The 101,033-nt window shown below is 74.0% G+C and carries 105 protein-coding genes and 1 pseudogene; 50 read left to right on the forward strand and 56 right to left on the reverse strand.

Translation table 11 applies throughout. From position 1 onward, the window contains the following. The first annotated feature begins 87 nt into the window (after positions 1-87). Positions 88-909 (forward strand): phosphotransferase enzyme family protein, encoded by an 822-nt coding sequence (locus Q0967_RS13520; RefSeq protein ID WP_298750080.1) that lies wholly within the window; start codon positions 88-90, stop codon positions 907-909. Positions 910-924: 15 nt separating this feature from the next. Here the strand turns inward: Q0967_RS13520 and Q0967_RS13525 are convergent, their stop codons facing one another. The 3 genes from Q0967_RS13525 to Q0967_RS13535 are packed head-to-tail and all read right to left on the reverse strand — an operon-like array spanning position 925 to position 3,478. After that, positions 925-1,635, reverse strand: a complete 711-nt coding sequence (locus Q0967_RS13525; protein WP_298750082.1) for a matrixin family metalloprotease — start codon at positions 1,633-1,635, stop codon at positions 925-927. 30 nt (positions 1,636-1,665) lie between these two features. Continuing rightward, a complete protein-coding gene (locus tag Q0967_RS13530) occupies positions 1,666-2,313 on the reverse strand; it encodes a CE1759 family FMN reductase (protein ID WP_298750084.1) in 648 nt (215 codons plus the stop codon). Between the two features lie 31 nt (positions 2,314-2,344). Beyond that, complete coding sequence (locus Q0967_RS13535; protein ID WP_298750087.1) at positions 2,345-3,478, reverse strand: LLM class flavin-dependent oxidoreductase; 1,134 nt, start codon at positions 3,476-3,478, stop codon at positions 2,345-2,347. 152 nt (positions 3,479-3,630) lie between these two features. Here Q0967_RS13535 and fucP point away from each other — a divergent pair, with 152 nt between their 5' ends. Continuing rightward, on the forward strand, positions 3,631-4,962 hold the full coding sequence (fucP, locus tag Q0967_RS13540) for an L-fucose:H+ symporter permease (protein WP_298750089.1): 1,332 nt from the start codon (positions 3,631-3,633) through the stop codon (positions 4,960-4,962). Beyond that, positions 4,959-5,969 (forward strand): substrate-binding domain-containing protein, encoded by a 1,011-nt coding sequence (locus Q0967_RS13545; protein WP_298750091.1) that lies wholly within the window; start codon positions 4,959-4,961, stop codon positions 5,967-5,969. Before fucP ends, Q0967_RS13545 begins: the two co-directional genes overlap by 4 nt. Positions 5,970-5,973: 4 nt before the next feature. Here Q0967_RS13545 and Q0967_RS13550 read toward each other — a convergent pair whose 3' ends face one another. Further along, positions 5,974-6,096 carry a hypothetical protein gene (locus tag Q0967_RS13550; protein ID WP_268793658.1) on the reverse strand — a complete coding sequence of 41 codons (123 nt, stop codon included), beginning with the start codon at positions 6,094-6,096 and terminating at the stop codon, positions 5,974-5,976. Positions 6,097-6,167: 71 nt separating this feature from the next. Here Q0967_RS13550 and Q0967_RS13555 point away from each other — a divergent pair, with 71 nt between their 5' ends. Further along, positions 6,168-7,106, forward strand: coding sequence for a LysR substrate-binding domain-containing protein (locus tag Q0967_RS13555; RefSeq protein ID WP_298750096.1), 939 nt, complete (start codon positions 6,168-6,170; stop codon positions 7,104-7,106). A 9-nt stretch (positions 7,107-7,115) separates the two neighbouring features. On the opposite strand, the gene Q0967_RS13560 is transcribed toward Q0967_RS13555, so the two are convergent. After that, complete coding sequence (locus Q0967_RS13560) at positions 7,116-8,051, reverse strand: SDR family oxidoreductase (protein ID WP_298750098.1); 936 nt, start codon at positions 8,049-8,051, stop codon at positions 7,116-7,118. A 138-nt stretch (positions 8,052-8,189) separates the two neighbouring features. Here Q0967_RS13560 and Q0967_RS13565 point away from each other — a divergent pair, with 138 nt between their 5' ends. Further along, on the forward strand, positions 8,190-9,044 hold the full coding sequence (locus Q0967_RS13565) for a helix-turn-helix transcriptional regulator (protein ID WP_298750101.1): 855 nt from the start codon (positions 8,190-8,192) through the stop codon (positions 9,042-9,044). A gap of 3 nt (positions 9,045-9,047) precedes the next feature. On the opposite strand, the gene Q0967_RS13570 is transcribed toward Q0967_RS13565, so the two are convergent. Together Q0967_RS13570 and Q0967_RS13575 are read right to left on the reverse strand one after the other, a co-directional pair. Next, on the reverse strand, positions 9,048-9,449 hold the full coding sequence (locus Q0967_RS13570; RefSeq protein ID WP_298750103.1) for an ankyrin repeat domain-containing protein: 402 nt from the start codon (positions 9,447-9,449) through the stop codon (positions 9,048-9,050). 75 nt (positions 9,450-9,524) lie between these two features. Then, on the reverse strand, positions 9,525-10,466 hold the full coding sequence (locus tag Q0967_RS13575; protein ID WP_298750104.1) for a cation diffusion facilitator family transporter: 942 nt from the start codon (positions 10,464-10,466) through the stop codon (positions 9,525-9,527). Between the two features lie 237 nt (positions 10,467-10,703). Between Q0967_RS13575 and Q0967_RS13580 the strand changes: the two genes are divergently transcribed. Both Q0967_RS13580 and Q0967_RS13585 read left to right on the forward strand, forming a co-directional pair. Continuing rightward, complete coding sequence (locus Q0967_RS13580) at positions 10,704-11,483, forward strand: HEAT repeat domain-containing protein (protein WP_298750106.1); 780 nt, start codon at positions 10,704-10,706, stop codon at positions 11,481-11,483. A gap of 112 nt (positions 11,484-11,595) precedes the next feature. Beyond that, positions 11,596-12,819, forward strand: a complete 1,224-nt coding sequence (locus Q0967_RS13585; protein WP_298750107.1) for an AAA family ATPase — start codon at positions 11,596-11,598, stop codon at positions 12,817-12,819. A gap of 37 nt (positions 12,820-12,856) precedes the next feature. Here Q0967_RS13585 and Q0967_RS13590 read toward each other — a convergent pair whose 3' ends face one another. Together Q0967_RS13590 and Q0967_RS13595 are read right to left on the reverse strand one after the other, a co-directional pair. Further along, positions 12,857-13,681 carry an SGNH/GDSL hydrolase family protein gene (locus tag Q0967_RS13590; protein ID WP_298750108.1) on the reverse strand — a complete coding sequence of 275 codons (825 nt, stop codon included), beginning with the start codon at positions 13,679-13,681 and terminating at the stop codon, positions 12,857-12,859. 141 nt (positions 13,682-13,822) lie between these two features. Then, positions 13,823-14,095, reverse strand: coding sequence for an HU family DNA-binding protein (locus tag Q0967_RS13595; protein ID WP_058892695.1), 273 nt, complete (start codon positions 14,093-14,095; stop codon positions 13,823-13,825). A 175-nt stretch (positions 14,096-14,270) separates the two neighbouring features. On the opposite strand from Q0967_RS13595, the gene Q0967_RS13600 reads away from it, so the two are divergent. The 15 genes from Q0967_RS13600 (at position 14,271) to Q0967_RS13670 (ending at position 28,511) form a co-directional block, all read left to right on the forward strand. Next, entirely contained in the window at positions 14,271-14,801 is a 531-nt protein-coding gene (locus Q0967_RS13600; protein WP_298750115.1) for a hypothetical protein, read from the forward strand. Between the two features lie 8 nt (positions 14,802-14,809). Further along, positions 14,810-15,706: an aminotransferase class I/II-fold pyridoxal phosphate-dependent enzyme gene (locus tag Q0967_RS13605; RefSeq protein WP_298750117.1), complete on the forward strand. Its 897-nt coding sequence runs from the start codon at positions 14,810-14,812 to the stop codon at positions 15,704-15,706. Between the two features lie 286 nt (positions 15,707-15,992). Continuing rightward, positions 15,993-17,021 (forward strand): ABC transporter substrate-binding protein, encoded by a 1,029-nt coding sequence (locus tag Q0967_RS13610; protein WP_298750119.1) that lies wholly within the window; start codon positions 15,993-15,995, stop codon positions 17,019-17,021. 13 nt (positions 17,022-17,034) lie between these two features. Next, positions 17,035-18,114 carry an iron ABC transporter permease gene (locus Q0967_RS13615; protein WP_058892699.1) on the forward strand — a complete coding sequence of 360 codons (1,080 nt, stop codon included), beginning with the start codon at positions 17,035-17,037 and terminating at the stop codon, positions 18,112-18,114. Continuing rightward, positions 18,111-19,040: an ABC transporter ATP-binding protein gene (locus Q0967_RS13620; RefSeq protein ID WP_298750122.1), complete on the forward strand. Its 930-nt coding sequence runs from the start codon at positions 18,111-18,113 to the stop codon at positions 19,038-19,040. Before Q0967_RS13615 ends, Q0967_RS13620 begins: the two co-directional genes overlap by 4 nt. Beyond that, positions 19,037-19,657, forward strand: a complete 621-nt coding sequence (gene cobO / locus Q0967_RS13625) for a cob(I)yrinic acid a,c-diamide adenosyltransferase (protein WP_299450551.1) — start codon at positions 19,037-19,039, stop codon at positions 19,655-19,657. Before Q0967_RS13620 ends, cobO begins: the two co-directional genes overlap by 4 nt. Continuing rightward, positions 19,658-21,286 (forward strand): cobyric acid synthase, encoded by a 1,629-nt coding sequence (locus Q0967_RS13630; RefSeq protein ID WP_298750126.1) that lies wholly within the window; start codon positions 19,658-19,660, stop codon positions 21,284-21,286. Beyond that, the gene (locus Q0967_RS13635; RefSeq protein WP_298750128.1) at positions 21,283-22,044 is read left to right on the forward strand and encodes an adenosylcobinamide amidohydrolase; all 762 of its coding nucleotides are present in this window, start codon (positions 21,283-21,285) and stop codon (positions 22,042-22,044) included. Before Q0967_RS13630 ends, Q0967_RS13635 begins: the two co-directional genes overlap by 4 nt. Beyond that, the gene (locus Q0967_RS13640) at positions 22,041-23,132 is read left to right on the forward strand and encodes a CobD/CbiB family cobalamin biosynthesis protein (RefSeq protein WP_299450555.1); all 1,092 of its coding nucleotides are present in this window, start codon (positions 22,041-22,043) and stop codon (positions 23,130-23,132) included. The genes Q0967_RS13635 and Q0967_RS13640 overlap by 4 nt, the downstream gene beginning before the upstream one ends. Next, the gene (cobU, locus tag Q0967_RS13645) at positions 23,129-23,653 is read left to right on the forward strand and encodes a bifunctional adenosylcobinamide kinase/adenosylcobinamide-phosphate guanylyltransferase (protein WP_298750130.1); all 525 of its coding nucleotides are present in this window, start codon (positions 23,129-23,131) and stop codon (positions 23,651-23,653) included. The genes Q0967_RS13640 and cobU overlap by 4 nt, the downstream gene beginning before the upstream one ends. 5 nt (positions 23,654-23,658) lie before the next feature. Next, positions 23,659-24,807, forward strand: a complete 1,149-nt coding sequence (gene cobT / locus Q0967_RS13650; RefSeq protein WP_298750133.1) for a nicotinate-nucleotide--dimethylbenzimidazole phosphoribosyltransferase — start codon at positions 23,659-23,661, stop codon at positions 24,805-24,807. A 6-nt stretch (positions 24,808-24,813) separates the two neighbouring features. Beyond that, complete coding sequence (gene cobS / locus Q0967_RS13655) at positions 24,814-25,563, forward strand: adenosylcobinamide-GDP ribazoletransferase (protein WP_298750135.1); 750 nt, start codon at positions 24,814-24,816, stop codon at positions 25,561-25,563. Positions 25,564-25,661: 98 nt separating this feature from the next. Continuing rightward, positions 25,662-26,585 carry a metallophosphoesterase gene (locus Q0967_RS13660; protein WP_298750137.1) on the forward strand — a complete coding sequence of 308 codons (924 nt, stop codon included), beginning with the start codon at positions 25,662-25,664 and terminating at the stop codon, positions 26,583-26,585. Positions 26,586-26,612: 27 nt separating this feature from the next. Then, a complete protein-coding gene (locus Q0967_RS13665) occupies positions 26,613-27,575 on the forward strand; it encodes an aminoglycoside phosphotransferase family protein (protein ID WP_298750139.1) in 963 nt (320 codons plus the stop codon). Between the two features lie 57 nt (positions 27,576-27,632). After that, positions 27,633-28,511 carry an aldo/keto reductase gene (locus tag Q0967_RS13670; RefSeq protein WP_298750141.1) on the forward strand — a complete coding sequence of 293 codons (879 nt, stop codon included), beginning with the start codon at positions 27,633-27,635 and terminating at the stop codon, positions 28,509-28,511. Here the strand turns inward: Q0967_RS13670 and Q0967_RS13675 are convergent. Both Q0967_RS13675 and Q0967_RS13680 read right to left on the reverse strand, forming a co-directional pair. Beyond that, a complete protein-coding gene (locus Q0967_RS13675) occupies positions 28,444-29,142 on the reverse strand; it encodes a hypothetical protein (protein ID WP_298750143.1) in 699 nt (232 codons plus the stop codon). The genes Q0967_RS13670 and Q0967_RS13675 overlap by 68 nt on opposite strands. Further along, positions 29,135-30,091 (reverse strand): sugar-binding transcriptional regulator, encoded by a 957-nt coding sequence (locus Q0967_RS13680; protein ID WP_298750146.1) that lies wholly within the window; start codon positions 30,089-30,091, stop codon positions 29,135-29,137. Before Q0967_RS13680 ends, Q0967_RS13675 begins: the two co-directional genes overlap by 8 nt. A gap of 136 nt (positions 30,092-30,227) precedes the next feature. Between Q0967_RS13680 and Q0967_RS13685 the strand changes: the two genes are divergently transcribed. From Q0967_RS13685 to Q0967_RS13715, 7 genes are all read left to right on the forward strand, one after another. Next, complete coding sequence (locus tag Q0967_RS13685) at positions 30,228-30,881, forward strand: SIS domain-containing protein (RefSeq protein ID WP_298750149.1); 654 nt, start codon at positions 30,228-30,230, stop codon at positions 30,879-30,881. Then, a complete protein-coding gene (locus Q0967_RS13690) occupies positions 30,878-32,344 on the forward strand; it encodes a xylulokinase (RefSeq protein WP_298750150.1) in 1,467 nt (488 codons plus the stop codon). The genes Q0967_RS13685 and Q0967_RS13690 overlap by 4 nt, the downstream gene beginning before the upstream one ends. Before the next feature lie 32 nt (positions 32,345-32,376). Next, on the forward strand, positions 32,377-33,450 hold the full coding sequence (locus Q0967_RS13695) for an NAD(P)-dependent alcohol dehydrogenase (protein WP_298750152.1): 1,074 nt from the start codon (positions 32,377-32,379) through the stop codon (positions 33,448-33,450). Next, entirely contained in the window at positions 33,447-34,964 is a 1,518-nt protein-coding gene (locus Q0967_RS13700) for a sugar ABC transporter ATP-binding protein (RefSeq protein WP_298750154.1), read from the forward strand. The genes Q0967_RS13695 and Q0967_RS13700 overlap by 4 nt, the downstream gene beginning before the upstream one ends. A gap of 2 nt (positions 34,965-34,966) precedes the next feature. After that, entirely contained in the window at positions 34,967-36,028 is a 1,062-nt protein-coding gene (locus Q0967_RS13705; protein WP_298750156.1) for an ABC transporter permease, read from the forward strand. 81 nt (positions 36,029-36,109) lie between these two features. Next, positions 36,110-37,099, forward strand: coding sequence for a sugar ABC transporter substrate-binding protein (locus tag Q0967_RS13710; protein ID WP_298750158.1), 990 nt, complete (start codon positions 36,110-36,112; stop codon positions 37,097-37,099). 84 nt (positions 37,100-37,183) lie between these two features. After that, complete coding sequence (locus tag Q0967_RS13715; protein WP_298750160.1) at positions 37,184-37,951, forward strand: SDR family NAD(P)-dependent oxidoreductase; 768 nt, start codon at positions 37,184-37,186, stop codon at positions 37,949-37,951. Positions 37,952-38,067: 116 nt separating this feature from the next. Here the strand turns inward: Q0967_RS13715 and Q0967_RS13720 are convergent, their stop codons facing one another. After that, complete coding sequence (locus Q0967_RS13720) at positions 38,068-39,435, reverse strand: deoxyribodipyrimidine photo-lyase (protein ID WP_298750162.1); 1,368 nt, start codon at positions 39,433-39,435, stop codon at positions 38,068-38,070. Between the two features lie 110 nt (positions 39,436-39,545). Between Q0967_RS13720 and ald the strand changes: the two genes are divergently transcribed. Beyond that, positions 39,546-40,661: an alanine dehydrogenase gene (gene ald, locus Q0967_RS13725; RefSeq protein ID WP_298750164.1), complete on the forward strand. Its 1,116-nt coding sequence runs from the start codon at positions 39,546-39,548 to the stop codon at positions 40,659-40,661. Between the two features lie 191 nt (positions 40,662-40,852). Then, entirely contained in the window at positions 40,853-41,362 is a 510-nt protein-coding gene (locus tag Q0967_RS13730; RefSeq protein WP_298750167.1) for a putative immunity protein, read from the forward strand. A gap of 54 nt (positions 41,363-41,416) precedes the next feature. Here Q0967_RS13730 and Q0967_RS13735 read toward each other — a convergent pair whose 3' ends face one another. Continuing rightward, on the reverse strand, positions 41,417-41,971 hold the full coding sequence (locus Q0967_RS13735) for a GNAT family N-acetyltransferase (protein ID WP_298750169.1): 555 nt from the start codon (positions 41,969-41,971) through the stop codon (positions 41,417-41,419). A 614-nt stretch (positions 41,972-42,585) separates the two neighbouring features. Between Q0967_RS13735 and Q0967_RS13740 the strand changes: the two genes are divergently transcribed. Then, positions 42,586-42,996 (forward strand): VOC family protein, encoded by a 411-nt coding sequence (locus Q0967_RS13740; RefSeq protein WP_298750171.1) that lies wholly within the window; start codon positions 42,586-42,588, stop codon positions 42,994-42,996. Positions 42,997-43,009: 13 nt separating this feature from the next. Here Q0967_RS13740 and Q0967_RS13745 read toward each other — a convergent pair whose 3' ends face one another. From Q0967_RS13745 to Q0967_RS13755, 3 genes are all read right to left on the reverse strand, one after another. Then, the gene (locus Q0967_RS13745) at positions 43,010-44,308 is read right to left on the reverse strand and encodes a DUF418 domain-containing protein (RefSeq protein ID WP_298750173.1); all 1,299 of its coding nucleotides are present in this window, start codon (positions 44,306-44,308) and stop codon (positions 43,010-43,012) included. 119 nt (positions 44,309-44,427) lie between these two features. Next, positions 44,428-45,459, reverse strand: coding sequence for a succinylglutamate desuccinylase/aspartoacylase family protein (locus Q0967_RS13750; RefSeq protein WP_298750175.1), 1,032 nt, complete (start codon positions 45,457-45,459; stop codon positions 44,428-44,430). Then, the gene (locus Q0967_RS13755) at positions 45,456-45,944 is read right to left on the reverse strand and encodes a RimK/LysX family protein (RefSeq protein WP_298750177.1); all 489 of its coding nucleotides are present in this window, start codon (positions 45,942-45,944) and stop codon (positions 45,456-45,458) included. Before Q0967_RS13755 ends, Q0967_RS13750 begins: the two co-directional genes overlap by 4 nt. A 25-nt stretch (positions 45,945-45,969) precedes the next feature. Between Q0967_RS13755 and rimK the strand changes: the two genes are divergently transcribed. Next, positions 45,970-47,172 (forward strand): 30S ribosomal protein S6--L-glutamate ligase, encoded by a 1,203-nt coding sequence (rimK, locus tag Q0967_RS13760; protein WP_298750179.1) that lies wholly within the window; start codon positions 45,970-45,972, stop codon positions 47,170-47,172. A gap of 376 nt (positions 47,173-47,548) precedes the next feature. On the opposite strand, the gene Q0967_RS13765 is transcribed toward rimK, so the two are convergent. The 8 genes and pseudogenes from Q0967_RS13765 to Q0967_RS13800 form a co-directional block, all read right to left on the reverse strand. Continuing rightward, the gene (locus Q0967_RS13765; RefSeq protein WP_298750181.1) at positions 47,549-48,223 is read right to left on the reverse strand and encodes an NAD(P)H-binding protein; all 675 of its coding nucleotides are present in this window, start codon (positions 48,221-48,223) and stop codon (positions 47,549-47,551) included. A gap of 69 nt (positions 48,224-48,292) precedes the next feature. Beyond that, positions 48,293-50,581, reverse strand: a complete 2,289-nt coding sequence (locus tag Q0967_RS13770; RefSeq protein ID WP_298750183.1) for an FdhF/YdeP family oxidoreductase — start codon at positions 50,579-50,581, stop codon at positions 48,293-48,295. 32 nt (positions 50,582-50,613) lie between these two features. Continuing rightward, entirely contained in the window at positions 50,614-50,766 is a 153-nt protein-coding gene (locus tag Q0967_RS13775; RefSeq protein ID WP_298750186.1) for a hypothetical protein, read from the reverse strand. After that, positions 50,763-52,117: pseudogene (locus Q0967_RS13780) on the reverse strand (OFA family MFS transporter). Before Q0967_RS13780 ends, Q0967_RS13775 begins: the two are co-directional and overlap by 4 nt. 162 nt (positions 52,118-52,279) lie before the next feature. Beyond that, entirely contained in the window at positions 52,280-52,777 is a 498-nt protein-coding gene (locus tag Q0967_RS13785; protein ID WP_298750188.1) for an SRPBCC family protein, read from the reverse strand. 65 nt (positions 52,778-52,842) lie between these two features. Further along, entirely contained in the window at positions 52,843-53,562 is a 720-nt protein-coding gene (locus tag Q0967_RS13790) for a sirohydrochlorin chelatase (protein WP_299450568.1), read from the reverse strand. A 53-nt stretch (positions 53,563-53,615) separates the two neighbouring features. Further along, entirely contained in the window at positions 53,616-54,938 is a 1,323-nt protein-coding gene (gene cobA / locus Q0967_RS13795; RefSeq protein WP_298750193.1) for a uroporphyrinogen-III C-methyltransferase, read from the reverse strand. After that, complete coding sequence (locus Q0967_RS13800) at positions 54,935-55,696, reverse strand: phosphoadenylyl-sulfate reductase (RefSeq protein ID WP_298750195.1); 762 nt, start codon at positions 55,694-55,696, stop codon at positions 54,935-54,937. The genes cobA and Q0967_RS13800 overlap by 4 nt, the downstream gene beginning before the upstream one ends. 366 nt (positions 55,697-56,062) lie before the next feature. Here Q0967_RS13800 and Q0967_RS13805 point away from each other — a divergent pair, with 366 nt between their 5' ends. Genes Q0967_RS13805 through Q0967_RS13815 form a run of 3 tightly spaced genes read left to right on the forward strand, consistent with a single transcriptional unit; the run spans position 56,063 to position 58,178 of the window. After that, a complete protein-coding gene (locus Q0967_RS13805) occupies positions 56,063-56,434 on the forward strand; it encodes a GntR family transcriptional regulator (RefSeq protein WP_298750197.1) in 372 nt (123 codons plus the stop codon). Further along, positions 56,431-57,312 (forward strand): ATP-binding cassette domain-containing protein, encoded by an 882-nt coding sequence (locus tag Q0967_RS13810; RefSeq protein ID WP_298750199.1) that lies wholly within the window; start codon positions 56,431-56,433, stop codon positions 57,310-57,312. Before Q0967_RS13805 ends, Q0967_RS13810 begins: the two co-directional genes overlap by 4 nt. Then, the gene (locus Q0967_RS13815) at positions 57,309-58,178 is read left to right on the forward strand and encodes a hypothetical protein (protein ID WP_298750202.1); all 870 of its coding nucleotides are present in this window, start codon (positions 57,309-57,311) and stop codon (positions 58,176-58,178) included. Before Q0967_RS13810 ends, Q0967_RS13815 begins: the two co-directional genes overlap by 4 nt. 165 nt (positions 58,179-58,343) lie before the next feature. Here Q0967_RS13815 and Q0967_RS13820 read toward each other — a convergent pair whose 3' ends face one another. The 8 genes from Q0967_RS13820 to fdhA form a co-directional block, all read right to left on the reverse strand. Next, positions 58,344-58,979, reverse strand: a complete 636-nt coding sequence (locus Q0967_RS13820; protein ID WP_363321986.1) for an EamA family transporter — start codon at positions 58,977-58,979, stop codon at positions 58,344-58,346. A gap of 4 nt (positions 58,980-58,983) precedes the next feature. After that, entirely contained in the window at positions 58,984-59,541 is a 558-nt protein-coding gene (locus Q0967_RS13825) for an SRPBCC domain-containing protein (RefSeq protein ID WP_298750204.1), read from the reverse strand. After that, positions 59,538-59,948 carry a helix-turn-helix transcriptional regulator gene (locus tag Q0967_RS13830; protein WP_298750206.1) on the reverse strand — a complete coding sequence of 137 codons (411 nt, stop codon included), beginning with the start codon at positions 59,946-59,948 and terminating at the stop codon, positions 59,538-59,540. Before Q0967_RS13830 ends, Q0967_RS13825 begins: the two co-directional genes overlap by 4 nt. Before the next feature lie 53 nt (positions 59,949-60,001). Then, complete coding sequence (locus tag Q0967_RS13835; protein ID WP_298750210.1) at positions 60,002-61,114, reverse strand: homocysteine S-methyltransferase family protein; 1,113 nt, start codon at positions 61,112-61,114, stop codon at positions 60,002-60,004. Between the two features lie 142 nt (positions 61,115-61,256). Then, positions 61,257-62,390, reverse strand: coding sequence for a DNA glycosylase AlkZ-like family protein (locus tag Q0967_RS13840; protein WP_298750212.1), 1,134 nt, complete (start codon positions 62,388-62,390; stop codon positions 61,257-61,259). Beyond that, on the reverse strand, positions 62,387-62,725 hold the full coding sequence (locus tag Q0967_RS13845) for a TfoX/Sxy family protein (RefSeq protein WP_298750214.1): 339 nt from the start codon (positions 62,723-62,725) through the stop codon (positions 62,387-62,389). The genes Q0967_RS13840 and Q0967_RS13845 overlap by 4 nt, the downstream gene beginning before the upstream one ends. 19 nt (positions 62,726-62,744) lie before the next feature. Continuing rightward, complete coding sequence (locus tag Q0967_RS13850; RefSeq protein WP_298750217.1) at positions 62,745-63,314, reverse strand: DUF664 domain-containing protein; 570 nt, start codon at positions 63,312-63,314, stop codon at positions 62,745-62,747. Between the two features lie 67 nt (positions 63,315-63,381). Then, positions 63,382-64,596: a formaldehyde dehydrogenase, glutathione-independent gene (gene fdhA, locus Q0967_RS13855; RefSeq protein ID WP_298750219.1), complete on the reverse strand. Its 1,215-nt coding sequence runs from the start codon at positions 64,594-64,596 to the stop codon at positions 63,382-63,384. Positions 64,597-64,777: 181 nt separating this feature from the next. On the opposite strand from fdhA, the gene Q0967_RS13860 reads away from it, so the two are divergent. Next, positions 64,778-65,485 carry a M50 family metallopeptidase gene (locus Q0967_RS13860; protein ID WP_298750220.1) on the forward strand — a complete coding sequence of 236 codons (708 nt, stop codon included), beginning with the start codon at positions 64,778-64,780 and terminating at the stop codon, positions 65,483-65,485. Here the strand turns inward: Q0967_RS13860 and Q0967_RS13865 are convergent. The 4 genes from Q0967_RS13865 to Q0967_RS13880 all read right to left on the reverse strand — a co-directional run bounded on the left by Q0967_RS13865 (position 65,470) and on the right by Q0967_RS13880 (position 68,572). Beyond that, positions 65,470-66,102: a sulfotransferase family 2 domain-containing protein gene (locus Q0967_RS13865; RefSeq protein WP_298750222.1), complete on the reverse strand. Its 633-nt coding sequence runs from the start codon at positions 66,100-66,102 to the stop codon at positions 65,470-65,472. The two genes, Q0967_RS13860 and Q0967_RS13865, sit on opposite strands and share 16 nt — an antisense overlap. A gap of 70 nt (positions 66,103-66,172) precedes the next feature. After that, entirely contained in the window at positions 66,173-66,358 is a 186-nt protein-coding gene (locus Q0967_RS13870) for a PspC domain-containing protein (RefSeq protein WP_298750225.1), read from the reverse strand. Positions 66,359-66,474: 116 nt separating this feature from the next. Further along, positions 66,475-67,005 carry a DUF2087 domain-containing protein gene (locus Q0967_RS13875; protein WP_298750227.1) on the reverse strand — a complete coding sequence of 177 codons (531 nt, stop codon included), beginning with the start codon at positions 67,003-67,005 and terminating at the stop codon, positions 66,475-66,477. A gap of 337 nt (positions 67,006-67,342) precedes the next feature. Beyond that, entirely contained in the window at positions 67,343-68,572 is a 1,230-nt protein-coding gene (locus tag Q0967_RS13880; protein ID WP_298750230.1) for a citrate synthase, read from the reverse strand. Between the two features lie 52 nt (positions 68,573-68,624). Here Q0967_RS13880 and Q0967_RS13885 point away from each other — a divergent pair, with 52 nt between their 5' ends. Together Q0967_RS13885 and Q0967_RS13890 are read left to right on the forward strand one after the other, a co-directional pair. After that, entirely contained in the window at positions 68,625-69,761 is a 1,137-nt protein-coding gene (locus tag Q0967_RS13885) for a citrate/2-methylcitrate synthase (protein WP_298750232.1), read from the forward strand. A 136-nt stretch (positions 69,762-69,897) separates the two neighbouring features. Continuing rightward, complete coding sequence (locus Q0967_RS13890; RefSeq protein WP_298750234.1) at positions 69,898-70,905, forward strand: aldose epimerase family protein; 1,008 nt, start codon at positions 69,898-69,900, stop codon at positions 70,903-70,905. A gap of 21 nt (positions 70,906-70,926) precedes the next feature. Here the strand turns inward: Q0967_RS13890 and Q0967_RS13895 are convergent, their stop codons facing one another. From Q0967_RS13895 to Q0967_RS13905, 3 genes are read right to left on the reverse strand one after another with little or no spacing between them, the layout of a single operon-like run. After that, positions 70,927-72,537 (reverse strand): ABC transporter permease, encoded by a 1,611-nt coding sequence (locus Q0967_RS13895; protein ID WP_298750236.1) that lies wholly within the window; start codon positions 72,535-72,537, stop codon positions 70,927-70,929. Continuing rightward, the gene (locus Q0967_RS13900; protein WP_299450582.1) at positions 72,534-73,463 is read right to left on the reverse strand and encodes an ABC transporter ATP-binding protein; all 930 of its coding nucleotides are present in this window, start codon (positions 73,461-73,463) and stop codon (positions 72,534-72,536) included. Before Q0967_RS13900 ends, Q0967_RS13895 begins: the two co-directional genes overlap by 4 nt. Then, positions 73,460-74,104: a TetR/AcrR family transcriptional regulator gene (locus tag Q0967_RS13905; RefSeq protein WP_299450585.1), complete on the reverse strand. Its 645-nt coding sequence runs from the start codon at positions 74,102-74,104 to the stop codon at positions 73,460-73,462. The genes Q0967_RS13900 and Q0967_RS13905 overlap by 4 nt, the downstream gene beginning before the upstream one ends. A gap of 78 nt (positions 74,105-74,182) precedes the next feature. Here Q0967_RS13905 and Q0967_RS13910 point away from each other — a divergent pair, with 78 nt between their 5' ends. Together Q0967_RS13910 and Q0967_RS13915 are read left to right on the forward strand one after the other, a co-directional pair. Further along, positions 74,183-74,779, forward strand: coding sequence for a rhomboid family intramembrane serine protease (locus Q0967_RS13910; RefSeq protein WP_298750242.1), 597 nt, complete (start codon positions 74,183-74,185; stop codon positions 74,777-74,779). 49 nt (positions 74,780-74,828) lie between these two features. After that, entirely contained in the window at positions 74,829-75,845 is a 1,017-nt protein-coding gene (locus Q0967_RS13915; protein WP_299450637.1) for an LLM class flavin-dependent oxidoreductase, read from the forward strand. Positions 75,846-75,967: 122 nt separating this feature from the next. Here the strand turns inward: Q0967_RS13915 and Q0967_RS13920 are convergent, their stop codons facing one another. Together Q0967_RS13920 and Q0967_RS13925 are read right to left on the reverse strand one after the other, a co-directional pair. Further along, on the reverse strand, positions 75,968-77,392 hold the full coding sequence (locus tag Q0967_RS13920; RefSeq protein ID WP_299450588.1) for an MFS transporter: 1,425 nt from the start codon (positions 77,390-77,392) through the stop codon (positions 75,968-75,970). Next, on the reverse strand, positions 77,379-77,864 hold the full coding sequence (locus Q0967_RS13925; protein ID WP_298750246.1) for a helix-turn-helix domain-containing protein: 486 nt from the start codon (positions 77,862-77,864) through the stop codon (positions 77,379-77,381). Before Q0967_RS13925 ends, Q0967_RS13920 begins: the two co-directional genes overlap by 14 nt. Positions 77,865-77,954: 90 nt before the next feature. Here Q0967_RS13925 and Q0967_RS13930 point away from each other — a divergent pair, with 90 nt between their 5' ends. Together Q0967_RS13930 and Q0967_RS13935 are read left to right on the forward strand one after the other, a co-directional pair. After that, on the forward strand, positions 77,955-78,377 hold the full coding sequence (locus Q0967_RS13930) for a VOC family protein (RefSeq protein WP_299450592.1): 423 nt from the start codon (positions 77,955-77,957) through the stop codon (positions 78,375-78,377). Positions 78,378-78,435: 58 nt separating this feature from the next. After that, the gene (locus Q0967_RS13935; protein WP_299450594.1) at positions 78,436-79,440 is read left to right on the forward strand and encodes an NAD-dependent epimerase/dehydratase family protein; all 1,005 of its coding nucleotides are present in this window, start codon (positions 78,436-78,438) and stop codon (positions 79,438-79,440) included. A 111-nt stretch (positions 79,441-79,551) separates the two neighbouring features. On the opposite strand, the gene Q0967_RS13940 is transcribed toward Q0967_RS13935, so the two are convergent. The 3 genes from Q0967_RS13940 to Q0967_RS13950 form a co-directional block, all read right to left on the reverse strand. Further along, positions 79,552-80,592, reverse strand: a complete 1,041-nt coding sequence (locus Q0967_RS13940; protein WP_299450597.1) for a beta-propeller fold lactonase family protein — start codon at positions 80,590-80,592, stop codon at positions 79,552-79,554. Positions 80,593-80,720: 128 nt separating this feature from the next. After that, positions 80,721-81,974, reverse strand: a complete 1,254-nt coding sequence (locus Q0967_RS13945; RefSeq protein ID WP_299450600.1) for an alpha-amylase family protein — start codon at positions 81,972-81,974, stop codon at positions 80,721-80,723. Positions 81,975-82,061: 87 nt separating this feature from the next. Then, positions 82,062-82,676 carry a hypothetical protein gene (locus Q0967_RS13950; protein WP_299450602.1) on the reverse strand — a complete coding sequence of 205 codons (615 nt, stop codon included), beginning with the start codon at positions 82,674-82,676 and terminating at the stop codon, positions 82,062-82,064. A 122-nt stretch (positions 82,677-82,798) separates the two neighbouring features. On the opposite strand from Q0967_RS13950, the gene Q0967_RS13955 reads away from it, so the two are divergent. After that, positions 82,799-84,838, forward strand: coding sequence for an NADPH-dependent 2,4-dienoyl-CoA reductase (locus tag Q0967_RS13955; RefSeq protein WP_298750258.1), 2,040 nt, complete (start codon positions 82,799-82,801; stop codon positions 84,836-84,838). Between the two features lie 57 nt (positions 84,839-84,895). Here Q0967_RS13955 and Q0967_RS13960 read toward each other — a convergent pair whose 3' ends face one another. Further along, the gene (locus Q0967_RS13960; protein ID WP_299450605.1) at positions 84,896-85,537 is read right to left on the reverse strand and encodes a pyridoxamine 5'-phosphate oxidase family protein; all 642 of its coding nucleotides are present in this window, start codon (positions 85,535-85,537) and stop codon (positions 84,896-84,898) included. A gap of 83 nt (positions 85,538-85,620) precedes the next feature. On the opposite strand from Q0967_RS13960, the gene Q0967_RS13965 reads away from it, so the two are divergent. Beyond that, positions 85,621-87,063 (forward strand): PLP-dependent aminotransferase family protein, encoded by a 1,443-nt coding sequence (locus tag Q0967_RS13965; protein ID WP_299450607.1) that lies wholly within the window; start codon positions 85,621-85,623, stop codon positions 87,061-87,063. An 82-nt stretch (positions 87,064-87,145) separates the two neighbouring features. Here Q0967_RS13965 and Q0967_RS13970 read toward each other — a convergent pair whose 3' ends face one another. Then, positions 87,146-87,622, reverse strand: a complete 477-nt coding sequence (locus tag Q0967_RS13970) for a small multi-drug export protein (RefSeq protein ID WP_299450609.1) — start codon at positions 87,620-87,622, stop codon at positions 87,146-87,148. 90 nt (positions 87,623-87,712) lie between these two features. Between Q0967_RS13970 and Q0967_RS13975 the strand changes: the two genes are divergently transcribed. Beyond that, on the forward strand, positions 87,713-88,294 hold the full coding sequence (locus Q0967_RS13975; RefSeq protein WP_299450612.1) for a TetR/AcrR family transcriptional regulator: 582 nt from the start codon (positions 87,713-87,715) through the stop codon (positions 88,292-88,294). A 60-nt stretch (positions 88,295-88,354) separates the two neighbouring features. Here Q0967_RS13975 and Q0967_RS13980 read toward each other — a convergent pair whose 3' ends face one another. Both Q0967_RS13980 and Q0967_RS13985 read right to left on the reverse strand, forming a co-directional pair. Next, positions 88,355-89,011: a nucleoside/nucleotide kinase family protein gene (locus tag Q0967_RS13980; protein ID WP_299450616.1), complete on the reverse strand. Its 657-nt coding sequence runs from the start codon at positions 89,009-89,011 to the stop codon at positions 88,355-88,357. Between the two features lie 35 nt (positions 89,012-89,046). Next, positions 89,047-89,775, reverse strand: a complete 729-nt coding sequence (locus tag Q0967_RS13985) for a class I SAM-dependent methyltransferase (protein ID WP_299450618.1) — start codon at positions 89,773-89,775, stop codon at positions 89,047-89,049. Between the two features lie 87 nt (positions 89,776-89,862). Between Q0967_RS13985 and Q0967_RS13990 the strand changes: the two genes are divergently transcribed. Both Q0967_RS13990 and Q0967_RS13995 read left to right on the forward strand, forming a co-directional pair. After that, on the forward strand, positions 89,863-90,570 hold the full coding sequence (locus Q0967_RS13990) for a DUF2461 domain-containing protein (RefSeq protein ID WP_299450621.1): 708 nt from the start codon (positions 89,863-89,865) through the stop codon (positions 90,568-90,570). Then, the gene (locus Q0967_RS13995) at positions 90,570-91,358 is read left to right on the forward strand and encodes a hypothetical protein (protein ID WP_299450623.1); all 789 of its coding nucleotides are present in this window, start codon (positions 90,570-90,572) and stop codon (positions 91,356-91,358) included. The genes Q0967_RS13990 and Q0967_RS13995 overlap by 1 nt, the downstream gene beginning before the upstream one ends. 383 nt (positions 91,359-91,741) lie before the next feature. Here Q0967_RS13995 and Q0967_RS14000 read toward each other — a convergent pair whose 3' ends face one another. Further along, positions 91,742-92,674, reverse strand: coding sequence for a DUF5996 family protein (locus Q0967_RS14000; protein WP_299450625.1), 933 nt, complete (start codon positions 92,672-92,674; stop codon positions 91,742-91,744). 69 nt (positions 92,675-92,743) lie between these two features. Continuing rightward, a complete protein-coding gene (locus tag Q0967_RS14005) occupies positions 92,744-93,226 on the reverse strand; it encodes a lamin tail domain-containing protein (protein WP_298750279.1) in 483 nt (160 codons plus the stop codon). Between the two features lie 157 nt (positions 93,227-93,383). On the opposite strand from Q0967_RS14005, the gene Q0967_RS14010 reads away from it, so the two are divergent. Next, positions 93,384-93,689, forward strand: a complete 306-nt coding sequence (locus Q0967_RS14010; RefSeq protein ID WP_298750281.1) for a YrhK family protein — start codon at positions 93,384-93,386, stop codon at positions 93,687-93,689. Between the two features lie 45 nt (positions 93,690-93,734). Here Q0967_RS14010 and Q0967_RS14015 read toward each other — a convergent pair whose 3' ends face one another. The 5 genes from Q0967_RS14015 to Q0967_RS14035 are packed head-to-tail and all read right to left on the reverse strand — an operon-like array spanning position 93,735 to position 98,742. Then, positions 93,735-95,849, reverse strand: a complete 2,115-nt coding sequence (locus Q0967_RS14015) for a xanthine dehydrogenase family protein molybdopterin-binding subunit (protein ID WP_298750283.1) — start codon at positions 95,847-95,849, stop codon at positions 93,735-93,737. Beyond that, positions 95,846-96,859: a xanthine dehydrogenase family protein subunit M gene (locus Q0967_RS14020; protein ID WP_298750286.1), complete on the reverse strand. Its 1,014-nt coding sequence runs from the start codon at positions 96,857-96,859 to the stop codon at positions 95,846-95,848. Before Q0967_RS14020 ends, Q0967_RS14015 begins: the two co-directional genes overlap by 4 nt. After that, positions 96,856-97,425 (reverse strand): (2Fe-2S)-binding protein, encoded by a 570-nt coding sequence (locus tag Q0967_RS14025; RefSeq protein ID WP_298750288.1) that lies wholly within the window; start codon positions 97,423-97,425, stop codon positions 96,856-96,858. Before Q0967_RS14025 ends, Q0967_RS14020 begins: the two co-directional genes overlap by 4 nt. Positions 97,426-97,441: 16 nt before the next feature. Further along, on the reverse strand, positions 97,442-98,074 hold the full coding sequence (locus tag Q0967_RS14030; protein ID WP_298750290.1) for a dienelactone hydrolase family protein: 633 nt from the start codon (positions 98,072-98,074) through the stop codon (positions 97,442-97,444). After that, positions 98,071-98,742 (reverse strand): hemolysin III family protein, encoded by a 672-nt coding sequence (locus Q0967_RS14035; protein WP_298750292.1) that lies wholly within the window; start codon positions 98,740-98,742, stop codon positions 98,071-98,073. The genes Q0967_RS14030 and Q0967_RS14035 overlap by 4 nt, the downstream gene beginning before the upstream one ends. 136 nt (positions 98,743-98,878) lie before the next feature. Here Q0967_RS14035 and Q0967_RS14040 point away from each other — a divergent pair, with 136 nt between their 5' ends. Beyond that, positions 98,879-99,577, forward strand: coding sequence for a DUF899 family protein (locus Q0967_RS14040; RefSeq protein WP_298750294.1), 699 nt, complete (start codon positions 98,879-98,881; stop codon positions 99,575-99,577). Between the two features lie 321 nt (positions 99,578-99,898). Here Q0967_RS14040 and Q0967_RS14045 read toward each other — a convergent pair whose 3' ends face one another. After that, positions 99,899-100,831, reverse strand: a complete 933-nt coding sequence (locus Q0967_RS14045; RefSeq protein WP_298750296.1) for a hypothetical protein — start codon at positions 100,829-100,831, stop codon at positions 99,899-99,901. Positions 100,832-101,033 lie beyond the last annotated feature (202 nt).

Consider the following 101,033-nt stretch of genomic DNA (forward strand, 5'->3'; position numbering starts at 1 on the left):
CTCACGCCTTCCGAAGCCGCCCCCCGGGACCACTCCCGAGGGGCGGCTTCTGCGTGTCCGGCACGGAGGTCGGCCTAGGCTGGTCCGATGCCGCTGACGACCACCCAGCAGGCCCTGCTCGACACCTGGCTGCCCGGGCACACGGTGCTCGGCGACCACTCGTGGGGGCTGGTCAGCACCACCGTGCTCCGGGTGCGGCACGCCGGACGCGACCTGACGGTCAAGGCCAGCTCCCCCGACGACCACCACCTCGCGCGGGAGGTCGTCGCCCACCGCGAGGTCACCGCCCCGCTCCTGCCCGACCGCGCACCGACGCTGGTCCGGGCCGACCTCGACGCCCACCTGCTCGTGGCGACGTGGCTGCCCGGCCGCCTGGTGCAGGGCACGCCTGCCGAGCACGACCCCGCGAGCTACCACCAGGCCGGGGAGCTGCTCGGCCGGCTGCACGGGCAGTCCTCCCGCACCGACGAGGACTGGCTGGACCAGCAGCGGGTCCGCGCCCGTCGCTGGCTCGACCAGCCGCACCGCATCCCCCGGGCCCAGGTCGACCGCGTCGAGCGACGGCTCACCCGGTGGCCGGTCGGCCCGGTGACGCTCACGCCGACCCACGGGGACTACCACCCCCGCAACTGGGTCGTGGACCACGGCACCGTGTCGGTCATCGACTTCGGCCGGGCGCAGTGGCGGCCCGCCGCCACGGACCTGGCCCGGATGCAGCCTCGCCAGTGGCGCGACGACCCCCGCCTGGAGGCGGCGTTCCTCGAGGGGTACGGCACCGACCCCCGCCCGTCGTGGTGGCGTGACCTCCTGCTCGCCGAGGCGGTGGGCACCGCGGTGTGGGCCCACCAGGTCGGCGACGAGGCCTTCGAGCAGGAAGGCCTGCAGCAGCTCGCCGAGCTGACGGCCTGACGCGGGACCCCCGCCTCAGCCGCAGGCCGCCTCCTCGAGCGCGGCCAGGCCGGCCAGGTCGGCGTCGGTGAACTCGTCCTGACCGGAGTTCTCGGCGGCCATGAGCGCCCCCGGGTCGTCGGAGTGCCCGAGCCCCAGCACGTGCACGAGCTCGTGGACCAGGACGGTCTCCTCGTCCAGCCCGCCCAGCCAGCCGCCCGGCATGTCGGTGTCGAGGACGACCATGCCCCCGACCGAGCGGGCGTCCCCACCCGGCCCCACGACGTAGGACGCACCCCCCAGGCCCGCCGTCGCACCGGAGAGCTCGGGCACCTCCCCCTCGTCGGCCCAGCCGATGAGGACCGGTCCGCGCTGCCGCCCCTGGAACTCGCGGTCCTCGGTCTCCCCGGTCACCACGAAGGTGAACCCGCTGGCCTCGTTGACCCGTTGGACTGCGGTGGCGACGAGCTCGGCATACCCCTCCGGCGCCCCCTGCGGGTTGACCTCGACCTCGATGCGGGCGGCGCATCCCCAGGTCACCGGTCGACCGCCGTCGCTCACCTGCATGAAGGTGTAGCCCTCACCCCCCGAGCCGGCGACACCGGCCGAGCGCTCGGAGTAGACCGTCCGTCGGATGCTGCCGAGGTCGAGGACGGGCGAGAGGTAGACCACCATGCTGATGACCAGCCCCAGGACGAGCAGCAGGCTGAGGACGCTCGTGCACCCTCCGCCGCGCCGCTCGCTCATCCGTCCAGTCTGCCCGGGGTTGCTGGGCGACTACTGACCCAGTCCGGCGAGCAGGTCCTCGAAGTCCGTGACGTCCTGCCCGACGCGCGTCCCGGCCCGACCGGACGCGGGGTCCGACCCCAGCCCGACGACGACCGCGGCGACGACCGCCGTGGCGAGCTCGCCGGCGGCACGGGTGATCCGCTCGCCGAGCTCGCCGGACCCGGCACCGCCGAAGTCGTCGGTCGCGGCGAAGACGCCGGTCGGCACGACCGCGGCGCGCAGGTAGGCGAACAGCGGGCGCAACGCGTGGTCGAGCACGAGTTGGTGCCGGGCCGTGCCGGCCGTCGCGGCGACCAGGACGGGCGTGCCGGCGACCGCCTCGGGGTCGAGCACGTCGACGAACATCTTGAACAACCCGGAGTAGCTCGCGGCGAAGACGGGGGTGACCGCGACGAGGGCGTCCGCACCGGACACGAGCTCGCGCGCCGCCTCCACGGCCGGGGTCGGCATCCCGCCCGTGGTCATGGTGGTGGCCAGGTCGTGGGCGAGCTCGCGGAGCTCGACCACCTCGACGGTCGCGGCCTCCCCGCGGGCGCTCACCTGGGTGACGACGGCGTCGGCGAGCCGGTCGGCCAGCAGCCGGGTGGAGCTGGGCTGGGAGAGCCCTGCGGTGAGGACGACGATGCGGCGGGTCATGGCGTGCTCCCTTCGGTATGCCGTGCGGGGGTCAGGCGGGGGCGCCGACGGCGGCGCCCCGGGCCGGGGCCACGAGGTGGTGCGGGGCGTCGGGGCCCTGCGCCACCATCGAGGCGTGGGTGGGCGGGTCGCTCGGGACGTGCGCGGGACGGCGCGCCTCGAACTCGCGGCGCAGCACCGGCACGACGTCACGGCCCAGGATCTCGATCTGCTCCAGGACGACTTCCTGCGGCAGCCCGGCGTGGTCGATGAGGAAGAGCTGGCGCTGGTAGTCACCGACCGCGTCGGCGAAACCGAGGGTGCGCTCGATGACCATCTCCGGCGTGCCCACCGTCAGCGGGGTCATCCGGCTGAACTCCTCCAGGCTCGGGCCGTGGCCGTAGACCGGGGCCACGTCGAAGTAGGGGCGGAAGGTCCGCTTGGCCTCGGCCTCGCTGCCGGCGATGAAGGCCTGCCCGCCGAGGCCCACGACGGCCTGGTCGGCCGACCCGTGGCCGTAGTGCTCGAAGCGGCGACGGTAGAGGCCGACCATCTGGGCGGTGTGCTCGATGTTCCAGAAGATGTTGTTGTGGAAGAAGCCGTCGCCGTAGTACGCCGCCTGCTCGGCGATCTCGGTGGACCGGATCGAGCCGTGCCAGACGAACGGCGGGGTGCCGTCCAGCGGGCGCGGCGTGGCGGTGAAGCCCTGCAGCGGGGTGCGGAACTTCCCCTGCCAGTCGACGACCTCCTCGCGCCAGAGCCGGCGCAGCAGGTGGTAGTTCTCGATGGCCAGCGGCACGCCCTGGCGGATGTCCTTGCCGAACCACGGGTAGACCGGGCCGGTGTTGCCGCGGCCCATCATGAGGTCGACCCGACCGCCGGAGAGGTGCTGGAGGAAGGCGTAGTCCTCCGCGATGCGCACCGGGTCGGTGGTGGTGATGAGGGTCGTCGCCGTCGACAGCTGCAGCCGCTGCGTCTGGGCGGCGATGTAGGCGAGGTGGGTCGTCGGCGCCGAGGAGATGAACGGCGGGTTGTGGTGCTGCCCGGTGGCGAAGACGTCGAGGCCGACCTCCTCCGCCTTGAGGGCGTACGACGTCATCGCGGCGATGCGCTCGCCGTCCGTCGGCACGCGACCGGTCGTGGGGTCCGGCGTGATGTCGCCGACGCTGAAGATCCCGAACTGCACCTGACTCACCCTCCTGGGGTCGTTGATGTATCAACTATACCAACGCGTCTCTCGCCGAGGTATTCCCCACCCCGCCGGGGGTGGTCACCCGCGCCGCCACGGCATACCCTGGCCGGAACGCGACAATGACGTAGCGTCAAGAGGAGGGGTGCATGGCGACGGTCCAGTCCGAGGCAGACCAGCGGGAGGCTCCTCTGGTGGCCCGCCACCTCCGGGTGCCGTTCGCGCTGCTCATCCTGTGCTTCGCCGCCTGGGGAATGGCGGCGAACCTCACCGACATCCTCGTCGGCGTCTTCCGCGGCATCTTCGACATGTCGAACTTCCAGTCCTCGCTGGTGCAGTTCGCCTACTACGGGGCCTACTTCCTGCTCGCGATCCCGGCGGCCGTCATCAACTCCCGCTTCGGCTTCAAGACCGGCGTCCTCGTGGGCCTCGGCCTGGCGGCGGTCGGCGGGTTCCTCTTCATCCCGGCCGGCGAGATGCTCGCCTACAACATGTTCCTGCTGGCGCTCTTCGTGCTGGCCGCCGGCCTGTCGATCCTGGAGACCTCGGCCAACCCCTTCGTCATCGCGATGGGCGACGAGGCGAGCGCCACCCAGCGGCTCAACCTGGCGCAGTCGTTCAACCCGGTCGGCGCCAACCTGGGCGTGCTCATGGGCGCGGTGCTCATCCTGCCCAACCTCACGCCCGAGGAGAGCAAGACGATCATGAGCGAGGGCGAGCTCCTGGCCGCCCAGGAGGCCGACCTCTTCCAGGTCCTGCGCCCCTACGTCTTCATCGCCAGCGTCCTCGTCCTCATCTGGCTGCTCATCGCGTTCCGCAAGATGCACCTGCCGACCGAGCCGGAGGCGGTGGACCTCACAGAGGGCGGCGGCGGCACCTTCGCCCGGCTGTGGGCCAACCGTCACTACCGCTTCGGGGTGGTCGCGCAGTTCTTCAACGTCGCCGCGCAGACCTGCACGTGGACCTTCACCATCCTCTACGCCCAGGACGTCGTCGGGCTCAGCCAGGAGGCGGCGGGGTGGTGGCTGCAGGCCAGCCTCATCATCTTCCTCGTCTCGCGCTTCGTCATGACGTGGCTGCTCGGGATCTTCCGCCCGGCCAAGCTGCTGCTCATCATGGCGCTCTTCGGCGCAGCCTGCTGCCTGACCTCGATGTTCGTCCTCAACATCGTGGGGCTGGTCGCCGTCGTCATGATCTCGGCAGGGCTCTCCCTCATGTTCCCCACCATCTACGGCATGGCCCTGCAAGGTCTGGGTCCGGACGCGAAGTTCGGCTCGGCGGGACTGGTCATGGCCATCCTCGGCGGGGCGCTCATCCCGATGGTGCACGCGGCGGTCATGGACGTCTCGAGCTCCGCGCTCGGGTATGCCGTCCCCGGTGTCTGCCTGCTCGTCGTGGCCGCCTACGCGATGTTCGACCTGCGGACGGACCGACCCGGCCCGGGCGCCCCGGCGGCCCACGAGGCGGGAGCGCGGTCATGAGGGCGCGGCGGAGCGCATCCCCGTGGGCCACCGGCGTCGCCGGCACCCTGCTGGTCGCCGTCGTGGCCGGGTGCTCCCCCGGCGGGCAGGAGGAGGCCGTGACGGTCGGCCTCATCACCAAGCAGGAGGAGAACCCCTACTGGGTCGAGATGCGCGAGGTCGCGCAGGAGACCGCCGACGACCTCGACGTCGAGCTGCTCACCGCGACCGGCACCAGCGACACCGACGTCGCCTCGCAGGAGGCGGCCCTCGACGACATGGTCGAGCAGGGCGTCGACGGGGTCCTGCTCGCCCCGACCGACGCCGCGGCGCTGGACGCCGCCATCACCCGGGCGCAGGAGGCGGGGGTGCGGGTCATCGCCGTCGACACCCCGACCGACCCCCCGGAGCTGGTGCAGGCGACCTTCGCGACCGACAACGAGCGGGCCGGCGAGCTGATCGGGCGGTATGCCGCGGCGAAGGTCGAGCAGCTGGGGCTCGAGCCCCGCGTGGCGATGCTGGACCTCACGCCCGGGGTCAGCACCGGCGAGCAGCGTCACGCCGGGTTCCTGGAGGGCTTCGGGGTGGAGGAGGGCGACGAGGAGGTCGTGGCCTCCGTGGACACCGAGGGCGACCGGGATGTCGCAGCGGTCGAGATGACGCGGGTCCTCAGCGACCACCCGGATGTCAATGTCGTCTACACGGTCAACGAGCCGGCGGCCCTGGGGGCCCTCGCCGCGCTGCAGGACGCGGGCGCCGACCTCGACGAGATCGTCCTGGTGTCGGTCGACGGTGGGTGCGCCGCCATGCGCGAGGGCGTGCGGCCGGGTCGCATCGACGCGACGGCGACGCAGTACCCGCAGAACATGGCGCGGGAGGGCGTGCGGGCGATCGCCCGGGCGGTGCGGGAGGGGCAGGAGCCGACCGGCTACCTCGACACCGGGACGCTGCTGGTGAGCGACGCCCCGGTGGAGGGGGTCGAGTCCCGCCGGGTGGAGTTCGGGGTGCGGACCTGCTGGGGGTCCTGAGGGGTCAGCGGGTGGCGCGGTGGGTGGCGGTCGGCCACGCCACGACGGCGGCGCTGCGGGTCGCGGGGAGGGAGCGGATGTCGTGCTGCGCACGACCGATCATGAGGGAGAGCAGGAACTTGGCCATGCACCCTACGGTCCTCCGTGCGCACCCATACGTCCAATGCCTGTCACGGGAGTGATCCATGCGCTAGCGTCATGGGTGTGGAGATCGACACCCTGCGCTGGTTCCAGCTGGTCGCCGACGGGGTGACCGTCACCGAGGTCAGCGATCTCGAGCAGGTCTCGCAGCCGGCCGTCTCCCGTGCCCTGGCCCGGCTGGAGCGGGAGATCGGCACGCCGTTGCTGCGCCGGGAGGGTCGCGTGCTGCGGATGACCCACGCGGGCACGGTCTTCAAGCGGCACGTGGACGCCGTGCTGCACGAGCTGGACGACGGCGTCGCCGCGGTGCAGCAGCTGCTCGACCCGGAGACGGGCACGGTGACCGTCTCCTTCCAACCCTCGCTGGGCACCTGGCTGGTCCCGGACCTCGTCACGAGCTTCCGCGCCAGGCACCCGGAGGTCCGGCTCGACCTGCGCACCAAGGAGGACGAGACGGTGCCCGCGGTCGGGCCGCGCAGCGGGGTCGACCTCGAGCTGTCCACGCTGCGCCCGCACCGGGGCGAGGACCAGCCGCGGTGGCGCGCCCTCGTCGCCGAGCCGATGCGGCTGCTCGTCGGGCCGGGTCACCGGCTGGTCGGCCGGTCCCGGACCGCGCTGGCCGAGGTCGCCGAGGACCCCTTCGTCGTCATGACGCCGACGTCGGTCCTGCGCAGGCACACGACGCAGCTGTGCGCGGAGGCCGGCTTCACGCCCGAGGTGTCCTTCGTCGCGGCCGACCTGCCGACGCTGCGGGGATACGTCGCCGCCGACCTGGGGGTGGCCGTCGCCCCGACCCTGTGGGGAGGGTCGGTGGCCACGCCGGTACGCGGGCTGCACGTCCTGGCGCTCACCGATGTCGGCGCCACCCGCGACGTCGGCCTGTCCTGGGCTCCGGGCCGCCGGCTGCTGCCGGCCGCCGACCTCTTCCGCGAGCACGTCCTGGAGCGCGCCCGCTCCGGGCTCCTGCCCACGGCGGTGCCGCCGACGGAGGCGTGAACCCCCTCCTCACCCGAGGAAGACGCCGACCAGCTCCTGCGAGACCGTCCACAGGCGCTCGGCGTCCTCGGCCCGCAGCGGCCGCCACAGCGGGGTGCTGCCGGGTGGCCCGCCGGCGTCCCCCCAGCCCTGGGGCCCGTAGAACCCTCCGCCGCGGGTCTCCGGGGAGGTCGCTGCCAGGAGGGCCGGCAGGGCAGCGCTGCGCGTCGTCCCGACCAGGACGCCTCGGTCGGAGAGCCACTGGATGACTCGGCGGCCCGCGGTCGGACGCAGGCGGCCAATCTCGGGTCTGGCCGCGAGCAGGCCGGTCGGCGCCACCCCGGGGTGGGCGAGGACGCTGGTGACGCCCCAGCCGGCGTCGACGCTGCGCCGGTCGAGCTCGAGCGCGAAGAGGGCGAGCGCGATCTTGGACTGCCGGTAGGCCGCCATCGCGTCGTAGCCGCGCTCCCACTGGAGGTCCTCCCAGTGCATCCCCCCGCTGCGCGCCGCGATGCTGGTCTGGGAGACGACCCGGGCACGACCGGCCCTCAGCAGCGGCAGCAGGTGCGCCGTGAGGGCCACGTGCCCGAGGTGGTTGGTCCCCAGCTGCAGCTCGAACCCGTCCTCGGTCACCTGCCGCTCGGGCGGGGTCATCACCCCCGCGTTGTTGACCAGCAGGTCGATCGGCGCGCCCTCGGCACCGAGCCGTCCGCCGAGGGCGGTGACCGAGGCCAGGGAGGACAGGTCGAGGGACTCCAGCCGGAGCAGCGCCGCGGGGTGGCGGTCACGGATGCGGCCCACCGCCGCCTCGCCCTTGGCCGGGTTGCGGACGGGCATGACCACCTCCGCCCCGGCGGCAGCGAGACGGGCGGCGATCACCTCCCCGATGCCGTCGCTGGCCCCGGTGACGAGGGCGCGACGGCCGGTGAGGTCCGGGAGGGAGAGGTCGGGTGCTCTGCGGGGCATGTCGCTCCTGTCGGTGGGCGGCGCGGGGTGTGCGCCGGACTCCAGCGTGGGCGGTCCGGCGGACCGCATCCAAGGTTCGCTGGTCCGGGGATCGTCGGTCCCTGGATCGGGGCGCCACGAGGGGGGAGGATGAGGCCCGTGATGGATCGCGCCGGCCTCGCCGACTTCCTGCGGCACCGTCGGCAGTCGCTGCAGCCGGAGGACGTCGGTATGCCGCGGGGGCCGCGGCGACGCACCGCCGGGCTGCGCAGGGAGGAGGTGGCGGTGCTGTGCCACATGTCCCCCGACTACTGGTCCCGCCTCGAGCAGGAGCGGGGCCCCCGGCCGTCGGCGCAGATGGTGGGCTCGATCGCGCAGGGTCTGCACCTCACCGTCGCCGAGCGGGACCACCTCTTCCGACTGGCCGGGCACCCACACCCGCCGGCCGCCTCGGCCGGGATGCACATCAGCCCCGGTGTGCTCCGCATCCTGGACCGGTTGTCCGACACCCCGGCCGAGGTCGTCACCGAGCTGGGCGAGACGCTGCGCCAGACCCCCGTGGGGGTGGCCCTGCTCGGCGACCTCACCCGGTTCACCGGTCCAGAACGCAGCATCGGCTACCGCTGGTTCGCGCTGCCCGGTGCCCGCGACGTCTACCCGGAGGAGGACCACGCCTCCTACTCCCGGCTCTACGCCTCCGGGCTGCGCGGCGTGGTGGGGCTGCGCGGGCCGGGGTCCCGCGCGGCGGACCTCGCGACCCTCCTGCTGGCGTCCAGCGAGGAGTTCCGGGAGGTCTGGGAACGGCAGGAGGTCGGCCTCCAGCCGCCGGAGACGAAGCGCTACCGGCTCCCGTCCGTCGGCGACATCGAGCTGAACTGCCAGGTCATGCTCGCCCCGGCGCAGGCGCAGACGCTGCTGGTCTACACCGCCGCACCGGGCAGCGAGAGCCACGCGAAGCTGGAGCTGCTGTCGGTCCTGGGAGCCGAGGGCGCGGAGGGCGTGCGGGCGACCTAGGTCTCAGGCCTCCCGGGCGAGCAGGTCCTCGCGGCCGAACATCGCCGCGGTCTCACGGGCGGTGGGCTGGCCGGCGTCCGGGCTGGCGCCGTGCCGCAGCAGGACGTCCACCACCTCCGACTCCCCCTTGAAGACCGCGCCGGCCAGCGGCGACTGCCCACGGTCGTTGAGGCGGTCGACGTCGCCGCCGCGGCGGGCCAGCTCGTCGACGGCCCCCGGGTGCCCGTGGTAGGCCGCCAGCATGAGCAGGGTGTTGCCGGCCGGGTCGGTGAGGTCGACCGGGGCCCCGGCGTCGACGTAGGCCGCGAGGCGGTCGGCGTCCCCCGCCCGCGCCAGGTCGAAGAGGGCGTGTGCGAGGTCGACGACCTCGGGGGCGGGGGTGTCCGGGCCGAGCTGGTCGTTCATGCCCGCGAGCCTACGTGCCGAGGCGCCGGGGCCGGCGGCGGTGCCCGGGGGACCAGGGGCCCGGGGCAGCGGGGCTCAGGGGTGGTGGGCCTGCTCGTGACCCCCGTGCTGCCGGGGCTCCAGCTGGAAGGTCGAGTGCTCCACGCTCACGTCGAAGTGCCCCGCGACGCAGGACTGCAGCGCGTCCAGCAGCTGGGGGGCGTGGCCGTCGCGGAAGCACCCGTCCTCGACGACCACGTGGGCGCTGAGGACCGGCGTCCCGGTGCCGATGCGCGAGACGTGCAGGTCGTGCACGTCGAGGACGTGGTCGACCCCGAGCAGGTGCTCGCGCAGCTCCGGCAGCGACAGCCCCGGGGGCACCGACTCCAGCAGGACGCTGCCCGCCTCCCGCAGGATCGTCACCGCCCGGGGCAGGATGAGCAGCGCGATGAGCACGCCCGCAACCGCGTCCGCCCGCGTCCACCCCAGGGTCTGGATGAGTACGGCCGAGACGATGACCGCGACCGAGCCCAGCGCGTCGGCCACGACCTCGAGGAAGGCGGCGCGCAGGTTGAGGTTGGCGTGGCGCCCGCCGGCCAGGACGAGCATCGCGACGAGGTTGCCGAGCAGACCCACCACGCCGAAGACGAGCAGCAGACCACCGGCCACCTCGGCCGGCTCGTCGGCGAGCAGCCGTCGCACGCCCTCGACGAGGGCATACCCGCCGACCCCCAGCAGGACCGTCGCCTGGGCACCGGCACCGAGGACCTCGGCGCGGGCATACCCCCACGTCCGACGCTCGGACGGGGGCCGCGTCATGAGACGGGCGGCGGTCAGGGCGATGAGCAGGCCGCCGGCGTCGGTGAGCATGTGGCCGGCGTCGACGAGCAGCGCGAGGCTCCCCGTGACGAACGCGCCGACGACCTCGGCGACGAGGATCGTGGCGGTGACGGCGAAGGCGACCAGCAGCCGCGTCGTGCTGGCACCCGCCCCGTGGTCGTGGCCGTGGGCGGCGGCCTCTCCCTGCCCTGCGCTCATGCCCCGATCGTCCCACCGGGCGCCGCACCTGGGTGCCCCCACCCCCACCGAGCGCCGCACCTGGGTGCCCCCACCCCCACCGAGCGCCGCATCTGGTTGCCCCCACCCCGACCGAGCGCCGCATCTGGTTGCCCCCACCCCGACCGAGCGCCGCATCTGGTTGCTTGACCCTCACGCCGGGTAAGGAATGACCCTGGTCCTGCACGCGTTGCCCGACCCGAACCCGAGGAGAGAGCTGTGAGCACGCTGGAGCAGGCGCGACGCGCCGTGTACGACGTCGACCCCACCGTCCGCCAGAAGGCGGCGGTCCACCTGGGCACGCACGGGGACGAGTCCCTCACCCCGGAGCTGGTGGCGCTGCTCGTGGCGGAGCCGGACTTCTTCGTCCGCGAGACCCTGACGTGGGCGGTCGTGCGCCGCCCCGGGGCGGCGCTGCCCCACCTGGTCGAGGCGCTGGACGGCGCACCCGGGGCACGGGTCCAGGTCCTGCACGCGCTGAGCAAGATCCAGGCCCCGGAGGCGGTGCCGCACATCCTGCCGTTCGCCGACGACGCGGACCCGCGGGTGGCGATGAAGGCTTGGTGGGCCCTGGGCCGCACGGGCACCCCCGAGGCCGCGCCCGCCCTCCTGCCGCACCTGGGGCAGGGCGGTGAGGAGCAGCAGCGCGAGCTCGCGCGGGCCTTCGAGCAGCTGGGCGCTCCCGGCGTGCCCGGGCTCGCGGAGGCGGTGGCCGACGGTGACGGCACCGTCCGCCGTCACGCGGCCCAGACCCTCGTCCTCGTCGGCGACCCCGCCGCCCGCCCCGCGGCTCCCGCGCTGGCGGCCATGGCCGAGACCGACGAGAAGGACAACGCCCTGGTGGCGCTCGAGGCCCTGGCCGCCCTCGACGAGCCGTGCGTCGGGCCGGCCCTGGAGCGGCTGCGCGACGGGGACGACCGGTTCCGCTCGATGACCGCGCAGTGGCTGCTCGCCGACCGCGCCGAGCGTGGTCTGGACGGGGCCTCGCGGGGCGGGTGACGGCATACCCCTCCGGCGTCCGCGGGCCGCGGCGTCCCGCTGCCGCGGGATCGACCGCGGCGCACGCCGGCGCCGGGGTGGGTGTGTCGGTCGCCCTGCCTAGGGTGGCGCCATGTACGCGACGGTCGCGGTCTACGGCTACCGCTCGCTGCGGGACGTGGTGCTGCCGCTGGGCCGGCTGACCGTCGTCACCGGGGCGAACGGCTCGGGCAAGAGCAGCCTCTACCGCGCGCTGCGCCTCCTCGGCGCCTGCGGTCGCGGTGAGGCGGTTCGGGCGCTCGCGCAGGAGGGGGGTCTGGCGTCGGCGCTGTGGGCCGGACCCGAGTCCCTGGCCCAGGCCCGGCGCGGCCACGAGGTGCAGGGGACCACGCGCTCCGGCCCGGTCGGCGTGCGCCTCGGCGTCGGTGGTGCCGGGCCGGACCTGTCCTACCTCGTCGACCTCGGCATCCCCGTGCAGGGGGGCTCGGCCTTCGACCGCGACCCCGAGCTGAAGCGCGAGGCGGTGTGGCGCGGCCCGGTCATGCGGCCGGCGACCCTGGCCGCCCGCCGCAAGCACCACGCGGTCGAGCTGCGCGACGAGGACGGCCGGTGGGCGAAGGCGCCGGTGTCGGTGCCGCCGTGGTCCAGCATGCTCACCGACGTCGTGGACCCGCTCGAGGCGCCCGAGCTGTGGGCGGTCCGCGAGGAGCTGCGCACCTGGCGGTTCTACGATGGCTTCCGGGTCGACGCCGGGGCACCGTCACGGCGGCCCCAGGTCGGCACCCGGACGTGGGCGCTGGCCGAGGACGGCGGCGACCTGGCCGCCGCGCTGCAGACCATCCGGGAGGACTCCGGGGCCGAGCTGGACGCGGCGGTCGAGGACGCCTTCGACGGCGCGACGCTGGACGTGGCCGTGACCGACGGGCTCTTCGACGTGGCGTTGCACCAGCCCGGCATGCTGCGCCCGCTGCGCTCGGCGGAGCTCTCCGACGGCACGCTGCGCTATCTGCTCTGGCTCGCCGCGCTCCGCACCCCGGTGCCGCCGCGGCTGCTGGCCCTCAACGAGCCGGAGACGAGCCTGCACCCGAGCCTGGTCGCCCCCCTGGCGCGGGCGGTCGCCGCGGCGTCCCGGCGCGCGCAGGTGGTGCTCGTGACCCACTCGCAGGCCATGGTCGAGGCCCTCGCCGCCGCGGTGCGCGACTCCGCCGGCCTCGCCGGGGACCCGCGGGACCTGGATCCCGACCCGGGCGAGGTGCCGGCGATGCGGCTGCACGAGCTCACCAAGGACCTCGGCGAGACCCGCGTGGTGGGGCAGGGGATGCTGTCGACACCCAGCTGGGAGTGGGGTCGCCGCTGACCGGCACGGGGCGAGGCGTCGGGCTCGCGGCTGATCGTCAGGGGGCGGGGCGCTCGACCGGGGCGAGCTGCGGCCGCTTCGGCACCCGCCCGTCACCGGAGCTCTCGCGTCGGATGCGACGGCGGATCCAGGGCCGCAGGTGGGTCGCCACCCACTCGCGGTCGGCCTGCAACGACTCGATCCGCCCCAGCGGCGGTGCCGGGTCCAGCGGCGTGACCCAGTCGTCGTCCTGCTCCAGGCCCAGGGTCCACAGCGCCTGCGCGGCGATCCGGGTATGCCCCTCGCTGCTGAAGTGGATGCGGTCCGGTCCCCACATGCGGGCGTCGTGCAGGGCCCGCAAGGTGTAGATGTCGACGACGAAGGCTCCGGTGCGCTGCCCGACCGCCCACAGGTTGGCGGTGTACTCGACCATCCGCGGGTGCACCCGGTTGACCAGCGGCGCCCAGGACACGTCGGGCGCGGTGACGAGCAGCACGTCGGCGCCGGTCTCCCGGATCTGCACCACCGCCCCCTCCAGGCGGTCCATGACGGCCCGCAGCGAGACCCGTGGGCGCAGCACGTCGTTGCCCCCGGCGGACAGGCTGACCAGGTCCGGGTGGAGGGCGAGCGCGGCAGGCAGCTGCTCGCTGATCACGGCGTCGATGAGGCGCCCGCGGATGGCCAGGTTGGCGTAGCCGAAGGGCACTTCCAGCGCCGCGTTGCGGGCGGCCAGGGCGGCGGCCACCCGGTCGGCCCAGCCGACGTAGCGGTCCTGGGTGGGTTCGGTCGTGTCGGGATCGTCCAGGCCCTCGGTGAACGAGTCCCCCAGGGCCACGAACCGCTCCCAGACGCGCGTCTGCGGTGCGTCAGGACGGACGGGCATACCTCAAGGATAGGAAACCGGTGCTTTCTTGGGGAGGACCTGGCGGATCATGTCGCCGGCAGCCGTGCCGGCCCTCCCCGGGCATGCCGACGCCCGGCCGGCCACGAGGGCCGACCGGGCGTCGGAAGCGTGAGACTCAGCTCAGGAGACGCGCTCCTTGAGCTTGGAGCCGGCCTTGAACGCCGGGGCCTTGCTCGCGGCGATCTGGATCTCCTCGCCGGTCTGCGGGTTGCGGCCGGTGCGGGCCGAGCGCTCGCGGACCTCGAAGGTGCCGAAGCCGGGGAGGGAGACCTTCTCGCCCTTGGCGAGCTCGGCGGAGATGGCCTCGAGGACGGAGTTGACGACCTTGTCGGCGGCGGCCTGGGTCATGCCCGCCTCGCGCGCGACGGCCTCGACGATAACCTTCTTGCTCATTGGTGACTGCCTTTCGTAGAGCCAATGGATCCGCCACACCGTAGGCAGACCAGCGCGCGTTTTGCCAACTACGGAGCCCGGCGCGTCGCGGAATTCCGCGCCTCGGCGGGGTGTCGCAGGTGTCGTCGGCCCGACCTGCGCCCCTTCGCAGCCACCCGCACCTAGGGTCGGGGTCGTGATCCACCCCTACCGCATCGGCAGCATCATCGGCCTCGTCGGGGCCACCGTCTTCGTCCTCGCCAACCGCGGCGCGCTCCCCGGGGCGTGGCCGGTGGTGGCCCTGGTCGGCTACCTGGTGGCCGCCGCCGGCTACGTCTGGGCGGTGTGGGTGCGTCCCGCATCGAGCCTCCCGGCCGGTCGACCGCCGCGACGGCACGCCGGCCTGGTCTACCTGGCGTCCGTGGCCGGCATGCTGCTCGTCTTCGCCCTCGGTCGTCCGGTGCTGGCCCAGGCCGGCCGCGAGGAGCTCATGCCCGCCCTGGTGGCCGCGGGCGTGGGCCTGCACTTCATCCCCTTCGCCGCAGCGTTCCGCGCGCCCGTGTTCCTCACCCTGGGGTGGCTGCTCGCCGCGATCGGGGTCGTCGGTCTCGTGGTCGGGTGGCTCGGCGGGGGTGCCGTCGCGGCGGCCGCGGCCGCCGTCACCGCCGGTGTCGTGATGCTGGTGGTCATGGGCCTGGGGGCCCTGGCGGGTGGGCGCGAGGCATGACGGCAGGTATGCCGTCGGTCCCGCCCGCGGGGTCGCACGGCGGGGACGGGCCGGCGGTGGCCCGCGCGCTCGGGCTGGACCCGGCCGACCTGCTGGACCTCAGCCAGACGATGAACCCGTTCGCACCGCCCGCCGGGCCGATGCTGCAGCGACACCTGGACGCGCTGGGCCGCTATCCCGACCCGAGGGCGGCGACCGCCGAGCTCGCGGCGGCCCTCGGTGTGGAGCCCGAGCGGCTCCTGCTCACCAACGGCGGCAGCGAGGCGATCCACCTGGTCGCGGCCGAGCTGGGCGGCGGCGTGCGCAGCGAGCCGGACTTCGGACTGCACCCGCGCTCCCCTGACGGCCCGCGCTGGCGCAGCGACCCGCACAGCCCGAGCGGCCACCTCGCCGGACCGCACGACCGGGCCGACGTGTGGGACGAGGCGTTCTACGCGCTCGCCACCGGTCGCTGGACCGCGGGCCGCGAGGACTGCCGGGTCACGGTCGGCTCGCTCACCAAGACCTTCGCCTGCCCCGGTCTGCGCCTGGGGTATGCCGTCGCCGACCCCGACCTCGTCGCCCGGCTCCGCACCCGGCAGCCGCACTGGTCGGTGAGCAGCCTCGCCCTCGCCGTGCTGCCCGACCTGCTCGCCGCCGCCGACCTGCGGGGGTGGGCGGACGGCATACGGTCGCTGCGGGGGGAGCTCGCGGACCTGCTCGCCGCGCACGGGTTGCGGGTGGACGCGGCCGACGCGCCCTGGGTGCTCGTGCACCGGCCCGGGCTGCGCGAGGCGTTGGCCCCGCACGGGGTCCTGGTCCGCGACTGCACCAGCTTCGGTATGCCTGGCGTCGCCCGCGTCGCCGTCCCCGACGCCGGTGGGCTGGAGCGGCTGGAGCGGGCCCTCGACGCACCGCACCCGTGACCGACCGCGCGTCCGGTGCGGCCCCGGCGCGCGTCCGGTGCGGGGAGGGGGGTGGGTGTCCTAGACTGACGCGCGTCGTGCAGACGAAGTCCGGTGAGAACCCGGCACTGTCCCGCAACGGTGGAGTCGCCCGAGCCTTCTGTCGAGGAGGCGTGTGGCGGCCGAGTCCGGTCGAACTGCCCGGCGATCCGACACCACATGCCCTCGAGGACCTAGGGCCGGTTCGGACGGCGGACGCCCGTCCCGTCGCTCGAGCGGAACCTCCCTCGACCGACAGGAGACTTTCATGAGCATCCGTCCCCCCTTCCGTCTGGCCGGCGCCCTCGCGCTCGGCCTGACCCTCGCCGCCTGCGGCGGGGACAGCACCGACAGCGCCTCCGAGGACACCGCGGCCGAGCAGAGCGACACCGGCGCCGAGGGCTCCGACGACGCCACCAGCGACGACGCCGCGTCGTCCGAGGACATGGACGACATGGATGACCCGGGCAGCTTCCCGGTCACCGTCGACACCGCCGCCGGTGAGGTGACGATCGAGGAGCAGCCGCAGCGGATCGTCTCGCTGTCCCCCTCGGCCACCGAGATCCTCTTCGCCATCGGCGCCGGCGACCAGGTCGTCGCCGCCGACGCCTTCTCCACCTACCCGGAGGAGGCGCCGACCACCGACCTGTCCGGGTACGAGCCCAACGTCGAGGCGATCGCCGGCTACGAGCCGGACCTCGTCGTCATCTCCGGGGACACCGCCGACCTCACCGCCTCCCTCGAGGCGCTGGACATCCCGGTCATCGACAACCCGGCCCCGACGACGATCGAGGACGGCTGGGACGGCATGGCCGCCCTCGGCATCGCGACCGGGCACCCGGACGAGACCGCCGACGCGGTCGCCGACCTGCGCCAGCAGGTGGAGGACGCCTTCGCCGACGCCCCCGAGGGCGTCGAGGGCCTGCGGGTCTACCACGAGCTGGACGACACCTTCTTCTCCGCGAGCAGCAACAGCTTCATCGGCGACGTCTACGCCCAGTTCGGCGCGGTCAACATCGCCGACGAGGCCGACGCCGACGGCACCGGCTACCCGCAGCTGACCGAGGAGGCCATCATCGAGGCCGACCCGCAGCTCATCGTCATCACCGACCAGGTGTCCTACACCGCCGAGGACGTCGCGAACCGGCCCGGCTGGTCCGAGGTCGCCGCGGTCCAGAACGACAACATCGTCACCGTCTCGGCCGACATCTCCTCGCGCTGGGGGCCCCGCCTGCCGCAGCTGGTGAGCACCCTGGCCGACGCCATGACCCAGGTGGACGAGCCGGCGAACGGCTGAGACGGCATACCGGATGACGACCCGCACCCACGCGCCCACCGATGCGCTCGACGAGGCCGCCGACCGCGCCTTCCGGCTCTCGGTGCCCGCGCTCCTGGGGTGCACGGCCCTGCTGCTCCTCGCGATCCTGGCCTCGGCCACGCAGGGGGCGGCAGGGCTGCCGGTCGAGGGGGTGGTCCGCGCTCTCGTCGGCGCCCTCCCCGGCGTCGAGCTGACGCAGACGCTCAGCACCGCCCAGGAGGCGGTGCTGTGGCAGATCCGGCTGCCCCGCACCATCCTCGCCGCGCTCGTCGGGGCCAGCCTGGCCATGGCGGGCGCCGGCTACCAGGGCGTGTTCCGCAACCCGCTGGCCGACCCCTACCTGCTCGGCGTCTCGGCCGGGGCGGGGCTCGGCGCGGTCCTCGCGCTGGGCTTCGGGCTCGACCTGGCGTGGGGGCCCATCGCCGCGCTGCCGATGGCCGCCTTCGTCGGGGCCGTGCTCGCGGTCGCCGGCTCGGTCCTGGTGGCGCGGGGGTCGTTCCGCGACCCGGCGACCCTGCTGCTGGCCGGTGTCGCGATGGCGGCGCTCTTCTCCGCCACCCAGACGTATGCCCTCACCCGGCTCGACGAGACCCGCGCCCGCGAGGTCCTCTCCTGGCTCTTCGGCCGGCTCGCGACGCACGGCTGGGGCCCGGTGACGCTGCTGCTGCCCTACGTGCTGCTCGCCGGGGCGGTGCTGTGGCTGCACGCACGCCACCTCGACGTGCTGCGCCTCGGTGACGACGAGGCCCGCTCGCTCGGCCTGTCCCCCGCGCGGTCCCGGCTCGTCGTGGTCGCCGCCGCGACGCTCATCACGGCGGCTGCCGTGTCGGTGAGCGGGCTCATCGCCTTCGTCGGGCTGGTCACCCCGCACCTGGTCCGGCTGCTCGTGGGTCACTCCTACCGGCTCATCGTGCCGCTCTCGGCGATCCTCGGCGGGGCCTTCCTCGCGACCGTCGACATCGGCGCCCGCACCCTCGTCGCCCCGGCCGAGCTGCCGGTCGGCGTCATCACCGCCTTCGTCGGCGCCCCCTTCTTCTGCGTCGTCCTGTGGCGACGTAAGGCCGACTCGTGAGCACCCAGCGGTTGCACCCGGCCCACGCCCTGCGCACCCGCGACGTGCGGGTCTCCTTCGCCGGCACCGAGGTCGTCGCCGGGGTCGACCTCGACCTGCGGGCCGGCGAGTGGCTCGGGCTCATCGGGCCCAACGGCTCGGGCAAGTCGACCTTCCTGCGCTCCCTCGTGCGGCTCGTGCCTCGCACCGGCACCGTGGAGCGCGGCGACGGCACCCCGCCGGGGCCCACCGACCTCTCCCTCATGCCCCAGTCGCCCGAGCTCCCGCCGGGGATGCCCGTGGTGGAGTACGTCCTCCTCGGTCGCACCGCCCACCTGGGCTGGCTCTCCATGGAGTCGCGGACCGACCGGCGCATCGCCACCGACGTGCTGCGCCGCCTCGGGCTCGCGTCCTTCGCCGGCCGACCGGTCCGCAGCCTCTCCGGCGGGGAGGCCCAGCGGGTCGTCATCGCCCGCGCCCTGGTGCAGCAGAGCCCGGTCCTGCTGCTCGACGAGCCGACCAGCGCGCTCGACGTGGGCCACCAGGTCGAGGTGCTCGAGCTGGTCGACGAGCTGCGCCGCGAGGACGGCCTGACGGTGGTGGCGGCCATGCACGACCTCGGGATGGCGGCGCGGTACGCCGACCGGCTCCTCCTCCTCGAGCGCGGCGCCCCGGTGGCGCTCGGCACCCCCGACGACGTCCTCGAGGACAGCCTGCTCAGCCGGGTCTACCACCACCCGGTGCGCGTCCACCGGCTCGACGGCCACCTCGTCGTGCTCCCGCAGGCGCGGGCACCGCATACCCCGGTCTCGGCGCCCATCCCCCTGCCCGACCGGGCCAACCCGCCACCCCACGCCCGTTCTGGACATAGAGATCTGGGCGACGGGTCCCAGAAACCTACGTCCAGAAGGCGTGGTCCCGCAGGTCCCCACGAGGAGGTCTCATGAGCCAGAGCGGCAGCGACGAGCAGGAAGCGCGGGCGGGCGCGAGCGAGGAGCACGGCGAGCCGCGGACGGAGCGGCCCTACGACCGCCGCAAGCTGCGCTCGGCGCCCTCGCTCGTGCTCGTCAACACCGGGCACGGCAAGGGCAAGTCCATCGCGGCCTTCGGCACGCTGCTGCGCAGCCGGGGCCGCGACTGGCCCACCGCGTGCGTGCAGTTCCTCAAGTCCGGAAAGTGGCGGACCGGCGAGGAGGCCATGCTGCGCCACCTGGGGGTGGAGTGGTTCAGCGCGGGCGACGGCTTCTCCTGGGACAGCACCGACCTCGACGAGAGCCGCGCCAAGGCGGTCGCGGCGTGGGACTTCAGCGCCGGGCTCATCGCCGCCGGGGAGCACAGGATGGTCTTGCTCGACGAGATCTCCTACCCGATGAACTGGGGCTGGATCGAGGTGGACGCCGTCGTCGACGCGCTGCGCGGCCGGCCGCAGGACGTCAGCGTCTTCCTCACCGGCCGGGAGATGCCGCAGCCGGTCATCGACGTCGCCGACACGGTCACGGAGATGGTGGCGGTGAAGCACGCCTTCCAGCAGGGGATCCGGGCTCGGCGCGGGATCGACTACTAGGTGGGCGCGCTGCTCGTCGCCGGTGCCACGAGCGGCGCCGGCAAGTCCACGGTCACCGCGGCGCTGTGCCGCGCCCTGGCCCGGCGCGGCGTGGACGTCGCGCCGTTCAAGGCGCAGAACATGTCCAACCACAGCGCCGTCACCCCCGACGGCGGTGAGATCGGTCGGGCGCAGGCGATGCAGGCGCTCGCCGCCCGGATCGAGACCGACCGCCGCATGGGGCCGGTCCTGCTCAAGCCCTCCGGCATGCGCTCGCACGTCGTCGTGCTCGGCGACGAGGTCGCCGTCGACGACGCGGTGGGGTATGGCGCCCGCGCCCGCTCCCTGCGACCGACCGTCCTCGAGGCGCTCACCTCGCTGCGGCGCGAGCACGCGGTCGTCGTCGCCGAGGGCGCCGGCGGGGCGGCCGAGCCGAACCTGCTCGACCGCGACGTCGTCAACCTGCCGCTCGCCGCGGCGGCCGGGATGCCGGCCGTGCTCGTGGTCGACATCGACCGCGGCGGCGCCTTCGCCGCGGCCTACGGCACCTGGGCGCTGCTGCCGGAACGGCTGCGGTCCTGCCTGCGCGGGGTCGTCCTCAACGGGATGCGCGGCGACGTCTCCCTGCTCGACCCGGCGGTGCGCGACCTCGAGGCGCGCACCGGCATCCCCGTCCTCGGCGTGCTCCCCCACCTGGGCGAGCACCTCATGCTCGGCGTCGAGGACTCCCTGGACCTGCGCGCAGCGGGCCGGCCCTCGCCCGGGGAGGGGTCGGGCGAGGGCCGCCCGCTGCGCGTGGGCGTGGTCGCGCTGCCGCACCTGGCCAACCCCTCCGACCTGGACCCGCTCGTCCTGGAGCCCTCGGTGGAGCTGCGGTGGGCCTCGCGCCCGGGCGACCTGCTGGACGTCGACCTGGTCCTCGTCCCCGGCACGCGGGCCACGCTCGCCGACCTCGCCTGGCTCCGCGAGAGGGGGCTCGCCGAGGCGATCGTGCGCCTGGCCCGGGAGGAGGGCGGGCCGCACGTGGTCGGCATCTGCGGGGGCTACCAGATGCTCGGGGTGGAGATCGAGGACGACGGCGTCGAGGCGACCTCCCCTCACCCCGACCGAGCGCCGCAGACGGTGGGCCCCGACCCCGACCGAGCGCCGCAGATGGTGAACCCCCACCCCGACCGAGCGCCGCAAATGGTGGGCCCTGCCCAGGCCGTGCCGGGGCTCGGCCTGCTGCCCGTGTCGACCCGCTTCACCCGGCCCAAGGTGGTGTGCCGGGTACTCGGCCGGGTCGCGGGCGGGTCCTCGGCGGTGTCCGGCTACCAGATCCACCTCGGCCGCGTGACCCCGCACGAGGGCGCCGCGCCCTGGCTGGACCTCCACGGCACCGGGGACGAGGGGTGCCTCACCCCGGACCACCGGGTGCGCGGCACCACCGTGCACGGCGTGCTCGACGAGGACGCCCTGCGGCACGCCCTCCTCGGCGCGGTCGCCACCGTCCGGGGCCGGGACGTCGACCCCTCGCCGGTGCCCTACGCCGACGCCCTGGACGCCCACCTGGAGCATCTCGCCGACTGGGTCGAGGCGCATCTCGACCTCGACGCCGTGCTGGCGCTGGCCACGGAGGCCGCGCCCGTCGGCCAGGAGCCCGGGTGGTGAGCGCCGGTGGGATGGGCGCCTCCCAGGAGAGCGCCGACGGGCCGGGCTACCGGGTCGAGGACGCCGCGCGGGCTCTGGTCTGGGAGGTCCCGGCCGGCTGGGTGGCGCTGAGCTCGGCGTCCGTCGGCGGCGGGCTCGTGCGGCCGCGGTGGGTGACCAACCTCATGGTGGACGACGGCTTCGACCGGACCGACCTGGCCGCGTATGCCGACGAGCGGGCGGCCGAGCTGGGCCTCACCGGACCCGGCACGACCCTCCTGACGGCGGCGGACGTGCGGCAGGTCGCGACGGCCGAGGTGGAGGGGGTGCGGTGCTGGGCGACCGTGGGCGTGACCAAGCCGACCTGGGCGGTGGCTCCCGCCGCAGGACCGGGCTCACCCGCCGAGCGCGTCGGCGAGGCGCCCCCACCTCCGGGGACGATCAACGTCGTCGTCGCGCTGCCGGTGGCGCTCAGCACGTCCGCGCTGGTCCAGGCGCTCGGGACGATCACCGAGGCCAAGGCGCAGGTCCTCGTGCAGGCCGGGGTGCCGGGGACGGGCACCGCCAGCGACGCCGTCGCGATCCTGTGCCCGGAGGTCCCGGAGGGGGTCCTCGACGATCCCTGCGGGCCCGCCGAGGCGTTCGCCGGCGTGCGCTCGGCGTGGGGGCAGCGGGTCGCCCGGGCCGTGCACGCCGCGGTGGCCGCCGGGCTGGCGGCACACCCCTGGCGAGCGGACTCCGTGGCCGGTGGTGCGGGCGGGGCCGGAGTGGTGTGGTGAGCATCCCTCCTGACCGCCGGTCGGCCACTCCTACCCAGAAGGTGCTCCTGTGCGGTGATGCATCACGACACAGGAACACCTTCTGCGCAGGAGTCGCGAGGGACGGCTCGGACCTGGCGCGCCGCGGGCTCGGCGTCGCGGCCGGACTGCTCCTCGACCGGGCCCTCGGTGAGCCGCCGGACGCATGGCACCCGGTGGCGTGGTTCGGGACGGCCATGGGTCGCGTCGAGCACCTCACCTACGCCGACCGTCGCACCGCCGGGGCGGGGTATGCCGTCGTCGGCGCCGGCCTCGGCGCTCTCGCCGGCGCGGCGCTGGCCCGGCTCGGCCGGGCGGGCCTGGCCACCGCGGTCGGGGTGGCGAGCGCCGGCCGGATGCTGCGGCACACCTCCCGGCAGGTCGAGGCGAGGCTCGTCGCCGGGGACCTGGAGGGCGCCCGGGAGCGCCTCCCCTGGCTGGTCGGGCGCGACCCGCGCGGTCTGGACGAGGCCGGCGTCAGCGCCGCCGTCGCCGAGTCGCTCGCGGAGAACACCGTCGACGCCGTCGTCGCCCCGGCGGTCTGGGGGCTGCTGGCCGGGGCACCGGGGGTCCTCGTGCACCGGGCGGTCAACACGATGGACGCCATGGTCGGGCACCGCAGCCCGAGGTATGCCCGCTTCGGCACTGTCGCCGCGCGCGCCGACGACGTCATGGCCTGGGTGCCGGCCCGCGTCTTCGCGGGGCTGGTGGCGCTGGACACCGGGCTGCTCACCCTCGTCGGGGCCCTGCGCGGGCTGCCGCCCGTGGGACCGTCGGCCCGCACGGTCCTGGCGACCGTGCGGCGGGACGCACCCGCCCACCCCTCCCCGAACGCCGGGGTCGCCGAGAGCGCGGTCGCGGGGGCGCTCGGCGTCGAGCTCGGCGGTCCGCTGGTGTATGCCGGTCGCCGCGAGGAGCGGCCCACCCTCGGCTCCGGACCGCGGCCCGGTCCGGCGGACATCGCCCGGGCGCGCCGGCTCGTCGACCGGGTGGAGGGCGCCGTCGTGCTCCTCGCCGTGGCACTGTGGGCAGCGGACCGTGACCGAGCCTCGAGGAGGGGATCCCGATGACGCTCACCTTCCTCACCGGCGGCGCGCGCAGCGGCAAGTCGGCGCTCGCCGTCCGTCGCGCGCGGCGCAGCGGGCGGCCGGTGGTCTTCGTCGCCACCGGGCAGGCCGGCGACGAGGAGATGGCCGACCGGATCGCCCGCCACCAGGCCGAACGCCCCGAGGGGTGGAGCACCGTCGAGGCACCCGTCGACCTGGTCGACGCCTGCGCGGCGCTCGACCCCGGGGCCTGCGTCGTCGTCGACTGCCTCAGCCTGTGGGTCTCCAACCTCATGGAGCACGGCGACGACGAGGCGGCCACCCTCGACCGGGCCCGGGCCCTGGCGGGGTGGGCGGCGGCCTACGACGGCATGGTCCTCGTCGTGACCAACGAGGTCGGCCTCGGGATCGTCCCCATGCACCCCGTGTCGAGGGGATACCGTGACCGTCTGGGTCGGGTCAACGCCGTCCTGGCCCGGGATGCCGGTCTGGCCCAGCTGGTCGTGGCCGGACGGACCCTGACCCTCGACCCGCAGGAGGACTGAACCCCATGGCCGACACCGAGCAGAGCGCCGACCGCGCCCTGATCGAGCGCACGATCGCCGCGATCGGAGGCCCGGACCACGAGAGCTCGGCGGCGGTCGCCCGCGCCTTCGACGGCAAGGTGAAGCCGCTGCACAGCCTGGGCCGGCTCGAGGCCCTGGCCGCGCGGGTCGCGGGCATCCAGCGGACCACGACCCCCCGGGTCGACTCGCCGGTCGTCCTCGTCTGCGCCGCCGACCACGGGATCGCGCGGACCGGGGTCAGCGCCTACCCCCAGGAGGTCACGGCGCAGATGCTCGCCGCCTTCACCGGCGGGCGCGCGGCCGTGTCGATCCTCGCGCACCAGGCCGACGCGCAGCTCGTCGTCGCAGACCTCGGGGTGATCGAGCCGCCGCAGCTGCACCCCCCGCACACATATGCCGCCGTGCTGGACCGGCGGGTGCGCGCCGGCACCGACAACAGCGCCGAGGGCCCGGCGATGACCCGTGCCGAGGCCGAGCAGGCGGTCGCGGCGGGGATCCGGCTGGCCGAGGAGCTCATCGAGGGTGGCGCCGACCTCATCGCCCTCGGCGAGATGGGGATCGGCAGCACGACCACCGCCAGCGTCCTGACCTCCGCCATCCTCGACCGCGACCCGGCCCGCGTCGTCGGGGCCGGCACCGGCGTGGAGGGCGAGGCGCTCGCGCACAAGGTCGAGATGGTCGACGCCGTGCTGGCGCGGCACGAGGACGTCGAGGACCCGTGGGACGTGCTGGCCGCCATGGGCGGGCTGGAGATCGCCGCGCTTGCGGGGGTGGCCCTCGGCTGCGCCTCGCGCCAGGTGCCCGCGCTGCTGGACGGCTTCATCAGCACCGCAGGCGCCCTGGTGGCCTGGCGGCTGGCCCCGGCCGCGGCGGACGCCATGATCGCCGCGCACCGCTCCACCGAGCCCGGCCACACCATGCAGCTGCAGGAGATGGGGCTGACCCCGCTGCTCGACCTGGAGATGCGGCTCGGGGAGGCCAGCGGCGCGGCCCTGGCGATCCCGCTCGTCCGCTCCAGCCTGGCGCTGCTGCAGGACATGGGCGACCTGGCCGACCTCGGGCGGGACGACGCCGCGCCCGACGACGCGCCGCCCCTCGGTGCACCCGACGGCGCGCCGCCGCACGGCGGCTGACGACCGATGATCGGCGGGCTGCGGGACGCGACGAGCTTCCTCACCCGGGTGCCGGTGCCGGCGCGTCAGGGCTTCGACCTGGCCGGCGCCGCGTGGGCGTTCCCCGTGGTGGGCGCCGGGGTCGGGGCGGTCGTGGGTCTCGTCGCCTGGTCCGGCCACCTGCTGCTGCCGACGCTCGTGGCGGCGACCCTCGCCGTGCTCGTCGAGGTCTTGCTCACCGGGGCGCTGCACCTGGACGGCCTGGCGGACTGCGCCGACGGCTGCGGCGGGCACGACCGGGCCACCCGGCTGCGCATCATGAAGGACCACGCCGTCGGGGTCTACGGCGCGGCGGCGGTCGTGCTGGCGCTGCTGCTGCAGGTCGCCGCGGTGCACGCGCTGCTGGGGGCGCTCGACGGGTGGGGTGTCGTCGCCGTCCTCGCCTCGGTCGGCGCTCTCTCGCGCTCGGCCATGCTCCCCGTGGCGCTGCGGCTGCCCTCGGCCCGGCCGGAGGGGACCGCGGGGCCGCTCGTGCGCGGGTTGCTGCCCGGCCAGGTCCTGGTGGCCGGTGTCCTGGGCGCGCTGTCGACGGTGCTGCTCTGGCCGGTGGGGGCGTGGGTCGCCCTGGCCGTCCTGCTCGCCGCGTTCACCACCCCGTGGCTCGTCGAGGTGTGGGCGGACCGGATGCTCGGCGGGGCCACCGGGGACGTGCTCGGCGCCACGGCGGTGCTCACCCAGGTGGCCGGGTTGCTCGCCGCGCTCGCGGTGCTGGGCTGACCGGGCTGACCCCGGGCTGACCCCGGGCTGACCCGGGCTGACGACCTGGGGTCGTGGCGCCGGGTCGACGTGGGCCGCGCACGGCATACATTGGCGGCGTGAGCACACCCCTGTTCGGCCAGTACCCGGCCCCCCTGCGCACCGTCGCGCACGTCAGCGACACCCACCTGCTGGGCGACGGTGCCCGCCAGTTCGGCGCCATCGACACCACCGCCCACGCCCGGGAGGCCCTCGAGCGGCTCACCCGGCTCGACCCCGCGCCGGACGCGATCGTGGTCACCGGCGACCTCGCCGACCAGGGCGAGGCGGGGGCATACCGCGAGCTCCGGGCGATGACGGAGCCGCTCGCGACCGACCTGGGCGCGCAGGTCGTCTGGGTCATGGGCAACCACGACGAGCGCACGGTCTACGCCGCCGAGCTCTTCGGTCGCGAGGCCGGGGTCGACGAGCCGCAGGACGCGGTCTACGACGTCGGCGGCCTGCGGGTGGTCTCCCTCGACACGACGGTGCCCGGCTACCACCACGGCGAGCTGCGCGAGGAGCAGCTGCACTGGCTGGCCGAGGTGCTCGCCACGCCCGCCGAGCACGGCACGATCCTGGCGCTGCACCACCCGCCGATCCCGGTGCCGATGGTGCCCGCCGCCGCCATCATCGAGCTGCTCGACCAGGACCGGCTGGCCGCCGTGCTGGAGGGCAGCGACGTCGTCAGCATCCTCGGCGGGCACTTCCACTTCTCCTCGCACTCCACCTTCGCCGGGATCCCGGTGAGCGTGGCCGCGGCGACGTGCTACCTCGAGGACCCGGCGCCGCTCGGTCGCTTCACCTCGGCGATCGACGCGCACCAGTCCGTCAACGTCGTGCACGTGTATGCCGACCGCGTCGTCCACACGATCGTGCCCGTCGCGGCGGCACCGGAGGTCAAGGGGCACCCGCTCGAGGTGGTCGAACAGCTCGCCGCGCTGACCCCCGAGCAGCGACGCGAGATGATCTCGCGCAAGGGCGCGCGGAGCGCGGAGGACTGAGCCGGGCGGGCGACCTAGGGTGGGCCGGTGCCCGACCTCATCCCCGCCGCCTTCGCCGACCTGGTCCGCGACCGGCCCGCCGACGAGGTGCTGGGTGCGCTGCCCGACCGGGCCGGGCTGCCCCGTGCCGTCGACGGCGCCAGCTGGCTCGACGACCTGCCCGGGCTGGTCCACCGGCTGCTCGCCGACTGGCGGCTGAGCGTCACCGGGGCCAGCCGGCACGGCGAGTGCGCGCTCGTGGTGCCGGTGCGACGGCACACCGGGGAGACGGCGGCGCTCAAGGTGACCTGGCCGCACGCCGAGTCCCGCCACGAGCACCTGGCGCTGCGGGCCTGGGACGGCCGGGGTGCCGTCCGTCTGCTGGCCGCGGAACCCTCCTCCTCCGCGCTGCTCCTCGAGGGTCTGGACGCGGACCGGTGCCTGCGCGAGCGGCCGCTGCTCGAGGCGTGCGAGGTCGTCGGCCTGCTGATGCGCGAGCTGGACCAGCCGGCCCTGCCGCGGATCGACGCGGTGGCGACGAAGGCGCAGCGGTGGGCCGAGCAGCTCGCCCGCCCCACCCCGAGCGTCCCCCGGCGGCTCACCGAGCAGGCGGCCGGGACCCTGCCCGACCTGCTCGCCTCACCCGGCCCGCCGTCGCTGGTGCACGAGGACCTGCACGACCTCAACGTCCTCGCGCCGCTGCCAGGTGCGTCGGACCGTGGCGACTGGCTGGCGATCGACCCCAAGCCGGTCGCCGGAGAGTGGGCGTATGCCGTCGCGCCGGTCGTCTGGAACCGCGCCGAGGAGGCCGCCCGGGCGAGCAACCTGCGCATTCACGCCCGGCTGCGCGCCGACGTCGTCGCCGAGGCGGCCGGCCTGGACGAGGACCGGGTGCGCGCCTGGACCTTCGTCCGGCTGGTGCTCAACGCGGTGTGGGCCGCGCCGTACGCGCCCGCCTCCGACGGCTTCCGGGCGCGGATGATCGCCCTGGCCAAGGCCTTCACCGACTGAGGCCACGCCGCGGTGACTGGCTGAGCGCCCGGGCGGCCACCGGCATACGCTCGAGGGATGCACACACGGACTATCGGCAACCCCACCGTCGGCGAGCACCAGGTCGGCGCGATCGGCCTCGGGCTGATGACCTTCGACCAGAGCGGGGAGCAGCCCCGCGAGCAGCTGCTCGACACGGTGCGCGCGGCGCTGGACGCGGGGGTGACCCTGTTTGACACCGCGGACGCCTACGGCCCGGGCGACAAGGGTGCCGGCGCCCAGGGGGAGAACGAGCGCCTCATCGCCTCGCTGCTCGACGAGCTGGACGTGCGCGACCAGGTGCTGCTCGCGACCAAGGGTGGGCACGTGCGCACCGACGGCGGCGCCTGGGAGACCGACAGCAGCCACGCCTACCTCGTCTCCACGGTCGACGCCAGCCTCGACCGGCTCGGGGTCGAGCAGATCGCCCTGTGGCAGCACCACCGGCCCGACCCGGACACCCCGGACGAGGAGGTCTTCGCGACGCTCAAGGAGATCGCCGACTCCGGGAAGGTCGCCATGGTCGGACTGTCCAACGCCGACCCCGCGCAGATCCGCGCCGCGCACGCCGTGCTCGGGGACGCGCTGGTGAGCGTGCAGAACCAGTTCAGCCCGAAGTTCCGCAGCAGCTACCCCGAGATCGAGGTGTGCGCCGAGCTGGGCCTCGCCTTCCTGCCCTGGTCACCGCTGGGCGGGCTCAACGACGCCAAGCAGCTGGCCGAGCACCACCCGGCCTTCGCCGAGGTCGCGCAGGAGCGTGGCGCCAGCCCGCAGCAGGTGGCGCTCGCCTGGGAGCTGGCCCAGTCGCCGGTCGTCATCCCCATCCCCGGGGCCAAGCGTCCCCAGTCGGTCACGGACTCGGCCGCGGCCGCCGACCTGCGGCTGACCGACGAGGAGCTGGCGCGCCTGGAGGGCTGACCCTCGTCAGCAGGTCGCCCCAGCGGGCGGCGCCGTCGTCGGAGAACAGGTCGGTGCCAACCACCATCCAGGTGACCCCCGCGGCGAGCGCCCGGTCCGCGTGCTCGCGGCGCACGCCGCCGTCCAGGCCGATCGGGCGGTGCGGGTCGCGGTCGCGCAGCCGCGCGACCTTGACCAGCGCGCCCAGGTCGAACGCCGTGCCAGCGCGGCCCGGCACGACCGACATCACCAGCACCGCCATGCCGTCCGGGACGACGTCGACCGACGTCCCCGGGGAGATGGCGAGCCCGGGGCGGGTGCCGCGACGCTCGAGGCGGCGCGTCGCGCCCTGCCAGTCCTGCGACTCGGCGTGGACGAAGACGGTGCCGCACACGTCGGCCCAGGCGTCGACCACCGCGCTCGGGTGGTGAGCCATGACGTGCGCCTCCGCCTCGGTGCCGGTGGCCTCGGAGATGCGGGCCGCCTCGGCCGGGCCGAACCCACCGGGCGCCGCGAACCTGCCGTCCGTGGTGTCCCAGTGCAGACGCCGCAGGCCTGCGGGACGGCGGGCCAGCACCGCCGGCACCTGCTTGTCGGCAGGCACCGACCAGAGCGAGCCTGCGACCAGTGCGGGGGCCGAGCCGTCACCCATCGAGGCCCGCCAGCGCCGCCTCGGCGAGCTCGTGGTCGACGACCGCGCTCGTGATGAGACCTGCCCGGACGACCGCCCGGAGGGCGTCCGCCTTCTCCGGCCCGCCCGCGACCCCGATGACCCGGGGCACGGCCGTGAGCTGGTCGTAGGAGATGGAGACGCACCGCCGCTGGAACTCCGGGTCCACGAGCTCCCCGTCGGCGCGCACCAGGATGCCGGCGATGTCGGCCACGCACCCCATCCGCACGAACCGCTCCACCTCCTCCGGCGGCAGGACCTCACGCACCTGCGTGATGGGCGGGTCCCAGCTGCCGAACGACAGGATGGCGGTGGTCACGGCCGGGAAGAGGTTCATCGCCATCGCGATGTCCGGGTGCTGCTTGAGGTTCTCCGCGGTGTCGGCGTCCTGGACGAAGAGCGGGGAGAAGATGGGACGCACGCTGCCACCGACCCGCTGGGCCGTGTGGCGCACGATCTCGATCGGCGAGGCCCCGAGGTCTCCGCTGACGAAGCCGGTGAGCTGCACCACGGTCACCCGGGGCAGCCGGGTGAGCTGGCTGGTCGTCGACGTCAGCGTGCGACCCCAGGTCATGCCCAGCACCTCGCCCTCCCGGACGGTGGAGCTGAGCAGCTCGGCGGCCGCCGCACCGACCTGCTGGCGCACGTCGTCCTGGTCGCCGTGCGAGCGGATGACGACGCACTCCTTCAGGCCGAGGGCATCTGCGAGCCGGGTCGACAGACCCGGGTCGGGCAGTCCGACGTCCTTGATGGTGATGGTGACGACCCCCTCCTCGCGCGCCCGGGCGAGGTAGCGGGCGACCTTAAACCTCGAGATCCCGAGCTCGCGGCCGATCTCGGTGTGCGGTCGGTCCTCGAGGTAGCTCAGCCGCGCGACCTGGGCCATGAGGATGCGGTCGCTGGCCGCGATCTCCTGGGCATCTTTGCTCACCTGAGCATACTAGTCACATTCTGGTCACAGATGTGAAATCTGGATGAAATGAAGTCTCCGCGCCGCTTACGCTCAGATGCGTTAGCCATTGCTCAGGTGAGCACTCGCGCGCCCTGACGAAGGAGTTTTCCGACCCGTGACTGTCGACGACGACGTGCTGGGAGTCGCGCGTGCCCGCCTGCTCTCCGAGGCCGACGCCATCCACCGTCTCGCACCCCGGCTGGACGAGACCTTCGAGCGTGCCGCCGCCACTCTGCTGGGATGCACCGGCAAGGTCCTCGTCGGCGGATCCGGCACGTCCGGCGCGGTGGCGCGCCGCATGGCGCACGTGCTCTCCGTGACCGGCACCCCGGCGCTCTTCCTCGCCCCGATGGACAGCCTCCACGGCGCCTCCGGCGCGATCACCGAGGAGGACCTCATGCTGCTCGTCTCGCACGGCGGCTCCTCGCACGAGGTGGTGCAGACCGCCGAGATCGCGCGGTCGCACGGCGCGAAGGTCATCGCGATGACCGGTCGCGCCGACAGCGACCTCGCCCGGCGGGCCGACCTCACCCTGCTGGTCACCGTCCCGAGCGACGCCGACATCGGAGGGGTCATCGCCACCGGCATCACGCTGGCCCAGTCCGCCTACGGCGACGCCCTCGCCGAGGTCGTCATGCGCGCCCGCGGCTACACCTGGGAGCAGTTCATGCGCACGCACCCGGCAGGTGCCGTCGGCATGCGCGAGCAGCTGCCCGACGACCTGCCGCTCCTGCGGCTCGCCGAGCCCGCCCCTGGGGGTCTCTCGTGAGCGCCGTCGTCATGGGCGTCGACAGCTCCACCCAGTCCTGCACGGTCGAGCTCCGTGACGTCGACAGCGGCGTGCTGCGGGCTCAGGGGCGGGCGGCGCACCCCCGCACCAGCCCTCCGGTGAGCGAGCAACACCCGGACCGGTGGTGGGCGGCCCTGGCCGAGGCCTCGCGGCAGGCTCTCGCCGCGCTGGACGCCCCCGCCGAGGTGGTCGGCGTGAGCGTCGGCGCCCAGTGCCACGGGATGGTCCTCACCGACGCCGCCGGCGAGGTGGTGCGACCCGCGAAGCTCTGGAACGACACCACCTCGGCACCGCAGGCCCGCTCCATGCTCGACTCGCGCGGCGCGGCCTGGTGGGCCAACCAGGTCGGCCTGCTCCCCTCGGCCGCCATCACCATCACCAAGCTGGCGTGGCTGGCCGAGCACGAGTCCTCCTCGATCGCGAGGGCGCACCGGCTGCACGTGCCGCACGACTGGCTGACCTTCCGCCTCACCGGCGAGCACGTCACCGACCGTTCCGACGCCTCGGGCACCGGCTACTACTCCTCGGACACCGGTCGGTGGCGTCCGGACCTCCTCGAGGAGTTCGTGGGGGAACGGGACTGGGCCGCCACCCTGCCGCACGTGCTGCAGCCCGAGGAGGCCGCCGGTCGCGTCACCGAGGAGGCCGCGGCGGCGCTCGGCATCCCCGCCGGGGCCGTCGTCGCCCCGGGCGGTGGCGACCAGCACCTTGCCGCGCAGGGAGTAGGGCTGCGCCCCGGCGACCGGGCATACAGCCTCGGCACCTCCGGCGTCGTCATCGCCCACTCCGGGGGGCCGGTCCACGACGTCTCGGGCGAGATCGACGGCGTGGCGGACGTCACCGGGCACTGGCTGCCCCTCGTCTGCACCCTCAACGCGACCAAGGTCACCGACACCGTCGCCAGCCTGCTGGCCGTCGACCACGCCACCCTCGGCGAGCTCGCGCTCGCCGCTCCTGTGACACCCCACCGGCCGGTGCTCGCCGCCTTCCTCGACGGTGAACGGTCGCCCCGCCTCCCGCACGCGCGCGGGATGCTGGCCGGGCTGACGGGCGATCTCACTCGTGAGCAGCTGGCGCTGGCCGCGGTCGAGGGCGTCGTGCTCGGCCTGTGGCGCGGCGCGCGCCGCATCGCCGACTTCGGGGTGCCGGGCGGCGGACGCTCGATCGTCCTCGGCGGCGGTGCGCGATCAGCCGCCTACCGGCAGGTGATCGCCGACCTCTCGGGGACCGACACCATCACCGTGGACGCGCCCGAGGCGACCGCCCGTGGCGCCGCGGTGCAGGCCGCGGCACTCGTCCACGGCGAGACCGTGGCCGACATGACGCGTCGCTGGGAGCCGGGCACCGTGACGACCGACCATCCCCGCGACGACCGAGCCGCCGGCCTCGTCGAACGCTACGAACGCCTGGCCTCCCTGCAGGCCGACGGCACCACCTTCTGACCCTGCCGACATCCCACCACCGAGGAGACGACATGAGTGACACCCCCACCCTTCCCGCCGAGATGACCGCCAGCGTGCTGACGGGCGTCGGGTCCATCGTGCTGGAGCAGCGCCCCGTCCCCCAGCCCGCGCCGGACGAGGTGCTCGTCAAGGTCGCGAGCGTCGGCGTCTGCGGGTCGGACGTCCACTACTACGAGCACGGTCGCATCGGCGTGTACGTCGTCGAGGAGCCCCTGATCCTGGGCCACGAGCTGAGCGGCACGATCGTGGCGGTCGGCAGCGACGTCGACGCGGGCCGGGTCGGCGAGCGGGTTGCCGTGGAGCCGCAGCGCCCGTGCCGGGTCTGCGACTTCTGCAAGGCCGGGGACTACAACCTGTGCCCGTCGATGGAGTTCTACGCCACCCCACCGGTCGACGGGGCGTTCTGCGAGTACGTCGTCATCCAGGCCGACTTCGCCTTCGCGCTGCCCGACTCCATCAGCGACCACGCGGGCGCCCTGCTGGAGCCGCTGTCGGTCGGCATCGCGGCCGCGCAGAAGGGCGGCATCAAGGTCGGTGACCGCGTCCTCATCGCGGGAGGTGGCCCCATCGGCATCATCACCGCCCAGGTGGCCCGCGCGTACGGCGCCGCGGAGGTCGTGCTCACCGACATCAACCCCGCCCGCCGTGAGCTGGCGACCCGCTACGGCGTGACCCGCGTGGTCGACCCGGGGCAGGAGCCCCTCGAGGGCCTGGACGCACACGTCTTCGTCGACGCCACCGGAGCCATCCCCGCCATCAGCTCGGGCATCCGCGCGACCCGCCCCGGCGGCACCGTGGTGCTCGTCGGGAGCGCCGACGAGATCCCGCTCTCGGTGCCCGACGTGGCCATGCGCGAGCTCAACGTCACCGGCATCTTCCGCTACACCGGCACCTGGCCCATCGCCCGCGAGCTGGTCCGCAGCGGCCAGGTCGAGCTCGACTCCCTCATCACCCACGTCTTCGGGCTGGAGCAGGTGGAGGAGGCGCTGTCGGGTGACGGCTCGCAGGACAGCCTCAAGCGCATCGTCCTGCCCGGCGTCGGTCGCGTGGAGGACCCGGTCGCCGCCGCCCAGGGGGACCGGTGAGCGCGGCTGTCGCGAGCGAGACCCCGCGCCTCACCGTGACGGGGGTGAGCAAGTCCTTCCCCGGCGTCATGGCCCTGCAGGACGTCACCTTCACGGTGCGCCCCGGCACCGTGCACGCCCTCTGCGGCGAGAACGGCGCGGGGAAGTCGACGCTCATGAAGATCATCAACGGCATCTACTCCCCCGACACCGGGGAGATGCGCATCGACGACGAGCCGGTGCGGGTGCGCAACCCCATCGAGGCCCGCGCCAAGGGGATCGCCATGATCTCCCAGGAGCTCAACTACGTGCCGGACATGACCATCGCGGAGAGCTTCTTCATCGGGCGTCTCCCCACGCGGTTCGGCAAGGTCGACTGGGCGCACATGCGGCGCGAGGCCCGTCGGCTGCTGGCCGAGGAGGGCCTGGACTACTCGGTCAACCGCAAGCTGGGCAGCCTCACCGTCTCGGAGATCCAGACGCTGGAGATCCTGCGCGCCGTCTACCACGACGCCGACGTGCTCATCATGGACGAGCCGACCTCGGCCATCGCCCACCGCGAGGTGGCCTCGCTGTTCGCCAAGATCCGTCGGCTGCGCGCCGAGGGCAAGGCGATCATCTACATCTCCCACAAGATGGACGAGGTCTTCGAGCTCGCCGACGACGTGACCGTCCTCCGCGACGGCACGGTGGTCAGCAGCCAGCCGGCCTCCGAGATCGGGCCGGAGACGGTGATCGCGCAGATGGTCGGGCGCGACCTGGACCACCAGTCCTACCCCAAGGAGCACGCCGAGATCGGCGACACGGTGCTCGAGGCACGCGGGTTGTCGAACTCCCAGCTCTTCGAGGACATCAGCCTGTCGGTCCGCAAGGGCGAGATCGTCGGCCTGGCCGGCCTCATCGGGGCCGGGCGCAGCGAGGTGGTGCGCGCCATCTTCGGGCTGGAGACGCTGGACGCCGGCGAGATCGAGGTCGACGGCCAGGCGGTCCGCCTGCGCAGCCCCAAGGCCGCCATCGACCAGGGCGTCGTCATGCTCTCCGAGGACCGCCGGCTCGTCGGGATCATCCCGCAGATGAGCATCAAGCAGAACGCCACGCTGGCCAGCCTGCGCAAGGTCATCCGTGGCGGCTTCACCCGCCGGCGGGAGGAAGAGACGATCGCGAAGGAGTACTTCGACCGGCTCTCGGTCAAGGCTCCCAGCAGCGAGACCCGCATCTCCTCCCTCAGCGGCGGCAACCAGCAGAAGGTCCTGCTCGCCCGGTGGCTCATCGCCGAGCCCAAGGTGCTGCTCCTCGACGAACCGACCCGCGGCATCGACGTCGGTGCCAAGTTCGAGATCTACAAGATCATGACCCAGCTCGCCCGTCAGGGCCGCGGGATCCTCATGATCTCCTCCGAGCTCCCCGAGCTCATCGGGATGTGCGACCGCATCTACGTGATGGCGGCCGGCCGGCTCACGGCCGAGCTCACCCCCGATCAGTACTCCCAGGAAACGATCCTCACCCACGCCATGAACGACTCCGAGGTGGTATGACCATGCTGGCACGACTCAAGGCCCTCGACACGGGCCGCTACTCGATCTTCCTGATCCTGGGGGCGGTCGTCGTCGTGGCGAGCTTCCTCAGCGAGAACTTCATGACGACCAACAACGTCACGAACGTGCTCCGCCAGGTGGCCGTGATCACGATCCTCGCCTACGGCGCGATGACGCTCATCATCGCCGGGATGATCGACCTCTCCGCGGGCGCGGTCATGGCCTTCGCCGGCGTGGTGTCGGTCATCGTCTATAAGGACACGAGCAGCATGCTGCTCGCGATCCTCGCCGGCATCGTCGTCGGTGTCGCCTGCAACCTGGTCAACGCGTTCCTCGTCGCCACGCTGCGCACGCCGGCCTTCATCGTCACCCTTGGGATGATGATGATCGCGCGCGGCGCGGTCCTCCAGCTCACCCAGGGCCAGAACGTCCTGCAGCTCGGTGACTTCGTCGTCCTCGGTCAGGGCTCGCTCGGGCCCATCCCCCTGCCGACGCTCTTCCTCGTCATCATCACCGTCATCGTCTGGTACCTCATGAGCCAGACCCGCTACGGCCGGTCGCTGTACGCGGTGGGCGGCAACGAGGAGGCGGCCCGGGCCGCGGGGATCGCCGTCGAGCGGGTCAAGTACCAGGCCTTCATCGTCAACGGCGTGCTCGTCGGTTTCGCCGGCGTCATCTTCATGGCCCGGGTCAACGCCGGCCTGCCCAACGCCGGTGTCGGCTACGAGCTGCAGGCGATCACCGCCCCGATCATCGGTGGCACCAGCTTCTCCGGCGGCATCGGGACGACGGCCGGCACGCTGGCCGGGGCCCTCATCGTCGGCGTGCTGGGCAACATCATGAACCTGACCGGCGTGGGCTCCTACGTCCAGCAGATCGTCATGGGCGTCATCATCGCCGTCGCCGTCGCGTATGACGTGTGGTCCAAGCGCGGCAAGCGCAAGACCGTGATCCTCAAGAACGACGGCGAGGCCGACGGCCAGCCCCCGGCCTCGGGGGAGGCACCGGTACCCGCCGGGTCCGGCACCGCCTCCGGTCGCCAGGGCAAGGGGGTGTCGCCGTAGCCACCGACGTCTCGACTGCGACCCGACCCGTCCCGTGAACCCCTGAACCCCTGAACCACACCTTCATCAAAGGAGAAGAACGTGAGGAACCTTTCCCGCACGTACCTGACCATCGGTCTCGCCACCGCCGCCCTCGCCGTCACGGCCTGCTCGGGTGGCGGTGACGACGGCAGCTCCGAGGGCGACGGCGAGAGCTACCGCGTCGCCTACATCGCCCGCGCCCAGGTGGACTCCTTCGCCGCCTGGCTGGCCAACGAGATGCAGTCGGAGGCCGACACCTACGACGACATCACGCTCGACGTCTTCGACGGCCAGGCCAACGACGAGATCGAGAACACCCAGATCGAGAACGCCATCGCCAACAACTACGACGCGATCATCGTGCAGGCCAACAACGGCGAGGCGCAGCGGCCCTACATCCAGCAGTCGGTCGACGCCGACATCGTGACGATCACGACGAACCCGAGGGTCGACGACATCGAGGGTGCCAGCTCGGTCGACGCCAGCCCGTACGACCAGGGCGCCGGCGTCGCGGAGCTCGCCGTCGAGGAGATCCCGGAGAACGCGCGCGTCGTCGTGCTCAACGGCCCCGGTGGCAACTTCCACTCCACCGAGCGCCGCAACGCCTGGGAGGAGGTCTTCTTCGCCGAGCGTCCGGACGTCGAGATCGTCGCGGAGGACATCGCCAACTGGAACAAGGACGAGGCCCTCACGCTCATGGAGGACTGGGTGCTCGCCAACGGCGAGATCGACGCGATCATCTCGATGAACGACAACATGGCCGCCGGCGCCCTGGAGGCCGTGCGCGGTGACTCCGCCTACGACGACATCCTCGCCTACGGTGTCGACGGCACCCCCGAGGCGACGCTGCTCATCGAGGACGGTCTCATGACCGCCACCACCCTGCAGGACGCCTCGGAGCTCGCGGAGCTCAACATGAGCACCGTCCACGACCTGCTCACCGGCGCCGAGGACGAGGTCAACGTCGACATCGGCAACCCGGTCATCACGCAGGACAACGTGCAGGAGTACATCGACCTCTACACCGAGGCCGGCCTCATCGACGGCTGACCGCCGACCGACCCCGGGGGCGGGGCGCATCCCGCCCCGCCCCCGGCCCCACCCCACCCCACCCACCCTGACCCGGAAGGTCCCATGACCGTCATCGACCAGTTCTCCCTCGCCGGGCGCACCGCCCTCGTGACCGGCGCCACCCGTGGTCTCGGCCGCGCCTTCGCCACCGCCCTCGCGGAGGCGGGGGCCGACATCGTCGTGCACGGTCGCGACGCCGAGCTGGCGGAGGAGGTCGCCGGCGACATCCGCGCCCTCGGTCGCACCGCCACGGTCGTCCTCGGCGATCTCACCACCACCCAGGGGGTGAGCTCCGTCGTGGACGAGGCCACCTCGAAGGCCGGCCAGATCGACGTGCTCGTCAACAACGCCGGCGCCTGCATCCACCGGCCCGCCCTCGAGGTGACCGACGAGGAGTGGACGCACGTGCTCGACACCAACGTGACGGCCCTGTGGCGGATGTCGCAGGCCGTGGGCGCGCAGATGGTCGAACGCGGCTCCGGCACCATCGTCAACGTCGGCTCGATCTCCGCCATGATCGTCAACCGCCCGCAGTTCCAGCCGGCCTACAACGCCTCCAAGGCGGCCGTCCACCAGCTCACGAGGTCGCTGGCGGCCGAGTGGGCGCCCAAGGGGGTCCGGGTCAACGCCCTGGCGCCCGGTTACATCAAGACCGACATGTCCCCCGTGGACGAGCCGCAGTTCCGCCGGATGTGGATCGAGGACTCGGCCATGCAGCGCTACGCCACACCCGACGAGCTCGGCGGTGCGATGGTCTTCCTCGCCTCGGACGCGTCCAGCTTCGTCACCGGCTCGGTCCTCGTCGTGGACGGCGGTTACACCGTCTACTGAGCCGTCCTCCTGGACGCGCCCGTCCGGCCCGCCCGCGGCCCAGGGCCTGCGCCAGCTACCTGCCCGCCCGCGGCCGACCCTCCTGAGCGCCATCCCGCCGACCGGCGGGGTGGCGCTCAGCGGCGTGCGGCGTCATACCTGCTCAGCGCCTCCTTGCGCTCCTCGGCGTGGTCGACGATGGGCTGGGGGTAGTCGTGGTCGTAGCCGTCGTCGGCCTTCCACGGCTGGTGCGCCGCCTTGCCGGAGAGGTGGCGCAGCTCGGGCACCCAGCGCCGCACGTAGTCACCGCTCGGGTCGAACTTCTCGCCCTGGGTGACCGGGTTGAAGACGCGGAAGTACGGCGAGGCGTCGGTGCCCGTCCCGGCGACCCACTGCCAGCCGTGGTTGTTGCTCGCGATGTCGCCGTCGACGAGCCGGTCGAGGAACCACCGGGCCCCGGTCGGCCACCAGACGTGCAGGTCCTTGGTGAGGAAGCTCGCGGTGATCATCCGCACCCGGTTGTGCATCCAGCCGACCTCGCGCAGCTGCCGCATCCCCGCGTCGACGATCGGGTAGCCGGTGCGCCCGTCCTTCCACGCCTGGATCGCGTCCTGCGGCTCGTCGTAGCGCATACCGGGCAGGGCGTCGCGCAGGTCGTGCCAGGCGCTGCGGGGGTTCTCGGCGAGGACGTCGCCGTAGAACTCGCGCCAGGCGATCTCCTGCTCGAAGGTCTGTGCACCCTGCGAGCGCTTGTCGGCGAGGTCGGCCAGGATCGTCCGCGGGTGGATCGCGCCGATCTTGAGGTAGGCCGACAGCCGGCTCGTGCCGTCGACCGCCGGCTTGTCGCGGTCGCCGTCGTAGTCGTCCAGCGCCTCGTCGCGGAAGTCGCGCCAGCGGGCCAGCGCCGCCTTCTCCCCCGCCTCGGGCATCTGCGGCAGGTCGTCCTCGCGCAGCGCCGTGTCCAGCATGTCGAGCGCCTTCTGGTGGCTGTCGACGTCGACGAGGTCCAGGGAGCGGGGGTATGCCGCGGGCTCGGGCCACCCGTGCTCGCGCCACGCGCGGTGGAAGGGGGTGTAGACCTTGTAGGGGTCGCCCGAGCCGTTGCGCACCAGGCCGGGGCCGACGGCGTACGGGGTGCCGGTCTCGACCCACTCGACGTCCTTGTCGGCCAACGCGTCCTGCACCTCCTGGTCGCGCCGCCTCCCGGAGGGGGTGACCTCGCGGGTGACGTGCACCGAACCGGCCCCGACCTCGTGGGCTACGGCGGGCACGACCTTGGCGGGGTCGCCGTGCCGGACGACGAGGCGCCCCTCGAAGTCCTCCTGCGCGGCCTCGAGGCTCGCGGCCAGCCAGGCGCGACGCACCGGGCCGCCGCGCTCCCAGAGGTAGGGGTCGACGACGAAGAGCACGCAGACCCTGCCGTCGTCGGACGCGTCCCGGGCGGCGAGGAGCGCGGGGTGGTCGCCGCGGCGCAGGTCGCGGCGCAGCCAGAGCAGGGCGGTCATGTCGTCACCGGTGCCGAGGTCATACGTCGACCCTAGATCGGCGCCCCGACAGTGGCGACCTCGCGCGGGGGCGGGATGCGGCGGACCTGCGAGGACGGCATAGTGGCCCCATGAAGATCGCCGTGCCGACCGAGGTCAAGAACAACGAGTTCCGGGTGGCCATCACCCCCGTGGGGGTGCACGAGCTGGTGCGCCGTGGGCACGAGGTCTTCGTGCAGCAGGGAGCGGGGCTCGGGTCCTCGATCAGCGACGAGGAGTACGTCGCGCAGGGCGCCACGATCGTCGACGGGCCGGACGCGACGTGGGCGGCCGGCGAGATGGTGCTCAAGGTCAAGGAGCCGATCGAGAGCGAGTACGCCTACCTCCGCGACGACCTGCTGCTCTTCACCTACCTGCACCTCGCGGCGGACGAGCCGCTGACCCGGCGGCTGGTGGAGGCGGGCACGACGGCCGTGGCCTACGAGACGGTGCAGCTCGACAGCGGGATGCTGCCGCTGCTCTACCCCATGTCCGAGGTCGCCGGGTGCCTCGCGCCGCAGGTCGGGGCGCACACGATGATGAAGGCGCAGGGCGGCCGCGGCGTCCTCATGGGCGGCATCGGGGGCGTCGCCAACGCCAAGGTGCTCGTCCTCGGCGGCGGTGTCGCGGGGCAGAACGCGGCCAACATCGCGCTCGGCATGGGCGCCGACGTCACCATCCTCGACACCGACCTCGACAAGCTGCGCACCCTCTTCTGGCGCTTCGACAACCAGGTCAAGCAGCTGGCGTCCAACAACCTGACGATCACCCAGCTGGTCGCGGACGCCGACATGGTCATCGGCACGGTCCTCATCCCCGGCGCCAAGGCGCCCAAGCTCGTCACCGACGACATGGTCGCCACGATGAAGCCGGGCTCGGTGCTCGTGGACGTGGCCATCGACCAGGGCGGCTGCTTCGAGGGCTCGCGCCCTACCACGCACGCCGAGCCGACCTTCCCCGTCCACAACTCGCTCTACTACTGCGTCGCCAACATGCCGGGCGCCGTCCCCCACACCTCCACCTGGGCGCTCACCAACGCGACCCTCCCGTATGCCGTGCAGCTCGCCGACAAGGGCTGGGAGCAGGCGCTGCGCGACAACGCGGCCCTGGCGAAGGGCCTCAACACGCACGCCGGCAGCCTCACCTACGGGGCCGTCGGTGAGGCGTTCGGTATGGAGTCGGTCACCGTGGAGGACGTGCTCGGCTGAGACGCGCGGTGGAGGGCCGGGACGGTCCCGGCCTACCCGACCATCGGATCGTCCTGAGGACCCGGTCGTCCACGAGGAGCCCGACCAACGCGGGACACGCCAGGTCCAGTCGCAGGGTGACCGGTCGAGACGCCCGAGCCCGCCCGTGGGAGTCGGTGTCGCTATCAGAACCCTGGTGCCAGGATGGGCCGGTGATCCTCCCCCGGGTGCGTGACCCTCGACTCGTCACGGTCAGACGTGGGGGGCTCCTCACCGACGCCGACCACGCCCTCCTCGCCCTGTGGGCAGCGGACTGCGCCAGCCACGTGCTACACCTCTTCGAGCAGCAGGTCCCGGACGACCACCGCCCTCGCGACGCCATCGCCGCCGCCCGCGCCTGGGCGGCGGGGGATCTGGGGATGATGCGGTCCAGGGCGGCGGGCGGACAGGCCATGGGTGCCGCCCGGGGTTTGCGAGGCGCTCCACGGCTCGCCGCCTACGCCGCCGGTCAGGCCGCCTGCGTCGGGCACGTCGCCGAGCACGACCTCGGCGCCGCCGCCTATGCCATCAAGGCCGTGCGGGCGGCATACCCGGGCAATCCTCGCGCGCGCCGTGCCGAACGAGACTGGCAGCGCGCCCAGGTCCCTGAGCACCTGTACGCCCTCGTGATCGAGGACCAGGCTCGGCGCAACGACATCTGCTGGTCGGTGTTCGACGACTGAGACCGAGGCGCGGTGCCGCTCTGCATCGAGGGGGGCTCGACGGTCGGCGCCTCCTCAGAGCACGCGCTCGAACAGGTGGAACTGACTGAGGTCGGTGCCCTCGTAGTGCAGGGTGTGAACACCCAGGTCGGTGAACCCGCAGCGGGCGTAGAGCCCACGAGCCGCGACGTTCTCGACGTAGGTGTCCAGCCTGACCGCGCGGCACCCCTGCTCCCTCGCCACCTGCAGGGTGGCGTCGACGAGGAAACGAGCGACACCCCGGCCCAGGAAGTCCGGGCACACCGCCAGGGCGTGCACCACGAGCACCCGGTCAGGAGATGCCTCGACGCCCCACGAGGCGCGCAGGTAGGCGTCGGGAGCCTCGTGGTTCAGCGCCACGACGCCGGCGATGCGCCCCTCCCCCTCATCGAGGGCGAGGTACAGCTCCCCCGCGTCGACCCACCCCGTGACCTCGGCTCTGGTCGGGCGGTTCTCGGTGTGCCAGTGCGGGAAGTCCACGGTCGCGGCCAGGTGGTCGCTGACCTGCCGGTAGGCGGCCTGTGCCGCGGCGACGTCCGCAGGCCCCGCCTGGCGGAACCTCAGGTGCACCGGCTCGTCGCGTCCCTCCACCAGGGCAACCTAGCGATGACTCTGAGGGGTTTCGACGTCGACCTCGAGCAGCACGCCGGTGCAGGCTTCCCAGCGAAGGACGTGGGGCTCTGGACCTCTCTCGAGAAGGGCGCCGCAGCGTGAGACCTCTACGTAGAGTGCGTCCGCAGACTCGGGAACCCACGTGCCCCCCTGAGCAGGGTCCTGCACGAGGGACCGGTGCTCGGTCCACAGTCGGACCACCACGCCGCTCGTCGTGGGCCAGTCGGGCGGAGCGAGGTAGGTATCGAGTCCCAGCACCCCGGTCACCGTTGTCGGTCCTGGCGGCACCCGCACGGGCGATTCCCAGTAGGCCGCGGCTGAGCCGATGTCCAACCGGTGCGCCTGCTGGTGAAGGCCCAGTCCCTCCCACTCCGGCAAGGGCGTCACCACCCCGTCGTAGGTTCTCCGCGCTGCGGCCGGCCAGTTCTCCTCACCGTGCAGCACCAACCACTCGGAGAACCAGTCTCCGACCGCCACCCCGTAGCCACGGTCGCCGAGCACCCACTCCTGACAGTGCACCCTCAGCCGCATCTGACGACTGTGTCACGTCGGTCGACGCGACGCCTCCGTCCACGACCGCTACGTTCCAGGTCATGGCCGAGTACCCCCAGCTGCTGCATACCGTCCTCGACGCCGTGGAGGTCCGAGAGCTGGCTGAGTTCTACCGTCGCCTCATCGGTCTGCAGTACCGGCCCGGGGACGAGCCCCCGGCCGAGGGTGACGACGACGCAGACTGGTTGGTCCTCACCGACGCGCAGGGCAACCGCACGCTGGCCTTCCAGGAGGTCGAGCGCCTCGAGCGGACGACGTGGCCGCGGCCCGACTTGCCGATGCAGCTGCACCTCGACCTCACCGTCCCTGACCGGGAAGCGCTCGAGGCGCAGCACCGACGGGCCCTCGAGCTGGGCGCCCAGCTGCTCTTCGACCGCACGGACGACCAGGAGGAGCCCCTGTACGTCTACGCCGATCCGGCCGGGCACCCCTTCTGCATCTTCGTCGGCTGACGCGGCCAGCCCGTCAGCGACCCCCGGCGTCCACGGCACGCGAGGAGGGATTTGGGCCGCCGTAGGTCACCCGGCGCAGCACCACCTCCGCCGGGCCCGGCCGGCCGATGCGGTCCAGCCAGGCACACAGACCGACGGAAGCCAGCCAGATGAGGACCGCGACTGCTGCCGCTCCGGCTGACCCGATGCGGCCGCCGAGCCCGAGCCCCCAGGCCGCCATCAGCGGCGCCATGACCACCGACTGCCAGAGGTAGGCCGACAGCGAGCGCCGGCCCACGGCCGACAACGCCCCTGCCACCGGCCCCGGCGCAGCCCCGCCCGCGGCCTCGCGCTCGGCCGCCCCAGACCAGGACTGCAGGCGGACGGAGACCAGGCCGAAGACCGCGGCATACCCGAGGCCGCCGGCGAGCCCGGTGAGCATCTGGACGCCGATGAACATGAAGCTGAGCTCCGGGGTCAGCCAGGCCCCGGTGTGGACGAGCATCAGCGGCACCCCGCCGAGCCAAGCCAGGGGCAGCCCGAGCAGCGCGGTGCGTCGCAGCCGGGGCAGGTGCTCGGCGGGCCGGTCGAGCACCCCCTCCCGTGCCCAGATCCACCCGGTGAGGATCGCGGCCGGCACGCTGAACGAGAAGACGCTGAACCCGAGGATGAAGGCGTACTCGCCCAGGCGCGGCAGGACGGACGCGTTGTAGGACGGGATCCCGTTCGCGTCCGTCGTCACCGGCATCCACATCGACGTGTCCCACGACTCCTGCGGCACCGACAGCAGCGCCACGCCAGACGCCACCGACAACGCGGCGAAGACCGCGAGCAGGCCTACCAGCACGCCACGGACGATCTTGATGGTGCGGGTGCTGCGCCAGAAGAGCAGCGGCACCAGCACCAGCCCGAGGACGCCGTAGGGCCCGAGCACGTCGCCGTACCAGAGGAGCGCCGCGTGCAGCGTGCCGATGACGACCAGCGCCACGTGCCTGCGGCGCAGCATGGCCCGGAAGCCGGCGATCGGCGTCCCACGAGACTCCTGGGCGCGGGCGAACTGCACCATCCCGTAGCCGAAGAGCAGCGCGAACATCGGCAGCGCCCGGGCGTCGACGAGCATGATCATGAGGGTCTGGACCACCCGGTCCACCCCCGTCGCACCCACCGGGTGGCCGACCGACAACCCGTGCTGAGCGCCGTAGAGGAACCACGGGATGTTGGCCAGCACGATGAGCAGGAGCATGAACCCCCGCGCCAGGTCCGGGGCCAGGGCCCGCCGTGGCCCTACCCGGGCGGCGCCCGCCAACGGCACCTCGCCAGTCGCGTCCGTCATACGTCCTAGAGTGGCACCGGCGGCCTCCGGTCGGGGTCGATGTCTGTCACGAGATCGGCCAGGACGCCCGCTGGGCCGTCCGGATGCGGACTCCCTCGGTCCACACGTATGCCCTCGCCTCAGGGGCTGTCGGTGTCCCGGGCGTCCTCGTCCAGCCCGGAGCGGTCGGTCGACTGGATCTCGCCGATGTGGACGAGGGCGTCACCCCGGTTGACCAGGGGCGCCTCGGCCCGGCCGATGACGACGCCGTCGCGGTCCGCCTTGACGATCGCCAGGCGCTTGCCGAAGGAGTTGAAGAGCTCACCGAGCTTCTCCCCCTCGCTCACCCGCTGCCCCAGCGCGACGTCCATGTGCACGATGCCGGTGCGGCGCGCCCGGACCCACCCGCTGCGCCAGCAGATGTCGCTCGGGCTCTCGGCCGGCTCCACGACGACCTCCTCGGGGTCGATCATCCCGAGGTGCGCCAGCACGCGCATGACCCCGTCGACGCCGGCGACGATCGCCCACTCGTCGAAGCGCCAGGCCTCACCCCCCTCGTAGAGGAGCACGCGCGCGCCCCGCTCGCGGGCGGCATACCGCAGGGAGCCGTCGCGGAGCTTGGCGTGGTAGGCCACCGGCGCCCCGAACGCCTCGGCGAGCGCCCGCGTCTGCTCGTCCTCGAGGTCGCAGCGGATCTGCGGCAGGTTGGAGCGGCGGTCGGCCCCGGTGTGCAGGTCGATGCCGACGTCGGAAGGGCCGATGACCTCCATCATCATGAGGTGCGCGATCCGGCCGGCGAGCGACCCGCGGGCCGAGCCGGGGAAGCTCCGGTTGAGGTCGCGCCGGTCCGGCAGGTAGCGATCGCCCGACATCACCCCGAGCACGTTGACGATGGGCACGGCGAGCACGGTGCCCCGGATGGTCTTCGGGTCGAGGCGGGCCAGCACCCGCCGCACCACCTCGATGCCGACGACCTCGTCACCGTGGATCGCGGCGCTCATCCACAGCGTCGGCCCGCCCTCGCGACCGTGCAGCACGTGGACCGGCAGGCTCACCTCGGCCCCGGTGACCAGGCGCGAGATCGGCAGGGACACCTCGCGGCGGCTGCCGGCGCGCACCTTGACGGTGCCGATGGGGAAGGACGGGCGCAGGGTGCGTCGCGCGGCGCTCACCGCTTGCCCCAGTTGCGTCGCCGCACCGCGCGGTCGGGCCGGCCCCCGGCGTAGCTCAGCGCCGGGTCGACGAGGAAGCCCTGCACCAGCGCCTCCCGCCCGACGAGCATCCGGAAGCCCATCTCGTCCCGGTCGGTCAGCGTCACCTCCGCACGCACGTCGCGGCCACCGAGGACCAACGGGAGCAGCACGACATACCTCTGCTCCTCGTGCCCGGAGGAGGAGCGGACCGAGCGCGAGTCGTGGACCGGGAGCTCGACCGCGACCGAGTCCTCCGCGCTCGCCTGCCACGGGTGGACGCTGAAGCTCACCCAGTCGCGCCCGCCGCGGTCGAAGCCGCGCAGGTCGAAGGCGTGGACCGCCGAGGTCTTGGCGCCGGTGTCGATCTTGGCCTTGATCCACGGGACGTCGATCTGCGGGATCTGCACCCACTCCCGCCATCCGACGACGGCGCGATCTGTGGTGAGATGGTTCGACCCTGTCACCCGCACATCCTCTCAGGACGCCCCGATGAAGCTCGCCATCCTGTCCCGTTCGCTGCGCGCCTACTCCACCCAGCGGCTGCGGACCGCCGCGCTGGAGCGCGGCCACCAGGTCAAGGTGCTCGACACGCTGCGCTTCGGCATCGACCTGTCGGGGGACGAACCCGACCTGCACTTCCGCGGCCGGCCGCTGTCGACGTACGACGCCGTGCTGCCCCGCGTCGGCGCGTCGGTGACCTACTTCGGGACGGCGGTGGTGCGCCAGTTCGAGCAGATGGACGTCTACACGCCCAACACCGCCAACGGCATCATGAACAGCCGCGACAAGCTGCGCGCCACCCAGATCCTGTCGCGGCACAACATCGGTATGCCGGCCACCGCCTTCGTGCGCAACCGCGCGGAGATCCCGCACGCCATCGAAATGGTCGGCGGGGCGCCCGTGGTCGTCAAGCTGCTCGAGGGCACCCAGGGGATCGGGGTCATCCTCGCCCCGACGATGAAGGTGGCCGAGGCGATCATCGAGACCCTGCACGGCACCAACCAGCAGGTCCTCATCCAGCGCTTCGTCAAGGAGTCCAAGGGCAAGGACGTGCGGGCCCTCGTCGTCGGCGACCGGGTCGTCGCGGCGATGCGGCGGCGGGCACAGGGCGATGAGTTCCGCTCCAACGTGCACCGCGGCGGGACGGTGGAGCGCGTCGAGCTGGACCCGGAGTACGAGGAGATCGCCGTCCGAGCCGCCCACATCATGGGCCTCCGCGTCGCCGGCGTCGACATGTTGGAGGGCAACGACGGCCCGCTCGTCATGGAGGTCAACTCCTCGCCGGGCCTGCAGGGCATCGAGGCCGCCACCAAGCTCGACGTCGCCGGCGCCATCGTCGACTACATCGCCGACCAGTCCGGCTTCCCCGACATCGACGTGCGCCAGCGGCTCGCGGTGTCGACGGGGTATGGCGTCGCCGAGATCGCGGTCATGTCCGGCTCGGACATGGTCGGGCAGGCGCTCCAGGACTCCGGCCTGTGGGAGAAGGACATCCAGGTGCTCACCCTGCACCGCGGCACCCGCGTCGTGCCCAACCCCTCGGGCCAGAAGGTGCTCGAGGACGGCGACCGGCTGCTCTGCTTCGGCAAGCACGAGCACATGCGCTCGCTCATCCCCGCCCGGTCGCGGCGCCCCCGGCGGGTCCGCACGCTGCCGAAGACGCCGATCCTCGAGGACCTGCCCACGGGCTGAGGGCTGGTGGCCGCGCGCGCCGGCCAGGGGATGCCCGGGCACGCCTTTCCGGGGCGCGTCTCACTCAGGCTGTGCGCGTCTACGCAGGCTGTGCACCCCCGCGCAGCCTGTTCTCCCCGCGCAGGCAGTGCATGTCTCACGCAGCCTGTGCACGTCTATGCAGGCTGTGCATGTCTCGTGCAGCCTGTGCACGCGGTAGACCGCACGCACAGGCTGCATTTCCGTGCACAGGTGACGAGCGCGTGCACAGACTGCATTTGCCGTGCACAGACAACAGCCGACGGGCGGCCGAGCGCAGAGCTGACGAGCCGACGAGCCGACGGGCAGCCCAGCGTAGAGCTGACGAGCCGACGAGCCCGGCCGTGCGTGGGGCGCCTCAGGCCTTGCCGGCCACCGCGTCCAAGGCCTCGGCGATCGGGGTCGACCCGCCGAGGAACTCGATCATCCGGCCGGTGAGGTCGTCACGGTCCAGCGCGAGCGCGAGGACCGCGGCGACGTCGGCGCGGGGCACGTCCCGGCCCTCGGCACCCTCGACCGTGCCGGCGCCGTCGCCCATGACCTCGATCTGACCCGTGCCGGCGTCCAGGCTCAGGGCGCCCGGCGCGACGATCGTCCAGTCGAGCTGCGAGGCCCGCAGGTGCTCGTCCGCGGCGGCCTTGGCCTCGGCGTAGGCGAAGAAGGGGTTGTCCTCGGGCACCCCGTGGTCGGTCCGGGCGCCCAGGTAGCTGACCATGAGGTAGCGCTCGGCGCCGGCCTCCTGGGCGGCGTCCATGGAGCGGATGGCGGCGTCCCGGTCCACGGCGTAGGTGCGGTCCGGGTCACCGCCCCCGGCGCCGGCCGTCCACACGACGGCGTCGTGCCCGCGCAGCAGCTCGGTGAGCTGCTCGCGGCTCATGCTCTCGACGTCTGCAACGACCGGTCGCATGCCGGCGGCGTCGACGTCCGCCCCGTGGTCCGGGTTACGGACCACCGCGTCGACGTCGTGCCCGGCCAGCAGGGGTCCCAGCTGCAGGGCGATCTTGCCGTGTCCTCCGATGATGGCGATACGCATACCGGGGCCAACACCGCGCCGACCGGTGCTGTTCCTCCGCAGCAGGCCGCGGTGACGATCCGAGCTGCCTCAGGCGCGGGCGCGCAGCTCCACGACCACGGACTTGCTGGCCGGGGTGCCGCTGCGCCTGGAGCGCTGCCCCAGCGGCACGAGCACGTTGGTCTCCGGGTAGTAGGCGGCTGCACATCCGCGGGCGGTGTCGTAGGACACGATCCGGAACTCCTCGGCGACTCGCTCGCCGTCCTCCCAGTGGCTCACGAGGTCGACGTGCTGACCGTCGCGCAGACCGCGCTCCTCGAGGTCGGCGGGGTGGACGAAGACGACCCGCCGACCGTTCTCGATGCCGCGGTAGCGGTCGTCGAGCCCGTAGATCGTGGTGTTGAACTGGTCGTGGCTGCGCAGCGTCTGCAGCAGCAGCCGGCCCTCCGGGACCTCGGGGTACACGAGGTCGTTGGAGCTGAACTGCGCCTTGCCGATCGTGGTGTCCCCCCACTCCCGCGTGCGGGCCGCGTGCGGCAGCACGAAGCCGCCGGGGTCGTTGATCTTCTCCTCGTAGTCCTCGAAGCCGGGGATCACCCGGGAGACCGCGTCGCGGATGGTGCTGTAGTCGTCCTCGAAGGCCTGCCAGTCGGCCACCGCGGCGACCCGCTCGATCGAGCGCGCCAGGCGGCAGACGATGGCCACCTCGCTCAGCAGGTGGGGGGAGGCCGGCGGCAGCGGCCCGTGGCTGGCGTGCACGGCAGACATCGAGTCCTCGACCGTGATCCGTTGCGGCCCGCTGGCCTGCTGGTCCCGCTCGGAGCGCACCAGGACCGGCAGGATGAGGGCCGTCTCACCGGTGACGGCGTGCGACCGGTTGAGCTTGGTGGAGATCTGCACCGTCATCGCGCAGGAGCGCAGCGCCTCCTCGGTCACGTCCGTGTCCGGCGCGGCCCTGACGAAGTTGCCGCCCATGCCCATGAAGAACCTCGCGTGCCCGTCACGGAGCGCCTCGACGGCGGACGCGGTGTCGTAGCCGTGCTCCCGCGGGCTGGCGAACGAGAACTCCGCGTCGAGCCGGTCGTGGAAGTCGTCGGGCATCTGCTCCCAGATCCCCATCGTCCGGTCGCCCTGCACGTTGCTGTGGCCCCGGACGGGGCACAGCCCGGCACCGTCCCGACCGATGTTGCCCTGCAGGAGGATGACGTTGACGATCTCGGTGAGCATGGCCACCGAGTGCTCGTGCTGGGTCAGCCCCATCGCCCAGCAGACGATGGTCCGGCGGCTGCGGGCGAGGCGGTCGGCGAGGGCCTCGATCTGCTCCCGCTCCAGGCCGGTCGCGACGAGCACCTCGTCCCAGTCGAGGTCGGCGAGGTGCTCGCGGTATGCCTCGAAGCCCTCGGTGTGGTCGGCGAGGAAGTCCTGGTCCAGCACCGAGCCCGGGTCGGCGGCCTCCCGCTCCAGCAGCAGCGCGCCCAGCGCCTGGAAGAGCGCCATGTCGCCGCCGAGCCGGATCTGCAGGAAGTCGTCGGCGAGGTCGGTGCCCGGGCCGACGGCCCTGATGGGGTTCTGCGGGTTCTTGAACCGCTGGAGCCCGGCCTCGGGCAGCGGGTTCACGGCGACGATGGCGGCGCCGTTCTCCTTGGCCCGCTCGAGCGCGCTGAGCATGCGGGGGTGGTTGGTGCCCGGGTTCTGCCCGGCGATGATGATGAGCTCGGACTCGTGCAGGTCCTCGAGCAGGACGGTGCCCTTGCCCAGCCCGATGGTGTCGCCGAGCGCCGCCCCGGAGGCCTCGTGGCACATGTTGGAGCAGTCCGGCAGGTTGTTGGTGCCGTAGGCGCGCACCATGAGCTGATAGACGAAGGCCGCCTCGTTGGACGTGCGCCCCGAGGTGTAGAAGATGGCCTCGTCCGGGTCGTCGAGCGAGGTCAGCTGCTCGGCGACCATCCGGAACGCGTCGTCCCAGCTGATCGGCTCGTACCTGGTGCTGCCGGCCACCTTGACGACCGGGTGGACCAGCCGCCCCTGCTGACCCAGCCACCAGTCGCTGCGGGTGGCGAGGTCGGCCAGGTCGTGCTCCTCGAAGAAGTCAGGGCCGATGGTCCGCAGCGTGGCCTCCTCGGCCACCGCCTTCGCGCCGTTCTCGCAGAACTCGGCGGGTGAGCGGTGGTCCGGGTCAGGCCACGCGCAGCCGGAGCAGTCGAAGCCGTGCTTCTGGTTGAGCCGGGTCAGCGTGCGCAGCGTGCGCACCGTGCCCATCTGCTCCTGGGAGATCTTCAGCGCGTGGTAGACACCGGGGATCCCCGCCGCCCAGTCCTTGCGCCGGCCGACCTCCAGGTCGTCGTCGGTGAAGTCCTGCTTCGGTGCGTCGGTCGCCACGGGGTTCCTCCTGGTATGTCGTGGGCGGCGGGTCAGCCGAAGAGCTGGGTGACCCGGGCGATGGTCTCGCCGACGCCGTAGAGCAGGCCCGCGCCGACGATCACCCACAGGACGACGGCCGCGGTGCGCTCTGCCGCATCGGCTCCCTCGGGACGCCCGGCGGTGCTGGACGAGGACTCGCTCATGCGGAGGCTCCTTCGCTCTCGAGCTGGTCGGGATCGGTCTCGTGATGGCGCTCGTCGACCGGCCTGACGAGCAGGTTCGCGATGAACCCGACGACGAGCACGCCGACCATGATGTAGAGGGACAGCAGGTAGAGGTCCGCGCCCTCCTCGCCGCGCGCGGTCTGCAGGTCCTGGATGCCGGAGACGATGAGCGGGCCGGCGATACCGGCCGCCGACCACGCGGTGAGCAGCCGGCCGTGGATGGCCCCGACCTGCAGCCCGCCGAAGAGGTCCTTGAGGTAGGCCGGGATGGTGGCGAAGCCACCGCCGTAGAAGCTGAGGATGACCACGGACATGAGCACGAAGAGCAGCAGCGAGGAGCGGCCGAAGGTCGCGACCCCGAGGTAGAGCAGCGCACCCACACCCAGGTAGAGCATGTAGGTCGGCTTGCGCCCGATGACGTCGGAGGCCGAGGACCACACGAGCCGGCCGGCCATGTTGGCCAGGCTGAGGAGGCTCACGAAGCCCGCGGCCGCCGCGGCGCCGACGCCGGGGAAGAAGTTCTGCACGATGGGGGAGGCCTGCGCGAGGATGCCGATGCCGGCCGTGACGTTGCAGAAGAGCACCGTCCACAGCAGCCAGAACTGCGGGGTGCGCAGGGCGTTGCGGGCGGTCACGTCCGCGGTCGTGCGCATCGAGGTCTCGTCGGACTTCTCCGGGGGCGTCCAACCCTCCGGCTTCCAGTCGTCCGCGGGCACCCGGATGACGTATGCGCCCAGGCCCATGAGCACGGCATACACCACGGCGAGGGTGAGGAAGGTCGGGACCAGGCCCGCCACCACGTCCTCGCCGCCGTAGAGACCGAGGAGCCGGTTGCTCAGCGGGCTGGCGATGAGCGCGCCGCCGCCGAAGCCCATGATCGCCAGGCCCGTCGCGAGACCGGGTCGGTCGGGGAACCACTTGATGAGCGTGGAGACCGGGGAGATGTAGCCCAGCCCGAGGCCGATGCCGCCGAGCACGCCGTAGCCGAGGTAGACGATCCACAGCTGACCGACCGAGACACCGAGCGCCGAGACGAGGAAGCCCGCCACCCACAGCGTCGCGGAGACGGCCATCGTCTTGCGCGGGCCGTTGCGCTCCACCCAGGTGCCCAGGACCGCGGCGGACAGACCGAGCATGACGATGGAGATGGAGAAGATGATCGAGACGGCCGTGGCCGAGGCGCCGAAGCGCTCCTCGAGGGGGATGTTGAGACGCTGAAGGCGTAGACCTGCCCGATGGACAGGTGCACGGCCAGCGCCGCCGGCGGCACGAACCACCGGTTGAACCCTGGTCCGGCGACGGTGCGCTCGCGGTCGAGAGTGGCCAGCATGGAGCGCTCCTGGGGACGGGAGTGACGAGCGGGGACTCTCCTAACCTTTCACGTCCACGCCGTGAGGGCACGTCGGGCTGTCATCGACGACTCCTGCGCGGAAGGTGCACCGATGCCGTGATGCATCACGGTGGAGGTGCCTCTTCTGCGGGTGAGTGCTCCTCAGGCGTGGTTGCCGCGCACCGCGGGCGGGGCCTCAGTGCGGCCGAGGCCGGTACGGGCCGAGCGCATCATCGCGGCGTGGTTGGCGCGCAGCACCCAGCGGGCGGGCGGCAGCGCGGCCAGGTGGCGCAGGCCGGGCTTGGCCAGCAGCACCCGTTGCTCCCAGACCACGCGGCAGCCGCCGGCGGCCGGGGTGACGTGCACCTCGACATACCCCTGCAGGTCGCCGTCGATGCCGACCCGCAGCCGCCCGTCCTCCCGGTCCTGCTGCTCGCGGCTGAGGACCAGGTCGAGGGGCACGGGCAGCACGGAGCGCGCCCGGACCCGCGCGCGGTCCGGGCTCAGCTGCTCGACCGAGCGCACCTGGCGCCACCACGTCGGGTAGGCCCCGAGGTCGACGAGCCGGTCCAGCACCACCGCGGGCGCGACCGGCAGGGTCCAGTCCTCGCGGAAGGTGAACCAGCCGCCCCGGTCCGGGGCCTGCGGTGGCGTCGGCATACCCGTCATCCTCGGACACGCCGCCGGGGTCTTCTACCCAGAAGCTGTACCGGTGTCGTGATGCATCACGGCAGAGGGACACCTTCTGCGTGCGAGTGGCCCGAGGACGGGGCCACGGCCTCCCGGTAGCGGCGGACGACCAGGTCGCGGAGCAGGTCGTGGGTGCCGAGCGGACCGGTGGCGACCACACCGCCGGCCTCGGCGACCCGCTGCGCCTTGGTGGCGAACCAGCCGGGCGACAGCAGGTGGGTGGCCAGCACGACGCGGGTATGCCCGGCGATCCGCAGCGCGGTGAGCGCACAGGCCGCGCGCGGCCCGGGGCCGCTGAGGAAGGCCGTGGCGGTGGCGGTGCCCAGCCGGGAGCCGACCAGCTCGGCGACCCGGGCCACCTCGGCGCGGGCGGCCTCGACGCTGGAGCCGGCCCCCACCACCAGGACGGCGTCGGGCTCCGCGTCGACCTCGCGGACCCGGTCGGCCAGGGCGTCGACGACCTCGTCGGCGGCCCCGAGTGCCGGCGTGAGCGTGGAGCCCGGGAGCGCCTCGAGCGCCGAGGGCACGTCGTGCTTCACGTGGTAGCCCGAGGCGAGGAAGAACGGCACGACCACGGGGTCGGTGACATCGGCGAGCACCTCGTCCAGGGTCGGTCCGCAGACGTCGACGTAGCCGACCACGGCGGGCAGCGGCAGACCGAGGGCGGCGGCGGCACGGTCCGCGCACCCACGGACGACCGCCTGGCCCTCGGGGCTGGCGGTGCCGTGCGCGGCGACGACGAGGGGCCTGCTCATGCGACGGTGCGGGTGAGCGGCCAGGTCGGACGGGCCGGCAGCAGGGACGGGGCTCATGCGACGGCGTGGGCGGCGAGGCGGGCCGACCGGGCGGCCGTGGGTGCGTCGAGGGGACCACCGGCCCGCTCGTCGAGGGCCGCGGCGTCGGACGCTTCCGCGCCGCCGACCTGGTCCGCCCATCCGTGGGCCAGGGTGACGACGTCACCGACGACGACGACGGCGGGCGAGGTGACGCCGACCTGCTCGGCCCGGTCCGCGATGTCGGCGAGGGTGCCGAGGGTCACCCGCTGCTCGGTGGTCCAGCCGCGCTCGACGATGCCCACCGGGCAGCCCGCCGGCCGCCCGGCCCCGACCAGCCGCGCGGCGGTCTCGCGCAGCCCGGCGACGCCCATGAGCACGACGAGGGTGTGGTCGGTGCCGGTGGGCAGCCCAGGCAGCTCCTCGTGGCCGGTCACCACGGTGAAGCCACGCGCCAGCCCGCGGTGGGTGACGGGGATGCCTGCGGCGGCGGGCACCGAGACGGCGCTGGTGATGCCCGGGACGACCTCGACCGGCACCCCTGCCTCCTCGCACGCGGCCCGCTCCTCGCCGCCGCGGCCGAGGACGTAGGGGTCGCCGCCCTTGAGCCGCACGACCCCGTGACCGCGCAGCGCCTCCTCGACGAGGATCCGGTTGATCTCCTGCTGCGGCACGGGGTGGTGGTGCGGCTGCTTGCCGACGTCGACGACGCGCACGGTCTCGGGCAGCCGGGCCAGCACCGCCTGCGGGACCAACCGGTCGGCGACGACGACGTCGGCCGCCGCGAGCAGGGTGGTGGCACGGCGGGTGAGCAGCTGCTCGTCGCCGGGGCCGGCGCCCACCAGCGCGACCCAGCCGCCGTGCGGGCGACGGGCGCGCAGGTCGACGACGCCACCGGTGAGGTGGCCGGCGAGGTCGGTGCGGATGCTCGCGGCGCGTCGCGGGTCGCCCCCGGCGTGCACGGCGACCCGGACCTCCCCGGCCGGGGTCGGCACGGCGGCGCGGGCCGGGACCTGCGCGCTGCCCGCGGCGCCGTCCCCGGCGCTCACGCAGAAGGTATGCCGCGCCTCGGCGTCCGCGGCGACCTGCCGGTCCACCTCGGCGTCGCCGGTCGCGGTGTGCACGAGGAAGGCGCCGCCGAGGTCGGGGGCACCGGCATACCGGCGCGGGGTCCACGACAGGGTCGTGTCGTGGGACAGCAGGGCGGCCAGCGCGGGGCACAGCTCGGGGGCGACGACCTCGACGACCGCGCCCTCGGCGAGCAGGTCGGCGACCCGGCGGGCGGTGACGGGCCCGCCGCCCACGGCGACGACGCGCCGCCCGGACAGCGACAGGCCGAGCAGGAACGGTCCGCTCATGACGCCTCCCTCTCGCGCTCGTCGGCTGCCGGACCGCCGTGCAGGCCGCACTCGGTCTTGGTGAAACCCGACCAGCGACCCGCCCTCGGGTCCTCGCCCGGGGCGACCCTGCGGGTGCACGGGCCGCACCCGATCGAAGGGTAGCCCTGGTCCAGCAGCGGGTTGGCCGGCAGGTCGTGGAGCTCGGCGTAGAGCGCGACCTCGGCGTCGCTCCAGGCCGCCAGCGGGTTGACCTTGACGATGCCGAACGACTCGTCGAAGGCCACCAGCGGCGTGCCCGCCCGGGTCGGGCTCTCGGCCCGGCGCACGCCGGTGACCCAGGCGTCGTACCCGGCCAGCGCCCGGCGCAGCGGCTCGACCTTGCGCAGGGCGCAGCAGGCGCCGGGGTCACGGTCGTGCAGCCGGGGCCCGAGCTCGGCGTCCTGCTCGAGGACGGTGCGCCGGGGCCGCACGTCGACGACGGTGACGTCGAGCTGCTCGGCCACCCGGTCACGGGTCTGCAGGGTCTGCTCGAAGTGGTAGCCGGTGTCGAGGAACAGCACGTCGACGCCGGGCCGGTGCCGTGAGGCCAGGTGCGGCAGCACCGACTCGGCCATGCTCGAGGTCACCGCCAACCGGTCGCCGAAGGTCCGCGCGGCCCAGGCCAGCACGGCGTCGGCGTCGGCCAGCTCCGCCGCGGCGTCGGCGGCGAGGGCCCGCAGCCGCGCGTGCTCGTCGCGCTCGGAAGGGGACGCCAGGTGCAGGGCGGTCGTGCTCATGGTCACCTCGGGGTAGGTCGCTGGGCTGGGTCGCGCGTCGGGGCGCGGGCGAGGCCGTGGTCGGGCTCGGCGCCGCGCTGGGTCCGCGGCGACCCGGTGGGGCGGGGTGGGGGTCAGCGACAGGGGCACATCAGCATGCTGCTGACGCGCAGGAGGTCCACTTCGTGGCAGGTCGTGAGGTGCCAACCCCGAGAGAGCATGGATTCATCATGCCCAGTTATCCGTACGATCACAAGCCGTTGGGAAGACTCACGCCACCGCCCCCCTGCCGCACCGGACGCACACCCGGCATGCCTCACCCGACTTGACGCCCGCCCACGTCCTGTGGTTCCTTAGTTAAGTAATGAACCCAAGAAGCGAGGTCCGATGTTCGAGGGACGGGACCCGATCTACCTGCAGATCGCCGAGGCGATCCGTGGCGAGATCCTCACCGGCGCCCTGCAGGAGGGGAACCAGGTGATGTCCACCACGCAGTACGCCACGACCTACCGCATCAACCCCGCCACCGCCGCCAAGGCGTTCGCCGAGCTGGTCGCCGAGGAGATCCTCGTCAAGCAGCGCGGCGTCGGCATGTTCGTCGCCGAGGGCGCGACGGACCGGTTGCGCGCCGCCCGGAGGGAGGCGTTCTTCGACGAGCGCCTCGCCCCCGTCGTGCGCGAGGCCGCCGCCCTCGGGATCACCGCTGCCGAGCTGACGGCATACCTGCACACCCACCTCGACCAGGAGGACGACCGATGACCGGCCTCTCCGTGACCACCCGGGACGTCAGCGTCCGGTATGGCGCCGCGCGCGCCCTCGACGGCGTGACCCTCGACCTCGCGCCGGGACGCATCCACGGCCTGCTCGGCCGCAACGGCGCCGGCAAGACGACGTTGCTGTCGCTGCTCGCGAGCTTCCAGCGCCCGGACTCGGGTGACGTCGCCCTCGACGGGCGCGACCCCTTCGAGGACGCGCGCCTCATGCAGGACACCAGCCTCATGCGGGCCACCGGCGACCTCGCGGCGGACCTCAAGATCCGCGACATCCTGCGCCTGCACCGGACGGGCCGAGCCCACTTCGACCGGGACCTGGCCGACCACCTGCTGGACCGGTTCGACATCCCGCGCCGCCGCAGCCTCGCCAGGCTCTCCCGAGGACAGCAGTCGGTGGTGGCGGCGACGATCGGCCTGGCCAGCCGTGCCCCGCTCACCATGCTCGACGAGGTGCACCTGGGCATGGACGCCCCGACGCGGCAGGAGTTCACCGAGGCGCTGCTGGCGGACTTCGCCGAGCACCCGCGGACGATCATCGTCTCCAGCCACCTCATCCACGAGATCGAGCACGTGCTCGAGACCGTCACGATCCTGCACCGTGGTCGGGTGGTCCTCTCCGAGGAGGCGGACGACCTGCGCACCCAGGGGACCACCGTCACCGGCCGCGCCGACCGCGTCGAGGTGATGACCCGCGACCTGCGGGTCGTCGGCCGACGCGACCTCGGCCCGACCCGGGAGGCCACCGTGCTGGGCCGACCTCACCCCGCGTGGGTCACCGAGGCCGAGCGGCAGGGTCTGCAGCTGGGGGCCGCTCCCCTGCAGGACCTCTTCATCCACCTCACGAGCGACAGGGACGCAGCATGAACGCCCCCACCAGCCCACGACGGTCCGGCAGCTCGGGCCCGCCCACCGACTCCCTCACGGACACCTCGGTGCGGGCGGGCTCACCCGCCGGGTCGGCGCCGGGCATGACGCACGATGACACCGCCATGACCCCGACGACGGCCGAGCCCTGGGTGCGCCTCACCCGCTACGTCCTGCGGTGCATGCTCGGGATCACGGCCGGCACCGTGGCCGTGCTGGCCGTCGCGTGGGCGGTCGCGGTCGTCCTGGCGTCCACCGCCGGGGTGGAGCTGCTGGCCCAGATCACGCACTACGCCACCGTCTCGACCGTGCCGTGGGTCGCCTTCACCGCCCTGGTCATCTGCGTCGGGGTTCAGGTGCGTCACTACGTCCACGCCGGGTTCACCCGCCGCGCGGTGACGGCGGCGGGGCTGCTCGGGTCGCTGGTCGTGGGGGTGGTCTTCGCCGTGGCCGCGACGGCCCTGGACCGCGTCGGGCTCGGGCTCGTGGCGGCGTCGCTGGGGGTCGAGCTCTCCATGACGCTGGCACCCTGGTGGGCGCTGCTCGGTGCCATGCTCATGGTCTGCCTGACGGGGGCGGTCTGCGGTGTGCTCGTCGGCGCCAGCTTCGTCCGGTGGGGCGGGTGGGCCACGCTGCTGCTGCCGCTGACGGTGGGCCTGCCGTACTTCGCCCAGGACGTCCTCGCGCGGTCGGTCACACTGCGCGGCGAGGGGCCCGGAGGCCCGCCGAGCTGGCTGGAGCAGGTGCAGGCTGCCCTCCCGACCGTGCCGACGGCGGCCCTTTCGCTGCTCGCCCTCGGACTCACCGTCGCCGGGGCCTGGCTGATCCTGCGGCGCCTCCCACTCCCCCCTCGCGCCAACCCCTGAGGCGCCGCGGGCCGCTCCAGGGCCTGGTCTGGGCGCGGTCTCGTCGGAAGCTCCCCCGCGTCCGGACCCCGGGGCCTGCCTGGGCAGAGAAGGAGTCCCGGCTCGGGGTTGTAGGACCTGCGTGGAGCACCTTCCTCTGCTCAGGGTGATCCCCGCCCGGGCCAGCTAGGGTCGCGGCGCGCCGGGCGCCCCGCCCACGACGAGCGCCCCGCCGCCGAGCTCGAGCACCGTCGGACGCTCGCCGAGCGCCCACCACGCCGCCGAGATGCCGACCACCGGCACCAGCATCGAGAAGGGCGCGACGACGCCGGCCGGGTGGCGGGCCATGAGCCATACCCAGATCCCCGAGCCGACGACCGTGCCGAGCACGACGGTGTAGGCCAGCCCCAGCCAGGCCGGCAGCGCCGCGGCGGTGCCGGACGTCGCGAGCGCGGCCCCGATCTCCGCCGGACCCTCCACCAGCAACGACACCGCGAGCATGGGCAGCGGCGGCACGACCGACATCCACAGCGTGAGGTGCAGCGGGTTCGGCGGGGCGGCGAGCCGGCTGGAGAGGTTGCCGATGGCCCAGCCGAAGGCGCCGAGGACGACGAGCAGGAACGGCACGAGCTGCCCGGCGCTCCCGTCGGCCCGGCTCGCCCCGACGACGACCAGCCCCAGCACCGCGACACCGACCCCGAGCGCCCGGCGCGGGGTGAGGCGCTCCCCCAGCAGCAGCACGCCCAGCAGCACGGTGAAGGGCGCCGACGCCTGCAGCACGAGCGAGGCCAGCCCGGCGGGGAAGCCGGCCACGCTCGGCATCACCCTACGTCCGCGGGGGTCCGTCCTCCCGGGGCGTCCCGGCCGGTGCATCGGGCTGCGCCGCGTCCGGGAGGCCGAACGCCACGGCATACTCGCGACCGAGGTCCAGGTAGCCCTCCCAGGCGACGGTCGCCTGCTGCCCGGTCCGCACGGACTCCTCGAGCCGGTCGAGGTAGTACTCCCAGCCGGGGCCCACGTCGGTCACGAGCGACCGGTCGGTCAGCACCTGGGCGAAGCGCAGGGTCGTCACGCCGGCCGCCTCGGTGAGGCGCAGGTCGAGGGTCCACTCCTGTGCGGGGTCGTCGTTCTCGTTGCGGACGCGCAGCCGGGTGGGCTCCTCGCAGACCTCGATGACGTAGGTCTCCGTGGGCATCTCCTCCTCGTAGGCCCAGGTCACCCGCATCCGGCCCGAGCCCGGGTCGCCGGTCCAGGTGGCGAACCACCGGCCGAGGCGCTCGCTCTCGGTCACGGACGCCCACACGTCCTCGACCGGCGCGCGGAAGGTGCGGGTGAGCACGAGGTGCTCCTGCCCGTCGATGGTCTCGGGTCCTCCGGTGATCATGCGGTCTCCTCGGTGTCGTCGGTCGTCGCGGTATGCCGTGCCTCGCCCGGGCGGCGCTCGCGCACCGTGCGGCGCACCTCGAGGTCGAGGGCGTCCAGGGCGTGCGCGCCGACCGGAGGGGTGGGGGCCGTGCCGACGGGAGGGGCGAGGCCCGCGCCGGCCAGCCGACGGGCGTAGTCGACGACCTCGCCCAACGGGGCCGCCTCCAGCCGGTAGTGCCGCTCGCGGCCGACGTCCTGCGCCTGCACCAGCCCGGCCTCGCCGAGCACCCGCAGGTGCCGACTCACGGCGGGGCGGGAGATCCCGCGGCCGGCGGTGAGGTCGGCCACTCGGCAGGCCCCCTCGTCCGCCAGCTGCACCAGCAGCGAGCGCCGCACGGGGTCGGCGAGCGCGGCATACACGTCCATGGAGATAGGTAACCACGTGGTTACCTATCGCGCAACCCCCGAAACCCGGGCTGTCAGGCGGAGTCGCCCAGGCCCTTGATGTGCTCGGGGAGGCGGGCGTGGTCGCCGTACATGAAGTGGTTCTGCATCTTCTCCGAGAAGCGGCTGGCTTCCGTCTCGAGCCCGACCGCCTCGGCCACCTGGCGGATGAGCATCGGGGAGGCGCCGCAGCAGACCCCGAGGTAGCTGACGCCGAGCGCGTAGGCCTCCGCGGCGAAGGCGCCGACCTCGTAGCGGTTGCAGGCGAGCGGGTCCAGGGCCGTCGGGAAGGTCCGCCCGTGCGGCGAGGGCACGAGGACGCCGTTGTCGTCGGTGAGGTTGAAGAAGGTGGGCTCCGCGTCGGTGGTGCGGTAGGGCACCGGCAGCGCCGCCACGTGGCAGCTCACCGCCTCCCGGATCTGCCGCAGCCAGGGCAGCATCGTGGCCGGGCCGCGGAAGCAGTTCATCCCCACGACGTCGGCCCCGCCCTGCTCCAGCCGCTGGCACACCTCGACGATGCCCACCCCGTCGCGCATCTGCTCACCGGCCATCGGCGCGACGGTGAGCACCACCGGCAGCCCGCTGGCCCGGGCGATCTCCAGGGCGGCCTCGGCCTCGCCGGCGTAGTAGAAGGTCTCGCCGATGATGAGGTCGGCGCCCTCCTCGACGGCCCACCCGACCATCTCCTCGAACATCCCGCGCACCTCGCGCTGGGCGTCCGGGCTGTCCGGGTCCCACACGTTGCTGTTGGAGATGTTGCCGGCGACGAGGTTGCCGGGCTTCTCGTCGGCGACCTCGCGGGCGATCTGCAGCGCGGCCCGGTTGAGCGGCTCGAGCAGCTCCTCCTTGCCGATGATCCGCATCTTCTCGCGGTGGCCGTTGTAGGTGAAGGCCTCGACGATGTCGCTGCCGGCGCGCTGGACGTCGCGGTGCAGCGTGCGCAGCGCGTCGGGGAACTCCAGCGCCACCTCGGGGACGAACTCCCCTGCGGTGAGGTAGCCGCGGCGCTCCAGCTCGAAGAGGAACCCCTCCGCGCAGATCACCGGCCCCTGGTCGAGGCGCTCGACGAGCCCGGTGGCCGTGGTCGTGGCGCGGGGATCCTCGGTCGCGGCGGTCTGCGTGGTCTGCGTGATCTGCGGGTCGCTCATCGCTGCCCATCCCTCGCGAGCTCGTCGGTCACCGGGTCTGGGAAGACCCGCAGGTCACGACCGTTCTCCCCGCACAGGTGCGGGGCGGTGCCGCGACACCGCGATGCTACTCCCGCACGGTCCACCCCTCAGGGCTTCGACGTCAGCCACCCAGGTGCGCGGGCAGCGCGGGGTCCAGCCCCAGCCAGTCGGCCAGGTCGTGGACCTCGGCGAGCACGCGGTCGCGGCGGGCATCGCTCCACACCCCGTCCTCGTGGAGGGCGTCGACCCGCAGCACGCCACGCCGACGATCGGCGGTGGCGTCGAGCTTGCCGACGAGCTGGTCCCCGTCCAGGACGGGCAGGGCGTAGTAGCCGAACCGCCGCTGCGCCTTCGGCTTGTACATCTCCAGCACGTAGTCGAAGTCGAAGAGCTCGGCCATCCGCGCCCGGTCGAAGACCAGCCGGTCGATCGGGCACAGCAGCGCCGCGCGGCCCGCGAACGCCTCGGCCGGGTCGAGGTATGCCGGGTGCACCCGCCAGCTGCCCCGCACCCCCTCGACGACCGCCTCCTCGCCCGCGGCGCGGGCGTCGGCCGGCTCCGTGGGGCACTCCGGGCCGCGGGCGCGCAGCAGTCCCAGCGCGGCCAGGCGCCGCTCGTCCAGCTCGGCCCGCGCCTGCTCCAGCGGCACGGCGGGGACGTCGGGGTAGACCCGCTCGGCGAGGTCCCACAGCCGCTGGCCCCCGTCGCGGCCGCAGACGGCGACCTCGCCGCGGGCGACCATGAGGTCCAGCAGCCGTTGCACGTTCTTGTCGTTCGTCCACCCGCTGGAGCGCCACGGCACCTCGGTGGAGTCCGGCAGCGCCGCTGTCGGCGTGGGACCGTCGGCCGCGAGGTGGGCGACGATGTCGCGGCGTCCCCGGTCGTTGGCCTCGACCCACCGCGCCTGACCCTCCTGCCAGGGTCGCAGGGTGCCGTCCCGGCGCGACGGGGCCGGCCAGGCCTCCATCTCGGCGCGCCACAGGGCGACGTCCTCGGCGGGCCGGACGAAGCCCAGCACCTCGACGAGGGTCCGGTCGGCGAGCAGCCGGTCCAGCTCGCCGGTGTCGTAGGCGCTGCCCAGCCGGCTCCACAGCACGAGGTGCTGGGCGGGCGCCACCGCGGTGACCGGGTCGATCTGCAGCAGCGTCAGCTCGCGGACCGTCTCGACGACGTCGCCGGGGCGCTGCCGGGTGAGCAGCTGGGCCCGCACGGCGACCCGCCGGGCGTCCCGGGGGGAGAGCCGGTGCACGCTCACGGCTGCGGCGGCTGCGCCCGGGCGCGAGCCAGCCCGAGCGCCACCAGCTCGGCGAGGAGCGCGTCGTCCACGCCGTCCCCCGTGCCCTGCGTGTGCACCCACTCCCGCATCGGCCGCCCGCGCATGACCATCCGCTCCAGCCCGTCCCGCCCGACCAGCTCGGCGGCCAGGGCCTCGTCCACGTGCACCATCACGCCCTGACCACCGGTCGCGGCGACGGCCATGTGCCCACCCACGAGGAACGCCAGCCCCCCGAACATCCGTTGCTCCACCACCGCGGGCTCCCCGGCCATGAGCTCCCGGATCCGCTGCGCCAGCCCCTCGTCATACGCCATGGCTCGAGTATGCCGCCGCTCACGTCCACGCCGCCGGCGGCGACCAGTCCTCGGGCGGGTCCTCGCCGACCCGGCCGTCCACCGCCTCCCGGAGCAGATCCGCGTGACCGGTGTGGCGGCCGTACTCCTCGAGCAGGTCGAAGAGCATCCGGCGCAGGCTGAGCTCGATGCCCCACTCCTGGCCCCAGGTGATGACCCGGTCCAGCCCGTCGGCCGCGATCACCTCGCGGTGCCGGGCCCGGGTCGTGGCGACCGCCTCGACGTAGCGCGCGTAGAGCTCCTCCGGCAGGTCGTCCGCCGCGCTCTCGAAGTCCCAGGACGGCGTGGCCTGCCAGTCGACCTCCGCCCACGGGCTGCCGGGCGAGGAGCCGTCCAGCCGCCACGTCCCGGCGACCGCCTCCACGCCGGCGAGGTGCTTGAGCAGACCGCCCAGGGTCAGCGAGGAGGCCCCGATCCGGGCGGCCAGCCCGGCGGCGTCCAGGCCCTCGACCTTCCACCAGAAGGTCATCCGCTGCCGGTCGAGCGCGCCGAGCAGGTGCGCGGTCTCGTCGCCGGTGCGCGGCGGCTCCCACACGGGTGAGGTGTTCATGACCGCGACGCTAGCCCTCGCGGCGGACACCCGGTGTCCGCCACGAGGGCCGGTGCGTCCGCTCCGCTCAGGCGACCATGCCGTGCGGGTCGATGACGAACTTCGTCGCCGCGCCCTGGTCGAACTCGGCGTAACCGCGCGGCGCGTCGTCCAGGCTGATCGTCTGGGCGTTGACGGCCTTCGCGATGTGCGCCCGGTCGTGCAGGATCATGTTCATCAGCTGCCGGTTGTAGCGCTTGACCGGGCACTGACCCGTGGTGAAGTGCTGCGACTTGGCCCAGCCCAGACCGAGCCGCACCCCGAGGGTGCCCTCCTTGGCGGCGTCGTCGACGGCACCGGGGTCGCCGGTGACGTAGAGCCCCGGTATGCCGATCCCGCCGGCCGCGCGGGTGACCGTCATGGCGTCGTTGAGCACGGTGGCGGGCGCCTCGTCGGCGCCCTGACCGTGACCGCGCGCCTCGAAGCCCACCGCGTCGACGGCCGCGTCGACCTCGGGCTCCCCGACGATCTGCTCGATCTTCTCGACGAGGGTGCCGTCGGTGCTCAGGTCGATCCCGACGCAGCCGAAGCTCTCCGCCTGCCTCAGCCGCTCGGGGTTCATGTCGCCCACCATGACCACCGCCGCGCCCAGCAGCTGCGCACCGTGCGCGGCGGCCAGGCCCACCGGGCCGGCCCCCGCGACGTACACCGTCGACCCGGTGGTCACCCCGGCGGTGTAGGCGCCGTGGTACCCGGTCGGGAAGATGTCGGAGAGCATCGTCAGGTCGAGGATCTTCTCCAGCGCCTGGTCCCGGTCGGGGAACTTCAGCAGGTTGAAGTCGGCGTAGGGGATCATGACGTACTCCGCCTGACCGCCGATCCAGCCGCCCATGTCGACGTAGCCGTACGCCGCCCCGGCGCGGGCCGGGTTGACGTTGAGGCACACGCCGGTGTGACCGGCGTTGCACATCCGGCAGCGCCCGCAGGCGATGTTGAACGGCACCGAGCAGATGTCGCCCTCGTCGACGAAGAGCACGTCCTCGCCCTTCTCGACCACCTCGCCGGTGATCTCGTGCCCGAGGCTCTGCCCGACCGGGGCGGTGGTGCGGCCGCGCACCATGTGCTGGTCCGAGCCGCAGATGTTGGTGGTGACCAGCTTGAGGATCACCGCGTGCGGTGCCGCCTTGGCGATGCCGAAGTGGTCGGCCACCTCGCCGGGGATCTCCAGCGTCGGGTAGTCGACCGACTCGACGGCCACCTCCCCCGGGCCCTTGTAGACGACGACGCGATTCCCTGATGCCATGGCGCTCGACTCCTTTGTCCGCTGACTGCGCGCCGGACGGCGCACCCGATGCAGCCACGGCAGGCCGTCGGACGGGAGCGGTCCTCGCTCCCCTCGTGCGGCATACCGTCCGCACCTCATCCATGCTGGCCCCGCCCCGCGTTCCCCGCAAGCGCCCAGCCGGACCTGGCAGGCTCGTGCCGTGCTCCTCGACCTGTGGGACCGTGCCACCACGACCCAGCCGCCGCTGACCTGGCCGGTCAGCCTGCTGCTGGGGGTCCTCGCACTCGCGCTCACGTGGAGCCCCGCGGGCTACCGGCTCGTCCGTCACCTCGTCACGCTGGTGCACGAGGCCGGGCACGCGCTGGTGGCGGCGCTGGTCGGTCGGCGCCTGACCGGGATCCGGCTGCACTCGGACACCTCGGGTGTCACCGTCTCCCGAGGGAGACCACGCGGGCCCGGCATGGTCGCGACCGTCCTCGCCGGCTACCCGGCGCCCGCGCTCGTGGGGCTCGCCGGGGCCTACCTCCTGGGGGCGGGGTATGCCGCGGGCCTGCTCTGGGGGCTCGTCCTCACCTGTGCGCTCATGCTCGTGCTCATCCGCAACCTCTACGGGCTGTGGGTCGTGCTCGCGACCGGCGCCAGCGTCGCCCTGCTGTCCTGGTCGGTCAGCGGGCGGATGCTCTCGGCGGTGGCCTACCTCGTCGTCTGGTCGCTGCTGCTCGCGGCCCCACGCTCGGTGGTCGAGCTGCAGCGGCAGCGCCGCCGGCGCGGCGAGCGGGGCAGCGACGCCGACCAGCTGGCCCGACTGACGGGGGTGCCGGCGGGCATGTGGATCGTGCTGTTTTGGCTGGTCTGCGCGGTGTGCCTGGTGCTCGGTGCCCGGGAGCTGACTCAGGGCCTCGGGTAGTCGAACGTGCTGAAGTCGCGCTTGTAGAACCGGCGGACCATCCGCCGGGTGGCGCGGGAGATCTCCACGTCGGCGGAGCGCCGCGGTCCCGAGCCGCTGTCCTTGAACTGCTCCGGGCCTCCCTCGAGGCCGAGCCCGTGGGCGTCGCTCAGCCGGCGCAGCCCCTCGGCCAGCCCGTCCTCCAGCCGCAGGACCTCGGTGCCCGGGACGAGGAACTCGTGCTGGGGGCGCAGGTGGTTGTCGAAGAGGTAGGGGTTCGCCCGGGAGCGGCGCACCGACCGGCGGAACCACGACGCCACGGCCGACCCGCTCATGTCAACCTGCTCCTTCTTACGGTGCCGCCAGACGTACTCCGAGCGCAGCCGCGCGACCGGCTCGCGGACGACCGTGAAGACGAGGTCGAAGCGCTCGAGCCGGAAGAGCTGCTGCAGGGGATCGCCGTGCAGGTGCTGGGGCCCGCAGACCATGAGGTGGTTGAGGGTGCCCTGGCCGTACCTCGCGCTGAAGAAGCCCTGCTCCCAGCCGTTGGCGCGGAAGAGGTGCTCGACCGAGGTGCCGCCGGTCTTGGGCACGTGGATGAACAGCACGGAGCGGCCGTCCTTGCGGTAGACGGGCACGGGAGGCTCCTCACGGGTCGGGGTCGGGCGTGATCAGGCTACGACGACCCCGGCCCCGGCCGGGTGCGGCTCACTCGGACGGCATGATGACCCAGAGCACGAGGTAGGCCAGGATCTGCGGGCCCGGCAGCAGCATCGACAGCAGGAAGAGCAGCCGGACGAGCGTGGGGCTCATGCCGAAGCGGCGGGCGAGACCGGCGCAGACGCCCGCGAGGAGGCGCTGGCGGGGGCGGACGAGGGCGGGGGAGGAAGCCATGTCCCCCACGCTAGGCCGCCTCGGGGCCGGGGACCAGAGGGGCTCCACCCGGGCACCCGGGGGGCTGACCCCCCGTGGGGTCGCCACGGGGGCGCCACGGGGGCGCCACCCCGCCCTCAGCCCGGGTGGCGCGGCACCCGGGCGAACCGGGCCACCTCGTCGGTCGGCACCTCCTGCGCCTCGCTGGGGAAGCGCGCCGGCACCTCCTCGGCGACGCGGTAGACCCCGTCGGCCCGCTGCAGCCACCGGTAGTCGACGAGCTCGCGGCGCAGCGAGGCGACATCCTCGTTCGCGGTGGCGAGGAGGGCGTTGACCTCGGGCTCGGCATACTCCCGGCCCCGCTCGAAGCGCAGCAGCAGGTGCATGAGCACCGCCGCCCGCGGGCGGCGGCGGGTGGGGATGGAGCGCAGCCGGTCGCCGTCGACGAAGGTGGCGACGGCCCGGTCGGCGGCCAGGTCGGTCTCGACCACGAGGGCACGCAGCGGCGGGTCCTCTGGGTCGGGCCGGGTCCCGGCGCGGGGCGGGTGCGCCGGTGGCGGCTCGGCGAGCAGCGCCTCCCGGGCAGCGGTGTAGGTCTCGCCGGTGCGGGTCATCCGCTCGCGCACCCGCGCCTTGAGGTCGGCGTCGGTGGTCATGGTCGTGCTCACGCATCCTTCGCGGACCGCACGCCCCAGCCGCGGCAGGTCCTGGTGCGGTGCTCGACAGGTATGCCGGGTGATCGCCGCGAGGATCTGCTCCCCTCCACCCTGGTGACCGGCCGGCTGGGGGCGGGTCGGGCTCGGCGCTGCGGCGGCGCCGGGGCCAGCATACCGGCTCTCCCCTCTCGCTCCGAGCCCGAGATGCCACGTGACACATGGATCACACAGGCCACACCCTGCGGGGATATCGCTGCTGGCGCGGGGTATATCCCTGCATTCTGTGCACATCCCCGCACCATGGTGCTGGCGAGGCCTGTGGTGCTGCAGGGCCGTGGCACGCCCTCGGTCAGCCGCCGCGCGGACCGGTGTAGACCCCCCGCAGCCGGAACCGCATGCCCGGCTCGGCGAGCTCCTCGACGGCGTGCGCGGTCCACCCCGCGGTGCGGGCGCACGCGAAGACCGCCGACCCCGTCTCGCGCGGGAGGTCGTGGGCCAGCACGAGCGCGGCCAGGGCGACGTCGACGGTGAGCACCCAGCCGCGCCGCTCGGCCAGCTCCCCCTCGAGCAGCGCCACGGCCTCGCGCAGGTCACGACCGGCGTCCGGCAGCACGCGGTCCAGCAGCAGCCGGGCCCGCGGGTCGACCTCGGTGTAGACCACGTGCCCGAAGCCGGGCGGCGGCCCGTCGGCGAGCGCGGCGGCCAAGGCCCCCCGCGGGTCCTCGACCGCGCCGCGCAGCCAGTCCAGGACCCGCACCGAGGCCCCGATGTGCACCGGGCTGTCCGCGGCGGCCAGCCCGGCCAGCAGCGCGGAGTAGCCGTCGGCACCCGCCGAGACCGCCACCCGCACCGCGGTCGTCGACACCGCGAGGTCGTGGTCGGCCAGCAGGACCAGGGCCAGGTCGACGAGGTCGACCGGCAGGCCGAGGTATGCCGCCAGCACCGGGGCGAGAGCACCGTCACCGGACGCGTCGCCCCTGACACGGGTCGGCGCCCCCGCCCCTCGGGTCCCCTCCCCCGCCTCCCCGGCCCCGCCGAGGGCAGCGCCCACCGCCGCCACCATCGCCTGCGCCGACCGGGCACCGGCCGTGGCGAACGCCCCTGGGCTGCGGTCGTGCCGCCCCAGGTCGCCCGCCCCGGCGACGAGGACCGCGTGCTTGCAGAGGTCGAGGACGCGCGTCCCCGGCGGGAGCGCGGCCAGGACCGCGTCGACGGACGCCCGCGGCGACGTCGGCACCGTCGGCGCCGGCTCCCCGCCCACCCCCGTGAGCAGGTCGCGCACCTCCTCGAAGGTCCAGCTGCCGGCGAGGTCGCGCACGTCGTGCCCCCGGTAGGCCAGGGTGCCCGGTCCGACCTGCGTGATCGCCGTGCGCACGTCGTCGCTGGTGGCCCGGGTGGAGGCGCGCCGCCCCGACCGGCCGCCCCCGAGCGCCTGCACGTGCTCGAGCGCGAAGATGCTCCCCGCGCCCGGCTCGCGCCGCAGCGGTGAGAGCGCCCCGCGGCTGACGTAGGCATACACCGTCTGCGTCTTGACACCGAGGTAGTCGGCCACCTGGGCGGTGGTCAGCTCGCCGCTCATGTTGACTCGATCAACGTTGACACGACATCAACCCTAGCGGAACGCTCGGCGCATGAGCACGCAGATCGCCCCGCCCGGCCTCAAGGGCCTCGTCGTCGCCCGCACGCAGACCGGGGACGTCCGGGGCCAGGAGGGGTTCTACCACTTCCGCGAGTACTCCGCGGTCGACCTGGCGCGGCACCGCAGCTTCGAGGACGTCGCGCACCTCATGGTCGAGGGGCGTCTGCCGGACGAGCGGGAGTCCGCCGCCTTCGCGGCCGAGCTCGCCTCCGCGTCGAGCCTGCCGCACGCGCTGCTGGAGCAGCTGCTGGCGATCGCGCGGTCCGGGCCCGACCGCGGCTCGCTGGCCCGGCTGCGCACCGCCGTCTCGCTGCTGGGGTCGGTCGAGGAGTTCCCCGCCACCTACGGCGCCAGCGCCGAGCAGGTGCGCGCCGGCGTCGTCCGGCTCATCGGGGTCGTGCCCGTGCTGCAGGCGGCGCTCTTCCGGCTGCGCGCAGGCCTGCCGCCGCTGGAGCCACGCCCCGAGCTCGGCGCCGGCGGGAGCTGGCTGTGGATGCTCACCGGGGAGGAACCGGCGCCGAAGCACGCGGCGGCGGTGACGGCATACCTCGTCAGCACCATCGACCACGGCTTCAGCGCGTCGACCTTCACCGCCCGGGTGGTGACGTCGGCCGGGGCCGACGTCGCCTCCGCCGTGTGCGGCGCGATCGGGACCTTCTCCGGGCCGCTGCACGGCGGGGCGCCGGACCGGGCGCTGGACTCCCTCGATGAGATCGGCACCCCGGACCGGGCGCGGGAGTGGGTGCGCGAGCGGGTGGTCGCCGGCGAGCGGATCATGGGCTTCGGGCACGCGGTCTACCGGACCACGGACCCGCGGGCGGTCCTGCTGCGCGAGCACGCGCAGGCGCTCGGCGGGCCGCTCGCCGAGCTGGCCGTGCAGGTGGAGCGCGAGGTGGTGGACGCCCTCGCCGAGCTCAAGCCGGGGCGCGAGCTGCACACCAACGTCGAGTACTACGCCGGCGTCGTCATGGAGCAGTGCGGGATCCCGCGGGAGATGTTCACCCCGACCTTCGCGACCGCCCGGATCGTGGGGTGGGGCGCCCATATCCTGGAGCAGGCGGGTGACCCGCGCATCATCCGACCGGCGGCGGAGTACGTCGGCCCGGAGGCCCCCGCGCCGCTGCCCTGAGGAGGCGACCGTGACCGGACGCGACCTGCTCATGATGCGCCGGCAGCTGATGACCGTGCGCGACCTGGCCGAGGCCGCGCCCCGGTAGTCTCTCGCCGACCGCCCGCGCCCCCTGTCGTCCCTCCCGAGGAGCCGCATGCCCACGCCACCCCCCGGCCCCACCACCGTCACGCTCACGGCGTCCGGCATCCGCGTCGACCTCCTCAGCACCGGAGCGGCCATCGCCAGGGTGGAGCTCACCGACGGGCACGGGGACGGCCCGGTGGACGTCGTCCTGGGCCACGCCGACCTGGCGGACTACGGGCGGGTCCGGGACTTCCAGGGGGCCACGATCGGGCGGGTCGCCAACCGCATCGACGGCGGGCGGTTCCGCCTCGGAGACCGCGCGGTGGAGGTGCCGCTCGACCCGGACGAGCCGCACGCGCTGCACGGCGGGCCGGAGGGCTTCGACCGGCGCGAGTGGGCGCTCGTGGAGGCGACCGACGATCGCGCGACGTGGTCGCTCACCTCCCCGGACGGTGACCAGGGGTTCCCGGGTGAGGTCGAGGTCGAGGTGAGGTATGCCGTCACGCCCGGCCGCCTCACCGTCGAGCACCGCGCCACGACCTCGGCGCCGACGCCGGTCAGCCTGACCAACCACAGCTACTGGAACCTCGACGGGGAGGGTGCCGGCGAGATCCTCGACCACACCCTGCAGGTCGACGCCGACACCTACCTGCCGGTGCGCCCGGACCAGATCCCCACCGGCGAGGTGCGCGACGTCGCCGGCTCCCCCTTCGACCTGCGCCGCCCGGTCGTCCTGGGTGAGGCGCTGGCCGCCGACGACGCGCAGCTGCGGATCGGCCAGGGCTTCGACCACCACCTCGTCGTGCCGGGCGAGGGCCTGCGGCGGCACGCGGTCCTGGTCGGCGGCTCCGGCCGGCGCATGGAGGTCTGGAGCGACCGGCCCGGGCTGCAGGTGTATGCCGGCGCCCACTTCGACGGCACGGTCACCGGGCCGCGCGGGGTCGCCTACGGCCCGCGCGCCGGGATCGCGCTGGAGACCCAGGCCTTCCCCGACGCGGTGAACCAGCCGCGCTTCCCGTCGGTCGTGCTGCACCCGGGCCAGACCTACGCCTCGACCACCGAGTGGCGGTTCTCCTGACCCTCGGCGGGTCGCCGGGGGTCAGCCGGCCGGGACGTCGCGGCGTCGCAGGCCCACGAACCCGGCCGCCAGCAGGACGAGCCCCAGCACCGTGAGGACGGCGAGGGCCGCGGGCTGCGGGCCCTGCCCCACCACGTCCTGGCCGACGGCCAGGAACGGCGTGAGGTCGAGCAGCCAGGACGGCAGGCCGAGACCCGGGCCGAGGTAGGCCAGGACCGCGGCGACCGCGAAGGCCGCCCAGGCGAGAGCCTGGACCCGGGGGATCCACCCGAACAGCGCCGCGCCCAGACCGAGGAAGACCAGGACGGCGGGGAGCTGCGCGGCGCCCGCGCCGGTCACCTCGCCGAGCCAGGCGTCGTCCCCGAGCGAGGCGGCGGCGCCGGCCCCGAGGGCGAGGGCACCGACCCCACCGACCACGAGGGCGCCGAGGGCCACCACGAGCAGGCGCGGGCCGAGCCACCCGCTCCGCGAGCGGGGCGCCGAGAGCGCGACCTCCAGCCGGCCGCTCCCCTCCTCACGTCGCCAGGACCCGACGGCCACGAGGACGTAGGCGCTCATCAGCAGGGCCAGCATGACGAGGAAGGTGGACATCATCGGCGCCAGCACGAGGTCCGCGGCGCGCCCCTCCGCCTCGGGGCCGGCTCCGAGGAACCCGCCGAGCTCGGGGTTGTCGAGCACGGCGTCGACGATCTCCTGGGCGAGCGACCCGAAGACGGCCATGAGGGCCGCAGCACCCAGGGCCCACCCCGCGACCACCGTCCGCTGCTGGCGCCAGGCCAGCCCCAGGGACGTCTGCAGGGCCGCCGAGGCGCGGGGAGGCGCCCGACGGGGCCGGAGCAGGCCACCACCGACGTCGCGCCGGCCGCGCAGCACGACGGCGAGCGCGACCAGCCCGGCCCAGAGCACCACCGGCAGGGCCAGCGGCCACCACCGGGCGTCCTCGCCGAAGGCCCGAACCTCGTCCACCCAGCCGTGCGGGCTGACCCACACCAGGGCGCCCTCGCGCAGCGCCCCGACCCCGCGGAGGAGGAAGGACACCAGCGTCAGCGCGAGGCCGATCCCCCAGACGGCCCGGGCGTGCTCCACCACCTGGGCGGCCGCGGCGGTGACGCCCACGAAGACCAGCCCGAGCCCCGCGACCGCCAGACCGTAGCGCAGCGCACCCGCGGGGTCGGTACCGAAGGGCACCATCGCCGCACCCACCCCCGCCCCGGTGACGACCATCGCCGTGCTGATGAGGAGCACCGCCGCCGCGAGCGGGGCGTCGCGCCCGATCCGGGCCGCGAGCAGCAGCTCCAGCCTCCCGGTCTCCTCCTCCCGACGGGTGTGCCGGGTGGTGAGCGCGATCGCCATGACGGGCACGGCGAAGGACAGGACGAAGCCGAACTCGTTGGCCAGCACCCCGCCCAGGGTGTCGAGCCCGGCCACCCGGCCGTTGATGACGGCGAGGGCGTCGCCGCCGAGGCTCGCGGCATACCCCGCCAGCTTCTCCGGGGTGTCGTAGAGCGCGCTGATCGACGACCCGGTGAGCACCATGACGGCGACCAGGCCGACGACCCAGGCGAGCAGCGTCCGCCAGCCGGTCCGCAGCGCGATCCCGGTCATGGTCCCGACACCGGTCGCGGCGCTCATCGCGCGTCCACCCGCTCGTCGTGGCCGGCGTAGGCCCGCAGGAACAGGTCGTCCAGGCTCGGCGGGGTGACCGTCAGGGTGTGGATCCCGGCGTCATGCAGCGCCCCGACGAGCCGGCCGACGGCGTCCGGCTCGACGGAGGCGACCACCTCGGTGCGGCCCTGCTCGTCGGCGACCGTCTCGACGTCGCCCACCCCGGGCATGTCGTGCAGCGCCGGCGCGCGGTCGGTCACGGCCCGCACCGCGGAGCGGGTATGCCGTCGCAGGTCCGTGAGGGTGCCGGTCGTCACCGTCCGGCCGGCCCGGATGATCGAGACGCGGTCGGCCAGCGCCTCGACCTCGCCCAGGATGTGGCTGGAGAGCAGCACCGTGGTGCCCTGCTCGCGGCGCTCCCTGACGACCTGCTGGAAGACCTCCTCCATGAGCGGGTCGAGCCCCGAGGTGGGCTCGTCGAGGACGAGCAGCTCGGCGTCGGTGGCGAGGGCCGCGACCAGCGAGACCTTCTGCCGGTTGCCCTTGGAGTAGTCCCGGGCGCGCCGGGTCGGGTCCAGGTCGAAGCGCTCCACGAGGTCGGCGCGCCGGGACTCGTCGACCCGGCCGTGGGCCCGGGCGAGGATGTCGATGCACTGGCCACCGCTCAGACCGGGCCAGAGCGTGACGTCGCCGGGGACGTAGGCGACCCGGGAGTGCAGCTCGACGGCGTCCGCCCACGGGTCGCCGCCGAGGAGCCGCGCGGTGCCGCCGTCGGCGCGCACCAGGCCCAGCAGGACGCGGATGGTGGTGGACTTCCCGGCCCCGTTCGGGCCGAGGAAGCCGTGCACCTCGCCACGCTCGACGGCCAGGTCGAGGCCGTCCAGGGCCGCGACCGGACCGAAGGTCTTGCGGAGCCCGGAGATCTCGACGAGGCGGTCCGAGGAGGTGGTCATGACGGGCGTCCTTCCGGTGCGGGTGGGTCGGTGAGCATGAGGGAGAAGAAGGAGTAGGCGTCCCGCCCCCACCGGTCGATGCCGCCGGAGCCGAGGGGGTCGAAGCCGAGCAGCTCGGTGAGCGGGTCGCGCAGCAGCACCCCGCCGAGGTCCATGGCCAGCAGCAGCGCGGCGCGCACCTCCGGGTCGGGGCCGGGGTCGAGGACGCCGGCGTCCCGCCACTGCGTGAGCAGGTCCACGGTCATCCGGTGCCACCCCCGCAGCACCTCGCGGGCGCGCTCGTCGTCGGCGAGGAGCATGCGGCGCAGGTAGGGCAGGACCGGTGAGTCGTCTGGGAAGACCTCGGCGAAGGACCCGAACTTCGCCTCGGCCGAGGCGTCGAACGTCTCCACGGGCGAGAGTCCGGCCATCGCCCCGGACTCCTCCGGCGTGGGCATGAGCTCCTCGGTGAGACGCAGGATGTGGTCGTCGCACGCCGCCCGGAGCCCCTCCTTCGATCCGTAGTGGTGCAGCACCAGGGCCGGCGAGACCTCCGCCGTGGCGGCGATCCGGCGCACCGTCACCGCGTCGAAGCCCTCCTCGGCGAAGAGGCGCAGCGCCGCGTCCCTGATCCGCGCCTTGGGGGTGAGGTCTGAACGCATGTTCAGCATGCTAAACGACTGTTCAGCATGCTGTCCACACACCTACCGCCGCCGGGCACCCTGGGGGATACTGGCGGGGTGAGCAGCTCGAGCCTGGCCACCTGGCGGCGCGACGCCCCCGCGTGGGCCCGTCGCGTCATACCCGTCGTGCTCCTGGTGGCCCTGATGTGGCTCACCGAGATCGTCGACCTGGTGCTGCCGCTGAGCCTCGACCAGTTCGGCATCCGGCCGCGCGACCTCGGCTCGCTGCCCGGCATCGTGCTCAGCCCGTTCCTGCACCTGGGCTTCGGCCACCTCATGGCCAACACGGTCGCCCTGCTCGTGCTCGGGTCGCTGCTGGCGCTGACCACCCGCCACCTGTGGCTCGTCACCGGGGGCGTGGTGCTCGTGAGCGGCCTCGGCGTCTGGCTCCTGGGCGCCCCGGGGACCGTGCACATCGGCGCCAGCGGCGTCGTCTACGGGTATGCCGCGTTCCTCGCCGTCTACGGCTTCGTCTCCCACCACCTGTGGCGGGCGCTGCTCGGGGTGCTGGTCATCCTGGTCTACGGCTCGATGATCTGGGGGGTGCTGCCGCTGCAGGAGGGGGTCTCCTGGCTCTCCCACCTCTTCGGCGCCGTCGGCGGCGTCGGGCTGGCCCTCTGGCTCGGCCGTCGCGACCGGGTCGCGCGCCGCTGACCGGCCGCTCGGCGGAATGCCCCGGGCCGTCGAGGTCGTTGACGTGTCCATGAAACGCATCGGCTTCCTCTCCTTCGGGCACTGGACCCCGCACCCCCAGTCGGCCACGCAGTCGGCCTCCGACGTCCTCCTGCAGTCGATCGACCTGGCGGTCGCGGCGGAGGAGCTGGGCGCCGACGGCGCCTACTACCGCGTGCACCACTTCGCCCGGCAGCTGGCCTCGCCGTTCCCGCTGCTCGCGGCGGTGGGCGCCCGCACGGAGCGCGTCGAGATCGGGACCGGCGTCATCGACATGCGCTACGAGAACCCGCTCTACATGGCCGAGGACGCCGGTGCGGCCGACCTCATCTCCGGCGGTCGCCTGCAGCTGGGGATCTCCCGCGGCAGCCCCGAGCAGGTGGTCGAGGGCTACCGGCACTTCGACCACCACCCCGCCGAGGGGGAGAGCGACGCCGACATGGCGCGACGGCATACCGCGCGCTTCCTCGAGGTGCTCTCGGGCGAGGGCTTCGCCCAGCCCAGCCCGCGCCCGATGTTCCCCAACCCGCCCGGGCTGCTGCGCGTCGAGCCCCACAGCGAGGGCCTGCGCGAGCGCATCTGGTGGGGCGCCGGGACCCGCGCGACCGCCGAGTGGGCGGGCACCCAGGGGATGAACCTCATGAGCTCGACGCTGCTCACCGAGGACGCGGGCGTGCCCTTCCACCAGCTGCAGGCCGAGCAGATCCGCGTCTTCCACGAGGCGTGGCGGGCCGCCGGGCACCCCGGCACCCCGCGGACGTCGGTCTCGCGCAGCATCTTCCCGCTGGTGGACGAGCGCGACCACGCCTACTTCGGGCTGGAACGGCGCAGCACCGACCAGGTGGGCGTCATCGACGGGTCACGGTCGACCTTCGGCAAGACGTATGCCGCGGAGCCGGACGAGCTGACCCGCCAGCTGGCCGACGACGAGGCGATCGCGGCGGCGGACACGCTGCTGCTGACGGTCCCCAACCAGCTGGGCGTCGACTACTGCGCGCACGTCATCGAGGGCGTGCTGGACGTCGCGACGGAGCTCGGCTGGCGCTGACCGGCTGGGCGGGCGCGGTCGAGTCGCGGCCTCCCCAGGGAGTTCCGAGGACTCCTGCGCAGCAGGTGTTCCTCTGTCGTGATGCATCACCGCAGAGGAACACCTGCTGCACACGAGTGCGGTCAGACGTCTCGGTCGCCGACGCGGAAGGCCGCCACCTCGCGGTGCGTCAGCGCGACCCAGGCCCCGACCGCCAGGCACCCCAGGGCCCCGAGCAGCGCCGACCAGGCGGGCGTGGTGAGCCCCGCGACCAACCCGGCGCGGGCGTTGCCGATGTCCGGACCGGACACGCCGATGACGTGCTCGACCGAGGACACCCGGCCCAGGTGGCTGTCCGGGGTCGCGAGCTGGACCATCGCGGCCCGGCTGGTCACCGAGACGGTGTCCGCCGCGCCGGCGACCACGAGGGTGGCCAGCGCCGCCCAGGCCACCCCGCCGAGCGCGGCGAGCCCGAAGCCGAGCAGGGCCAGGCCCCAGACCGCGACCGCCCCCAGCTGGACCACGCCCAGCCGGGCCCGACGGGTGACCAGCCCGGACGCCAGGCCGGCGCTCACCCCGCCGATGGCGACGCAGGTGAGGAAGAGGCCGAGGGTGCGCGGGTCGCCGCCGAAGAGCTCCTGGTTGACCATGGGGAAGAGCGCGACCGGGAAGGCCAGCAGCGTCGCGGCGAGGTCGAGCAGGAACGACCCGCGCAGCACGGGGTCGCGCCGCACCTGGTGCACACCCTCACCGAGCATGACCAGCGCGGTGCCCGTGCGACGGCGCAGCCGGGCGAGCGGTCTGGTCCGCGCCTGCGGGTATGCCGTCAGGGCCCGCCCGTGGCCGCCCGCGCGTCCGGTGCCGGTCCCCGTGGGCGCCGGCGCCGCGACGGTCGGCCGACGGTCCGGCGGCATCGGCGGCAGCGCTCGCACGGTCCACCAGCTGATGCTCAGCGCGGCGGCGTTGACGAGGTAGCAGACCGCCGGGGAGGCGACCCCGAGCAGCAGCCCGCCCACGGCCGGGCCGACCATCATCGCGGCCTGGAAGCTGATCATGTGCAGGGCGATCCCGGCGGCGACCTGCTCGCGCGGCATGAGCCGGGTGATGAAGGTGCGCCGTGACGGCGCCCCCAGGGCGTTGCACGCCGTCTGCACGCTGAGCAGCGCCAGCAGCAGCGGGAGCGGGTAGAAGCCCAGCACCAGCTGGGCACCCAGCGCGAGCGCGGCGACCGCCTGCCCACCGGTGGCGGCCAGCGCCACCCGCCGACGGTCGAGCACGTCCGCCAGGGGGCCCCCGAGCAGCCCGAGGACGATCATGGGCACCGCCTGGGCGATGCCGATCGCGGCCACCCAGAACGGGCTGCGCGTCATCTCCCACACCTGGAAGAGCACGGCGACGACGGCCACCTGGTGGCCCAGCCCCGACAGCGCACCCCCGAGCCACAACCGGCGGTAGGTCGCGCTGATGCGCAGCGGCGTCAGGTCGAGGAACGCCCCTCGCGCCCCCCGCCCCCTCACCTCGCCCACCGGGCGTCGACCGTGGTGGTCGGCGACGTCATACCCGGTCACCGCCGAGGTGGTCCTCCAGGCGCTCGGCGAACGACCGGCGCCCCAGGGCCTCGGCGAGGTCCGCGGCGACCGCACTGAGGGCGTACGGCAGCTCGTCCTCGAGCTCGGCGACCGCGGCCTCGGTGGCGCGCCACTCCGCCTCGGCCAGCGGGACGAGCGCGCGGCCGCGCTCGGTGAGGGTGACCACGCGGGTGCGGCCGTCCTCGCCGGCCTCGCTGGTCACGAGGTCGGCCTGGCGCATCTGGCCGATCGTCTGCGACAGCGCGGAGTGGGTCCGGTCGAGCTCGCTCGCGAGCTGGGTGATGGTCATCGGCCCGAGGTGGGCGAGGCGCACCAGCGGCAGCACGAAGCGGCTGCGCACCTGCCCCTGGCCGCGCTCCCGGTAGGCCTCGTTGATCGCCGCGTCCATGTCGGCGAGCACCGAGAAGAGCTGCCGCAGCCGGCTGCTGCGCGTCGGGTCGGTCGATGTCACAGCACTAATATAACAGCACTGTCAGGTATGCCTGCCCGTCGCCCGGCTCCGGGCCGATGACTCCGGCCCGCGCGGGCGGTCAGACCGTCCATGGACACCGACACCACACCCCTCACCGACCTGGGCCGCGTCTTCAACGGCTTCTCGGTCGACGACCTGGACGCCGCCGAGGCGTTCTACCGCGACGTCCTCGGCGTGGCCGTCGCACGGGAGGCCGAGCCGATGGGCATGCTGCAGCTGCAGCTCGGCGACCGGCAGGTGCTGGTCTACCCCAAGGGCGAGGCGCACCAGCCGGCGTCCTACACGGTGCTCAACTTCCCCACCGCCGACGTCCGGGGCACGGTGCGGGCGCTCGCCGACCGCGGGGTCGAGTTCCTGCGCTACGACGGCGTGCCGCAGGACGACCTGGGCGTGGTGACGTCCGGGGACGGCCCGCCCATCGCGTGGTTCGCCGACCCGGCCGGCAACGTGCACTCGGTCATCGAGCTGGGCCCGGAGCCGGGCGAGGGGTAGGTCCGTGCGTGACGCCGCGGGCCGACGCGGCGGATCCCGTCGGTGGTAGACCTGCGGTATGCGCATCCTCCTGCTGGGCGGCACCGCCTTCCTGTCCCACGCGACCGCGACCGAGGCGCTCCGCCGCGGTCACGACGTCACCTGCCTCGCTCGGGGCTCCGCCCCCGCGCCGGACGGGGTGCGTTTCGAGCGGGGCGACCGGGACGAGGCGGACGGGCTGGCGCCGGTCCGGGAGCAGCGGTGGGACGCGGTGGTCGACGTGTCGCGCCAGCCCGGGCAGGTGCGCCGGGCCGTCGCCGAGCTGGACACCCCGCACTGGGTCTTCGTCTCGACGGCCAACGTCTACGCCACGCCCGAGGAGGGGTCGGCAGGGGCGGCCCCGACCGAGACCGACCCGCTGCTGGAGCCGCTCGAGGCGGACGTCATGTCGACGATGGAGGAGTACGGCCCGGCCAAGGTCGCCTGCGAGCAGGCCGTGACCTCGGCGACGACCCGACGGGGAGGCAGCGCGACCCTGGTGCGCGCCGGGCTCATCGGCGGGCCGGGCGACACGTCCGGCCGGGTGGGCTACTGGCCCTGGCGGTTCGCCCACCCGAGCGGCCCGGACGTCCTCGTGCCGGACGACCCGGACTTCCCCATCGCCTTCGTGGACGTGCGCGACCTGGCGGCGTGGCTGGTGGACGCCGCGGAGCAGCGGCTGGACGGCCCCTTCAACGCGACCGGGCCGGTGGTGCCGCTGGCGCAGGTGCTCGAGGCGGCACGGGAGGTGGCCGGCGTCCAGGTGCCCGCGCGACCGGTGCCGCCCGCCCGGCTCGCCGAGCTCGGCGTCCATCCCTGGATGGGCCCGCGGTCGATGCCGTTGTGGATCGACGACCCGGCGCTGCGCTCGTTCGCCGCGCTCGACACCGCCCGCGCCCGGGCCGCGGGTCTGCGGACCCGGCCCGTCGACGAGACGCTGCGCGACACCCTCGCCTGGGAGGAGACCCGCGAGACGCCCCGGGCGGCCGGCCTGACCGACGACGAGGAGCAGGAGATCCGGGAGGTGCTGGACGCCGAGGCCTGAGCCGGGTGAGCCCGGTCGGCCCGTGGGCCACCACGTGCGGCGCCCGGTCGGCCCGTAGGCAGCCACACGCGGCGCCCGGTCGGCCCGTGGGCCACCACGTGCGGCGCCCGGTCAGAGCTGCACGGAGCGCGCCCAGTTGGCGCCGTTGCCGGTCTCGGCCCGGGCGACCTCCATGAGCAGGCCGGCCTCGTCGACCTCCACCAGCGCGACGGCGGTGTCCTTCTCGCCGGTGACGAGGGCATACCGGTCGTCGGCGAGCACGACGAAGCCGCGCGGCTGCGCGACCGTGCCGACGATCGAGACCGCCTCACCCAGGGAGCCGTCGGGGGCGACCGGCAGGCAGGCGAGGGTGGACTCCGAGCGCTCGCTGGCCAGCAGGAAGGTCCCCTGCCGGGCGAGGTGCAGGTCGGCACCCCAGATGAGGTGTCCCTCCACCGGGTCGGCCCCCAGCTCGCTGTGCCGCAGGCCCCGGTCCTGGGCGTAGGCGGGGACCGAACCGCTGAGGGTGAGGTCGCCGCTCGCGTCCCGGTCGTAGGTCAGGACCTCGCCGGAGAACTCGGTCATGACGTAGGCCCGCTCCTCGTCCCCGTCGAGCACGAGGTGGCGCGGCCCCGAGCCCTCGGGCGCCTCGGCCGTGGGCGGGACCAGCGGCGTGAGGCCGCCGCCGGGCGAGAGGGAGTACTGCGCGACGACGTCTGCGCCGAGCGAGACGACGTAGAGGTGCCGGCCGTCGCCGGCGAGCGCCGCGCAGTGGGCGTTGGGCCACGAGACCTGCGCCGTCGGCTCCTCGACGTGCCCCTCGTCGCCGACCGGGAAGACCTGCGCGCTGCCGCCGCCGTAGGACGCCCCCACCAGCAGGGTCCCGCCGTGCGCGAGCGCCAGGTAGCTCATCGAGCCGTCCACGTCGGTGCGGTCCAGGTGCTCCAGCCGGCCCGACTCCCGGTCGAGCGCGAAGACGTCGATGCCGGGCGGGTCGCCCTTGGCCGCCGCATACACGAGGTCGCGGTCGGCGTCGATCGCGAAGGTGCCGCAGCCCTCACCCACCTCGCTGACGGCGAGGCGCTCGAGGGTCGGCGGCTGCGCAGCCGTGTCGACGCGGAAGGTGCTGATCGTGCTGTCGGCGGCGTTGGCCACGAGGACGAGTTCGGTCATGGCTCCCACGGTATGCGGTGCCGCCCACACGAGCAGGTGGGGGCGCCGCGGCCAGGGCGGGCAGGGAGTGATCGGCAGCCGTACCACCCCGCTCGAGCGCGGCCAGGCACGGACCGGCCCGGGTGGGCTCAGCCCCCGGAGGTCCAGCCGAAGACCTCGCCGTCCGGCCCGGTGACGGCGACCGAGGCCGTGGGCGCGAGGGTGATCTCCACCCGGAGCCACCGGTCGTCCTCGCCGCCGGAGGAGACGTAGGTGAGCTGCTCGTTGCTGCGGTCCTCGACCTGGGTGCGGGCCCGGGCCAACCAGGGGTGGCGGCGGCGCAGCCCGACCAGCTCACGGTGCAGCGACAGCATCCACGCCCCGTCGTCCCCGAGCTCGGCGGGCGTCGCCGGGAGCGCCGGCCGGATGGCGTCGTCCCCGCCGAGCCGCTCCTCCTTGAGCCCCCGGAAGACGTGCTCGTCGCCGTAGTAGAGCGAGGGCATCCCCCCGACCGTCATGAGGACGGCCAGCCCGACCGCCGCGCCGTCGTCGCCGACCCGGGTGGCGATGCGGGTGACGTCGTGGTTGCCGACGAAGGTCTGCGGTACGAACGAGCCGAGGAGCGCGTCGTGCTCCTCCAGCGCGTGCGCCAGCTCCCAGCAGTTGGTGTCCGCGACCGAGCTCCAGATCGCCTTCCAGAGCATGTACTGGGTGACGGTGTCCACACCGCTGGCCTGCACGAATGCCGCGTAGTCCCCGTGGATGACCTCGCCCACGAAGAGCGCGTCGGGGAACTCCTCGCGGACGCGGTCGGTGACGCGCGCCCAGAAGTCGGTGGGCACGGCGTACGCCACGTCGAGGCGCCACCCGGCGATCCCGCGCCGCAGCCAGCGCAGCATGACGTCGACGACCAGGTCCTCCACCCCGGGGTGGCCGTGGTCGAGCTCGACGAGCCCCTCGTGGCCCTCCCAGGACGCCGGGCGGCCGTCCTCCCCCTGCTTGATCATGGAAGAGGTCTGGGGGTCGCGCACCATCGGGTGGTCGGCACCGACGTGGTTGAAGACGCCGTCGAGCAGCACCGACAGCCCCCGTTCGCCGCACTGCTCCAGCAGGCTGTCCAGGTCGGCCTCGTCACCCAGCCGGGGGTCGACGCGGGTGTGGTCGAGGGTGTCGTAGCCGTGGCTGCGGGAGGCGAAGACCGGGCCGAGCAGGACCCCCGAGCAGCCGAGCTCGACGACGTGGTCGAGCCACGCCTCGAGGCGGGGCAGTCGGTGCTCGACGACCGCGTCGGCGGGGTCACCCTCCAGGACGTCCGGCGCACCCACGGCGCCGAGGGGGTAGACGTGCCACCAGATGGCGTGGTCCAGCAGGCGGTCGGCACCGGGGGCGGGGGGACGCGACATGGGTCCAGTCTCCCAGCCCCGGCCGTGAACCGCCCAGCAGCCGGTGCAGCCCGGCGGGGCCCGGGACTGCCGGACCCCGCCGGGGCGTCACCACCGGTGGGCGACGTCGACCACGAGCCGCTGTCCGGACCCGGGCCCGTCGAGGACGAAGGCCCGCATGGGCAGCCGGGCGCGCACGCCCAGGCCGATCGAGGTCTGCCCCTCGAAGCTGCCGCCCAGCCGCGCCTGGCGCAGCGTGCGGTATCCCGCGGTGCCCACCAGCTCGGCCGGGTTCGCCGGGTCGTAGACGGCGTCGCCGTCGGCGTCGTAGGCCGGGTTGCCGACCAGGATCTCGATCTTCGCGCCGCCGCGCAGCGCGAGCGCCTGCCCGCTGCCGGGGGCGCGGTAGGTCGTGACGTAGCGGACGGCATACTCCCCGGCGTCGCCGGAGATGTCGACGACGACCCGGTCGAAGCAGGTGTGACGGCCGGACCGGACGTCCGTGATCGGGGCCTGGGCGGTGTCGAAGCCGGTGACCTTGGGCAGCGAGCCCCAGGTGATGCCGCAGTAGGGAGCGGCCTGCGCGGCGGGGGCGACCGCCGCCACCGGCGCCAGCGCGCCGACGGCCAGCAGGGCGCCGGCCAGCAGCGTGCGCGGGGTGGCGCGCAGCGGGGTGCGGGGAGGGGTGCGGGGTGGGGTGCGGGTAGTGCGGGTGGTGCTCATGACGGCCTCCTTGTCGGGTGACGTGTGCGTGCACGTCCACCCCCCAGAGCACGGCGGGGCCCGCCAGATACCGTCGGGGCGCAGCGATCTCTCGCCCGCCGGCCGATGGCTACCCTGTCGGCATGCCCGGCCCGAGCGCGTACCCGCACCTGCTGAGCCCCGTCCGCCTCGGCCACCTCACGCTGCGCAACCGCGTCGTCATGGGCTCGATGCACACCAAGCTCGAGGACCGCGCCCGCGACACCGACAAGCTGGCCGCCTTCTTCGCCGAGCGCGCCCGCGGCGGGGTGGGGCTCATGGTGACCGGAGGGTATGCCCCGGGCTGGCGCGGGTGGCTGCTGCCGTTCGGCTCGAGCATGGTCCGGTCGGCGCAGGCCCGGCGGCACCGCACGGTCACCGACGCGGTGCACGGGCACGACGGCCGGATCCTGCTGCAGCTCCTGCACGCCGGGCGCTACGCCTACCACCCCTTCGCCCAGGGGGCCTCGGCCCGGAAGTCGCCGATCACGCCGTTCCGCCCCTCGGCCCTGTCCACCCGCCAGGTCGAGCGCACCGTCGACGACTTCGCCCGCTCGGCGCGGCTCGCCCAGCGGGCCGGCTACGACGGGGTGGAGATCATGGGCTCCGAGGGCTACCTGGTCAACCAGATGCTCGCCGCCCGCACCAACGACCGGACCGACGCGTGGGGCGGCTCGGCGCGGGCCCGGAGGCGCTTCCCGGTGGAGATCGTGCGGCGGACCCGCGAGCTGGTCGGCGACGACTTCGTCGTGCAGTACCGCATGAGCCTGCTCGACCTCGTACCCGACGGGCAGGACTGGGCCGAGACGGTCGACCTCGCGCACGCGCTGGAGGAGGCCGGCGCGACCTGCGTCAACACCGGCATCGGGTGGCACGAGTCTCGGGTCCCGACCATCGTCACCTCGGTGCCGAGGGCGGCCTTCACCTGGGTGACGGCGCGGCTGCGGGCGGAGATCGGCCTCCCGGTCGTCGCGTCCAACCGGATCAACCGGCCCGAGGTGGCCGAGCGGGTCATCGCCGACGGCGAGGCCGACCTGGTGTCGATGGCCCGGCCGCTGCTGGCCGACGCCGACTGGGTGCGCAAGGCGCAGGAGGGGCGCAGCGCCGAGATCATCCCGTGCATCGCCTGCAACCAGGCATGCCTGGACCACACCTTCGCCAACCGACGCGCGACCTGCATCCTCAACCCGCGCTCGGCGCACGAGACCGAGCTGGTGCTCGGCCCCACCCGCCGGGCGAGGCGGGTCGCGGTCGTGGGCGCCGGCCCGGCCGGGCTGGCGGCCGCGGTCGAGCTCGCCGGCCGGGGGCACGTGGTCGAGCTCTTCGAGGCCCAGGACCAGGTCGGCGGGCAGTTCCGGCTGGCCGCGCAGATCCCGGGCAAGGAGGAGTTCCGGGAGGCGCTCGCCTACTACGAGCACCTGCTCGGGGTGCGCGGTGTCACCACCCACCTGGGGGTACGGGTCACCCCGGACCGGCTGGGCGGCTTCGACGAGGTGGTGGTCGCGACCGGGGTGGTGCCGCGGGTGCCCGACATCCCGGGGGTGGACCACCCCAGCGTCCTGAGCTACCCCGAGGCGATCCGGGACCCGGGGCGGGTCGGCGCGCGGGTGGCGGTCGTCGGGGCCGGCGGCATCGGCTTCGACGTCAGCAGCGCCCTGCTGCACGATCCCGACGAGACGCTGGCGCAGTGGCGTGCACGCTGGGGGGTCGCCGACCCCTGGGAGGTGCGCGCCGGCCTGGGGGAGAAGCGGCAGCCAGCGGCCAGGAGGGAGGTGCACCTGGTGCAGCGCAAGACCTCCCGGCACGGCGCCGGGCTGGGGAAGACCACCGGGTGGGTCCACCGCACCGAGCTCGCCGACGCCGGGGTGCGCCTCGTCGGCGGTGCGGAGTACGTCCGCATCGACGACGCCGGCCTGCACCTCACCCTGCCCGCGGACGACGGGACGGAGGACGGTCGGGTGCCGCACGTCATACCGGTCGACACCGTCGTGCTCTGCGCCGGGCAGGAGTCGGTCACCGGGCTCGTCGAGCCGGTGCGCGCGCTCGGCGTGCCGGTGCACGTCATCGGCGGGGCCGACGTGGCCGCCGAGCTCGACGCCGAACGGGCGATCCGGCAGGCGACCGAGCTCGCCGCGCGCCTCTGACGCGCCCGGCCGGGGTGGTCGGCGCGGGGTCGGCGGGCGGTCCGGCCGGCCCTCGGCTCACCCCGGCGGCGGGTATGCCGCGTGAGTCGCGGTCACGGAGCCCGGCACCGGGGCGGTCGTGCCCGGGGTCGGCTCCGGCGTCCCCGCCGTCAGCGCGAGCGGGACGACCCCGGTCCACACGGACGGGTCCTCGGCGGGGTCGGTGCCACCGGTGCGGGCCTTGAGCAGCCACGAACCCTCCGCGATGGGCAGCGCCAGGCAGGTGGTGGCCCGCAGCTCCTTGCCGGTGCTGGCCCGGACCTCCGAGGTGCGCCCGGGCAGCAGCCGGTCGGTGAGCCGCTCCAGCGCCCCGCGCGACTCCTCGGGCCCGAGCTCCTCCAGGTGGCCGCGCAGCACCGCGCTGCGGTACTTCGCCGAGGAGTCGAAGGCGGTCTCCGCCACGACCAGCCCGTCCAGCGCGACGACGGTGAGGGTCACCGGCGCGCCGGCAGCGACGTGGCGCAGCGCTCCCGCACCGGTCGAGCCGTGCAGCAGGACGTGGTCGCCGTCCCGGGCGACGAGCAGCGGCACCGACCAGGGCTCCCCGTCGACGACGGTGGACAGCACGCCCGCCGGCATCGCGTCGAGCAGGTCGTCCAGGGCGGCGCGGCTGCCGAGGTAGCGCTCGGGCTTGCGGGTCGGGGTCGACAGGTCAGGCATGCACGCCATCCTGACCGTCGGGTGGTCCTGCGACCAGGTCCACTTCCTGCGCGTCCGTGGAGACCACTCCTAGACTCACGGGTATGCCCGCGCGCACCTGGCCCGGCCCGACCCAGCTCCCCGCGGGGCCGGGGCCGCTGCCCCACCGGCTCGTCGCCGCCGTCCTGGACGCGCTGGTTCGCGGGGAGCTGGCACCGGGGGACGCCCTGCCGTCGACCCGCTCGGCGGCCGCCCAGCTGCGGCTGAGCCGGGGCGTCGTCGTGGCGGCCTACGACGAGCTGGCCGCGGCCGGCTACGTCGAGGCGCGCATGGGCGGGCGCACCGTCGTCGTCGACGGCGCGGACCGGGCGGCGCGCCCCGCCACCCCGACCGCGGGGCCGGTGGGCGGCGACGCCCCCGCGCCGGACCGGGTCGAGGAGGATGCCGTCGGCGTGCCCACTCCGCCGGCCGGTGACCTCGACCTGCGGCCCGGCCACGCCGAGCCCGAGCTCATCTCCTCCCGCGACTGGAGGGCGGCCTGGCGGCACGCCATACCGGACCGTCCCGGCGGCGAGGGGCTGAGCCGGGTGCGCCACCCGGACCTCGAGCAGGCCCTGGCGGCGCACCTGCGCCGCTTCCGCGGGGTGCCCTGCACCCCCGAGGACGTCGTGGTCGTGCCCAACGCCAGCGCCGCGTTCACGCTCCTCGCCCCGGCGGCCGGGCTGCGCGGCCGCACCGTCGCCGTGGAGGACCCGGGCTACCGGCGCGCGCGGGTGGCCCTGACCGAGGCGGGTGCCCGGGTGCGACCGGTGCCCGTCGACGACGACGGCCTCGACCCGGCGCTGCTGCTGACCGACGACGCCGCGGTCTACCTCACCCCGGCGCACCAGTACCCGCTCGGCGCCCGGATGCCGGTGGCGCGGCGGGCCGAGCTCGTCACGGCGGCCGTCCGGGAGGGGCGGCTGGTCGTCGAGGACGACTACGACGGCGAGTTTCGCTACGGCGTCCCGCCGATGCCCTCGGTGCGGGCGGTCGACGGGGCGGCGGACTGCGTCGCCCACGTCGGGACGGCCAGCAAGATCCTCACCCCGGACCTGGGCCTGGCCTGGGTCGTGCCCCCGCGCGGGCTGGTCGGCGAGGTCCGTCGGGCTCAGGACCGGCTGGCGCTGGGCGCCTCCCCGATCGCCTCGACGGCGCTCGCCCACCTCGTCGCCTCCGGGGCCCTCGGCCGGCATCTGGCCCGGGCGTCCCGGCTCTACCGCGCCCGGCGCGACGCCCTGGTCACGGCCCTGAGGAACGAGGTGCCCGAGGCACGGGTGACCGGGGTGGAGGCGGGGCTGCACCTCGTCGTCCTGCTGCGGGGCGGCGCCGACGACGACGGTGTGGCCGCACGGCTGCGGGAGCGGGGCGTGTGGGTGGAGCCGCTCAGCGCCTACTGCCTGGGCGAGCCACGATCCGGCCTCGTGATCGGCTATGCCCGGCTGCCCGAGACGCGGGCCCCCTCCGTGGCCCGCGACATCGCGTGGGCGGTGACCGCGAGGCCCTGACGGGACCGACCCGTACCCAGCGCCGGACGCGCGCGATAGGACCGGATGGGACGCAGCCCGGACGGGGCGCCCGGGCCCTTGACTAGGAGGTCTGGAGCAGGTCGACACCGAGGACGGCGAGAGCCCCGAAGGCGATGCCCCACAGGATGATCGACAGGACCTGCCACCCGATGACCCCCCGGGTGCTCGCCCCGAAGGCCACCAGCGCACCCGAGGTGATCTGGCTCGGCAGCACGGTCTGCCCCAGCAGGCTCACGCCCGGCACCCCGAACCGGTCGAGCATCCGGCGCAGCCGCTGCTTGCGCTGGGACATCTCCTCGAGGGGCTGCACACCGCGGCGCGCGCGCAGGCGGTCGGCCGACAGCACCACGAGCACCATCGACAGGACGTTGCCGACCACCGCGGCCAGCACGGCCACGACCGGGTTCATCCCGGCGACGATGCCGATGACCGACCCGAAGTAGCTCTCGACGAACGGGATGGCAGAGGCGAGCATCACCCCCACCCACTGGAGCAGGGCGGGCAGCCCGGCGGTGAAGTCCTGCAGGTTCTCGATCATGGTGTCCCTCGCTGGGCGTCGACGTGTTGGTACGCTGTACCGGACACACTAGCACGGTGTGCCAGTACGGCGTACCAACGAGGGAGCACCATGAGCGAGGACCGTCGTGAGCAGATCGTGTCGGCCGCGCGGGCGATCGTCGCCGAGGAGGGCCTCGAGGCGGTCAGCGTGCGCGGTGTCGCACGTCGGGCCGGCATCGGCGCCAGCACGCTGCGGCACTACTTCCCCACCCAGAGCGACCTGCTCGACGAGCTCCTGGGGCCGGCCATGGACCGCATGGTGTCCGACCTGCGGATCGAGGACGCCCGGGTGCCACCGCGCGACCGGCTGCTCGAGTGCCTCCTGCAGTTCCTGCCCCCGAGCCTCATCGACCCCCGGACCGCCTCGCTCTGGCTCGCCTCCTACGCCGCCGCCGTGGGGCCGAACGCCACCGAGTCCGGGACCCGCACCCTGGAACGGCTGGCGGAGCTCGCCCGCGCCCGCATCGACGCCTGGCTCGGCCGGTTGGAGGAGGAGGGTGCGCTGCTGGTGGAGCGGGGGGTCGCGCTCCGCCTCGCCCTCACCACGCTGGACGGGATCTGCGTGCAGCTCCTGACCCCCGGGACGATCTTCCTGCCCGAGCACGTCGAGCCGACCCTCGCCCAGGTCGTCTCCGGGCTCGTCCGGGAGTGAGGCGGCCCCTGGCCGGCCGGGTCACCCCATGCCCCTGGTCCCCCGCCCCCTGACGGACGGTCAGGCGAGGTGCCAGGTGCCGTCCTCGGCGCACCGGACCACCCGGTCGGGGGCGTCGGAGCGCTCCCGGATGCGGCGGGCGTTCGCCTCGTCCACCCGCTCGACCCACGCCTCCGCCTGCTCCTGCGTCTTGCCGAACTCCACGTGCCGCGCGACCAGCTGGGTATGCCGTTGCTCCTCGTCGACCTCGACGCTCCACACCTCGGCGAGCCGGGCCCGCGCCGCGCGCCACCGCGCGTCCGGGTCGAGCAGGTAGTTGCCCTCGGTGACGACGAGCCGCGCCGTGGGCAGGACCACGAGCGCGGCGGCGATCGGCTGCTCGAGGGTGCGTTCGAAGCCGGGGGCGTAGACCGGGTCGGTGGTGTCCTCGCCCAGGCGGGCGAGCAGCGCGGCATACCCCTCGGCGTCGAAGGTCTCGGGGGCGCCCTTGCGGTCGGCCAGCCCGAGCCGCTCCAGCTGGGCGTCGGAGAGGTGGTAGCCGTCCATCGGGACGTGCCCGACCCAGTCCGCCCCGTGCCGCTGCGCCAGCGCCGCGATGAGCCCGTCGGCGAAGGTCGACTTGCCCGACCCGGGCAGCCCCACGATGCCCAGCAGTCCTCTGCCCTCCTCGGGGACGAGGTCGGCGGCGAGGTCGAGCAGGTCCGGAGCGAGCGTCATACGCCTCACTCTGGCAGACGTCCTCGCACCGGACCTCAGCCGCGTCGCCAGACCGAGACGTGGCTCTCCGAGTCCGCGGTGAACGGCTCCCGCGACCAGTCCGACCAGCGGGACTCCGGCGACAGCCCGGCCAGCCGGGCCATGAGGTCGAGCTCGCCCGGCCACACGTAGCGGAAGTGGTGCGGGTCGTAGCGGTAGGACCCGTCCCGCTGCCGCGTGTAGTGGTGCGAGGTCGCCCGCTGGGTCACCGGGTCGTAGGTGTCGAACCCGAGGTGCTCCTCGGTCACGTCGAAGGGCACGGCCGCCTGCCCCGGCGGCAGCCGCCGCAGCGCCGGCACCCCCACCTCCACGAGGAAGCGGCCGCCGGGCCGCAGGTGCCGCGCCGCGTTGGCGAAGCAGGCGACCTGCTCGTCCTGCGTGCACAGGTTGCCGATGGTGTTGAACACGAGGTAGACGAGCGAGAACTCCCCCTCGGCCCGGGTGGTCGCCATGTCGCCCACGACCACCGGCAGGTCGGGGCGCTTGCGGTGCAGCTGCTCGACCATCGGCGCGGACAGCTCGATGCCGGTGACCTCCACGCCCCGTTCCGCCAGCGGTATGCCGACCCGCCCCGTCCCGATCGCGAGCTCGAGGGCGCGGCCCCCACCGGCCAGCCCGGCCAGCAGGTCGACGGCAGGGTCGAGGACGGCGGGAGCGAACATCGCGGCGCTGGCCTCGTCGTAGCGGGCCGCGGTCTCGGCGTCCCACAGGTCGCTGGAGGTCATGGACCCAACCTCGCCCGCCCTCCCCGTCCCGGGCAACCGGATTTCCGTGGCCGGGCGGCGTCGCCGACGACGGGGCACACTGGTCGCATGGGCAGCTTCACCGGCATCCCGCACGCCGCGACCGACTTCTACGCGCGGCTGGAGGAGGACAACACCAAGGAGTTCTGGGCCCGGCACAAGGACGACTTCGAGCAGCACGTCCGCGGCCCCATGGAGGCGCTCCTGGCCGAGCTGGAGCCCGAGTTCGGCCCGGCCAAGCTCTTCCGGCCGCACCGCGACGTGCGCTTCGGCCCGGACAAGAGCCCCTACAAGACGCACCAGGGGGCCTACGTCGCGGTCGCCGAGTCGACCGGGTGGTACCTCCAGGTCTCGGCCGACGGGCTCATGCTCGGGGGCGGCTGCTACCGCATGGACCCGGCCCGGCTGCGCTCCTTCCGGGCCGCCGTGGACTCCCCCGGCACCGGCCGGCAGCTCGCGCAGATCGTGGACGAGCTGGGCGACGGCGGGTGGGAGATCGGCGGCGAGCAGGTGAAGACCGCCCCCCGCGGGTGGGACCGCGAGCACGAGCGGATCGACCTGCTCCGCCACAAGGCCCTGACCGGTATGCGGTGGGTCGAGGACGGCGACGTCGTCACCACCCCGCGCCTCGTCGAGGAGGTGCGCGCCCGCTGGGAGCAGGTCCGCCCCCTCGTGGAGTGGCTCGCGGCGACCGACCCCGGCCCGGCGATCGGGACCGCCGAGGGCGGCGGCACGACCTTCGACCCCGGCCGCGACGTCGCCGGCGACCTGCCGTGATGATCCGCCCGGCCGAGCTGGCCGCGATCCGGGCCGGGGAGGTCGACCTCGCGTTCCGTCGCTGGGACCGCCCGCGGGTCAGGGTCGGCACCCGCATGCGTACCGCCGTCGGCCTCGTCGAGGTGACCTCGGTCGAGCCGGTCACCCTCTCCGCGCTCCGCGCCGACGACGCCCGCCGGGCCGGGGCCACCAGCCTCGCCGCCCTCAAGGACGGACTCGCCGACCGGCCCGGGAGGACGGCATACCGTGTCCGGCTGCGGTATGCCGGCCCCGACCCTCGCGCGCAGCTGCGCGAGCAGGTGCCCGACGCGGCGGAGATCGAGCGCCTCCGCGCCTGGCTGGACCGGCTCGACGCGGCCTCCCCGCACGGCCCGTGGACCCGCGCCACCCTGCAGCTCATCGACACCCACCCCGAGGTGCGGGCACCTGAGCTCGCGGCCCGGCTCGGGCGGGAGACCCTGTCGTGGAAGGCCGACGTCCGCAAGCTCAAGGAGAAGGGGCTGACCGAGTCGCTGGCGATCGGCTACCGGCTCTCCCCCCGCGGCGAGGCCGTCCTCGACCACGGCGGCCCCCCGCGCGAGCGGGCGCCGCGCCCCGACGGGACCCCGCTGCCCCGGGAGATCGGCGCCCCGGCCACCCGGGCGCTGCGCGAGGCCGGGCTGACCAGCCTCGAGGCGGTCGCCGGCCTCAGCGAGGACGGGCTGCGGGCCCTGCACGGGGTCGGGCCGGTGGCCGTCGAGCGGCTGCGGGGGGCGCTGGCCGACCTCGGGCTGGGGTTCCGCGGCTGAGCCCGGGGCCGTTCGGCCGCGCCGGGTGAGGGCACCTCCACGGGGCACGAGGGCGCGGGAGGCACGAGGGCGCGGGGGGCGTGGGAGGTACGAGGACGCGGGAGGCACGAGGCTGGACGGGCGGCACGGGCGGCACGGGAGGCACGGGGCGCGGGAGACACGAGGCTGGACGGGCTGCCGGTGAGTCCCTCACGTCACAGCAGCCGCTCGCACACCAGCGCGCGGAGACATGTCCATCCGCTGGCGATATACCCCGGTCTGTCGGACGTATCCCTGCAGGATGAGGCCCGTGGGACTGGTGGGGTTAGTGGGGCTCAGGTCGTCGCCCGTCCGACCGCGCCGTGGCTCAGGCCACCCCACCGGCGCGCGGCCTGGGAGCGGGCCTATCCCCGGCGGTGCTGGGGCCAGCGGGCGGGGTCGTCCTCGAGGGCGGCGCGGTCCCACCCGCCCAGGTCGGCGGCGGCGGCATACGTGTCGTGCAGGAAACGGGAGAGCGCGGCGTCGGGGTCGGGAGCGTCGGCCACCACCTCGTAGGGCAGCAGGAACTGACCGTTCTCGGTGCTCCAGAAGGCGCCCTCCGGGCCCACCTCGGCGGCCTCGAAACCGGCGGGCTGGGGGTAGGCGTAGGCGTAGAACGCGCCCTCCTGCCCGCCACCCGGCCAGAACCCGCAGCTGCTGAGCTCGCGGGAGTAGCCCTCCACCATCACCCAGTCGCCGCAGTTGGGCGCGCCGCCCGGGTGCTCGGGCGCCGGGCGGCCGGAGAACCGGGTGCACGCCAGGTCCATGGCCCCCCAGAAGAAGTGCACCGGGCTCACCTTGCCCACGAAGTGGGACCGGAACTCGCCCAGGACACGGTCGGCCTGCACAAGCTGCTGCCAGAAGAGGTGCGCGGCCTGCGGGTCGTATGCCGCGTGCTCGTGGTCCTCCGCGAACGGGATGGCGGGGTCCACCTCGTTGGGGGTCGCCTGGATGCGCGGCCTCAGGCCGAGCCGCTCCAGCGCCGCCAGGGTCTGCGCGTGGAAGTCCGCGACCGACATCGGCCGCAGGTCGAAGGCCTCCTCGGTGCCGGTGCTCAGCCGCATCCGCAGCCGGTGGTCGACCAGGTCGAGCTCGATGTCGAGCGCCCCTGCCGGCGTGTGGACCGTGCCGGTGGTGAGACCGCGCGGGCTGACGTAGAGGGTGACCTGCCACCAGTGGTTGAGCAGGGGGGCGTAGGCCATCCGCACCTTGCCGACGATCTGCGTCCACAGGTGGAGGGTGTCGCGGGTGTCGGTCCAGTCGGCCACCGCGAGGCGCGGCCACGGCTGTCGGCTCATGAGCCCCCCTTTCGCAGGGTCCTCACGCTAGGGCGCCGGGCGGCCGCGCCACAAGGGCCGGCCGGGGTCTCAGCAGTCCACGGTGCCGGAGCGGTGCTTGGACGCGGTGAAGGTGCAGGTGTCCTGGACCGTCCCGCGGCTGTTGCGCAGCGTGGCCTTGTCGCCGGGCGTGTTGTTCCACACGTAGTTGCCGTGACCCCAGTAGAGGTGGGTCGAGGAGTTCGTGCCCCTGCCGGTGTGCACGGTGAGGCTCTTGCCCGCCTTGAGCGAGACGCCCTTCGGGAAGGTGAACGTGTGGTTCTGCCGGTCCTTCAGGGTGTGGCCGGACAGGCTGACCGAGCTGCGCCCGGTGTTCTTGACCGTGATCTTCTCGCGGTTGAGGTGGGCGTTGGTGCGGTCGTCCTTGCCGGAGGGGTCCGCCACGAAGGTCGTGAAGCGCAGCCCGGAGGCAGCCTCCACGCTCGGCACGGGACCGGCGCCGAGGGCCAGGGTGAGGCCGAGCGCCACCGCGGTGACGAGGGCGGGGAGCGGACGGGCACGGAGCGCAGGCACGAGGACCTCCAGGACGACGGTGGGCGGCACCGGGGTCCCGGGCAGCAGAAAGATACCCGACGGTAGCCGGCGACGGCCCCCACCCGCACGGGTGAGGTCGTGGACGCCTGGGCGGGTCGGCTCGCCGACCGGCGGCACAGTTCCTAGAGTCCCTGGAATGACCCAGCGCCACCCGGACGGCTCCGGCGACGACGACCTGGTCCTGCACCTCGGGCGCGAGGAGCTGGTGGTCCGCCAGCGCTTCGAGACCCTGAGCATCGCCAACGACGTGCTCATCGGCGTGTGGTTCCTCGTCGGCAGCGTCCTGTTCTTCAGCGAGTCGACGGCGACCGCCGGCACCTGGCTCTTCGTCATCGGTTCGGCGCAGATGCTCATCCGGCCGGTCATCCGGCTGGCCCGCCGGGTCCGCCTGCAGCGCTACCGGCCCGCGGGCGCCGGCTCGGAGCACGCCTTCGACTTCTGAGCAGACCTGCGACGAGCCTCGGCCGGGGTCCCGACCGCTCGACCGTCAGCGCCCGAGCGCCTCCCAGGCCTCGAGGACCTTGCCCGGGGTGAAGGGCAGCTCGCGCAACCGCACCCCCGTCGCGTCGAAGACCGCGTTGCCGATGGCGGCGGGCACGCCCACGATCCCGACCTCGCCGATGCCCTTCGCGCCGGTCGCGCCCATCCACGGGTCCGGCTCCCCGACCCACCCGACCTCGAGGTCGACCACGTCGGCGTGCGCGGCGACGTGGTAGCCCGCGAGGTCGCCGTTGACCACGTGGCCGAAGCGCGGGTCGCGGTAGGACTCCTCGAAGAGCGCACCCGAGATGCCCATGGTCATCCCCCCGATGAGCTGGCTGCGGGCGGTGCGCGGGTTCATGATCCGGCCGCCGTCGAAGTGGCCGTACATCCGGCGCACCCGCACGGCCCCGGAGACCTCGCTCACCGCGACCTCGGCGAAGTGCGCGCCGAAGGCCATGCGGGTCACCCCACGCACCCCCTGGGGCATCCGCGTCCGCGCCCGGGCGGTCGCGCCCTCGGCCGGCTGCTCACCGTGCTCGGACCGGAAGGCCTGGGCCGCCTCGACGACGGCCGAGCCCCACCCGAAGGTCCCGGTGCTGCCCCCGGCGATGATCGCCGCCGGGGCGTCGGTCGTGCCGATCCGCGCCTCCACCGCGTCCTGCGGGACCCCGAGCGCCTGCGCGGCGATCTGCGCGAGCACGGTGCGCGCGCCCGTGCCGATGTCGCTGGCCTGCATGCTGACGACGTAGCGCCCACCGCCGAAGGTGATCCGCGCCAGGCTCGGCCCCATCGACATCTGCGGGAAGCTGGCCGCGGCCACGCCCTGGCCGACCCACCACTCCCCCTCCCGCCGACCCTGCCGCTGCTGCTCGAACCCGAAGATCCGGGCCCCCTCGGTGAGGCACGTCGTGACGTGCCTGCTGCTCCACGGCCTGCCCGACTCGGGGTCGCTCTCCGGCTCGTTGCGCAGCCGCAGCTGGACGGGGTCGACCCCGGTCGCGTGCGCCAGCTCGTCCATCGCGGTCTCCAGCGCGAACATGCCGGTGTACTCTCCCGGCGCGCGCATGAACGTCCCGGGGGCGATGTCCAGGTCCTGGGTGCGGTATGCCGTGCGCCGGGTGGTCGAGGCATACATCGACAGCGAGGGGCCGGCGCTGGGGTCCATCCAGGGGATCACCCTCGACACGGGGGCGAAGACGTCATGGTCGATCGCGCTCAGCCGGCCCTCGTCGTCCGCGGCGAGCGCGACCCGCTGGCGGGTCTCGGGGCGGTAGCCGGTGCCGGCGGACATCTGCGGACGGGTGAGCGCCACCTTCACCGGGTGGCCGGGCAGCAGCTTGGCGGCCATCACCGTGGCGACCGTGTGCGGGTGCGGGACCCCCTTGGTGCCGAACGACCCGCCGACGTAGGGCGAGACGACCTCGACCTGGGTCGGCAGCAGCCCGAAGGCCCCGGCGACGACGCCCTGCGGCGCGAGCACCCCCTGGTTGGTGTCCCAGAGCGTCAGCCGGGTCGTGCGCGGGCCGGGGATCCGACCGGTGCCGCGGTGCCACAGGGCGGTCACCGCGTGCGGCTCGATGGGGTGGTGGTGGTTGACGGGCGTCGCGTAGGTCCCCTCCACCCGGTGCCGGGCACCGGCGAGCGCGCCGTCGACGTCCCCGTCGCGGTGCCGACCGGGGTAGATCGCCATCACCCGCCGCAGCTCGCGCACGTCCGGACCGTCAGGGTCGGGGCGGGTGGCGGCGTCCTCGGGGGCGTAGTCGATGCTCAGCAGCGACGCGGCGTGCCGGGCCGTGGCGAGGCTCTCCGCGACGACGGCGGCGACGATCTCCCCGCGGTAGCGCACCCGGGGCCGGCGCAGCACCGTGAGGGTCGGCAGCGTCGGGCCGATCCGCGGGGAGTTCTCGTGGGTGAGGACCAGCCGCACGCCCGGCACCGCGCGGGCCGCGGCGTCGTCGATGCCGGTGATGCGGCCCCGGGCGATCGTCGCCAGGACCGGCGCGAGGAAGAGCGCCCCGTCCGTCGCGTGCTCGTAGGCGTAGGGCGCGAGGCCCGCCACCTTGAGGGGCGCGTCGACGCGGACGCGGTCGCGGGCGTCCTCCATGGCCGCCTCGCTCATGCGCGCTCCCCCTGCCGGTGGTCGGTGAGCTCCTGCAGCACGGCGGGGACGACCCGTCGCAGCTGGATGATCTTGTAGCGGTTGTCCTCGCCGGGCCGGGCCTGGGCCAGCTCGGCGTCGACGGCCGCGGCAAAGGCCTCGGGTGTCGCCGGCCGGCCGCGGAGCGCGTCCTCGGCCCGGTGCGCCCGCCACGGCTTGTGGGCGACGCCGCCGAGGCCGATCCGCACGTCGGCGACGTGGCCGTCCTGCACGTCGAGGGCGGCGGCGACCGAGACGGTGGCGAAGGCGTAGGACGCGCGCTCGCGCAGCTTGCGGTAGCGCGAGTGCCGCGCGAACCCCGGCCCGGCGACCTCGATCGAGGTGATGAGCTCGCTGCGCTCCAGCGTGGTGTCGACCTCCGGCCGGTCGCCCGGGAGCCGGTGCAGGTCGGCGAAGTCGATGCGCCGCTCACCGAGGGGACCCTGCGCCACCACGGTGACGTCGAGCGCCGCGAGCGCCACGCAGAGGTCGGAGGGGTGCACGGCGACGCACGAGGGGGAGGCTCCGAAGAGCGCGTTGTAGGTGCCGAACCCCTCGATCGCCGAGCAGCCCGAGCCCGGCTCGCGCTTGTTGCACGGGGTCGAGGAGTCCTGGAAGTAGACGCAGCGGGTGCGCTGCAGCAGGTTGCCGCCCATCGTCGCCATGGACCGCAGCTGACCGGAGGCGCCGGCCAGCATCGCGGCGCTGACCAGCGGGAACGCTGAGCGTACGAGGGGGTGGGCGGCGACGTCGGAGTTGCGGGCCAGCGCGCCGATCCGCACGCCGCCCTCGCCGAGCTCCTCGACCTCGGTGAGGTCGAGGTGGCTGACGTCGATGAGCCGGTCGGTCTCCCGGATCCCGAGGCGCAGGTGGTCGACGAGGTTGGTGCCCCCCGCGAGGTATGCCGCCCGCTGCCCGTCCGTGGACGCCGAGACGCTGCGGCGCAGGGCGTCGGCGACGCTCGTGGCGCGCTCGTAGGTGAAGGGCCTCACGCAGGGTCCTCCCCGGCCTGAGCGCGCGCGGACGCGGTGTCGCGGATGGCCGCGACGATGTTGACGTAGGCGCCGCACCGGCACAGGTTGCCGCTCATGCGTTCCCGGATCTCCTCGTCGGTGAGGTCCACGACCGCGTCGGGGTCGGCGAGCGTGTCCGGGTCGGTGACGTGGCTCGGCATACCGGCAGTGGCCTCGGCGAGCATCGCCTGCGCGGAGCACACCTGCCCGGGCGTGCAGTAGCCGCACTGCAGCGCGTCGCGGTCGACGAAGGCCTGCTGGAGGTCGCTGAGGTCGTCCGGGCGCCCGAGGCCCTCGGCGGTCACGACCTCGGCGCCGTCGAGCGAGGCCGTCAGCGACAGGCAGGAGACCACGCGGCGGCCGTCGACCAGCACGGTGCAGGCGCCGCACTGGCCGTGGTCGCAGCCCTTCTTGACCGAGGTCACCCCCAGGTGGTCGCGCAGCGCGTCGAGCAGGGTCACCCGGACGTCGTGGGTGAGCTCCTGCGGTGCGCCGTTGACGACCAGCTTGGTGGAGATCTCGGTGACGCCGGCGGTGTGGTGCATCACCTCATCATGCCGCTCAGGGATGCCGCCCGCGCGTCGAGCCCGTCAGCTCGCCGACCAGGTGCTCGGCCACGAGCCGGTGCCAGGTGGGGGCGTGCCGGACCAGGCCGTGGGTGTCGTCCAGGTCGGTGCGCACCCGCACGTCCGCCCCCAGGCGGCGCAGCCGCTCGGCGGCGGCGAGCGTCCCCTCGGGCGAGGTGACCTCGTCGCGCGCCCCGTGCACCAGGAGCACCCGCCCGCCCCTCGGCGGGCGCAGCAGCGGCAGGTCGGCCCGGTCCACCCAGGCGGCGGCGGTGGCCACGGTGTCGACCTCCTCGGCGAGCCGCAGCGCGGTCCGCCCGCCCATGGAGTAGCCGAGCAGACCGGTGGGCAGCGCCGGGTCCTCCTCGCGCAGCCGGCCCAGCGCCCACCGGGCGTCCCGCAGCGGCGCGCCGTCGTTCCACCCGCGCACGGCATACCGGAGGAACACGACGTCGAGCCGGTGCCGGGCCCCCGCGCGGGCGACCGCCGAGGCCAGGGCCCGGCTGCGCAGCACCGACAGCTGACGCCAGGTCGTGGGCTCGGTGCTGTGCTGCTGGCCGCCGTGGAGGACGAGCACCCGGGCGACGGGGTCGACGTGCCGCCGGACGTCGAGGAGGCGGGCGGTCACAGGACGTAGGCGTACATGAGCAGGAAGTGCAGCGCCGCGGCGATCATGACGAGCAGGTGCCAGATCTCGTGGAAGCCGAACACGCCGGGCACCGGGTTCGGTCGCTCGATGATGAAGACGACGAACCCGACGCTGTAGATGATGCCGCCGGCGCCCATGAGCAGGAGGGCGCCCAGGGGGAGGGTGAGCCCGGTGAGGACCAGCACGACCGGCATCCAGCCGAGCACGATGTAGAGGGTGTTGGTCACCCACTTGGGCAGGTCCGTCCACACCGAGCGTGCCGCGATCCCCAGCGCGGCGATGCCCCAGACGGTGCCGAGCACGGCCCAGCCGGCGACGGTGCGCTCGAGGACGAGGACGATCGGCGTCACCGTGCCGGCGATGAGGCCGAAGACCGAGGTGTAGTCCAGGGTCCGCAGCAGGTCGTTGACGCGCTGGCCGCGGTCGAGGCCGTGGTGGGCCGTGCTGGCGACGAAGAGGGTGACGAGCGAGGCGCAGTAGATGGACAGACCGACGATGCGCCACGGGTCGCCCGTCGCGCCCGCCTGGGCGATGAGCAGCGCCGAGCCGAGCAGCGCGAAGCAGGCCCCGACGAGGTGGGAGATCGTGTTGATGCGCTCGTCGGTGACGTGGACGCTGCCGTCGCGGCTGCGGTGGACGGTGTCCATCACTCACCTTCCGAGGGGGTATGCCGTGGGCTCCCCAGGGTAGTCGGGGTTGCGATGACTCCGGGACCGCCCGAGAGTCGGACCCCGTGACCGCCCGTGCCGGCGAGGAGCAGGGGACGAGCGAAGGGGAGCACCCATGACGACGAGCCTGTCGAGCAGCAGCAGCAAGGCCGGCCGGCCCGACGTGGCGCCGCCGGTCGTCGACCGTGCCGCGTTCGAGGCCGCCCTGGCCGAGCAGGTCGCCCGGGAGAAGGAGGTCACCCGGCTGAACGACCGGGTCTCGGCCGCGCGGCGGCGGCTTCCCATGGTGGAGGTGGAGGACTACGCGTTCGCCGGGCCGGACGGACCGGTGCGGCTCACCGAGCTCTTCGACGGGCACTACCTGCTGCTCGTGCAGAACGTCATGTTCGGGCCGGACTGGGAGGAGGGCTGCCCGAGCTGCACGTGGGCGGTCGACACCCTGCCGGCGCGGATGGAGCGGCTGGAGGAGGAGGGCATCGCCTTCGCGATGGTCTCGCAGGGGCCGGTCGAGAAGCTGGAGCGGTGGCGGGCCGCGCGGGGCTGGTCGCACACCTGGGTGTCCTCGGGTGGGACGACCTACCACGACGACTGGGGCTGGACCCGCGAGGACGAGGACGGCGTGCCCTACCAGCTCCCCGGGTACTCCTACTACCTGCTGCGGGACGGGGTGCCGTACCTCACCTACGCGACCACCGCCCGCGGCACCGAGGCCACCCTGCCGGTCGCCCACATGATGGACCGCACGGCATACGGGCGTCAGCAGGACTGGGAGGACAGCCCGGAGGGCTGGCCGCAGTACCCGACCTACGGCTGAGGGCGGTTCCGGGCAGGCCGGTCGGGCCTGCACGTTCGTGCCCAGGGGCCAGCAGCCGTGCCGGGCGGCGTCGCAGCCTCCGCCGATCTCCCACTCCTCACTCTCGCCACAGGCGTCACATCGTGCGGGGACATGTGCAGGAGCACGGGATATATCCCCGGCGTCGGTGCACGTCCCCGCACCGAGGTGTCGGCGTGACTGGTGGGACTGGTGGTATGCCGCCCTGCCCCCCGGGCGAGGTCGCCCGCCCACCCCGAACGAGGTCCGGCTCGGGCCCGGCGTGTGCGGGCCCGGCGCGTGCGGGCCCGGGCGAGGTCCGGCTCAGGCCCGGCGCGTGCGGGCCCGGGCGAACGCCGCCGTCAGCTTGCGCTGCACCACGCGGGGGTCCTCGAGGTCGGCCCAGGTCAGCCGGACCACCTCGTAGCCGAGCTCGCGGAGCCGGTCCTCGCGGAGCTTCTCCCGGCGCAGGGCAGCGGGGTCGTCGTACTTCAGCATCCCGTCGAACTCCACGACCACCCTCTCGGAGCGGTAGAGGAAGTCGACCCGCGCCACGAACAGCCCGTCGCCGTCGACGACCTCGACCTGCTGCTCGGGCAGCGGCAGGCCGAGGGTGAGCAGCAGCCATCTGGTCCGGGACTCCCCCGCGGACTCGCTGAGCCCCGACGCGAGCTCAGCCGTGCGGGTGGCGCGCAGCTGCCCACGGCCACCGCCCAGGACCGGCAGCGCACGGTCGAGCTCGGCGCGCGTCGCCCGACCCTCCCGCAGCGCCGCGTCCGCGCTGACCAGCCCGGACTCCACCCCGAACCGGGCGGCCACCTGCAGGACGGACAAGGCGACCTGCACCGCGGGCCCGCACTCAAGGTCGACGACGAACTCCCTGGGCACGCGGCGGTGCACCACGACGACGGCGTCGTGGAAGGACCTCCCACCCTCGGTGCGGCACAGGTGCGCCCGGTCGTCGACCCCGTGCACACCCAGCCCCTGCGTGGCCAGCGCACTGTGAAGGCCCAGCGCCACGGCGCCGCTCGGGCCGAACGCCCGGAGCACGGCCCGGGCCCGTATCTCGTGCCGGTCCCAGGGTGCGGCCGCGCGCCATACCGGCCCCTCCACGAAGGTGCCGCGGCGCAGACGCACCAGGACACCGGCCCGCACCAGTGCCTGCGTCTCGCGCGGCCCCACGCCGAGCGCCGCCAGGTCCGCCGTGGCCGCGACATGGCCGAGGCTCCCCAGCACCGTCATCACGTCCCCCTCCATCGCGCCAGGATGCCCGGATCGGAGGCAGGCCGGCCGCCGTCGTCCACAGGCAGAGACGTGGCAGGCCACGGCCGGACCTCTCGTGCACCAGGCGTCGCGTCAACACCGGACGACGGGGATAGAAAGAGTCCCGTGGAGTGGTGGGGTTTGGGTGGCCGGTGTGGTGCCCTGGTGTGAGGGGGTCATCGGCGAGATGCTCGGT

Origin of the sequence: uncultured Serinicoccus sp., assembly GCF_947500995.1 — a bacterium.
GTDB lineage: Bacteria > Actinomycetota > Actinomycetes > Actinomycetales > Dermatophilaceae > Ornithinicoccus.

Excerpts from the sequence above, each read along its gene's own strand:
- Q0967_RS13520 (WP_298750080.1), top strand. The coding sequence starts at position 88 with ATGCCGCTGACGACCACCCAGCAGGCCCTGCTCGACACCTGGCTGCCC.
- Q0967_RS13525 (WP_298750082.1), bottom strand. The coding sequence starts at position 1,635 with ATGAGCGAGCGGCGCGGCGGAGGGTGCACGAGCGTCCTCAGCCTGCTG.
- Q0967_RS13530 (WP_298750084.1), bottom strand. The coding sequence starts at position 2,313 with ATGACCCGCCGCATCGTCGTCCTCACCGCAGGGCTCTCCCAGCCCAGC.
- fucP (WP_298750089.1), top strand. The coding sequence starts at position 3,631 with ATGGCGACGGTCCAGTCCGAGGCAGACCAGCGGGAGGCTCCTCTGGTG.
- Q0967_RS13545 (WP_298750091.1), top strand. The coding sequence starts at position 4,959 with ATGAGGGCGCGGCGGAGCGCATCCCCGTGGGCCACCGGCGTCGCCGGC.
- Q0967_RS13550 (WP_268793658.1), bottom strand. The coding sequence starts at position 6,096 with ATGGCCAAGTTCCTGCTCTCCCTCATGATCGGTCGTGCGCAGCACGAC.
- Q0967_RS13555 (WP_298750096.1), top strand. The coding sequence starts at position 6,168 with ATGGGTGTGGAGATCGACACCCTGCGCTGGTTCCAGCTGGTCGCCGAC.
- Q0967_RS13560 (WP_298750098.1), bottom strand. The coding sequence starts at position 8,051 with ATGCCCCGCAGAGCACCCGACCTCTCCCTCCCGGACCTCACCGGCCGT.
- Q0967_RS13570 (WP_298750103.1), bottom strand. The coding sequence starts at position 9,449 with ATGAACGACCAGCTCGGCCCGGACACCCCCGCCCCCGAGGTCGTCGAC.
- Q0967_RS13575 (WP_298750104.1), bottom strand. The coding sequence starts at position 10,466 with ATGAGCGCAGGGCAGGGAGAGGCCGCCGCCCACGGCCACGACCACGGG.
- Q0967_RS13585 (WP_298750107.1), top strand. The coding sequence starts at position 11,596 with ATGTACGCGACGGTCGCGGTCTACGGCTACCGCTCGCTGCGGGACGTG.
- Q0967_RS13590 (WP_298750108.1), bottom strand. The coding sequence starts at position 13,681 with ATGCCCGTCCGTCCTGACGCACCGCAGACGCGCGTCTGGGAGCGGTTC.
- Q0967_RS13595 (WP_058892695.1), bottom strand. The coding sequence starts at position 14,095 with ATGAGCAAGAAGGTTATCGTCGAGGCCGTCGCGCGCGAGGCGGGCATG.
- Q0967_RS13605 (WP_298750117.1), top strand. The coding sequence starts at position 14,810 with ATGCCGTCGGTCCCGCCCGCGGGGTCGCACGGCGGGGACGGGCCGGCG.
- Q0967_RS13610 (WP_298750119.1), top strand. The coding sequence starts at position 15,993 with ATGAGCATCCGTCCCCCCTTCCGTCTGGCCGGCGCCCTCGCGCTCGGC.
- Q0967_RS13615 (WP_058892699.1), top strand. The coding sequence starts at position 17,035 with ATGACGACCCGCACCCACGCGCCCACCGATGCGCTCGACGAGGCCGCC.
- cobO (WP_299450551.1), top strand. The coding sequence starts at position 19,037 with ATGAGCCAGAGCGGCAGCGACGAGCAGGAAGCGCGGGCGGGCGCGAGC.
- cobU (WP_298750130.1), top strand. The coding sequence starts at position 23,129 with ATGACGCTCACCTTCCTCACCGGCGGCGCGCGCAGCGGCAAGTCGGCG.
- cobT (WP_298750133.1), top strand. The coding sequence starts at position 23,659 with ATGGCCGACACCGAGCAGAGCGCCGACCGCGCCCTGATCGAGCGCACG.
- cobS (WP_298750135.1), top strand. The coding sequence starts at position 24,814 with ATGATCGGCGGGCTGCGGGACGCGACGAGCTTCCTCACCCGGGTGCCG.
- Q0967_RS13670 (WP_298750141.1), top strand. The coding sequence starts at position 27,633 with ATGCACACACGGACTATCGGCAACCCCACCGTCGGCGAGCACCAGGTC.
- Q0967_RS13675 (WP_298750143.1), bottom strand. The coding sequence starts at position 29,142 with ATGGGTGACGGCTCGGCCCCCGCACTGGTCGCAGGCTCGCTCTGGTCG.
- Q0967_RS13695 (WP_298750152.1), top strand. The coding sequence starts at position 32,377 with ATGAGTGACACCCCCACCCTTCCCGCCGAGATGACCGCCAGCGTGCTG.
- Q0967_RS13705 (WP_298750156.1), top strand. The coding sequence starts at position 34,967 with ATGCTGGCACGACTCAAGGCCCTCGACACGGGCCGCTACTCGATCTTC.
- Q0967_RS13715 (WP_298750160.1), top strand. The coding sequence starts at position 37,184 with ATGACCGTCATCGACCAGTTCTCCCTCGCCGGGCGCACCGCCCTCGTG.
- Q0967_RS13720 (WP_298750162.1), bottom strand. The coding sequence starts at position 39,435 with ATGACCGCCCTGCTCTGGCTGCGCCGCGACCTGCGCCGCGGCGACCAC.
- ald (WP_298750164.1), top strand. The coding sequence starts at position 39,546 with ATGAAGATCGCCGTGCCGACCGAGGTCAAGAACAACGAGTTCCGGGTG.
- Q0967_RS13740 (WP_298750171.1), top strand. The coding sequence starts at position 42,586 with ATGGCCGAGTACCCCCAGCTGCTGCATACCGTCCTCGACGCCGTGGAG.
- Q0967_RS13745 (WP_298750173.1), bottom strand. The coding sequence starts at position 44,308 with ATGACGGACGCGACTGGCGAGGTGCCGTTGGCGGGCGCCGCCCGGGTA.
- rimK (WP_298750179.1), top strand. The coding sequence starts at position 45,970 with ATGAAGCTCGCCATCCTGTCCCGTTCGCTGCGCGCCTACTCCACCCAG.
- Q0967_RS13765 (WP_298750181.1), bottom strand. The coding sequence starts at position 48,223 with ATGCGTATCGCCATCATCGGAGGACACGGCAAGATCGCCCTGCAGCTG.
- Q0967_RS13775 (WP_298750186.1), bottom strand. The coding sequence starts at position 50,766 with ATGAGCGAGTCCTCGTCCAGCACCGCCGGGCGTCCCGAGGGAGCCGAT.
- Q0967_RS13785 (WP_298750188.1), bottom strand. The coding sequence starts at position 52,777 with ATGCCGACGCCACCGCAGGCCCCGGACCGGGGCGGCTGGTTCACCTTC.
- Q0967_RS13790 (WP_299450568.1), bottom strand. The coding sequence starts at position 53,562 with ATGAGCAGGCCCCTCGTCGTCGCCGCGCACGGCACCGCCAGCCCCGAG.
- cobA (WP_298750193.1), bottom strand. The coding sequence starts at position 54,938 with ATGAGCGGACCGTTCCTGCTCGGCCTGTCGCTGTCCGGGCGGCGCGTC.
- Q0967_RS13800 (WP_298750195.1), bottom strand. The coding sequence starts at position 55,696 with ATGAGCACGACCGCCCTGCACCTGGCGTCCCCTTCCGAGCGCGACGAG.
- Q0967_RS13805 (WP_298750197.1), top strand. The coding sequence starts at position 56,063 with ATGTTCGAGGGACGGGACCCGATCTACCTGCAGATCGCCGAGGCGATC.
- Q0967_RS13810 (WP_298750199.1), top strand. The coding sequence starts at position 56,431 with ATGACCGGCCTCTCCGTGACCACCCGGGACGTCAGCGTCCGGTATGGC.
- Q0967_RS13815 (WP_298750202.1), top strand. The coding sequence starts at position 57,309 with ATGAACGCCCCCACCAGCCCACGACGGTCCGGCAGCTCGGGCCCGCCC.
- Q0967_RS13820 (WP_363321986.1), bottom strand. The coding sequence starts at position 58,979 with ATGCCGAGCGTGGCCGGCTTCCCCGCCGGGCTGGCCTCGCTCGTGCTG.
- Q0967_RS13825 (WP_298750204.1), bottom strand. The coding sequence starts at position 59,541 with ATGATCACCGGAGGACCCGAGACCATCGACGGGCAGGAGCACCTCGTG.
- Q0967_RS13830 (WP_298750206.1), bottom strand. The coding sequence starts at position 59,948 with ATGGACGTGTATGCCGCGCTCGCCGACCCCGTGCGGCGCTCGCTGCTG.
- Q0967_RS13835 (WP_298750210.1), bottom strand. The coding sequence starts at position 61,114 with ATGAGCGACCCGCAGATCACGCAGACCACGCAGACCGCCGCGACCGAG.
- Q0967_RS13845 (WP_298750214.1), bottom strand. The coding sequence starts at position 62,725 with ATGGCGTATGACGAGGGGCTGGCGCAGCGGATCCGGGAGCTCATGGCC.
- Q0967_RS13850 (WP_298750217.1), bottom strand. The coding sequence starts at position 63,314 with ATGAACACCTCACCCGTGTGGGAGCCGCCGCGCACCGGCGACGAGACC.
- fdhA (WP_298750219.1), bottom strand. The coding sequence starts at position 64,596 with ATGGCATCAGGGAATCGCGTCGTCGTCTACAAGGGCCCGGGGGAGGTG.
- Q0967_RS13870 (WP_298750225.1), bottom strand. The coding sequence starts at position 66,358 with ATGGCTTCCTCCCCCGCCCTCGTCCGCCCCCGCCAGCGCCTCCTCGCG.
- Q0967_RS13880 (WP_298750230.1), bottom strand. The coding sequence starts at position 68,572 with ATGAGCGGCGAGCTGACCACCGCCCAGGTGGCCGACTACCTCGGTGTC.
- Q0967_RS13885 (WP_298750232.1), top strand. The coding sequence starts at position 68,625 with ATGAGCACGCAGATCGCCCCGCCCGGCCTCAAGGGCCTCGTCGTCGCC.
- Q0967_RS13890 (WP_298750234.1), top strand. The coding sequence starts at position 69,898 with ATGCCCACGCCACCCCCCGGCCCCACCACCGTCACGCTCACGGCGTCC.
- Q0967_RS13895 (WP_298750236.1), bottom strand. The coding sequence starts at position 72,537 with ATGAGCGCCGCGACCGGTGTCGGGACCATGACCGGGATCGCGCTGCGG.
- Q0967_RS13900 (WP_299450582.1), bottom strand. The coding sequence starts at position 73,463 with ATGACCACCTCCTCGGACCGCCTCGTCGAGATCTCCGGGCTCCGCAAG.
- Q0967_RS13905 (WP_299450585.1), bottom strand. The coding sequence starts at position 74,104 with ATGCGTTCAGACCTCACCCCCAAGGCGCGGATCAGGGACGCGGCGCTG.
- Q0967_RS13915 (WP_299450637.1), top strand. The coding sequence starts at position 74,829 with ATGAAACGCATCGGCTTCCTCTCCTTCGGGCACTGGACCCCGCACCCC.
- Q0967_RS13930 (WP_299450592.1), top strand. The coding sequence starts at position 77,955 with ATGGACACCGACACCACACCCCTCACCGACCTGGGCCGCGTCTTCAAC.
- Q0967_RS13935 (WP_299450594.1), top strand. The coding sequence starts at position 78,436 with ATGCGCATCCTCCTGCTGGGCGGCACCGCCTTCCTGTCCCACGCGACC.
- Q0967_RS13940 (WP_299450597.1), bottom strand. The coding sequence starts at position 80,592 with ATGACCGAACTCGTCCTCGTGGCCAACGCCGCCGACAGCACGATCAGC.
- Q0967_RS13945 (WP_299450600.1), bottom strand. The coding sequence starts at position 81,974 with ATGTCGCGTCCCCCCGCCCCCGGTGCCGACCGCCTGCTGGACCACGCC.
- Q0967_RS13950 (WP_299450602.1), bottom strand. The coding sequence starts at position 82,676 with ATGAGCACCACCCGCACTACCCGCACCCCACCCCGCACCCCTCCCCGC.
- Q0967_RS13955 (WP_298750258.1), top strand. The coding sequence starts at position 82,799 with ATGCCCGGCCCGAGCGCGTACCCGCACCTGCTGAGCCCCGTCCGCCTC.
- Q0967_RS13960 (WP_299450605.1), bottom strand. The coding sequence starts at position 85,537 with ATGCCTGACCTGTCGACCCCGACCCGCAAGCCCGAGCGCTACCTCGGC.
- Q0967_RS13965 (WP_299450607.1), top strand. The coding sequence starts at position 85,621 with ATGCCCGCGCGCACCTGGCCCGGCCCGACCCAGCTCCCCGCGGGGCCG.
- Q0967_RS13970 (WP_299450609.1), bottom strand. The coding sequence starts at position 87,622 with ATGATCGAGAACCTGCAGGACTTCACCGCCGGGCTGCCCGCCCTGCTC.
- Q0967_RS13975 (WP_299450612.1), top strand. The coding sequence starts at position 87,713 with ATGAGCGAGGACCGTCGTGAGCAGATCGTGTCGGCCGCGCGGGCGATC.
- Q0967_RS13980 (WP_299450616.1), bottom strand. The coding sequence starts at position 89,011 with ATGACGCTCGCTCCGGACCTGCTCGACCTCGCCGCCGACCTCGTCCCC.
- Q0967_RS13985 (WP_299450618.1), bottom strand. The coding sequence starts at position 89,775 with ATGACCTCCAGCGACCTGTGGGACGCCGAGACCGCGGCCCGCTACGAC.
- Q0967_RS13990 (WP_299450621.1), top strand. The coding sequence starts at position 89,863 with ATGGGCAGCTTCACCGGCATCCCGCACGCCGCGACCGACTTCTACGCG.
- Q0967_RS13995 (WP_299450623.1), top strand. The coding sequence starts at position 90,570 with ATGATCCGCCCGGCCGAGCTGGCCGCGATCCGGGCCGGGGAGGTCGAC.
- Q0967_RS14000 (WP_299450625.1), bottom strand. The coding sequence starts at position 92,674 with ATGAGCCGACAGCCGTGGCCGCGCCTCGCGGTGGCCGACTGGACCGAC.
- Q0967_RS14010 (WP_298750281.1), top strand. The coding sequence starts at position 93,384 with ATGACCCAGCGCCACCCGGACGGCTCCGGCGACGACGACCTGGTCCTG.
- Q0967_RS14015 (WP_298750283.1), bottom strand. The coding sequence starts at position 95,849 with ATGAGCGAGGCGGCCATGGAGGACGCCCGCGACCGCGTCCGCGTCGAC.
- Q0967_RS14025 (WP_298750288.1), bottom strand. The coding sequence starts at position 97,425 with ATGCACCACACCGCCGGCGTCACCGAGATCTCCACCAAGCTGGTCGTC.
- Q0967_RS14035 (WP_298750292.1), bottom strand. The coding sequence starts at position 98,742 with ATGGACACCGTCCACCGCAGCCGCGACGGCAGCGTCCACGTCACCGAC.
- Q0967_RS14040 (WP_298750294.1), top strand. The coding sequence starts at position 98,879 with ATGACGACGAGCCTGTCGAGCAGCAGCAGCAAGGCCGGCCGGCCCGAC.
- Q0967_RS14045 (WP_298750296.1), bottom strand. The coding sequence starts at position 100,831 with ATGGAGGGGGACGTGATGACGGTGCTGGGGAGCCTCGGCCATGTCGCG.